General features: G+C 66.1%; 111 protein-coding genes and 4 pseudogenes (2 of these 115 running past the window's edge). 41 read left to right on the top strand and 74 right to left on the bottom strand.

From position 1 onward, the window contains the following. The 4 genes from ACSQ86_RS36800 to ACSQ86_RS36785 all read right to left on the bottom strand — a co-directional run. Positions 1-1,035 carry the 5' portion of an AMP-binding protein gene (locus ACSQ86_RS36800; protein ID WP_436310859.1) on the bottom strand. Its footprint begins 426 nt before the window's first position, so the window shows 1,035 of its 1,461 coding nt (coding positions 1-1,035); the start codon lies at positions 1,033-1,035; its stop codon lies off the left edge, out of view. Next, positions 1,032-1,676 (bottom strand): thermostable hemolysin, encoded by a 645-nt coding sequence (locus ACSQ86_RS36795; protein ID WP_436307671.1) that lies wholly within the window; start codon positions 1,674-1,676, stop codon positions 1,032-1,034. Before ACSQ86_RS36795 ends, ACSQ86_RS36800 begins: the two co-directional genes overlap by 4 nt. Before the next feature lie 113 nt (positions 1,677-1,789). Beyond that, positions 1,790-2,212 carry an Hsp20/alpha crystallin family protein gene (locus tag ACSQ86_RS36790; RefSeq protein ID WP_436307672.1) on the bottom strand — a complete coding sequence of 141 codons (423 nt, stop codon included), beginning with the start codon at positions 2,210-2,212 and terminating at the stop codon, positions 1,790-1,792. 518 nt (positions 2,213-2,730) lie between these two features. Further along, positions 2,731-3,570, bottom strand: a complete 840-nt coding sequence (locus tag ACSQ86_RS36785; RefSeq protein WP_436307673.1) for a universal stress protein — start codon at positions 3,568-3,570, stop codon at positions 2,731-2,733. A gap of 218 nt (positions 3,571-3,788) precedes the next feature. Here ACSQ86_RS36785 and ACSQ86_RS36780 point away from each other — a divergent pair, with 218 nt between their 5' ends. Beyond that, complete coding sequence (locus ACSQ86_RS36780; RefSeq protein ID WP_436307674.1) at positions 3,789-4,109, top strand: HPF/RaiA family ribosome-associated protein; 321 nt, start codon at positions 3,789-3,791, stop codon at positions 4,107-4,109. 116 nt (positions 4,110-4,225) lie between these two features. After that, positions 4,226-4,381 (top strand): hypothetical protein, encoded by a 156-nt coding sequence (locus tag ACSQ86_RS36775; protein WP_436307675.1) that lies wholly within the window; start codon positions 4,226-4,228, stop codon positions 4,379-4,381. On the opposite strand, the gene ACSQ86_RS36770 is transcribed toward ACSQ86_RS36775, so the two are convergent. From ACSQ86_RS36770 to ACSQ86_RS36755, 4 genes are all read right to left on the bottom strand, one after another. Then, positions 4,378-4,755: a TraR/DksA family transcriptional regulator gene (locus tag ACSQ86_RS36770; RefSeq protein ID WP_436310858.1), complete on the bottom strand. Its 378-nt coding sequence runs from the start codon at positions 4,753-4,755 to the stop codon at positions 4,378-4,380. The two genes, ACSQ86_RS36775 and ACSQ86_RS36770, sit on opposite strands and share 4 nt — an antisense overlap. A 234-nt stretch (positions 4,756-4,989) precedes the next feature. Beyond that, a complete protein-coding gene (gene mgtA, locus ACSQ86_RS36765) occupies positions 4,990-7,647 on the bottom strand; it encodes a magnesium-translocating P-type ATPase (RefSeq protein ID WP_436307677.1) in 2,658 nt (885 codons plus the stop codon). 46 nt (positions 7,648-7,693) lie between these two features. Next, entirely contained in the window at positions 7,694-7,909 is a 216-nt protein-coding gene (locus ACSQ86_RS36760) for a hypothetical protein (RefSeq protein WP_436307678.1), read from the bottom strand. Between the two features lie 161 nt (positions 7,910-8,070). After that, complete coding sequence (locus ACSQ86_RS36755; protein ID WP_436307679.1) at positions 8,071-8,895, bottom strand: formate/nitrite transporter family protein; 825 nt, start codon at positions 8,893-8,895, stop codon at positions 8,071-8,073. Between the two features lie 349 nt (positions 8,896-9,244). Between ACSQ86_RS36755 and ACSQ86_RS36750 the strand changes: the two genes are divergently transcribed. After that, the gene (locus tag ACSQ86_RS36750) at positions 9,245-9,778 is read left to right on the top strand and encodes a DUF882 domain-containing protein (RefSeq protein ID WP_436310857.1); all 534 of its coding nucleotides are present in this window, start codon (positions 9,245-9,247) and stop codon (positions 9,776-9,778) included. On the opposite strand, the gene ACSQ86_RS36745 is transcribed toward ACSQ86_RS36750, so the two are convergent. The 10 genes and pseudogenes from ACSQ86_RS36745 to ACSQ86_RS36700 all read right to left on the bottom strand — a co-directional run bounded on the left by ACSQ86_RS36745 (position 9,779) and on the right by ACSQ86_RS36700 (position 17,466). After that, a complete protein-coding gene (locus tag ACSQ86_RS36745; RefSeq protein ID WP_436307779.1) occupies positions 9,779-11,296 on the bottom strand; it encodes a L,D-transpeptidase family protein in 1,518 nt (505 codons plus the stop codon). 172 nt (positions 11,297-11,468) lie between these two features. Next, the gene (polX, locus tag ACSQ86_RS36740) at positions 11,469-13,265 is read right to left on the bottom strand and encodes a DNA polymerase/3'-5' exonuclease PolX (RefSeq protein ID WP_436310902.1); all 1,797 of its coding nucleotides are present in this window, start codon (positions 13,263-13,265) and stop codon (positions 11,469-11,471) included. After that, positions 13,259-13,489 (bottom strand): hypothetical protein, encoded by a 231-nt coding sequence (locus ACSQ86_RS36735; protein WP_436307681.1) that lies wholly within the window; start codon positions 13,487-13,489, stop codon positions 13,259-13,261. The genes polX and ACSQ86_RS36735 overlap by 7 nt, the downstream gene beginning before the upstream one ends. A 215-nt stretch (positions 13,490-13,704) precedes the next feature. After that, on the bottom strand, positions 13,705-14,127 hold the full coding sequence (locus tag ACSQ86_RS36730; RefSeq protein WP_436307682.1) for a hypothetical protein: 423 nt from the start codon (positions 14,125-14,127) through the stop codon (positions 13,705-13,707). Between the two features lie 319 nt (positions 14,128-14,446). Further along, a pseudogene (locus ACSQ86_RS36725) lies at positions 14,447-14,743 on the bottom strand (host attachment protein); the annotation flags it as partial. Between the two features lie 65 nt (positions 14,744-14,808). Continuing rightward, a pseudogene (locus ACSQ86_RS36720) lies at positions 14,809-14,862 on the bottom strand (hypothetical protein); the annotation flags it as partial. Positions 14,863-15,001: 139 nt separating this feature from the next. Then, positions 15,002-15,187, bottom strand: coding sequence for a hypothetical protein (locus ACSQ86_RS36715; protein WP_436307683.1), 186 nt, complete (start codon positions 15,185-15,187; stop codon positions 15,002-15,004). A gap of 43 nt (positions 15,188-15,230) precedes the next feature. Then, the gene (gene groL / locus ACSQ86_RS36710; RefSeq protein ID WP_436310856.1) at positions 15,231-16,859 is read right to left on the bottom strand and encodes a chaperonin GroEL; all 1,629 of its coding nucleotides are present in this window, start codon (positions 16,857-16,859) and stop codon (positions 15,231-15,233) included. Further along, a complete protein-coding gene (locus tag ACSQ86_RS36705; protein WP_436307685.1) occupies positions 16,856-17,215 on the bottom strand; it encodes a hypothetical protein in 360 nt (119 codons plus the stop codon). The genes groL and ACSQ86_RS36705 overlap by 4 nt, the downstream gene beginning before the upstream one ends. Before the next feature lie 20 nt (positions 17,216-17,235). Beyond that, positions 17,236-17,466, bottom strand: coding sequence for a BON domain-containing protein (locus tag ACSQ86_RS36700; protein WP_436307686.1), 231 nt, complete (start codon positions 17,464-17,466; stop codon positions 17,236-17,238). 232 nt (positions 17,467-17,698) lie between these two features. Here ACSQ86_RS36700 and ACSQ86_RS36695 point away from each other — a divergent pair, with 232 nt between their 5' ends. Together ACSQ86_RS36695 and ACSQ86_RS36690 are read left to right on the top strand one after the other, a co-directional pair. Next, positions 17,699-17,848 carry a hypothetical protein gene (locus tag ACSQ86_RS36695; RefSeq protein WP_436307687.1) on the top strand — a complete coding sequence of 50 codons (150 nt, stop codon included), beginning with the start codon at positions 17,699-17,701 and terminating at the stop codon, positions 17,846-17,848. A gap of 212 nt (positions 17,849-18,060) precedes the next feature. After that, a complete protein-coding gene (locus ACSQ86_RS36690; protein WP_436307688.1) occupies positions 18,061-18,387 on the top strand; it encodes a hypothetical protein in 327 nt (108 codons plus the stop codon). Here ACSQ86_RS36690 and ACSQ86_RS36685 read toward each other — a convergent pair. Then, the gene (locus ACSQ86_RS36685; protein ID WP_436307689.1) at positions 18,355-19,008 is read right to left on the bottom strand and encodes a BON domain-containing protein; all 654 of its coding nucleotides are present in this window, start codon (positions 19,006-19,008) and stop codon (positions 18,355-18,357) included. The genes ACSQ86_RS36690 and ACSQ86_RS36685 overlap by 33 nt on opposite strands. Before the next feature lie 368 nt (positions 19,009-19,376). Further along, positions 19,377-20,117, bottom strand: coding sequence for a hypothetical protein (locus ACSQ86_RS36680; RefSeq protein ID WP_436307690.1), 741 nt, complete (start codon positions 20,115-20,117; stop codon positions 19,377-19,379). A 239-nt stretch (positions 20,118-20,356) separates the two neighbouring features. Between ACSQ86_RS36680 and ACSQ86_RS36675 the strand changes: the two genes are divergently transcribed. Further along, positions 20,357-21,925, top strand: coding sequence for a phospholipase D family protein (locus ACSQ86_RS36675; protein ID WP_436310855.1), 1,569 nt, complete (start codon positions 20,357-20,359; stop codon positions 21,923-21,925). Between the two features lie 21 nt (positions 21,926-21,946). Here ACSQ86_RS36675 and ACSQ86_RS36670 read toward each other — a convergent pair whose 3' ends face one another. From ACSQ86_RS36670 to ACSQ86_RS36655, 4 genes are all read right to left on the bottom strand, one after another. Beyond that, the gene (locus ACSQ86_RS36670; RefSeq protein WP_436307692.1) at positions 21,947-22,339 is read right to left on the bottom strand and encodes a CBS domain-containing protein; all 393 of its coding nucleotides are present in this window, start codon (positions 22,337-22,339) and stop codon (positions 21,947-21,949) included. Then, on the bottom strand, positions 22,336-24,780 hold the full coding sequence (ppsA, locus tag ACSQ86_RS36665; protein ID WP_436307693.1) for a phosphoenolpyruvate synthase: 2,445 nt from the start codon (positions 24,778-24,780) through the stop codon (positions 22,336-22,338). Before ppsA ends, ACSQ86_RS36670 begins: the two co-directional genes overlap by 4 nt. A 224-nt stretch (positions 24,781-25,004) precedes the next feature. Further along, complete coding sequence (gene clpB, locus ACSQ86_RS36660; RefSeq protein WP_436310854.1) at positions 25,005-27,626, bottom strand: ATP-dependent chaperone ClpB; 2,622 nt, start codon at positions 27,624-27,626, stop codon at positions 25,005-25,007. A 206-nt stretch (positions 27,627-27,832) separates the two neighbouring features. Continuing rightward, a complete protein-coding gene (locus ACSQ86_RS36655) occupies positions 27,833-28,072 on the bottom strand; it encodes a hypothetical protein (protein WP_436307695.1) in 240 nt (79 codons plus the stop codon). A gap of 212 nt (positions 28,073-28,284) precedes the next feature. On the opposite strand from ACSQ86_RS36655, the gene ACSQ86_RS36650 reads away from it, so the two are divergent. The 5 genes from ACSQ86_RS36650 to ACSQ86_RS36630 all read left to right on the top strand — a co-directional run bounded on the left by ACSQ86_RS36650 (position 28,285) and on the right by ACSQ86_RS36630 (position 34,117). Further along, positions 28,285-28,494 (top strand): hypothetical protein, encoded by a 210-nt coding sequence (locus ACSQ86_RS36650; RefSeq protein ID WP_436295884.1) that lies wholly within the window; start codon positions 28,285-28,287, stop codon positions 28,492-28,494. 452 nt (positions 28,495-28,946) lie between these two features. After that, a complete protein-coding gene (locus tag ACSQ86_RS36645; RefSeq protein ID WP_436307696.1) occupies positions 28,947-29,612 on the top strand; it encodes a DUF6064 family protein in 666 nt (221 codons plus the stop codon). Between the two features lie 165 nt (positions 29,613-29,777). Beyond that, the gene (locus ACSQ86_RS36640; RefSeq protein ID WP_436307697.1) at positions 29,778-30,497 is read left to right on the top strand and encodes an ABC transporter ATP-binding protein; all 720 of its coding nucleotides are present in this window, start codon (positions 29,778-29,780) and stop codon (positions 30,495-30,497) included. A gap of 7 nt (positions 30,498-30,504) precedes the next feature. Next, positions 30,505-32,895, top strand: a complete 2,391-nt coding sequence (locus tag ACSQ86_RS36635) for an ABC transporter permease (RefSeq protein ID WP_436310853.1) — start codon at positions 30,505-30,507, stop codon at positions 32,893-32,895. A gap of 7 nt (positions 32,896-32,902) precedes the next feature. Further along, entirely contained in the window at positions 32,903-34,117 is a 1,215-nt protein-coding gene (locus ACSQ86_RS36630; protein WP_436307699.1) for an efflux RND transporter periplasmic adaptor subunit, read from the top strand. 176 nt (positions 34,118-34,293) lie between these two features. Here ACSQ86_RS36630 and ACSQ86_RS36625 read toward each other — a convergent pair whose 3' ends face one another. From ACSQ86_RS36625 to ACSQ86_RS36600, 6 genes are all read right to left on the bottom strand, one after another. Continuing rightward, positions 34,294-35,127, bottom strand: a complete 834-nt coding sequence (locus ACSQ86_RS36625) for a universal stress protein (protein WP_436307700.1) — start codon at positions 35,125-35,127, stop codon at positions 34,294-34,296. A gap of 211 nt (positions 35,128-35,338) precedes the next feature. After that, positions 35,339-36,328 (bottom strand): zinc-dependent alcohol dehydrogenase family protein, encoded by a 990-nt coding sequence (locus ACSQ86_RS36620; RefSeq protein WP_436307701.1) that lies wholly within the window; start codon positions 36,326-36,328, stop codon positions 35,339-35,341. A 5-nt stretch (positions 36,329-36,333) separates the two neighbouring features. Continuing rightward, positions 36,334-37,365 carry an alcohol dehydrogenase AdhP gene (gene adhP, locus ACSQ86_RS36615; protein WP_436296830.1) on the bottom strand — a complete coding sequence of 344 codons (1,032 nt, stop codon included), beginning with the start codon at positions 37,363-37,365 and terminating at the stop codon, positions 36,334-36,336. A gap of 55 nt (positions 37,366-37,420) precedes the next feature. Then, a complete protein-coding gene (phbB, locus tag ACSQ86_RS36610) occupies positions 37,421-38,140 on the bottom strand; it encodes an acetoacetyl-CoA reductase (RefSeq protein ID WP_436307702.1) in 720 nt (239 codons plus the stop codon). A 2-nt stretch (positions 38,141-38,142) separates the two neighbouring features. Then, positions 38,143-38,796, bottom strand: coding sequence for a BON domain-containing protein (locus ACSQ86_RS36605; RefSeq protein WP_436307703.1), 654 nt, complete (start codon positions 38,794-38,796; stop codon positions 38,143-38,145). Between the two features lie 137 nt (positions 38,797-38,933). Then, entirely contained in the window at positions 38,934-40,655 is a 1,722-nt protein-coding gene (locus tag ACSQ86_RS36600) for a PHA/PHB synthase family protein (protein WP_436310852.1), read from the bottom strand. A gap of 131 nt (positions 40,656-40,786) precedes the next feature. Here ACSQ86_RS36600 and ACSQ86_RS36595 point away from each other — a divergent pair, with 131 nt between their 5' ends. The 3 genes from ACSQ86_RS36595 (at position 40,787) to ACSQ86_RS36585 (ending at position 43,985) form a co-directional block, all read left to right on the top strand. Then, the gene (locus tag ACSQ86_RS36595) at positions 40,787-41,644 is read left to right on the top strand and encodes a universal stress protein (protein ID WP_436307705.1); all 858 of its coding nucleotides are present in this window, start codon (positions 40,787-40,789) and stop codon (positions 41,642-41,644) included. Positions 41,645-41,878: 234 nt separating this feature from the next. After that, complete coding sequence (locus ACSQ86_RS36590; RefSeq protein ID WP_436307706.1) at positions 41,879-43,663, top strand: PQQ-dependent methanol/ethanol family dehydrogenase; 1,785 nt, start codon at positions 41,879-41,881, stop codon at positions 43,661-43,663. 1 nt (position 43,664) lies between these two features. After that, a complete protein-coding gene (locus tag ACSQ86_RS36585; protein WP_093110193.1) occupies positions 43,665-43,985 on the top strand; it encodes a high-potential iron-sulfur protein in 321 nt (106 codons plus the stop codon). 292 nt (positions 43,986-44,277) lie between these two features. Here ACSQ86_RS36585 and ACSQ86_RS36580 read toward each other — a convergent pair whose 3' ends face one another. The 10 genes from ACSQ86_RS36580 to ACSQ86_RS36535 form a co-directional block, all read right to left on the bottom strand. Then, complete coding sequence (locus ACSQ86_RS36580) at positions 44,278-45,264, bottom strand: tripartite tricarboxylate transporter substrate binding protein (protein WP_436307707.1); 987 nt, start codon at positions 45,262-45,264, stop codon at positions 44,278-44,280. Continuing rightward, the gene (locus tag ACSQ86_RS36575; protein WP_436307708.1) at positions 45,261-46,103 is read right to left on the bottom strand and encodes an ABC transporter permease; all 843 of its coding nucleotides are present in this window, start codon (positions 46,101-46,103) and stop codon (positions 45,261-45,263) included. Before ACSQ86_RS36575 ends, ACSQ86_RS36580 begins: the two co-directional genes overlap by 4 nt. Beyond that, positions 46,096-47,076 carry a PQQ-dependent catabolism-associated beta-propeller protein gene (locus tag ACSQ86_RS36570; protein ID WP_436307709.1) on the bottom strand — a complete coding sequence of 327 codons (981 nt, stop codon included), beginning with the start codon at positions 47,074-47,076 and terminating at the stop codon, positions 46,096-46,098. The genes ACSQ86_RS36575 and ACSQ86_RS36570 overlap by 8 nt, the downstream gene beginning before the upstream one ends. Positions 47,077-47,095: 19 nt before the next feature. Beyond that, on the bottom strand, positions 47,096-47,809 hold the full coding sequence (locus ACSQ86_RS36565; RefSeq protein WP_436307710.1) for an ATP-binding cassette domain-containing protein: 714 nt from the start codon (positions 47,807-47,809) through the stop codon (positions 47,096-47,098). Then, positions 47,803-49,005 (bottom strand): pyrroloquinoline quinone biosynthesis protein PqqE, encoded by a 1,203-nt coding sequence (pqqE, locus tag ACSQ86_RS36560; RefSeq protein WP_436307711.1) that lies wholly within the window; start codon positions 49,003-49,005, stop codon positions 47,803-47,805. The genes ACSQ86_RS36565 and pqqE overlap by 7 nt, the downstream gene beginning before the upstream one ends. An 8-nt stretch (positions 49,006-49,013) precedes the next feature. Then, on the bottom strand, positions 49,014-49,268 hold the full coding sequence (gene pqqD / locus ACSQ86_RS36555) for a pyrroloquinoline quinone biosynthesis peptide chaperone PqqD (RefSeq protein WP_436307712.1): 255 nt from the start codon (positions 49,266-49,268) through the stop codon (positions 49,014-49,016). Then, entirely contained in the window at positions 49,265-50,041 is a 777-nt protein-coding gene (gene pqqC, locus ACSQ86_RS36550; protein WP_436307713.1) for a pyrroloquinoline-quinone synthase PqqC, read from the bottom strand. The genes pqqD and pqqC overlap by 4 nt, the downstream gene beginning before the upstream one ends. Further along, the gene (pqqB, locus tag ACSQ86_RS36545) at positions 50,038-50,970 is read right to left on the bottom strand and encodes a pyrroloquinoline quinone biosynthesis protein PqqB (protein ID WP_436307714.1); all 933 of its coding nucleotides are present in this window, start codon (positions 50,968-50,970) and stop codon (positions 50,038-50,040) included. Before pqqB ends, pqqC begins: the two co-directional genes overlap by 4 nt. Before the next feature lie 68 nt (positions 50,971-51,038). Continuing rightward, complete coding sequence (gene pqqA, locus ACSQ86_RS36540) at positions 51,039-51,113, bottom strand: pyrroloquinoline quinone precursor peptide PqqA (RefSeq protein ID WP_139191749.1); 75 nt, start codon at positions 51,111-51,113, stop codon at positions 51,039-51,041. Positions 51,114-51,358: 245 nt separating this feature from the next. Further along, entirely contained in the window at positions 51,359-53,476 is a 2,118-nt protein-coding gene (locus ACSQ86_RS36535) for a sigma-54-dependent Fis family transcriptional regulator (RefSeq protein WP_436307715.1), read from the bottom strand. A gap of 359 nt (positions 53,477-53,835) precedes the next feature. Here ACSQ86_RS36535 and pedF point away from each other — a divergent pair, with 359 nt between their 5' ends. Then, positions 53,836-54,297, top strand: coding sequence for a cytochrome c-550 PedF (gene pedF / locus ACSQ86_RS36530; protein WP_436307780.1), 462 nt, complete (start codon positions 53,836-53,838; stop codon positions 54,295-54,297). 13 nt (positions 54,298-54,310) lie between these two features. Beyond that, positions 54,311-55,162, top strand: a complete 852-nt coding sequence (locus tag ACSQ86_RS36525; RefSeq protein ID WP_436307716.1) for a substrate-binding periplasmic protein — start codon at positions 54,311-54,313, stop codon at positions 55,160-55,162. A 51-nt stretch (positions 55,163-55,213) separates the two neighbouring features. Here the strand turns inward: ACSQ86_RS36525 and ACSQ86_RS36520 are convergent, their stop codons facing one another. Next, a complete protein-coding gene (locus tag ACSQ86_RS36520) occupies positions 55,214-55,594 on the bottom strand; it encodes a DUF779 domain-containing protein (RefSeq protein ID WP_436307717.1) in 381 nt (126 codons plus the stop codon). Positions 55,595-55,596: 2 nt separating this feature from the next. After that, positions 55,597-57,117 (bottom strand): aldehyde dehydrogenase, encoded by a 1,521-nt coding sequence (gene adh, locus ACSQ86_RS36515; protein ID WP_093110180.1) that lies wholly within the window; start codon positions 57,115-57,117, stop codon positions 55,597-55,599. Between the two features lie 420 nt (positions 57,118-57,537). Here adh and ACSQ86_RS36510 point away from each other — a divergent pair, with 420 nt between their 5' ends. Then, positions 57,538-58,701, top strand: coding sequence for an Acg family FMN-binding oxidoreductase (locus ACSQ86_RS36510; RefSeq protein WP_436307718.1), 1,164 nt, complete (start codon positions 57,538-57,540; stop codon positions 58,699-58,701). A gap of 105 nt (positions 58,702-58,806) precedes the next feature. On the opposite strand, the gene ACSQ86_RS36505 is transcribed toward ACSQ86_RS36510, so the two are convergent. Further along, positions 58,807-59,367: a hypothetical protein gene (locus ACSQ86_RS36505; protein ID WP_436307719.1), complete on the bottom strand. Its 561-nt coding sequence runs from the start codon at positions 59,365-59,367 to the stop codon at positions 58,807-58,809. A gap of 167 nt (positions 59,368-59,534) precedes the next feature. On the opposite strand from ACSQ86_RS36505, the gene ACSQ86_RS36500 reads away from it, so the two are divergent. Both ACSQ86_RS36500 and ACSQ86_RS36495 read left to right on the top strand, forming a co-directional pair. Next, complete coding sequence (locus ACSQ86_RS36500) at positions 59,535-59,783, top strand: DUF6429 family protein (RefSeq protein WP_093110177.1); 249 nt, start codon at positions 59,535-59,537, stop codon at positions 59,781-59,783. A 553-nt stretch (positions 59,784-60,336) separates the two neighbouring features. Beyond that, positions 60,337-60,638, top strand: a pseudogene (locus ACSQ86_RS36495) (NIPSNAP family protein). A 54-nt stretch (positions 60,639-60,692) separates the two neighbouring features. Here the strand turns inward: ACSQ86_RS36495 and ACSQ86_RS36490 are convergent. From ACSQ86_RS36490 to ACSQ86_RS36455, 8 genes are all read right to left on the bottom strand, one after another. Continuing rightward, positions 60,693-61,412: a TetR family transcriptional regulator C-terminal domain-containing protein gene (locus ACSQ86_RS36490; protein ID WP_436310851.1), complete on the bottom strand. Its 720-nt coding sequence runs from the start codon at positions 61,410-61,412 to the stop codon at positions 60,693-60,695. A gap of 118 nt (positions 61,413-61,530) precedes the next feature. Beyond that, the gene (locus tag ACSQ86_RS36485; protein ID WP_436310850.1) at positions 61,531-63,711 is read right to left on the bottom strand and encodes an exonuclease domain-containing protein; all 2,181 of its coding nucleotides are present in this window, start codon (positions 63,709-63,711) and stop codon (positions 61,531-61,533) included. Beyond that, positions 63,708-64,082 (bottom strand): response regulator transcription factor, encoded by a 375-nt coding sequence (locus ACSQ86_RS36480; RefSeq protein WP_093110175.1) that lies wholly within the window; start codon positions 64,080-64,082, stop codon positions 63,708-63,710. The genes ACSQ86_RS36485 and ACSQ86_RS36480 overlap by 4 nt, the downstream gene beginning before the upstream one ends. Before the next feature lie 2 nt (positions 64,083-64,084). After that, on the bottom strand, positions 64,085-66,859 hold the full coding sequence (locus tag ACSQ86_RS36475) for an ATP-binding protein (protein WP_436310849.1): 2,775 nt from the start codon (positions 66,857-66,859) through the stop codon (positions 64,085-64,087). 1 nt (position 66,860) lies between these two features. After that, entirely contained in the window at positions 66,861-67,061 is a 201-nt protein-coding gene (locus ACSQ86_RS36470; protein ID WP_093110173.1) for a hypothetical protein, read from the bottom strand. Between the two features lie 15 nt (positions 67,062-67,076). Continuing rightward, on the bottom strand, positions 67,077-68,507 hold the full coding sequence (locus ACSQ86_RS36465) for a putative nucleotidyltransferase substrate binding domain-containing protein (RefSeq protein ID WP_436306389.1): 1,431 nt from the start codon (positions 68,505-68,507) through the stop codon (positions 67,077-67,079). 69 nt (positions 68,508-68,576) lie between these two features. Beyond that, positions 68,577-70,304 (bottom strand): cation acetate symporter, encoded by a 1,728-nt coding sequence (locus ACSQ86_RS36460; RefSeq protein ID WP_436294600.1) that lies wholly within the window; start codon positions 70,302-70,304, stop codon positions 68,577-68,579. After that, positions 70,301-70,609, bottom strand: a complete 309-nt coding sequence (locus tag ACSQ86_RS36455) for a DUF485 domain-containing protein (protein ID WP_093110171.1) — start codon at positions 70,607-70,609, stop codon at positions 70,301-70,303. Before ACSQ86_RS36455 ends, ACSQ86_RS36460 begins: the two co-directional genes overlap by 4 nt. A 137-nt stretch (positions 70,610-70,746) precedes the next feature. Between ACSQ86_RS36455 and acs the strand changes: the two genes are divergently transcribed. Genes acs through ACSQ86_RS36440 form a run of 3 tightly spaced genes read left to right on the top strand, consistent with a single transcriptional unit; the run spans position 70,747 to position 73,707 of the window. Then, positions 70,747-72,723: an acetate--CoA ligase gene (gene acs / locus ACSQ86_RS36450; RefSeq protein ID WP_436310848.1), complete on the top strand. Its 1,977-nt coding sequence runs from the start codon at positions 70,747-70,749 to the stop codon at positions 72,721-72,723. A 19-nt stretch (positions 72,724-72,742) separates the two neighbouring features. After that, positions 72,743-73,099: a c-type cytochrome gene (locus ACSQ86_RS36445; protein WP_436310901.1), complete on the top strand. Its 357-nt coding sequence runs from the start codon at positions 72,743-72,745 to the stop codon at positions 73,097-73,099. 23 nt (positions 73,100-73,122) lie between these two features. After that, on the top strand, positions 73,123-73,707 hold the full coding sequence (locus ACSQ86_RS36440; RefSeq protein WP_436306392.1) for an NAD(P)H-dependent oxidoreductase: 585 nt from the start codon (positions 73,123-73,125) through the stop codon (positions 73,705-73,707). 6 nt (positions 73,708-73,713) lie between these two features. Here ACSQ86_RS36440 and ACSQ86_RS36435 read toward each other — a convergent pair whose 3' ends face one another. The 5 genes from ACSQ86_RS36435 to ACSQ86_RS36415 all read right to left on the bottom strand — a co-directional run bounded on the left by ACSQ86_RS36435 (position 73,714) and on the right by ACSQ86_RS36415 (position 77,236). Next, the gene (locus ACSQ86_RS36435) at positions 73,714-75,168 is read right to left on the bottom strand and encodes a trypsin-like peptidase domain-containing protein (protein ID WP_436310847.1); all 1,455 of its coding nucleotides are present in this window, start codon (positions 75,166-75,168) and stop codon (positions 73,714-73,716) included. A gap of 12 nt (positions 75,169-75,180) precedes the next feature. Further along, a complete protein-coding gene (locus ACSQ86_RS36430; RefSeq protein ID WP_436310846.1) occupies positions 75,181-75,636 on the bottom strand; it encodes a universal stress protein in 456 nt (151 codons plus the stop codon). Positions 75,637-75,744: 108 nt separating this feature from the next. Further along, positions 75,745-76,137: a DUF302 domain-containing protein gene (locus ACSQ86_RS36425; protein ID WP_436306395.1), complete on the bottom strand. Its 393-nt coding sequence runs from the start codon at positions 76,135-76,137 to the stop codon at positions 75,745-75,747. Beyond that, entirely contained in the window at positions 76,113-76,727 is a 615-nt protein-coding gene (locus ACSQ86_RS36420; protein WP_436306396.1) for a flavodoxin family protein, read from the bottom strand. Before ACSQ86_RS36420 ends, ACSQ86_RS36425 begins: the two co-directional genes overlap by 25 nt. 113 nt (positions 76,728-76,840) lie before the next feature. Then, entirely contained in the window at positions 76,841-77,236 is a 396-nt protein-coding gene (locus tag ACSQ86_RS36415) for a hypothetical protein (protein ID WP_436310845.1), read from the bottom strand. Positions 77,237-77,435: 199 nt separating this feature from the next. Here ACSQ86_RS36415 and ACSQ86_RS36410 point away from each other — a divergent pair, with 199 nt between their 5' ends. From ACSQ86_RS36410 to ACSQ86_RS36395, 4 genes are all read left to right on the top strand, one after another. Then, complete coding sequence (locus ACSQ86_RS36410) at positions 77,436-78,278, top strand: universal stress protein (RefSeq protein ID WP_436310844.1); 843 nt, start codon at positions 77,436-77,438, stop codon at positions 78,276-78,278. A gap of 108 nt (positions 78,279-78,386) precedes the next feature. Further along, positions 78,387-78,887 (top strand): universal stress protein, encoded by a 501-nt coding sequence (locus ACSQ86_RS36405; protein ID WP_436310843.1) that lies wholly within the window; start codon positions 78,387-78,389, stop codon positions 78,885-78,887. Between the two features lie 486 nt (positions 78,888-79,373). Beyond that, positions 79,374-79,781: a hypothetical protein gene (locus ACSQ86_RS36400; RefSeq protein WP_436306400.1), complete on the top strand. Its 408-nt coding sequence runs from the start codon at positions 79,374-79,376 to the stop codon at positions 79,779-79,781. 56 nt (positions 79,782-79,837) lie between these two features. Beyond that, a complete protein-coding gene (locus tag ACSQ86_RS36395; protein WP_436310842.1) occupies positions 79,838-81,397 on the top strand; it encodes an AAA family ATPase in 1,560 nt (519 codons plus the stop codon). Between the two features lie 87 nt (positions 81,398-81,484). Here ACSQ86_RS36395 and ACSQ86_RS36390 read toward each other — a convergent pair whose 3' ends face one another. Further along, the gene (locus ACSQ86_RS36390; protein WP_436306402.1) at positions 81,485-81,694 is read right to left on the bottom strand and encodes a hypothetical protein; all 210 of its coding nucleotides are present in this window, start codon (positions 81,692-81,694) and stop codon (positions 81,485-81,487) included. Positions 81,695-82,041: 347 nt separating this feature from the next. After that, a complete protein-coding gene (locus ACSQ86_RS36385; protein WP_436310841.1) occupies positions 82,042-82,935 on the bottom strand; it encodes a LysR substrate-binding domain-containing protein in 894 nt (297 codons plus the stop codon). 143 nt (positions 82,936-83,078) lie between these two features. Here ACSQ86_RS36385 and ACSQ86_RS36380 point away from each other — a divergent pair, with 143 nt between their 5' ends. Beyond that, positions 83,079-84,530: an amidase gene (locus ACSQ86_RS36380; RefSeq protein WP_436310840.1), complete on the top strand. Its 1,452-nt coding sequence runs from the start codon at positions 83,079-83,081 to the stop codon at positions 84,528-84,530. 263 nt (positions 84,531-84,793) lie between these two features. Here ACSQ86_RS36380 and ACSQ86_RS36375 read toward each other — a convergent pair whose 3' ends face one another. Then, complete coding sequence (locus tag ACSQ86_RS36375; RefSeq protein WP_436306405.1) at positions 84,794-85,315, bottom strand: universal stress protein; 522 nt, start codon at positions 85,313-85,315, stop codon at positions 84,794-84,796. Positions 85,316-85,451: 136 nt separating this feature from the next. Here ACSQ86_RS36375 and ACSQ86_RS36370 point away from each other — a divergent pair, with 136 nt between their 5' ends. Together ACSQ86_RS36370 and ACSQ86_RS36365 are read left to right on the top strand one after the other, a co-directional pair. Further along, positions 85,452-85,874 carry a universal stress protein gene (locus ACSQ86_RS36370; protein WP_436310839.1) on the top strand — a complete coding sequence of 141 codons (423 nt, stop codon included), beginning with the start codon at positions 85,452-85,454 and terminating at the stop codon, positions 85,872-85,874. A 1-nt stretch (position 85,875) separates the two neighbouring features. Continuing rightward, a complete protein-coding gene (locus ACSQ86_RS36365; protein ID WP_436310838.1) occupies positions 85,876-87,270 on the top strand; it encodes a trypsin-like peptidase domain-containing protein in 1,395 nt (464 codons plus the stop codon). Here the strand turns inward: ACSQ86_RS36365 and ACSQ86_RS36360 are convergent. Continuing rightward, the gene (locus tag ACSQ86_RS36360) at positions 87,260-87,721 is read right to left on the bottom strand and encodes an NUDIX domain-containing protein (protein ID WP_436310837.1); all 462 of its coding nucleotides are present in this window, start codon (positions 87,719-87,721) and stop codon (positions 87,260-87,262) included. The genes ACSQ86_RS36365 and ACSQ86_RS36360 overlap by 11 nt on opposite strands. A 116-nt stretch (positions 87,722-87,837) precedes the next feature. Between ACSQ86_RS36360 and ACSQ86_RS36355 the strand changes: the two genes are divergently transcribed. After that, positions 87,838-88,422: a hemerythrin domain-containing protein gene (locus ACSQ86_RS36355; protein ID WP_436310836.1), complete on the top strand. Its 585-nt coding sequence runs from the start codon at positions 87,838-87,840 to the stop codon at positions 88,420-88,422. 236 nt (positions 88,423-88,658) lie between these two features. Here the strand turns inward: ACSQ86_RS36355 and ACSQ86_RS36350 are convergent, their stop codons facing one another. Then, positions 88,659-89,444: a YoaK family protein gene (locus tag ACSQ86_RS36350; RefSeq protein WP_436306409.1), complete on the bottom strand. Its 786-nt coding sequence runs from the start codon at positions 89,442-89,444 to the stop codon at positions 88,659-88,661. Positions 89,445-89,625: 181 nt separating this feature from the next. Here ACSQ86_RS36350 and ACSQ86_RS36345 point away from each other — a divergent pair, with 181 nt between their 5' ends. From ACSQ86_RS36345 to ACSQ86_RS36310, 8 genes are all read left to right on the top strand, one after another. Further along, positions 89,626-90,057: a hypothetical protein gene (locus tag ACSQ86_RS36345; protein WP_436306411.1), complete on the top strand. Its 432-nt coding sequence runs from the start codon at positions 89,626-89,628 to the stop codon at positions 90,055-90,057. A 25-nt stretch (positions 90,058-90,082) separates the two neighbouring features. Further along, entirely contained in the window at positions 90,083-90,334 is a 252-nt protein-coding gene (locus tag ACSQ86_RS36340) for a DUF2933 domain-containing protein (protein WP_436306412.1), read from the top strand. Continuing rightward, positions 90,315-90,968, top strand: coding sequence for a methyltransferase family protein (locus ACSQ86_RS36335; RefSeq protein WP_436294623.1), 654 nt, complete (start codon positions 90,315-90,317; stop codon positions 90,966-90,968). The genes ACSQ86_RS36340 and ACSQ86_RS36335 overlap by 20 nt, the downstream gene beginning before the upstream one ends. Continuing rightward, on the top strand, positions 90,961-91,257 hold the full coding sequence (locus ACSQ86_RS36330) for a hypothetical protein (RefSeq protein ID WP_436306413.1): 297 nt from the start codon (positions 90,961-90,963) through the stop codon (positions 91,255-91,257). The genes ACSQ86_RS36335 and ACSQ86_RS36330 overlap by 8 nt, the downstream gene beginning before the upstream one ends. A 74-nt stretch (positions 91,258-91,331) precedes the next feature. Next, positions 91,332-93,584, top strand: coding sequence for a copper-transporting P-type ATPase (locus ACSQ86_RS36325; protein WP_436310835.1), 2,253 nt, complete (start codon positions 91,332-91,334; stop codon positions 93,582-93,584). 180 nt (positions 93,585-93,764) lie between these two features. Further along, on the top strand, positions 93,765-94,307 hold the full coding sequence (locus ACSQ86_RS36320) for a hemerythrin domain-containing protein (protein ID WP_436310834.1): 543 nt from the start codon (positions 93,765-93,767) through the stop codon (positions 94,305-94,307). A 180-nt stretch (positions 94,308-94,487) separates the two neighbouring features. After that, positions 94,488-95,363, top strand: coding sequence for a YitT family protein (locus ACSQ86_RS36315; RefSeq protein ID WP_436306415.1), 876 nt, complete (start codon positions 94,488-94,490; stop codon positions 95,361-95,363). A gap of 30 nt (positions 95,364-95,393) precedes the next feature. Then, positions 95,394-95,870 carry a bacteriohemerythrin gene (locus ACSQ86_RS36310; RefSeq protein WP_436306416.1) on the top strand — a complete coding sequence of 159 codons (477 nt, stop codon included), beginning with the start codon at positions 95,394-95,396 and terminating at the stop codon, positions 95,868-95,870. A 3-nt stretch (positions 95,871-95,873) separates the two neighbouring features. On the opposite strand, the gene ubiM is transcribed toward ACSQ86_RS36310, so the two are convergent. From ubiM to ACSQ86_RS36290, 4 genes and pseudogenes are all read right to left on the bottom strand, one after another. Continuing rightward, a complete protein-coding gene (gene ubiM, locus ACSQ86_RS36305; RefSeq protein WP_436306417.1) occupies positions 95,874-97,094 on the bottom strand; it encodes a 5-demethoxyubiquinol-8 5-hydroxylase UbiM in 1,221 nt (406 codons plus the stop codon). A 168-nt stretch (positions 97,095-97,262) separates the two neighbouring features. After that, complete coding sequence (locus tag ACSQ86_RS36300) at positions 97,263-97,619, bottom strand: TraR/DksA family transcriptional regulator (RefSeq protein WP_139191759.1); 357 nt, start codon at positions 97,617-97,619, stop codon at positions 97,263-97,265. Between the two features lie 180 nt (positions 97,620-97,799). Then, complete coding sequence (locus ACSQ86_RS36295; RefSeq protein ID WP_436310833.1) at positions 97,800-98,549, bottom strand: hypothetical protein; 750 nt, start codon at positions 98,547-98,549, stop codon at positions 97,800-97,802. A 414-nt stretch (positions 98,550-98,963) separates the two neighbouring features. Next, positions 98,964-99,062, bottom strand: a pseudogene (locus tag ACSQ86_RS36290) (IS6 family transposase); the annotation flags it as partial. 262 nt (positions 99,063-99,324) lie between these two features. Here ACSQ86_RS36290 and ACSQ86_RS36285 point away from each other — a divergent pair. The 3 genes from ACSQ86_RS36285 (at position 99,325) to ACSQ86_RS36275 (ending at position 102,162) form a co-directional block, all read left to right on the top strand. After that, a complete protein-coding gene (locus tag ACSQ86_RS36285; protein WP_436310832.1) occupies positions 99,325-99,786 on the top strand; it encodes a hypothetical protein in 462 nt (153 codons plus the stop codon). A gap of 193 nt (positions 99,787-99,979) precedes the next feature. Beyond that, on the top strand, positions 99,980-100,291 hold the full coding sequence (locus ACSQ86_RS36280; RefSeq protein WP_436310831.1) for a hypothetical protein: 312 nt from the start codon (positions 99,980-99,982) through the stop codon (positions 100,289-100,291). Between the two features lie 317 nt (positions 100,292-100,608). Beyond that, positions 100,609-102,162 (top strand): sialidase family protein, encoded by a 1,554-nt coding sequence (locus ACSQ86_RS36275; RefSeq protein WP_436310830.1) that lies wholly within the window; start codon positions 100,609-100,611, stop codon positions 102,160-102,162. Here the strand turns inward: ACSQ86_RS36275 and ACSQ86_RS36270 are convergent. From ACSQ86_RS36270 to trhA, 9 genes are all read right to left on the bottom strand, one after another. After that, on the bottom strand, positions 102,146-102,472 hold the full coding sequence (locus ACSQ86_RS36270; RefSeq protein ID WP_436306421.1) for a hypothetical protein: 327 nt from the start codon (positions 102,470-102,472) through the stop codon (positions 102,146-102,148). The two genes, ACSQ86_RS36275 and ACSQ86_RS36270, sit on opposite strands and share 17 nt — an antisense overlap. A 589-nt stretch (positions 102,473-103,061) precedes the next feature. After that, positions 103,062-104,261 carry an NnrS family protein gene (locus tag ACSQ86_RS36265; protein ID WP_436310829.1) on the bottom strand — a complete coding sequence of 400 codons (1,200 nt, stop codon included), beginning with the start codon at positions 104,259-104,261 and terminating at the stop codon, positions 103,062-103,064. Beyond that, positions 104,261-105,418, bottom strand: coding sequence for a hypothetical protein (locus ACSQ86_RS36260; protein ID WP_436306424.1), 1,158 nt, complete (start codon positions 105,416-105,418; stop codon positions 104,261-104,263). Before ACSQ86_RS36260 ends, ACSQ86_RS36265 begins: the two co-directional genes overlap by 1 nt. Beyond that, positions 105,412-105,789, bottom strand: a complete 378-nt coding sequence (locus ACSQ86_RS36255) for a metal-sulfur cluster assembly factor (protein ID WP_436306425.1) — start codon at positions 105,787-105,789, stop codon at positions 105,412-105,414. Before ACSQ86_RS36255 ends, ACSQ86_RS36260 begins: the two co-directional genes overlap by 7 nt. Further along, entirely contained in the window at positions 105,786-106,253 is a 468-nt protein-coding gene (locus tag ACSQ86_RS36250) for an RrF2 family transcriptional regulator (protein WP_093110357.1), read from the bottom strand. Before ACSQ86_RS36250 ends, ACSQ86_RS36255 begins: the two co-directional genes overlap by 4 nt. Positions 106,254-106,275: 22 nt before the next feature. After that, positions 106,276-108,588 (bottom strand): nitric-oxide reductase large subunit, encoded by a 2,313-nt coding sequence (locus tag ACSQ86_RS36245; protein WP_436306426.1) that lies wholly within the window; start codon positions 108,586-108,588, stop codon positions 106,276-106,278. A 36-nt stretch (positions 108,589-108,624) separates the two neighbouring features. After that, positions 108,625-108,918 (bottom strand): DUF2249 domain-containing protein, encoded by a 294-nt coding sequence (locus tag ACSQ86_RS36240; RefSeq protein ID WP_436306427.1) that lies wholly within the window; start codon positions 108,916-108,918, stop codon positions 108,625-108,627. Positions 108,919-109,009: 91 nt separating this feature from the next. Then, the gene (locus ACSQ86_RS36235) at positions 109,010-109,219 is read right to left on the bottom strand and encodes a putative zinc-binding protein (protein WP_436307723.1); all 210 of its coding nucleotides are present in this window, start codon (positions 109,217-109,219) and stop codon (positions 109,010-109,012) included. Between the two features lie 5 nt (positions 109,220-109,224). After that, positions 109,225-109,553, bottom strand: the 3' portion of a protein-coding gene (gene trhA / locus ACSQ86_RS36230; RefSeq protein ID WP_436306428.1) for a PAQR family membrane homeostasis protein TrhA. Its footprint extends 289 nt past the window's final position; 329 of the gene's 618 nt are visible here — the last part of the coding sequence; its start codon lies beyond the right edge, outside the window; it ends in the stop codon at positions 109,225-109,227.

Here is a 109,553-nt window from a genome sequence, read left to right as displayed (position 1 = left end):
GGTGGGCCACCACGGTGGCGTCGGTTCGGTGCTCCCGAGATAGCCTGCGAACAGGCTGCCCGCAATCTCGATCTCGCCGTCGGCCGCCACGCGCAAGCGGGCATGCGGCAGGGCGCGTCCGGCGGTGCCGATGCGGTCGGCACCGGGAAGGTTGAGTGTCTGGACCGAGGCGCCCTCGGACAGGCCGTAGCCTTCGTAGGCCGGAATCCCCAGCGCGCGTGCGCCGTGGAGCAGCTTGGCGCCGACGGCCGCGCCGCCCACGGCCACCATCCGGAGTGAGGCGGGCGCGCGCTGCCCGCTTGTCATGAGATGAGCGGCCCAGGCGCGCAGCATTTGCGGCAGCAGGATGATGCTGTGCGGCTGGTGCCGTACAACGGCAGCCTGAAAGCGAGCGGCATCGAAGCTGGACGACCCGGTCAATCCCAGCTCCTGCAGCGGCAGGACGATGCAGGTGGCGCCGCGCGACAGCGGCGCCATGACACCGGCGATGTTCTCGAGCAGTACGGCGAACGGCAGCGCGCACAGGTGGCGCCGGATGTCCAGCGGCGCCATCGCTTCCACCAGTGCGTCGGATACCCGCCGCATGCCATCCGCGGCGAGGCACACGCCTTTCGGCGCGCCCGTGGTGCCGGAGGTGAACGTGATCTTCGCCGTATGCGGCGGCATCGGGACGGGCTCGCAGGGCAGGCGCACACAGGCGAGCGCCTGACTTGCCACCTCGCACGGCGCCGAGGGCGCCTGAGGCCATCGGGCGGCCAGCGCCGGGAGCGCGAGCACGGTGTCGACGCCCGCGGCGCGCAGGACATGGGCGATCTGCTCCCCGGTGAAGAAGAGCGGCAGCGGCACGTGCACCACACCCGTCTGCGCGGCGGCGAGATCGGCCACCACCCAGGCGGGCGAGTTGTCCATCAAGGTGGCGAGAACGCGTGTGCGCTGCGCTCTGAGGTGGTCGACCAGCCAGTCCACCTCCTGGCCGAGCTCGGCGCTGCTCCACGTGCGCTGTCCATCGTCCAAGGCACCGTCATTCGCCATCATGCGCGGCCCTTCGTGCCGCCTGAGCGGCGCACCAGGTGCCGCAGCGCCTGCTGAAGATGGCCCGCGAGTACCAAGGGGCGATGATCGTAGTAGCTGCCCCAGTGCCCGGCCTCTTCGCCGAGCGCGGCCGGGTCGGCCGTTCCCAGCACCAACGGCGTGACGCCGATGCGAACGAACAGATGGCGAAGTTCCTCGGTGAGCGTGCCCACCACCCACTGGAAGCGCTGTGCGGCCAGATGCGGGCCCAGCAGGAAGATGAGGCGCCGGCCTTCGCCCGCGCGTGCCGCGGCAAGGTGGCCGACTTCGACGATGCGTTCGCGCTGGGGCTGTGCATCGCCGTGCGCGGCCAGCAGCGACTCCACCGGCGCATCGAGGTAGCGTTCGAGAAAGAGCGGCGCTTGCGCCGCGTGCCGGTAGCCTGCCGCGGCGACGATGCTTCCGCCATGGTCGCGCAGGCTCACCAGAACCGGCGCGAAATCCGAGACGCGCGCACCATAGCGCCGGGCATAGATGCGCCGCACGAATGCCTCGACCTCGCGGCGGCGGGGATCGTCCGGCGGATGAATGGCAAACTCCGAGCGACCCGCCACCAGGCCTGCGCCAGGTGCCGGGTCGGCGTCATATACGGGGGACGGGGCCATGAACATGCACACTCCTAGAGATGCCCGCGAGCCCGCGGGCAGATCCGGATGGATGTTCGGCGCTGTCGATGAACGCCGCCTTAAGCTGCCGGGCAGGACCCGGCGGTTGGGAGTTACTCGATCTTCAGATTGCGGCTGGCGCTACTCTCCCGCTTGGGCAATGTCAGGCGCAGCACGCCGTCCTCGAACTTGGCGACGGCCGTTTTCTCGTCAACATCGCTGCCCAGCGTAAAGCCGCGCGACACGCTGCCGTGATAGGTCTCCTTCACCAGCGTGCGCCCGTGCGTGTCCTCCTGCTCCTTCTTGATCTCGGCGGCGATGGACACGTAGTTGCCTTCGATGGAGACGCGAATATCGGTTTTCTTCGCGCCTGGAATCTCGGCACTGACCAGGTACTCCTTGTCGTTTTCGCTGATATCGACCCGGATGTCCGACGGCAAGGCAACGTCATCCAACAGTTGGAGCGGTCGGGCCCAGCGGCGCAGCATTTCCGGGAACAGGTTGTCGATTCGTTCGAGGCGTGTCAAAGCATTCATGTGAATCTCCAGGTTGGGTAGAACGTTGCATCGATCGGCGGGGCAGATGCCGAGTCGTCGACGCATCCAGTCTAGGAGTCGCTTCATTTCACGATTTGCGCTCGATCAAGAATGACAAAGGAAAGAACGCGCTCGTGAATCTGCCGTCGGCGAAAAGTTCGGTCCAGGGGGTGCAGAAGTCTTTCGCGGACTCGACTTGCCTCGCGCCCACGAACTGGCAGAGGAATGACGCGGCGATTCGATGTGTGCAGCGGCGATGCCCACACCTTGCGCGCAGCGGTGAACGGGCGGCTGCACGAGCCGCCCCCCCGCGGTGCCGCCGATCGGCTTGGAACGCTGGATCACGCTCTTCGAACGCGTGCATGCAGATGTCGGCGACGTCTCCGGCCAATGCCGAGCCGCAGCGAGCGCATGCCGTGCTCAGACAACAGGCCTGATCTGCGCGTTCTGCCAACGCATGCTGGGAAGGGAGCGGAAGGCGCACGAGGGGGATGCGCCTTGTCGCGACGACGGAGCGCTCAATGCGCCATCAGTACCGGTGCGGTCATCGACTCCAGTACCGTGCGGGTCGCTCCGCCCAGCACCAACTCCCGTGCGCGGCTGTGTCCATAGCAGCCCATCACGATCATTTCGGCGCCGGTGTCAGCGGCCAGGGCCAGCAGTTCATTGCCGGCATCGCGTTCGGAGAGCCACCGGTGCTCGCGCACGTGCTCAATGCCGTGCAGGCGGAGGTACTCCGGGACCTCCAATGGTGCCGATTCCATGTAGTCGGCGTTTTCCTCGGCGCAGACCAAGTAAACCTGCTTGGCTCCTCGCAGGAAGGGTAGCGCGGCGGTAAGCGCGCGGGCGGATTCTCGCGTGGGCTTCCAGGCCACCAGCACGACCTGCGGCGCGGCGGTTGCCTCGCCAGCGTAGGGAATGACGAGCGCGGGCTTGCCACTGTCGATGATGACACTCTCGACGAAATCACCAGGCACGTCGAAACCAGTTGCATCGGCCGGATCGCGCTGCCCAAGTACCAACAGGTCCGACGCCAGCGCCCGCCGTGCGAAAGTGCTGATCACCGGCTCGCCGCTCAACTCCAGCCATTCGCTCTCCGGCGCTGCGGCATCCCTCGCTCTTTCGAACATGGCCAAGGCATGGACACGGTGAGCCAGATCGATGTTTGTGGGCGACGGCGTGGGCGACGGCGGGACGCCTCCCGCCAAGGGCAGCAGGGGCAGGTAGCGCGGGGCGACTGCGAACAGCGCGGTCACCTTTGCCTGATGGACGCCCGCCAGCTGATGAGTAAGGCGCAACCGCGCCTCGGCGCGCACCGTGCCGTCCAGGTGAACGAGAAGGGACTTGATGGAGTTCATGGCGATCACCCAGGCGACAGATTCAGCGATCTTGCGTGGCGCGAGGCTCCAAGGGCTTGCGCCAGCGCAAGAATTGGCAGGTTGCGCTGTCTGCGCGGCTGCCGTGCCCTCGGCCGCATTCGAGCGATGTTCGTGACTATTGAGCTACATCAAGGTGTCCGATACGCCTCTGCGCGATCCTGACTACCAGATCCAGCAATCCGATAACACCTCTTCTGATGAAGCTACCTCCAGAGATCCAGTTTCTTGGCTTCAATCCGTCGCCAGCCATCGAGTCCGTGGCGCGCGAGAAGGCGCTGAAGCTGGATGAGTTCTGTGCCGATATCGAATCCTGCAGGGTCTGTATCGACCTGACGCACAAACACCAGCATCAGGGGCGTCCGTTCGCAGTGCGTATCAACCTCACCCTGCCGGGGCACGAGTTGACCATCAGTCGCGTGCACGACGAGGACCCGTACATCGCCGTGCGCGATGCTTTCAACGGCATGAGAAGACAGATTGAGGATGCGGTGCGGCGTTCGCGGCACCGACGTGCATGAGAACTGCGACGGAATGAATCAACCCTGGTCGTGGAGAGCTGCATGCCCAATGAAATTCCCCCCTCTCTTCGCTTCCCGATGGCTATCTTCGATCAGCCCTCGACTGGCAGGCCGCATTGATTGAGATCCTGATGCGGGTGCAGCGCAGTCAGTTGCAGATGATGTCCGCGTGGCAGACGTCGCTGGGCGCCGTCAACCAGGACTTGTGGGATCGATGGGTATGTCGCTTCGGCGGCGACGTGCCGCTCGACGGCTCAAGCCATTCTGTCTAGGGGCGGCGGAGCTTGTTCTCGGCCGCGGTCTGGCATGCGGCGCAACGGATAGCGGCGGGTTGCGCCAGCAGGCGCTCGCGCGGGATGGCGTCGCCGCAGTCCGCGCAGACTCCATAGCGCCCGTCGGCCATGCGCTGCTCTGCCTGCTCGATGTCGAGCAGCCTGGCCCGATCAATCTCGATCTCGGCGAAGCGAACGTCGCCGAGGCGTTCGGCTTCGGCTTCGTCGGCGTGGCTTTGGACCTCATGATCCTGAGGCTGAAGACTGGTCTTGACATCGGCGGAAGTGCCGCGGATTTCATCGAGAGCTCTGCGCTTCATGGCCTGCTGCTGATCGGCCAGCATGTTGCGGTCGGCATCAGTCAAATGTTTCATGGGGACTCACAAGAAGTTGGGAGGAATGGCGTGGATCGTCGCTGCCGGATGGCTGAATGACCTTGACATCCGTCAACTGAACGCCGAGCAGGAGCACTTTTTCTGATGGCTGCGGCCGTGGGGGCGGGATTGTCGAAGCGCGCGGGGGACTGCTGAGGGGGCGTCAAGGGCCTCGGCGCGGCCGCCCCAGCGAATCCTCAAGGACAAGAATCCCTCAGCCAGCGAACCTTCGTGTCAGCGCTGAGATCGTCGTCTTGACGCTCGCGCGCGCTTGCGCCGGCTCGACGGTGCATCGAAGCGGTGCTTGACGAACTCGGTCGCGGCCACGTAACCGAGGACGACGAGAATCATGCCGCCCAGCAGCCCCGGTGGGAGCGGGACCAAGCCAAAGAGGGCGGCCACCGGCGGAATGAAGGGCAGTGCAACAGCGATCACGGCCACGAGCATCGTCGTCGTCCACAACAACGTGCCGGGCCGACTGTTCCAAGCCGGCCGGTGAGTGCGTAGCACGAGCAAGACCGCGAGCTCTGTAAGTAGGGAGACGATGAACCAGGATGTCTGGAACAGCGATTCGGAGGCATGGAATACCTTCAGCAGCAGCCAGAAGGTCAGCAGATCGAACAGGGAACTTGTCAGACCGAACACCAGCATGTAGCGCCGCAATTCGTGGACGTCCCAATGCTGCGCGCTGACGAGCCGGTCCTCGTCGACCCGGTCGGACGAGATCGCGATGGAAGGTAGGTCCGAGAGGAAATTGTTGAGCAGGATTTGCTTGGCGGACAGCGGCAGGAAGGGCAGCAGCGGAGAGGCCAGGGCCATGCTGATCATGTTGCCGAAGTTGGCACTCGTGGTGATGCTGACGTACTTGAGCGTGTTCGCGAAGGTACGGCGACCTTCCTGCACGCCCTGGCACAGCACGTCGAGGTCAGGTCGAAGGAGCACCACGTCGGCGCTTTCGCGGGCCACGTCCGCGGCATCATCGACCGAGATGCCCACGTCGGCGGCATGCAGCGCCGGCGCGTCGTTGATACCGTCGCCCAGATAGCCCACAGCATGGCCGCGATGCTGCAGCGCGCGCACGATGCGTTCCTTCTGCTGAGGATCGACTTCGACGAACAGCACGGTCTTCTCGGCGCGATGCCACAGCGCCTCGTCCTTCATAACGTCGATCTGCTCACCGGTGAGCATGGCCCGGGCGTCGAGGCCGACGCTCTCGGCCACGTGGGCGGCGACGTAGCGGTTGTCGCCGGTGACGATCTTGATACCGATGCCGTACCCGGCGAGCGTCTTCAGCGTACTGCTGGCCGTAGCTTTCGGTGGGTCGAGGAAGAGCAGGAAGCCTGCGAAGGACATGTCGGCTTCATCGTCATGCGTGTAGCTCCTGCGCGGCCCGATCTCGCGCGTGGCCAGTGCCAGCACCCGGAAGCCGCGGGTGCCCTGCTCGCGGAACCATGCATCCAGTCGCCCACGCTCCTCGTCGTCCAGCGGCACCGAAGCACCCCCGCGCGCGATCCGCGTGCACGTCGCGAGCACGTTGGCGAAGGCGCCCTTGGTGACGATCAGATGCGCACCCTCGGTCTCCGGTGCGATCACAATGGTCAGGCGTCTGCGCAGGAAATCGTAGGGGATCTCGTCGACCTTGCGCAGGCCGGCCGCGCTCAGCTCCGCCTTGACACCGGCGGCCACGAGGGCAGCATCCAGCGGGTTGACGATGCCCGTCTCGAACGCGGCGTTGAGATAGGCCAGGCGCAGCACTTCAGGCGAGGCTGTGCCGTCGGGAGCGACAGCGGCCTCGAGCGTCATCACGCCTTCGGTGAGTGTGCCGGTCTTGTCCGTGCACAAGAAATGCATGCTGCCGAGGTTCTCGATGGCCTCGAGGTGGCGCACGATGACGCCTCGAAGTGCCATCCTGCGCGCGCCCGTCGACAGCGTTACGCTCACGATGGCGGGCAGCAGTTCTGGCGACAGCCCGACGGCCAGTGCGACGGCGAAAAGCATCGACTCGATCCATGGACGTCCCAGCCACTGGTTGATGATGAGCACGAACAGCACCATCACCACCATCACCCGGACGAGCAGCACGCCGAACTGCTGGACGCCGCGCGCGAACTCCGTCTCGGGCGGCGTGGCGCGTAGCCGCTGCGCCACGGCCCCGAAGGCAGTGTGCTCGCCGGTGTGGACAACCAGCACCGTGGCGGTGCCGCTGCGTACCGACGTGCCCAGATAGACGCAATTCGTGCGATGAGCGAGGGGCGTTCCCTCTGCCAGCACCCCAGGTTGCTTTTCCACTGGAAATGACTCGCCGGTGAGGCTGGCTTCGGTCACCAGGAAGTCGCGGGCCTCGAGCACGATCCCGTCGGCCGGAACCAGGTTTCCAGCTGAAAGCATGACCATGTCGCCCGGCACCAGCTCGCGTGTCGGTACCGCGTGCTGCACCCCGTCGCGCAGCGCGGTCACTGTCAGGGCGAGTCTGTTGCGCAACCGGGCGACCGCCGTCGAGGCGCGGTATTCCTGCAGGAAACCAAGGCCGCAGCTGCCCAGGACCACGGCGAGGATGATCGTGGCGTCGAGCCAGTCGCGAAGGATCGCCGACACGACGCCGCCGAAAACGAGGATCAGCACCAGCGGACTCTTGAATTGCCCGAGGACGAGCCGCACGACCCCTCTGTCCGCCTCTTCGTCGATGGCGTTGATCCCAGCCGTCTTCAGGCGTTGGGCCGCCTCTGCTGACGACAGGCCTTCGATGCCGCTGCTCAATTCGGCCAGCAAACCGGAGGCTTCGCGGCTCCAAAACGCCGACTGGTCCAGGGAGGCAGGGCTTCGTGCCGGCAGCGTGCCTGCGTCGCGGCGACGCGGGCCCGAACGTCGGCGGTGCGTCCTTGCGGTGGTCAATCGCCGCTCAGGGTCCGCCACGATGGTGGTTTGACCACACGAAGGGTCAGCCGTCGAGCGGTACACCGCCGCCGAAACGGCACACCCATTGATCCCACAGGTCCTGGTTGACGGCGCCAAGCGACTTTTCCCACGTAGCCAGTACCTGGCACTGATTGCGCTGAGCCTGCATCAGGAAGCCGACGAGCGCGCTCTGCCAGGCAAGGACCGACAGGAGGTAGCCATCGCGAAGCGGCGATACGGGCGGGGCATCATCGGCCATTGCAGTTCTCCTGCGAGAGTGGTTGTCGTCCATCAGCGGCTGCCGGGATCAGTGCTCAGACTTGCATCGCTCGATGGCTGGAGGTCATCGTACGTGCGGTCGCCAGAAGAAGATTGACGTACATCAAACGGCGCTGAATCGGTTCGGCGCAACAGGACGGCCTATCTCAGTTCCGCCGTCCGCCGATAGATGACGTGATACACCAGGCCCACGAGCACGCTGCCGCCGACGATGTTTCCAAGCAATACCGGAACGAGGTTGCGCAACATTCCTCCCGGCGTGATGGGAATGGTGCTGGCCGCCACACCATCGAAGGCCTGTAGCAACATGGCCAGAGGAATGATGTACATGTTGGCGATGCTGTGTTCGAAGCCGGCAGCAACGAAGGCGGAGATCGGAAAGACGATCGCCACGACCTTATCGACGACGCTTCGTCCTGCAAGCGCCATCCAAACCGCCATGCAGACCAGCACGTTGCAGAGAATTCCTCTGAAGAAGGCCGTCCAGAACGGCAGGGCCACCTTGGCTGCGGCAACCCGGAGATACTCCTGCGCAACCGCGCCGCCGCCAGATTCATGGTGGCCCGAAAGAAAGACGATCAGCGCCAGCCCCGCGGCGCCGATGAAGTTACCTGCGCAGACAATCGTCCAGTTCCGCAAGAGATCGCGCGTGGAAATCTTCCCGTCGGCCCAGGCCATCGCCAGCAGATTGTTTCCGGTGAACAACTCGGCACCCGCTACGATCACGAGAACCAACCCCAAGGAAAAGGCCACGCCGCCGAGCGCCTGCTTGGCGGCAAACCCCAGAGTTGGGTCGGATCTGATCAACAGGAAATAGAGTGCACCCAAGCCGATGAAGGCTCCGGCGAGAACGCTCAGCATGAGCGTGGAAAGCAACGGCAGGTGGGCCTTGGCCGCGCCGACGGTGTCGACCCGCGCCGCGATTTCCTTCGGTGAGAAGGCGTCGAAACCGAAGACTTCAGACATGGCGTACCTTTCCGGACCGGGGCCCATTGCGTGAGCGCATCCGCCTGGACGCTCGAGAGGCGCGGGCGGCTAACCTCGTTGAGCGTACCGCCCTGTCCCTCTCCGCGATCCTCACATTGAGGAGCGGTTCGGTCGTCCGTCGAAGTCCGGCTAGCCGCGTCCGATGTCGCGATGCTAGGCATCGACGCGTGATTCGCGGTTGATCGGGATCAAGTGGTGTGCCGAGCTCTGCACGGTGGGGCGGCCTCGAGGGCCTGGGTGTTCCGCAGCACCGATCGAACCCATAATGTCAGCTTGGTCACCGGATTTGGCCGGCTTCCTGCATGACTTCTGCTTGTTGATGGAACTTGTGAACAACCTTTCACGACGCCGTTTCGTCTGCGCGCTGGGGGCGTCTACGCTCGCCGTAGGACCGCTCGAGGCGAAGGCCGGCGTTGCGGCGCCGCGCGCTTTGCGCTTCGACAACTTGCACACGGGCGAGAAGCTCGCGGTCGAGTATTTTCATGGTCAACGCTACGACCCCGCCGCGCTCGCCGCGATCAACCATGTGCTGCGCGATTTCCGCACGGGTGATGTCGGCGATATCGCCCCTGAGTTGCTGGATCTGCTGCATGCGCTGGTCACGCTCACCGGGAGCGAACGCGCCTTGCAGGTCATTTCGGGCTACCGTTCGCCGGCCACGAACGCGACGCTGGTCGAACGCAGCAGCGGCGTGGCCGCCGGCAGCCTGCACATGCGCGGTCAGGCCATCGACATTCGCCTTGCCGACGTGGCGCTGCCAGCGTTGCGCAAAGCCGCGCTGGGCATGCGCGCCGGCGGCGTGGGCTACTACCCGGCCTCGAACTTCGTACACGTGGACTGCGGCCGCGTGCGCGCCTGGTAGCTAACGGCGGCCGTCGTATCGGCTTGCGAGCGCCCGCACCAGCCGCACATCGTGGCCGTAGATGTCTTGCGCGAAGCGCAGTGCGTGATCCGAGGGCGTCACCATGGCCGTCATGTAGAACAGGATCACCGGCAGCGGCCGCGTGAGATCCACGCGTTGGGATGAAGGCCCCGCCATGGCCGTATCGATGCGCTCCGGGGTCCACTCGGGCTGATCCCTCAACACCCACCGCGCGAGTGCCACCGGCTTTTCGACGCGCACGCAGCCGTGGCTGAAATCGCGTCGCGCGCGGCCGAACAATTGCTTGGCCGGGGTGTCATGCAGGTATACATTGTCGTCGTTCGGGAAGATGAATTTCATCAGCCCCAGTGAGTTCGTCGGGCCCGGGCGTTGGCGCACGCGCAACACCCCCTGGCGCAGCAGGGCCAGGTTTTGGGGGCTGCTCGTCTCCGCCGGCTGGACGTTGTCGCCGGCGCCACGCACGATCTCCATGTCGTGGCGCTGAAGATACCCCGGGTCGCGCGCGATGGCCGGCAAGATCTCGTTGCGCACGATGGAAGGCGGCACGTTCCAGTACGGCCGGAAGATGATGTAGCGCATCTTCTCCGAAAGCACCGGTGTCCTGGTGTTCAACGCGCGACCGACCACAACATTCATGTCAACCAGGGAGTCTGCGGGCGCAGCGGGATCCCAGGCCCAAAGACGGAACATCGCGATGTTGATACCGATGAGGGGCTGACCATCCAGCTCAGACAGCCAGCGCAAGCGCTCCAGCGCCAGTTCGAGCTGAAGGACTCGTTGGTTGAGCGGCACATTCAGGGCGGCCAAGGTCGCGCTTCCGAGTGCTCCGTCGGCATCCAGGCCATGGCGTTCCTGGAAGCGCCTGACCCCGTCGGCCAGCGCGGCGTCGTAGCGGTCGGCCGGCTGCGCCTCGGCCGACAGGTCGCCCAGGGCGACAAGCCGTCGATGCAGCGCGGCGGTGCCGGCATAGAAGTCTCCTGCCTTCAGCGACTTGGCGGGTGCGATGGCCGGCAGCAAGCCCAGCGAGGGCGCCGCGGCCAGCGTGCGATAGCGCTCCAGCGCCTCGCGCAGCCTCCCGTACTGGCCCAGACGTGGGCGCAGGGCAGCCACCGCCTGCGTCAGACGCCCCTCATCCGCAGCAGCGTGCAGCAAGGCTGCGACATCCGCCGCCTTGCGCTCGTGCTGTTCGATGCGAAAACCGAGCGAACGCGGGTCCACGCGGCCCCGGTGCAAATCGTTGAGAAAGCGCTGCATCGCAGCGTCCAGCCCGCGTTCGAAAGCCAGTGCGGACGCCGCCGCCTCCTCTGACGCGCGCGCGAGTTCCGCGGCCTGAAGGGCGAGTTCACGGGCCTGATAGTCCTGCGCCACCAGGCCATCGGCCGGGGCATCCGCCAGTATCTGCAGGGCATCGCGCGCACTTGCGTTCGGCCGCCCAGTGGAGTCCAGCCAGACCGATTCGGCTGCGCCGGCTGCAGTTGGAAGGAAGAGCAGCAACATCAAGCTCAGCGCCGGCGTCGCCCGGAGCCATGCGGACCGTGACCTCACAGCCGACCCAGTTGTGCGCAGTGGTAGCGAGTTCCAGCCCAGCGCATGAACCGCGGGCCGCAGCACCGCGGATCGGATGCCGAGGGGTTTCGATGGCGTGGTGATTCTCACGGGCGAATGAATGTCAAGCGCCACCCGCGGCGTGCTCGATCTGTGGCGCGGGCAGCCGGGCGGCCACGGTTCGTTCGCAGCTCGTGCGGCCCATGGTCGCAGCCAACAGCGGACACACCGCGTCGAGGCTGAGGGTATTCAGCACGTCGCGCGGCTCCAGCCAGCCACGGCGCGCCTGGCCGATGCCGTAGCGGAGGTTGTCGAGCTCGAGCGTGCTGTGCGCATCGGAGGCGATGCTGACCAACACACCTTCGTCCTTGGTCATCCGGCAGGCGACGTCGTTCAGGTCGAGCCGGGCGGGATGCGCGTTGAGTTCCAGGAAACAGCCACGCTCGCGGGCCTTGCGGATTACGCGTGAAAGATCGATGTCGCAGCCCGGCCTCTCATCAATCAGTCGCCCCGTGGGATGAGCCAGGATGCTGAAGCACGGATGATCCATGGCGCGCAAAAGCCGGTCAGTCTGCCTCTGGCGCGGCAGATCGAAACGATGGTGGATGGCGCCCACCACGAGGTCCAGTCGCCGCAGGATGTCATCGGGGAGGTCGAGCTTGCCGTCCTCGAGAATGTCTACCTCGATGCCCTTGAGGAGCACGAAGCCGTCGAGCCTGGCGTTGAGTTCGTCGATGCGATCGATCTGTTGCGCAAGCCGGCCGGCATCGAGGCCGTGCACGAGTGCGAGGCGCGGCGAGTGGTCGGTGATCGCCAGATAGTGCAAGCCGCTCGCGCGCGCCGCCTCGGCCATGGCCTCGAGGGTGTCGCGGCCGTCACTCGCGCACGTGTGCGCGTGCAGGTCGCCGCGCAGATCGACCCGCTGCACAAGCACAGGCAGACGCTGGGCCAGCGCGGCATCGATCTCTCCGCGGTCCTCGCGTAGTTCGGGTTCGATGAAGGGCAGCCCTAACGCGCGGTATACCGAGGCCTCGGTTTCGCCCGCGATACACCGATCACCTCGGAAGAGGCCATACTCGTTGAGCTTGAGTCCCGCGCCGCGCGCGCACTGCCGCAGCGCGATGTTGTGCGCCTTTGAGCCCGTGAAGTACAGCAGTGCGGCACCGAAGCTCGCCGGAGGCACCGCGCGTAGGTCGACCTGCAACCCGTTGGCGAGCACGATGCTGGCGCGAGTGCCGCCCTTGGCGAGCACGCTGCGCACCTCGGCGGCGGCGGTGAAGCGCTCCATCACAGCGCTGCTGTGCTCGACCGCCACCACCAGGTCGAGGTCGCCTACAGTCTCGCGCAGCCGCCGCAGGCTGCCGGCGGCCTGCGCCTGCAGCACGCCTGGCGCCGCAGCGAGATCCGCGAGCAATGCGTCGCTCACTTGCACGGCCAGCGGCAGCTTGAAGCGGCGTGGCGCCAGCAGGCGGGCCACCGTGGCCTCCAGGACCAGCTGCTGCGTCTTGGGGCCGAAGCCATGCACGGTGCGCAGGCGGCCTTCCTTGGCGGCGCGGTGCAGGTCCTGGAGCGAGCGGATCCCAAGCGCCTGGTGCAGCGCGCGTGCGCGCTTGGGGCCGATCCCCGGAATCCTCAGCAGTTCGGTGATGGCCGGCGGCAGCTGTGCGCGCAGCTGCTCCAGCAAGGCACAACTTCCCGTGCCGACGATCTCGCCAATCTTGGCCGCAAGATCGGGGCCGATGCCCGGCAGCGCATCGAGGTCCTCGCCGCGTTCCACGATGGATTGGACGCTTCGACCGATCTCACCCAGCATCTGCGCCGCATTGCGATAGGCGCGCACGCGAAAGCCGTTGGCGCCCTGCACCTCGAGGAGATCGGCGATCTCGTCGAAGACCGCAGCCACGTCAGCGTTGACTACGATATCTTGCACACGATCTCGGGCCAGAGCGCGCTGGACCCAGGGTTGTAGTGCCAGAGGATCTTGGTGATCTTCGCCTTGCCCTTGGCCTCTTGTTCGACCTTGGCGTCCTCGGGGATCACGATGGTCTGTCCGACTTTGGGAAAGGGCCCCACGTAGGGGTGGTGTGTCGTGCCGACCTGCACCTCGCAGGCTCTCTTTGCCGAGGTATGGATGGTGATCTTCATGAGGACTTCCAGCCTGTCGAGCAGGATCTGGCCATCACGCCATCACGGTGTTCCAGCCCGCGGTCCCGATGGCGGGAACGCGCAACGGCAGCGGCTTCGGCGGCGGCGGCGGCGGCGGCGGGCACTTGGACTCGGCGGCACGTGCAGATTAAGCCGAAGTTCATGTGTGTCTCCTTGGTGAAATGTTGGGAGGTGGCGTGCCGGCGGGTGCCTGTTCACAGCTCGTTCGCGGCGGGCCAATAGAGGGTCGCTTGCGTCACTCCTCTGCCGACGCGGGTGGTTTTCATGCGCGTGAGGCCGGCGTAGCTTGCACTGACGCGGTAGACACCGGGACTCAGCGCCACGAAGAACAGCGGGCCGCAGTCCGCAAAGGGACCGTATGAAGCACTCCGGTCGGCGGCCTCGACCGAGACGGTGACGCCTGCAACGTAGGCGCCGGTCTGGGCCTCGGCAAAAGTCAGCCGCACGTTGTACAAGTCCTGCGTCGCCTGCATCTCCTGCCGGCCCTCGTAGCTGATGCCTCCGCTGGCATGGGCGCCGGGCACCAGTACGGGCGATACGGCGATGGACGGTCCCGAAGCGCCCTGCAGGGCGACGAGCATCGCGGCGACGAGGCAGGCGGATGTGCGCGTGTTCATGGGCGAAGTACCTGTTCCGAGTAGCGTATGTGCTGCCATTCTGGAAAGGGGAGCGCCGCAGGTGCTTGCGTTGGATCAACAACGCGCTATGACAACCGCAAGACGCCTGGGCCAGGTCGCAGGCATCTCCCGACAGCAGCTCCTAGCCGGCATGGCTGTCCCCGAGCCGAGGGGTGCAACCGGCCGTGCTTGATGCCATGCAAGCGCAGGTAGGGAAGAAGCTGTACGGGTGTTGGCTGGGTTTCGTCGGGCATCGGCGCAAAGTGCGCCATCGAGACGAACGAAGATCGACTTGAGCGAACTCATTGTCCTCACCCGCTCACCTGTTGGCCACCCAGGCGGCTTGCAACCGCGCTTCGATCTCGGCCAGGCGCAACGAGGTGAGGTCGTTGCTGAATGGGAGCTTGAGGTGTCTCTCGACCGCTTCACCCAGCTGTGCCCTCAGTTCACCCAGGAAGGGTTCCGAGGCGAAGAGCAGGAGCGAGTCGAATTCGTTGGCCGCGAGGCCCTTGTCCCACCGGCGGGCAATGTCTTTTGCGAAGCGCTGGTGCTTCTTTCGGCGCGCATCGCTGCGCGGCTCGAAGCGGTTCGCGCGTGACTGTTGTCGGCCGCTTCGCGGCCGGCGCGGTCCGCCGCCAGTTCGCTGCCTCGCAGCCGGCTTTCCTGATGGTTCATGGTCTCCACGGGGACCAAGGGGCCGACGGCTGAATCGCGACGGAAGATGCGCAGCTTCGCCGCCGGAGTCGTTGCGCCAGCGCAAGGATTCGCAAGCTTGCGCCAACATCAAGTTCCTAGGCGACGCGGCCTCATGGACGTCCCTTGGGGAGACTTGCGCTGCTAGAGATGGGTATGAGGAGATCGATCAGCAGCGCACTCATCGCCGATCCGCGACCTCATGATGGCGAGCCCACTCCTTGGCCTTGGCGATCCCGATGCGGATGGCCTTGCCGTCGTCGCAACCTTCGTCCAACAAGGCGTTCGCGACCTCGACCGCCTTCTGCCGCACTGACGGGGGAAGCCCGCGCATGGCCGCTGGGCATTTGTCGAAAGCCCAGGGCATGCCCTATTCCTGCATCGACCGGGGAGGGGGTAACGCGGCTTCTTCAGTACATGCCGGGCTCGTCGGCCGCGCGCAATCCGCCTGTTGCCTTCTTCGGCGCGTTGGCGACCATGCAGTCGGTGGTCAGCACCAGGCTGGCGATCGAGGCTGCGTTCTGAAGTGCGAGGCGCGTCACCTTGGAGGGGTCGATGACGCCCATCTCCAGCATGTCACCGTATTCGCGTGTCGCGGCGTTGTAGCCGAAGCTGCGCTGGGCGGATTCGTCGACCTTGGCCAGCACGATGGAGGGCTCGTCGGCCGCGTTGCTCACGATGCGGCGCAGCGGCTCCTCGAGCGCGCGCTGCACGATCTTGATGCCCGAGGCCTGGTCCAGATTGGGCGCTGAAAGATCTGCCAGCGCGCGCCGCGCGCGCAACAGCGCAACACCGCCACCGGGAACGATGCCTTCCTCGATCGCGGCGCGGGTGGCATGCAGCGCGTCCTCCACGCGCAGCTTGCGTTCCTTCAGCTCGGTCTCCGTGGCTGCGCCAACCTTGATGAGTGCCACGCCGCCCGACAACTTGGCGAGGCGCTCGTCCAGCTGCTTTCTCTCGTAGTCGCTGGTTTGCGTCTCGCGTTCCTTGCGAATCGCGGAAACACGGTCGCGTATGACTTGCGCGTCGCCCGCCCCGCCGATGATCGTCGTGCTGTCCTTGTCGATCACCACGCGGCGTGCGCGGCCCAGATTGTCAAGCGTTGCCTTGGCAAGGGTCAGCCCTAGTTCGCTCGAGATGACCTGCCCCCCAGTCAGAATGCCGATGTCCTGCAGCATGGCCTTGCGGCGGTCGCCGAAGCCGGGCGCCTTCACGGCACAGGTCTTCACGACACCGCGCACGCTGTTGATGACCAGCGCGGCCAATGCGTCGGCCTCCACGTCCTCGGCGATCACCAGCAGTGGGGCTCCCGACTTCGCCGCGGCTTCCAGCAGCGGCACCAGATCGTTGATGGCCGAGAGCCTCTGGTCGCACAGCACGATCAGCGCATTCTCCAGAACCGCCGCCTGTTTCTCGGTGTCGTTGATGAAGTAGGGCGAAAGGTAGCCGCGGTCGAACTGCAGGCCTTCGACGATCTCCAACTCGCTGACGAGCCCCGAGCCGTCCTCGATCGACACGGCGCCCTCTCGGCCCACCTTGTCCATCGCATGGGCGATCAGGTCGCCGATCGAGCGGTCATTGTTGGCCGAGATGCTCGCCACGTGGGCGATCTCCTGCGAGGTCGCACACGGCTGGGCGATCGTCTTCAGCTCACGCACGACGGTGTCGACCGCGAGGTCGATACCGCGCTTCAGATCCATTGGATTCATGCCAGCGGCGAGGTACTTCAGGCCTTCCTGGATCATCGCGTGTGCCAGCACGGTGGCGGTGGTGGTGCCGTCACCGGCCATTTCGCTCGTACGTGCCGCGACCTCGCGCAGCAGTTGCGCGCCCATATTCTCGAAGCGATCTTCCAGCTCGATCGCCTTGGCGACCACGACGCCGGAGTTGACGATCTGGGGCACTCCGTACTCGCTGTCGAGGATCACGGTGCGACCCCGGGGGCCGAGGGTCACCTTCACCGCATCTGCGAGGGTGTCCACGCCGCGCCGGATCTTGTCGCGTGCTTCTTCGCGGAAGAGAAGCTGTTTGGCTGTCATGTCTGCCGATCTCCGTTGTCAAAGGCGTATGCCGTTGCGAACAGTAAGGCGCTCGATGCGGCGCCGATTTGATCGGGCGCAAGCATCGCGACGATCGCGTGGCGCGCATCGAGCTCGCGATGTCGGGCCATGAGTTGACCATCAGCCGGGTGCTCGACGAAGACGTCTACATTGCGTTGCGCGGCGCAATTGATGGCACGAGGCGTCGATCGAAGTTGCCGGTGCGGTTGCCGGTGCGATGCGGCCGGCGCCGATGCGAACGTTAGATCGATCGTCGACCGTGCTTGGTGGAAGACCGGCATGCAACCGCGTTCAAGGAAGAAAAGGCGGCGTCGCGAGAGTTCATGGGCCTGCATCACTGTCGGCCTGCATCGCCTCAGGACTTCTCGGGTACGGAGCGCACGGTCAGTTCGTTCACTAGGGACTTAACGCCCTGCACTCGTCGCACTGCGCATTCGACGGCATGTCGCATCGCAGGACTGGGCAGCTGGCCGGTCAGCGTGACCACGCCGCTCTCGACACGCACATCGATATCGGCACCGCTGACTGCCGGATCCCAGTTCAATGCTGCGAAGACTTCGTGTCGCAGTTCCATATCGGGATTCATGGCGGTCCTTTCGAGTCTTGACGGATTTACCACTCTAGGCGCTGCTCGGGGTGGCCTGTTTGCGGTGTATCAAGCCATGTAGCTGCTGCGTCGTTGGAACCTCATGGGGGCCCGGATCTGCGCCGGATCGGGAAAAAATGCGCATGGGATCCGACGGTAGTGGTGGCCGCGCCGGTAGGCGAAGTAAAGCCAGCGGCCGAGGGTGCCAGAGAGGGCTCCTTCTCGGAGGGGAGTGGATGACGTCGTCTCCGACGCCGTGGAAATGAAGGCAACCTCGATTGCCCGAGCGTCCATGCGCCGGGCGGAATGGACCTTCTTTTCCGCCCGGCTGATCAGCGGTGTCTGCGCCGCTTCACGCGCCGACTGGACCAGTTTGCAGTGAATTTGCTCCCATCCGCCTCCGTTCAGGGATTGAGGACAGCCCCATCGAGGCGCCGGACCCATTGATCGTGCGCTTGCAGGAACTCATCGATCTCCTGCAGCACGTCCAGCAGAACGCCGTCCGCGCTTTTCCGGCTGTCCGGCGGGTTGACCGCCTTCCCGGATGTGGACACACACGTGTGTTGAATCCATGCGCTAACTGATGCGGACCTCGTGCCGGCCCAGATCGAACGGTGCCAGGATCTCGCGCGGCGCTGCCAGGCATTGGCCGGTGTGTCGCCTGCGCGCCTGTTCGAGCGCAGCTTCCATGTCGTCGTCGATCCTGGACAAGGCGGCCAAGCATTCACTGCGGCTGAGCATCCGAGTTCCGAGCTGGGCGGAGCCGGCGCCGCCGTGATCGGCTTGTCCGGCGCCGAAACCCACGCCGCCCTGCATGCTGACAGCCCGGGCATTGCCTCGATCCACAGGATTCGAGTGCTGCACGGCACCTTCAGTTCGGGACACGGTTCAGTCCTGCACCACCAGGTCGTTCACGACTGAGGAGACGCCGGGCGCAGACCACGCGGCGATCTGGGCGGCGTTGAGTTCGGCCCATGAATGAACCTTGCCGCGCAGGCTGACCTGCGAGCCGTTCACTGCGATCTGGATCTGATCGGCTTCGCGATTCGCCTGGCGCGCTAGCGCCTCGCGCAGCTTCTTCTCCACATCGGAGGGGCGAAGCTGCGGCGTGATCTTGATCATGTTGGAAACGCCCGTGACGCCCATCAGGTTGCGCACCGCTTTTTCTGCGGCCCGGCTCTGGTATTCCCATTCGAGCTCGCCGGTGAGGGTGACCCAGCCTCCTTCGACCATCGGCTTGACCTCTCCGTCGGGCACGAGCACGTTCCATTCAAGCGCTCGTTCTACCGTCAGAGCGATCTCGGCGTCGGTTCGCTCGTTGCCGGCCGGCAGCTTGACGGTGATCTCGACCGCCAGCGCCTTCACGCCCCTGACGCGCTGGGCAGCGCGCTCGGCGGCGTACTTCTCGGCATGGCTGCTAAGGTGGCCGGTCAAGGTCACCACGCCATCCTGGACGATCACGCCCACAGTGGCGGTCTTGATCGCGGGGTCCCAGTCGAGCTCGGCCTGGACGTCGCTTCTGAGTTGAGCATCGGATTTCATGAGAATCCTTCCATTGAATCATTCGGGGCAGCCATGACACTAGGCGATACTGGAGTGTCACTTTAGGAGTTCGCCGCAAACGTCGCGTTGCGCTGGATCAAGGATCTTGGCGCTGTGATGGTCGTACCGCAGGGATGCTGCAGGCCGGTCGTCGCGTGCTGGTCGTGGGACGGATCGTGCGAATCGGCGGTGGCGACGCGCGGCACAGCTGCTGCTGACCAGGGCGGCTGGCGCGAAGCTCGTGTTCTTCCGACGATGCGACGAGCCGCAAGACGAGGCCTGGCTGCTCGTTCCGAGATGAGGCTTCAGCGGCACGGCATCCAGGGAGCGGCCGAGCAGGACGCGACCGACATCGGGGGCCACAGGGGTCACTTCTTACTCGTGTCCTCCGGCGGGCGATCCTTGCGTCTGGAGGCTTCGGCCGTCCTGGTGGCCGCATCCTTGGCGGCGCGCGCAGCGGTGCGCGTGGCTTCCTCCGCTTTCTTCAGCGCATCGCGGGTGGCCAGCGCGGCTTTCTCGGCTTCCTCCTTGCTTGACCCCAGCGCGCGCTTCGCCGCTTCATCGGCCTTGTCCAAGGCATCCTTGGCAGCGGACGCAGCCTTCTTGCCCTCCTCTTCGGCCAAACGCGCGGCTTCGCGGCTCCCGTCGACCGCCATGGTCGCCGAGCTCCTCGCTTTCTCCTCGAACCGTGTGGCCGCCTGCGCCACCTTCCGGGTTGCGCGCTGAATCGCCTCCGCCGCGGCCTTGGAAATCCTGCCGGCGGTCGCTTCGCTCTTCTCGACCGCGGACTTCGCCTGTTCGACCGCTTTGTTTGCTGCGCTCTCGGCCTCGCGCGCCGCCTTGCTTGCAGCGTCCCTCGTCTTCTGGGCGGTGCTTTGCGGTGGGCTCAGCCGGCCTGGCGGAGTGTCGTCGGCGGCGAAAGACGTTGCGCTGACTGCGATCGCCAGGAAGGCCAGCAGCTTTCTCGATCTCATGAGATCTCTCCGGAGGTTGGTGTGCCAAGCATCCGGCCTGAAGAACGATGGTGTGTTGCGGCAGCGCAAGAAGGTCCGACATCGCACCGGCAATGGCGAGATCGGTATCGCCATGTGATGCGTGATGCGCTTCAAGGCGCGCAGCCAGCCACGCGCCGAAACGCAAGACAAGCTATTCCTGCGCCACCGTTCGCCGCCCGCAGGTTGCTGGGCGAGGCGCTGGCGCCGCGACTGTCGAGTTCGATCCAGCGCGTCAGTTGGGCCCGCTTGAGCTCGTTAGCCTCGACTGGTTGGTGGTCGGGCTTCAATTGCCTTGAGGTCGCGCAAGACGCGACGCGCCCCGCGGTGGAAACATTCGGTCCATGGATGCTGCAATGAAGCGCCTGCACGCAGGCCTGATGATCGCCCTCGTGGCTGCCGCGTTTTTGAGCGGCTGCGCAACGGTGCCGATCGAGGTGCCGCGGCCCGAATCCCATGCAATCGACCATCCGGAACAGACATTTCTGGGCCGCACCTTTGCCGGCCAGCTCTCGGCGACGCCTCGGGATTCGGGCTTTCGATTGCTCGTGTCCGGCGAGGAGGCTTTTGCGGCGCGCGCGGCGCTGGCGGACGCGGCGCAGCAGTCGCTGGATCTGCAGTACTACGTCATTGAGCAGGATGCCACGGCTACGGCGCTGATCTACCGGACGCTGCGCGCAGCCCAACGTGGCGTGCGCGTGCGCCTGCTATTGGATGACTTGTATGCGGCCGGTCGCGATTTCGACCTTGCCACGTTGGCGACCCACCCCAATGTACAGGTGCGCGTGTTCAACCCCTTCCCGCGCCGCGGTCCTCCTGGCGTGCTGCAGTGGCTGGACTTCCTCGGCGACGGCGCGCGCCTGAACCGCCGCATGCATAACAAGCTATGGATCGCCGACAACGCGGCCGTGGTGCTCGGCGGGCGGAACCTGGGCGACGTTTACTTCAACCTGCGCGGGACGAGCGATTTCGCGGACCTCGATGTGCTCGCGGCAGGGCCCATCGTCGCGCAGGTTTCGCACAGCTTCGACGACTACTGGAACAGCGCATCGGCCATACCGATCGCCGCATTCCTGGGCGGTCCGCCTGAGGCCGGGCAGGCGCAGCGGCGCTTCGCCGAGATGGCGGTGCAAGCAGAGCGCTTTCGCGAGACGGACTATGCGCGACGCTTGCGCGCGATGGACTTCTGGCGCGAGTTGCGAGATGGCAAGCTGGCGCTGGTCGCGGCACCTGGGACCGCCCTCTACGATACGCCCACCAAGTCGAAGGTTGGCCCCACGGGCGGTGGCCATATTGCCGCTGGCATGCGCCCGATCATCGAGGCGGCGCGTCGGGAGGTGCTCCTGATTACCCCGTATTTCGTACCGAGCGATCGAGGTGTCGCGGTTCTTTGCGCGCTCACGCGCAAGGCCGTGCGGGTCAGGGTGCTCACCAATTCCCTGGCGTCGACCGATGTTCCGCTGGTGCACGCAGGCTACGCGCGCTACCGGCCTCGATTGCTCGAATGCGGGGTCGAATTGCACGAGTTTCGTCCGGCCCTGGCCTCGCCCGGCAATGCGCGCCCCGGCTTGTCGTCCGGCGCCAGCCTGCATGCCAAAGCCGTCGTTGTCGATCAACGGTGGGTGCTGATCGGGTCCATGAACCTGGATCCCCGTTCGCGGTCTGCCAACACCGAAATCGCAGCCTTGATCGAGAGCGACGCGTTGGGCCGACAACTCGAAACCCTGTTTGCGGAGGCGACCGCACCCGGCCTCGCATACCGGGTCGGGCTTGCAGAGCCCGACCACAACGGCGCCGCGCAGCTTGTCTGGCATGGCATCTCGGACGACAAGCCGGTGCGCTATCGCAGCGAGCCGCTGGCCGGCGGGTGGCGCCGGTTCATCGCCGGCTTGTTGGGACGGTTCGCCCCGGAGGAAATGCTTTGAGCGCTGCTGTTGACCCGGCTTTCAAGCGCTGTCGCCGCAACCAAAGATTCGGACAAAATCCAGCGACGACACCACGCCGGCGATCCCATTGCCGTCGATCACGATGACGTGATGAATTCCGCGCTCCACCATGAGCGCCGCTACTGTGGCGACCGGGGTCTGCGAATCGACGACGATCGGCTTGTAGGAACACATCTGCCAGGCGCGCGTCGCGGCCGCGTCTCGTCCTTGCGCATGGAATCCGACAAGATCCGAGGCGCTGATGACACCGACGACTTCACCTCGTGCCGGCTCCAGGACCGGCACCCACGACAGGTGCTTGCTGGCAAGCACGGCTTCCACCTGTGCCACGCTATCTTCCATGCTGACACTGCACACCGGACGCTGCATCAGGGAAGTGATGGGTCGACTCATGATGTTGCTCCTTCTGGTTGCCGGCGCGGTGAGCGCCCCAGCTGCTGTTCGACGGCGAGGACGTCGCGCGTGATCTTGAGCAGCGTGTCTGGCGTCACGCTCATAGCGTCGATGCCGAGCTCCACCAGGTACGCGGCCACTTCCGGGTAGTCCGAAGGCGCCTGGCCGCAGATACCGACGTGGCGGCCGTTGCGTCGCGCGCCTTCGATGGTCTGGCGGATCATGGCCTTGACGCCTTCGTCGCGTTCGTCGAAGTCGAAGGCCACGATGCGTGAGTCGCGGTCGACGCCCAGCACGAGTTGTGTCAGGTCGTTGGAGCCGATCGAGAAGCCATCGAACAGCTTGGCGAAAGCGTCGATCTGGATCACGTTGTTCGGAATCTCGCACATGACGTAGATCTGGAGGCCGCCCTCACCGCGCTGCAAGCCGTAAGCGGCCATCGCGTCAAGCACGCGCTCAGCTTCCTGAGTGCGCCGGCAAAACGGGATCATCAGCTTCACATTCGCCAGTCCCATTTCTTCTCGCACCCGCTTCATGGCGGCGCATTCGAGCGCGAAGCCTTCCGCATAGGCCGGGTGCGTGTAGCGCGAGGCACCACGAAAGCCGATCATCGGGTTCTCCTCTTTCGGCTCGAACCCGGAGCCGCCGACCAGGCTGGCGTATTCGTTGGTCTTGAAGTCGGACATGCGGACGATCACAGGTTTCGGATAGAAAGCCGCTGCGATCATGCCGACGCCTTCCGACAACTCGCGCACGAAGTAGTCGGCCGGCCGCTCGAAAGACTGCGTCAAGCGCGCGATCTCGGCGCGCACCGCGGGATCGTCCACCTTCTCGGGATGCACCAGCGCCATCGGGTGGACCTTGATGTGTTCGGCGACGATGAACTCCATGCGCACCAGCCCCACGCCGTCGTTGGGCAGCAGCGCCGTCTGGAAGGCGCTGTCGGGATTGCCCAAATTGACCATCAGGTGAGTCTGCGGTCGTGCGAGCGTCGACAGATCGACGCCGATTTTCTCGAATGGCAGCGCGCCTGCGTAGACGCGACCCTCGGCACCCTCGGCGCAAGACACGGTGACTTCGTCGCCGCTACGGATCCTCACCGTGGCATCGTCGCAGCCGACGACCGCGGGAATGCCCAGCTCGCGGGCTACGATGGCCGCATGGCAGGTGCGGCCGCCTCGGTTGGTGACGACCGCAGCCGCGATCTTCATCACTGTGCCCCAGTCGGGCATCGTGGTGTCGGCCACCAACACCTCGCCGGGCCGGAACTGGCCGAGCGCCATGACATCGGCGATCACGCGAGCCTTGCCCACCGCGATCGTAGAGCCTACGGCCCGGCCGGTGAGCAGCGGCCGGGCCGGCGCATGGATGCGATACTCGTCGACGCGGTGCGGCGGCTTGCGGGAGGCGACCGTCTCGGGCCGGGCCTGCACGATGTAGATGCGCCCATCGACGCCATCCTTGGCCCATTCGATGTCCATTGGCGTCGGTCGGCCCGCATGGCGGCTGTAGTGGTCTTCAATTGCCACGGCTGCGTCAGCCAGCGCCAGCACGTCGGCGTCGTCGATGCAGTATCGGGCCCGGTTTTCCGGCGGCGTCGGCACATTGCAGGTCGTCTCCCGACCGGCACCCTTCGAATACACCAGCCGAACTTCCTTGCTACCCAGTTTGCGCCTAAGTACGGCGCGGTGGCCCAGTTTCAGGGTCGGCTTGAAGACGTAGAACTCGTCGGGATCCACGGTGCCCTGGACGACGTTCTCGCCCAGTCCGTAGGCGCCGGTGATGAAGACGACGTCGCGAAATCCGCTGTCGGTGTCGAGCGTGAACATGACGCCGCTGGCGGCGCGGTCGGAACGCACCATCTGCATCACGCACACCGACTGGAGGATCTGGAAATGGTCGAATCCGTTGTCGACACGGTAGGCGATGGCGCGGTCCTTGAAAAGACTGGCAAAGCAAAGGCGTACGGAGTCCAACAGCCGGGCTTCGCCGGAGATGTTCAGAAAGGTCTCATGCTGCCCGGCGAAGCTCGCAGTCGGGAGGTCTTCCGCCGTAGCTGAGCTACGTACCGCTACCGTCATATCGGCGCCGTATTCTGTTCGCAGTCGCGCATACGCTGCGCGGATCTCGGCCGTCAACTCTTCGGGGAGGGCGGCGGCATAGATGATTTCGCGTGCGTCCCGCGCGCGCCGCGCGAGGTCATCGACGTCCTTGACGTCCAGACCGGCCAACGCCGCTCTCAGGCGCGGCAACGCACCGGCGAGTTCCAAGGTAAGGCGATAGGCATCGGCTGTGATCGCGAACCCGTTGGGCACGCGGACACCGAGTTGGGTCAGTGCGCGGTACATCTCGCCGAGTGACGCGTTCTTGCCGCCCACGGTCGCGACGTCATCCGCGCCGAGTTCAGAGAACCAGCGGATATAGGTCGATTGCGGGTTCATGAGTGTCTCCTAGTGCCTCGGCCGTACACACGCGCATCAACAGACGCGATTCAGTCTAGGAATCTCCCGCTGTTTCGATTTGCGCTCGATCAAAGAAATCCTCGATGCCGCGCAGCGGATGGCTATCGTCGATGGGGCGCCTCACGGCTGCGCGAGTGCGTGAGACGTCGAAGCCCATTCATCGTGCAGGCGAAATGAGCGGGGCGCCGAGTGAGCATTCGCGCTCATGCAAGGTCAATAGCTAGCTCTGCTTCGGCATTGGAGAAAATGAACTTGCCCGGCGCCTGGATCGGGTCGGTGGTGACGACGATCGTGTCCTTCGGCCCGAAGCTGCCGTCGAGCAGCAGCTTCGAGAGCGGATTCTCGATGCGCTGCTGGATGGCGCGCTTGAGCGGCCGGGCGCCGAACACCGGGTCGAAGCCAACCTTGGCGATTTCCGCCAGCGCCGCCGGCGACACCTCGAGCCCGAGGTCCATCTTGGCCAGGCGCTGCTGCAGCACCTTGAGCTGGATGGCCGCGATCGCCTCGATGTTCTTGGCATCGAGCGCATGGAACACCACGGTCTCGTCGATGCGGTTCAGGAATTCGGGACGGAAGTAGTTCTTCAGCTCGTCCCAGACCGCGTCCTTGATCTCTTCGTTCGGCCGGCCCACCATGGCCTGGATGATCGGCGAGCCGATGTTGCTGGTCATCACGATCACCGTGTTCTTGAAGTTCACGGTGCGGCCCTGGCCGTCGGTCAGGCGGCCATCGTCGAGCACTTGCAGCAGGATGTTGAAGACGTCAGGATGCGCCTTCTCGACCTCGTCGAGCAGGAGCACGCTGTAAGGCTTGCGGCGCACCGCTTCGGTCAGGTGGCCGCCCTCCTCGTAGCCCACGTAGCCGGGCGGCGCGCCGATCAGGCGCGCGACCGAATGCTTCTCCATGAACTCGCTCATGTCGACGCGGATCAGGTGGTCTTCGCTGTCGAACAGGAAGCCCGCGAGCGCCTTGCACAGCTCGGTCTTGCCCACGCCCGTCGGGCCGAGGAACAGGAAGGAGCCGGTCGGGCGGTTCGGGTCCGCGAGGCCCGAGCGCGAGCGGCGAATCGCGTTGGCGACCGCGCCGATGGCCTCGTCCTGGCCGACCACGCGCTCGTGCAGCTTCTCTTCCATCATGAGCAGCTTGTCGCGCTCGCCTTGCATGAGCTTGGCCACCGGAATGCCGGTGGCGCGCGCCACGACTTCGGCGATCTCCTCGGCGCCGACCTGCGTGCGCAGCAGCGTGGGCGCGCTGGACTTGCCCTTGTTGGCCTCGGTGTCCTGCGCTTCCTTCAGGCGTTTCTCCAGGCCCGGCAGCTTGCCGTACTGCAGCTCGGCGACCTTGTTGAAGTCGCCCTTGCTGGTGAACTCGGCGATCTGGAACTTGATCTTGTCGATCTCTTCGCGGATCTGCGCGCTGCCCTGGGCCTGCGCCTTCTCGGCCTGCCAGATCTCGTCGAGATCCGCGATTTCCTTCTGCAGGCGCTCGATCTCGCCCTCGATCAGCGCCAGGCGCTTCTGCGAGGCCTCGTCCTTCTCGCGGCGCACGGCTTCGCGCTCGATCTGCAGCTGGATCAGGCGGCGATCGAGCCGGTCCATCACCTCGGGCTTGGAGTCCATCTCGATCTTGATCTTGGCCGCGGCCTCGTCGATCAGGTCGATGGCCTTGTCGGGCAGGAAGCGATCGGTGACATAGCGGTCGGACAGCTCCGCCGCGGCGACGATCGCCGGGTCGGTGATGTCGACGCCGTGGTGCACCTCGTACTTTTCCTTCAGGCCGCGCAGGATCGCAACCGTCGCCTCCACGCTGGGCTCGCCCACCAGGATCTTCTGGAAGCGGCGCTCCAGCGCGGCATCCTTCTCGATGTACTTGCGGTATTCGTCGAGCGTGGTGGCGCCCACGCAATGCAGCTCGCCGCGCGCGAGCGCGGGCTTGAGCATGTTGCCGGCGTCCATCGCGCCCTCGGCCTTGCCGGCGCCGACCATGGTGTGCAACTCGTCGATGAAGACGATGGTCTGGCCCTCGTCCTTCGCGAGCTCGTTGAGCACGGTCTTCAGGCGCTCCTCGAATTCGCCGCGGTACTTGGCACCGGCGAGCAGCGCCGCCATGTCGAGCGAGAGCACGCGCTTGCCCTTGAGCGACTCGGGCACCTCGCCGGCGACGATGCGCTGCGCCAAGCCTTCGACGATGGCGGTCTTGCCGACACCGGGCTCGCCGATCAGCACGGGGTTGTTCTTGGTGCGGCGTTGCAGCACCTGGATGGCGCGGCGGATTTCCTCGTCGCGGCCGATCACCGGATCGAGCTTGCCGAGGCGAGCGCGCTCGGTGAGGTCCAGGCAGTATTTCTTGAGCGCTTCGCGCTGGCCCTCGGCATCGGCGCTATTCACGCCCTGCCCGCCCCGAACAGCATCGATAGCGGCTTCGACCGATTTGCGCGTCACGCCGTGGCTGCGCGCCAGGTTGCCGATCTCGGCCTTGCTGTCGGCCAGCGCGAGCAGGAAGAGCTCCCCGGCGATGAACTGGTCGTTGCGCTTGATGGCTTCCTTCTCGGTCGCCTGCAGCAGCTTGCCCAGCTCGGGGCCGACCTGAACCTGGTCATGGCCCTGCACCTGCGGCAGCTTCTTGATCGCCGCTTCGGCGGCCTGCAAGAGGCCCGGCACGTTGGCGCCGGCGCGCTCGAGCAAGGCCCGCGGGCCGTCGTCCTGGCGCAGCATGGCCACCAGCAGGTGGAGCGGTTCGATATAGGGGTTGTCGTTGCCGAGAGCGAGCGATTGCGCGTCGGCGAGGGCTTCCTGGAATTTGGTTGTGAGTTTGTCTTGGCGCATGAATGACTCCGATTCCTTGGATCGACCCAGAACCCCAAGGAGTCTGTGCGGTGGCCCGCTCGCCGAACTTGAGCTAGATCAACCGGCACAGCGACCACCTCGACGGCAGAAGCTGCTGTTGCCGAAATTCCGCCAGCTCGCAAATGTGGCCTTCATCGGCCACGGGTCTTCCTTCTGAACGCGACGGAAGAGGACGGCAGCTCTTGTCAACATGCATCCTTCAGCCGAGCAAGTCCGACAGATAGCGCGCCTGCGGCCTCGCGCGCTTCCTTCCATACGATCAGGTCCGTACGCCAGAGGTGAGCGATCGATCCCGCGTCGGGCTGCACCAGAGCACGTCGGCCGCTTTCAATGAAGGCGCCGTCGGCCGAAATCTCGCCGGCGGGGCCTGCCGCCGTGAAGGCCGCATTCGACATGACGCGGCGTTCCTGGTCGAGTTCCAGCACGATCGCCGTGGCCTCGGTCGGGCCTTCCAGCCTGGGGGCGCGCTCGAGTGACGCGCCTCGACGTATGGCGATTACGGAAAGTTCACACTGCGTTTCAGATCGATGCACCACGTTCACGGTCCAGTGGCGCGGCGCGCCTACATTGGAATCGTGCAGTCACCTCTGCTTCCAAATCCTCCGCGGAGTCCGGGATGCGCATCAAGGAGACAGTGATGAACGCATCCCATGCATTCGCCGGTTACGAACTCCGCTTTCGTCCTCTGACGGCTGGAGGCCGCGACTACAGGTTTCCCTGCGACGCGCTAGGCCAGGTCGACATGGATTCACTCAGCGAACGCGCGCGCCTCAACTATCTCTACGCGCGCGCAGTCCGGGACTTGGAAGTCGAGAGACCCGACGTGCGGCCATGCCGGCTCAACTAGAGCCAACGCGGTGGAGATGAACGCGGGGGCGACATCGAGCGAACGCAGCCGGCTAGCGATCGCACCGGATTTCCCAACGGATGACACGCGGGCCAATCTTCACTCGGACGAATGCGCGCCTGGCTAAGTCGAGAATGCGGCGGGCTACGTCAAGCCAAGACTCTGACCCCGCACCGCAGTTCCCGCGGTCGGAGCCCGCGCATCAGCGGCCGAAGCGGTTCTTTGCCCTCCCTCAAGGAAGCGGAAGATCTCGGGACGAAGCCATAGGCATTACTGAGGAAACCGATGTTGGTCCGGGAAGCTGCTCTCGAAGGCCTCGTCACCGGAGCGTGGTCGTTCAACTGCACCGACGTTTGCCGCCTTGCCCGGTAGTTCGAGATCGCGCTCAGTCTGCTCAGCATTTTTGATGTGGATCAAACGCTGTTTCGAGCGCCTGTTCCATCGTCGGCCTCATGCTTCCGTTCACTCGCGATCAGTTCTTCACCCTCTTTGGTGCGTACAACGAAGCCGTCTGGCCGGTACAGGTTTTGAGCTACGTCCTCGGTGGGGCCATGGTCGTTCTGGTCGTTCGGCCGTCACGCGCGGGCGGCCGCGTCATTGGCTTGGCCTTGGCTCTGATGTGGGTCTGGACCGGCATCGCATATCACGGGCTATTCTTCTCGAGCATCAACAAGGCGGCGCTGCTTTTCGGCGTTCTTTTCGTCGTGCAGGGCGGGTTGCTGTTCTACGCGGCAGTCTGGAAAGGACGCATGGCCTTTGGCGTCGGGCGTGGTTCGGGCGCATGGCTGGGATGGGCCTTTGTCGTCTATGCCGCGGCCATCTACCCGCTGCTTGGAATGTGGATGGGCCATCGCTATCCCGAGATGCCGATGTTCGGCATTAGCCCTTGCCCGGTCACGATCTTCACTTTGGGCCTGCTGTTGCTCACGACAACACCGGTCTCGCGCTGGCTGTTCGTCATTCCCATCCTCTGGTCACTGGTCGGCGGCAGTGCCGCCATTCTGCTGGGCGTAGCGCAAGACTGGCTCTTGCTTTTCAGCGGCGTTGCAGTTCCGCTCGTCGTCCTGCGCAATCGCAACCTCCCTCCGGGCCCGAGGGCCGCGCGACGTTCCATATAAGTTGCTCATGAGATCGGGCGTGGTGCATTGGTCGCCCGGCTCGATGCGCTGGGCGCCATGGACTGGAGAGCGGGCACAGTTCGCCGCGCAGTTCTCCTGCAACGTGACGTTCAAGGGTTGACCGGCGTCAAATCGCGCCGGCCGACTGCAGTGCAGGATCGAGACATGACTGCAGATCCACCGCTGACTGTTTTTCACGCCCGCGGCCTGGGCAAGACGTACCGTGCTGGAGATGTGGCCGTTGTGGCCCTGCGGGATGTCGATCTGGATATCGTCTCCGGCGAGTTCATGGTGCTGCTCGGGCCGTCGGGAAGCGGCAAGTCGACACTGCTCAACATCCTTGGAGGGCTCGAGGTCGCGAGCACCGGCAGCCTGAACTACCTGGACCACGACCTGGTTGAGGCGAACGACGATCAGCTGACCCGCTATCGGCGCGACCATGTCGGATTCGTGTTCCAGTTCTACAACCTCATCCCCAGCCTGACCGCCTACGAGAACGTCGCGCTGGTCACGGACATCGCCGCGAACCCGATGCCGATCGACGACGCGCTGGCGCGTGTGGCACTGTCCGCGCGCCGCGATCACTTTCCCTCGCAGCTCTCGGGCGGCGAGCAGCAGCGCGTGGCAATCGCGCGCGCCATCGTCAAGCGGCCCGAGGTGTTGCTGTGCGACGAACCCACCGGCGCGCTCGACTACGCCACCGGCAAGCTGGTGCTCGACGTGATCGCCCGGATCAACCAGGAACTCGGCACCACGGTGCTGGTGATCACGCACAACGCGGCGATCGCGGGCATGGCTGACCGCGTGGCATATCTGGCCGATGGCCGCATCCAGAAGATCGAGCGCAACGCGCGGCGCATGGCGTCGGCAGAGCTGTCCTGGTAGCCGCCCCATGAAGGCGCTCGACCGCAAGCTGCTTCGCGATCTGCGCGCGATGTGGAGCCAGGCGTTGACCATCGCGCTGGTCGTGGCCAGCGGCGCCGCTGGCTTCCTGACCAGCCTGTCGGCGGTGGATTCGCTGGCCGCGGCGCGTGACACCTTCTACGCCGAGGGGCGCTTCGCCGACATCTTCGCCACCGTCAAGCGCGCACCGGCCGCATTGGCCGACCAGTTGCGCAACCTGCCCGGCGTGGCCGACGTGCAACCGACGATCGAGCAGGTGGTCCGAATCCAGCTCGATGGCAGCAGCGACCCCGTGCTGGGGCAGCTGATCGGCGTCGACCGCCTGCAACCGCCGCGATTGAACCAGGTGAGCGTCGCGGCCGGTGCCGGCCTGTTCGACGCGGCCGACGGCACCGGTGCCAGCCGGGATACGGTCGACGCCCTGGTCTCCAAGGGCTTCGCCGTTGCACGCGGGCTCAAGCCCGGCGACACGGTGGGTGCGCTGATCAACGGTCGTCATCGGCGCTTGCGGGTCGTGGGCATCGCCCTGTCGCCCGAGTTCGTCTTCGCCGGCCTCTGGGGCATGCCGGATCAGCGTGGCTTTGGAATCTTCTGGGTCGATCAGGCGGTGCTCGCCGCTGCCTACGACATGGAGGGCGCCTTCAACACCTTGGCGGTGCGCCTGGCACCTGCCGCGGCGCGGCGGGTTTCCGACGCCGAGGTCATCGACGCGCTCGCGCAGCCGCTGGCGCGCTATGGTGGCGCGACACCCCGTGCAAGGGTGGACCAGACCTCGCACGCGATGCTGGAGAACGAAATCAAGGAGCAGCGCGTCATCGGCACGGTGCTGCCGTCGATCTTTCTCGGTGTGGCGGCCTTCCTGCTGAACGTGGTCGTTTCGCGACTGGTCGCCACGCAGCGCGAGCAGGTCGCTGCGCTGAAGGCGCTGGGCTATGCCAATGGGACCATCGCTGCCCACTACCTAATGCTGGTGCTGGTCATCGTCGCGGTCGGACTGACGCTCGGCGTCGCTCTGGGCGACTGGCTCGGTGCCCAGCTCGTCGGCCTCTATGCCGAGTTGTTCCATTTCGCGCACTTCGAGCACAGGATGGATGCGGGCCTGGTGCTGCTCGCCGGCGGCGTCACGTTGACCACCGCGGTCGCAGGCACGCTGTCAGCCATCCTCGCGATCGTGCGGCTCTCTCCTGCCGAGGCGATGCGGCCCTCGGCGCCGGGGCGCTACCGCCGCACGCTTGCCGAGCGGCTGGGGGTCGCCGGGCTGAGCCCGGCGCTGCGGATGATCCTGCGAAACATGGAGCGGCGTCCGCTGCGCAGCGGCCTGTCGATCGGCGGGGTCGCGGCGGCAGTGGCCATCGTGGTGATGGGCAATTTCTTCCGCGACGCCATCGAGGTTGTCGTCGATACCACGTTCGTGCTGTCCATGCGCAGCGACGTTTCGGTGTGGTTGACCGAACCGGCCGACAACGGCGTTGCGCTGCAACTGGCGCGCTTGCCCGGCGTGCTGGCGCTGGAATCGTTGCGGGACGTGCCGGTCACCCTGGTCAACGGGCACCTGCGCCAGCGCGTCATGGTCCGGGGCGAGCCGGTGAGAAGCGAGCTGTTTCGCATCATCGATGTCGACGGGCGGCAGGCGATGCCGCATGGCGATGGCCTGCTGCTCACTGACCGCCTGGCCGACAAGCTGGCTCTTCGGGTCGGCGATCGCGTTCGGGTGGAGGTGCAGGAGGGCCGCATGCTGAGTTTCACGTTGCCCGTGGACGGCACGGTGCGCGAGATGATGGGACTGAACGCCTACATGAATCGCGCTGCGTTGAACCGCGCTCTGCGCGAGGGCGATGTGGCCACCGGTTTCGTGTTGGCGCTCGAGCGCGGCAGCGAAACGCGATTCCTGCAGGCCACGCAAAGCCTTCCGCGCGCGGCCGGTGCCTTCAGCAAGGCGGCCATGCTGCGCAACATGCAGGAACTGACTGCGCGCAACATTCTGATCATGAGCACAGTGCTCACGCTGTTCGCCTGCGTCATCGCCGTCGGCGTGGTCTACAACAACGCGCGCATCGCGTTGGCCGAGCGAGCCTGGGAACTTGCCAGCTTGCGCGTGCTGGGCTTCACGCGCGCCGAAGTGTCCGGTTTGCTGCTGGGCGAGATGGCAATCGGCATTGCCGTTGCGCTGCCGCTGGGCATGTTGGCAGGCTATGCCCTCGTGCACGGCGTGACCGGACTGCTGAAGTCCGACCAGTTCTTCTTTCCGGTGGTGATCCGTCCGCGTACCTATGCGCTGGCGGCGTTGGCAGTGCTGGCTGCTGCTGCTGCGAGCGCGCTGGTGGTGCGACGTCGCATCGATCGGCTCGACATGGTGTCGGCGCTGAAGACCAGGGAATGAGCAAGACATGAATCGCAAGACGCAACTGATCTCCGCAGCGGCTGGCCTGGCGCTGGTGGCGCTGCTCGCTTGGGCCTTCATTCCACGGCCTTTGGCTGTCGAGGTGGCGCGGGCGACGAGCGGGCCCTACGAACAAGCCATCGCCGAAGACGGCAAGACACGGCTGCGCGATCGCTACGTCGTCACGGCGCCGCTGGCCGGTCGACTGGCGCGCATCACGCTGCGCGAAGGCGACGCGATTGAGGCCGGCGCGATCGTGGCGACACTGACGCCCGTGTTCTCGCCGCTGCTGGACGAGCGCACTCAGCGCGAGCAGGCATCTCGGGCCGAGGCTGCGCAAGCCGCGGTGCGGCGTGCCGGAGCCGCCCTGGAGCGGACCCGAGTGGCGCTCGAGCAGGCGCGTGTCGAACTTCGACGCAACGAACAGTTGGCGCGGCAAAACTTCATCTCGCCTGCCAAGCTCGACGCCGATAGGTTGGCCCTGCAGGCCGCGCAAAAGGATGTCGACACCGCGTTCGAGGCCCGCCATATTGCCGAACACGAGGCGGAGGTCGCCCGCGCTGCCTTGCTGGCCGTTCGTACCCCGGCAGGGGCTGCGACTGGCTTTCTCGTGCGCGCACCCGTGGCCGGGCGTGTGCTGCGCGTGGCGCAAGGCAGCGAAGCCACGGTGGCATTGGGCGCGCCGTTGCTGGAGATCGGCGATACCGCACAGCTCGAGATCGTGGCCGAGTTGCTGACCACGGATGCGCTGCAGGCGATGCCTGGCGCGCTGGTGCGCATCGAGCGCTGGGGTGGTCTCGACACCTTGGAGGGCCGCGTGCGGCTCGTCGAGCCGGCTGCCTTCACCAAGGTATCCGCGCTCGGTGTCGAGGAGCAGCGCGTCAACGTCCTGATCGAACTCACGAGCCCGGCGGCTTCATGGCAAGCGCTGGGTGACGGCTACCGCGTCGGCGTGCGCATCGTCACCCAAGCCCAGGCGTCGGCACTGCGCGTGCCGGTAAGTGCAGTGTTCCCGCATGCCGACGGCGGCGTGGCGGTGTTTGTACTCGAACGCGGGCGTGCACGGCTGACGCCGGTGGAGTTGGGCGGGCGAAACGGCAGCCAGGCCTGGGTACGCAGCGGCATCGCGGAAGGCGCGGAGGTGGTCGTCTATCCTGCGGCGGCGCTGCGCGATGGTGCTCGGGCGAGGGCACGCAACGTGCCGGCGACGGCAGCGTCGTGACTCCAAACACCCTTCGAGTGGCAGGTCGGCGTCGAGAGCACCCAAGGCATCCGTGTGAAGTCGCGGTTCGACAGCGAGCGCGAGCCGCGGACCTCGTGGTCGGCTCCGGGGTTCAGTCCAGGAGCCGCTCCAGTTTCCGGCTTGCGCTCCATCAAGATTTGACGCGGCAGGTTTCGTCAGTGCGCCATCAACACCGGTACGGTCATCGTCTCCAGCACCGTACGGGACACGCCACCAAGCACGAATTCGCGCGCGCGGGTGTGCCCATAGCAGCCCATCACGATCATCTCGGCGCCAACGTCCGCCGCGAGGGACAGCAATCTGTCGCCCGCATCACCGGCGGCCAGCGCGCTGTGTTCGCGCATCGACTCCACACCGTGCACGCGAAGGTAGCGTGCAAGCCGTGGCAGCGCCTGCCGCGTGTCACCGCTGGCATCGGCGGCGCAGACCGCATGCACACGCTTCGCCTGCTGCAGGAAGGGCAAGGCTGCGGTGAGCGCATGGGCGGATTCGCGCGTAGGCTTCCACGCGATCAGCACGGTTTGCGGCGTGGCGCTCGCTTCGCCCGCATAGGGCACGATGAGCGCCGGCCTGCCGCTGTCGATGAGCACCGACTCGATGAAGTCGCCGGGTACATCGTGGCCGGTTGCATCCGTCGGAGCGCGTTGGCCCAGCACCAGCAGGTCGCAGAGCAACGCGCGCTCCACGAAGCTCTCGATCACGGGCTCGCCGTTCAATGCTTGCCAGTTGATGGCGGGCGCACCGGCGTCGCGGGTCCGCTCGAACAGCGCCATGGCATGGGCGAGATGATCCGGATTGATCTCGGCTGGCATCGGCATCGAAGGCACGCCGCCAGCCAGCGGAAGCTGCGGCAGGTGGCGCGGCGCAACTGCGAAGAGCGCGTTCAGCTCGGCCCGATGGGCGCCGGCGAGTTGGTGCGCAACGCGTAGCCGGACCTCGGCGCGCGCCGTGCCGTCAAGATGCACGAGGATTGATCGCAGAGCGTTCATGGCATTTCACCTGTTCAATTTCGATTGCCTGTGACATTGACTTCACCGCTTCCTTGACCGTTGCTGAGCGATCCCTTTGATTTCAGCTTAGGCCTTGTTTGAGAACGTCCTGTGATTCCACCGAACGGATGGGCAACGATGAGTGAACGACCGGTGTCGGCCGTGTAACGCTCATCGCCTGCAGCATGCATCGTCAGAGGTCTGTCCGCGCTCAGGGCAACAACACCGCGGCGCCCTGAAGTCGGCCGGCGCGCAGGTCGGCGAGCGCTTCGTTGGCCTGTGCCAGGCCATAGGTCGTGATGTGGATCTGCGGCGGCTGCGCTTGCACCTGATCCAGGAATTCGCGGGCGTCGAGGCGCGTGAGATTGGCCACGGAGACGAGCTGCCGTTCTTCCCAGAGCAATCGGTAGGCAAAGGCGGGAATGTCGCTCATGTGGATGCCAGCGCAGACGACGCGGCCGCCTTTGCGCACCGCGCTAAGCGCGATCGGCACGAGCTCGCCCGCCGGCGCAAAGATGATCGCGGCGTCCAGCGGGACGGCGGGCATTTCGTCCGAACCCCCGGCCCAGGTGGCTCCTAACGAGCGCGCAAAGGCCTGGCCTGCGGCATCACCCGGCCGGGTGAAGGCATGGACCTGCCGGCCCTGGCCGACGGCGACCTGCGTGATCAGGTGCGCGGCCGCGCCGAACCCGTAGAGGCCCAAGCGCCGTGCGCCTTCACCGGCCGCTTTCAGGCTGCGCCAGCCGATGAGGCCGGCGCACATGAGAGGTGCGATCCGGGCCGGCTCCTGCGTCAACGTGTCGAGCGGCAGGCAGAAATCGGCCTCGGCGATCACATGGCTCGCAAAGCCGCCGTCACGGTGGTAGCCCGTGAAGCGCGGCGCATCGCACAGGTTTTCGCTGCCGCTGGCGCAGAAAGCGCAGTGGCCGCAGCTGTGGCCCAGCCAGGGCACGCCGACGCGGTCGCCGATGCGGTGCGCGTGGACGCCCGCACCGAGCGCTTCCACCTCGCCGACGATTTCATGGCCTGGCACGATCGGCATCACCGGCAGTGGCAGGTCGCCATCGACCACGTGCAGGTCGGTGCGGCAGACCGCGCAGGCCAGCACGCGCAGGCGAAGCTCGCCGGCGGCCGGCTCCGGCAGCGGGCGCTGTTCCATCCGCAGCGGCTGGCCCGCAGCCCAGAGCGCCATCGCCTGCATCGCAGCTAGACCTCGTCCGTCAAACGCATGACGACTCGGCCCTCGATCTGGCCTTGGCGCATGCGATCGAACACGTGGTTGATATTGTCAAGCCGGTCTTCGCTGCACACCGTGCGCACCTTGCCTTCGCCGGCGAATTCCAGCGCCTCCTGCAGGTCCTTGCGGGTGCCGACGATCGAGCCGCGCACGGTCTTGGCATTTAGCACCATGTCGAAGATCGGCAGCGCGAAATCGCCCGGCGGCAGCCCTACCATCGACATGGTGCCGCGCTTGTGCAGCATGCCCAGCGCCTGGGCGAAGGCGCTGCGCGAGACGGCGGTCACCAGCACGCCGTGCGCGCCGCGCAAGGCTTTCTGCATCTCCTGCGCGGGATCCTGTTTCGCAGCATTGATCAGCATGTCGGCCCCGACCTCCTTGGCCAGTTGCAGCTTCTCGTCGTCGATGTCGACGGCGGCGACGTGGAAGCCCATCGCCTTGGCGTACTGCACCGCCAGGTGACCCAGGCCGCCGACACCGGAGATTGCCACCCAGTCGCCCGGTTTGCAATCCAGGACCTTGAGTCCCTTGTAGACCGTGACGCCCGCGCAGAGCACGGGCGCGATCTCGGTGAAGCCGACATTCGCCGGCAGGTGGCCCACGTAGCCCGGGTCGGCGAGCACGTATTCCGCGTAGCCGCCGTTGACGGTGTAGCCTGTCATCTGCTGGTGATCGCACAGCGTCTCCCAGCCGGTGATGCAGTGTTCGCAATGGCCGCAGGCGGTATGCAGCCACGGCACGCCCACGCGGTCGCCTTCCTTGACGTGCTTCACGCCCGCGCCGACGGCCGCGACGTGGCCCACGCCCTCGTGGCCGGGGATGAAGGGCAGGGCGGGTTTGACCGGCCAGTCGCCTTCGGCTGCATGCAGGTCGGTATGGCAGACGCCGGAGGCGGCCACCTTGACCAGCACCTGCCCCGGGGGCACCTCGGGCACGGGCACTTCTTCGATCTTCAGGGGTTGTCCGAACGCGTGGACAACCGCGGCTTTCATCGTTCGCATGGCAAGCTCCAGGAGCAGAAAAAGGGGGATGTTTGTTTGGTCGCTATGCGGCCACTCAGGGCATGTACTTGCCGCCGTTGATCGACAGCGTGATGCCGCTGATGAAACCGGCTTCGTCGGCGGCGAGAAAGACGACGCCGCGCGCGATCTCCGCCGGTGTCGCCAGCCGCCCCATCGGGACGGCCTTCAGGATTTGCGCCAGCGCGTCGGGCGGCACGGCACCGACCATGGCGGTGTCGGTGTAGCCCGGCGCGACGACATTGGCCGTGATGTTGCGGGACGCGCCCTCGAGCGCGAGCGACTTCGTGAAGCCGACGAGGCCCGCCTTGGTCGCGGCATAGTTGGTCTGCCCCGCCTGGCCCGACAGCCCGTTGACCGAGCTCATGTTGACGATACGGCCGAAGCGGCGTTCCCGCATGCCCTCGATCACCGCCCGGCACATGTTGAAGCACCCGCCAAGATTGACATCGAGCACCTCGCGCCACTGCTCGAACGCCATCTTGTGCAGCATCGCGTCGCGCGTGATGCCAGCATTGTTGATCAGCACCTCGATTGGTCCCAGGGCTGCCTCCACGCGGGCCACGCCCGCCTTGCAAGCCGCCGGGTCGGCCACATTCCACGCGAATGCGGGAATGCCGGTTCGTGCGGTGAACGCCTCCGCCGCCTGCGTGTTGGTGCCGTAGTTGGAGGCGACGCGGTAGCCGGCGGCCAAAAGGGCTTCGGCCACGGCGGCTCCGATGCCAGCGGTGCCGCCGGTGACCAGTGCGACGCGCATCCTCAGGCTTCAACGAGCAGGTTGTTGATCACGTTGGCGACGCCCGGCGCCGACCATGCGGCTCCCTGGGCGGCCTTGCGTTCGGCCCAGGAGTGGACCTTGCCGCTGAGCGTGACGTGGGCACCGTTGACCTCGATCTTGATCTGCTCGGCCTCGCGATCGGCCTGGCGCTCCAAAGCTTCGCGGATCTTCTTTTCGACGTCGGCCGGCGTGAACTTCGGCTTCACGACGACCCGGTTCGTGACGCCGGTGACGCCCAGCAGGCTGCGCACGGCACCTTCCGCGGCCCTGCGCTGGTATTCCCACTCGACCTCACCATTGAGCGTGACCCAGCCCTGTTCCACCATCGGGTGGATCTTGTCGTCAGGCACAAGCACGTTCCACTCGATGGCGCGCTCCACCGCCATGGCGATGTCGGCGTCGGTGCGCTCGTAGTCGGAGGCGAGCTTGACCGGCATTTCGATCGCCAACGCCTTCACGCCCTTGACGCGCTGCGCAGCGCGCTCGATGGCGTACTTCTCAGCATGGCTGGAGGGATGGCCTGTCAATGTGACCACGCCGTCCTTGACGATCACGCCGACGTCGGTGGCGGTGATCGCCGGGTCCCAGGTCAGTTCGGCGACGATATCGCTTCTGAGTTGTGCATCGGATCTCATGAGCTTCCTTTCGTTGGTGGATGGAGGGCAGCCGCGTGGCGCCCTGGACTCAGGCTCGCAATGCCTGTGACATCACTTTAGGAACCGCTTGGGGGTTGAGCGTTGCGCTGGATCAAGGGATTGGCACGGCGCGGGACTCAACCGGCCATCACATAGGTGCCCGGTGCATTGCAGATGGGGGCGTAGCCGAGCCGCGCATGGCCCAAGCGCGGCGGCTTGCGCCGCGATCCAGAGCGATCCGCCAGCCATACCTGCAACGCCGGCCACCAGGAGCCTTCGATCTGCTCGGCGCGAGCCGTGTACCCATCCGGCGGCACATAGGGTGCATTCCTGGCGCGGTGGAGGATCCGATAGTGGCGGTGCGCGTGGCCGGGCTCGCTCAGGATGCCGGCGTTGTGGCCGCCGTCCGTGAGGACGAAGCTGATCTCGGTATCGCACAGCAGGTTCAACTTGTAGACGGAGCGCCATGGCGCGACATGGTCAGTTCGTGTGCCAACGGCGAAGACCGGCACCTCGATGTCGCCCAGCGAGACCGGGTGTCCGTTCACCAGATACTGGCCACGCGCAAGCGCGTTCTCGAGGAAGAGGCTGCGCAGGTAGTCGGCGTGCATCCGGTAGGGCATGCGCGTGCCGTCGGCGTTCCAGGCCATGAGATTGGTCATCGGCGCTCGCTCGCCGAGGAGGTAGTTCTGCACCATGGGCGACCAGATGAGGTCGACGGCGCGCAGCAAGTGGAAGGCGCCGGCCATCTGCCTCGAATCCAGATAGCCCTGGCGCGCCATCAGGTCTTCCATGAAGCTGAGCTGGCTCTCGTCGATGAAAAGGCCGAGTTCTCCCGGCTCGGTGAAGTCAGTCTGCGCCGCCAGCAACGTCACGGTGGCCAGGCGATCGTCTTGGTCGCGCGCCATGGCCGCCGCGCCGATGGCCAGCAGCGTGCCGCCCAGGCAGTAGCCCACCGCATGCACGCGCTGGCGGGGCACGATGGCGTTGACGGCATCGAGGCCCGCCATCAGGCCCTGCGCCAGGTAGTCATTGATGCCGAGGTCCTGATCTTTCGCATCCGGGTTCTTCCACGAGATCGCGAACACGGTGTGGCCCTTGTCGACCAGGTAGCGGATCAGCGAGTTGTGCGGCGACAGGTCGAGGATGTAGTACTTCATGATCCACGCGCTCATGACCAGCACCGGCTCGGCATGGACCGTGGCCGTCGTGGGCGCGTACTGGATCAGTTCCATCAGGTGGTTGCGAAAGACGACCTTGCCGGGGGTGATCGCGACGTCGCGCCCCGGCACGAAGTTCTCGGCACCCTTTGGCGGCAGGCGCTGAACGCTCCGCTGCAGGTCTTCTGCCCAGTTGCGGGCACCTTGCATCAGATTCAGTCCGCCAGTCGCCGCGGTTCTTTGCAGCACCAGCGGGTGGGTGGCCGGCGAATTCGCCGGCGAGCACATGTTGTGCAACTGCCGCGCCGCGAAAGAAACGACCTGTTCGTGATGACGTTCGACGCCGGGCACCGCTTCGGTCAGCTCCCGCAGCCACTGCGCGCCTGCGCGGAACGCCTGCCGGTACAGGTTGAAAGGCCATGCATCCCACGAAGGATCTGCGAGGCGGCGGTCGTCCTCGTGCGAATCCGGCGTCGGTGGTCCATGGGCGGGCATGGGTTGGAAGGCCTGGCTCGCGGCCGCAACCGCCTGCGTCAGCGGGCGGATCATGAGCACTTGCGCGCTGCGCGCCGGCTGCGCCGCGAGGTGGATGGCCCAGTCCGACCAGGCCAGCATCAGCGCTGCGGGCGAGAGTCCCTTTGTGAGCTGGGCCAGTCCGGCGTGCAGCGTCCGATCCAGCGCGTCGACTCTGTCGTCCATCTCCATCCTCGAAGTGATTGCCGATGGCGTCGGAGTCTGAGTGCGCGAACGTGCGCCGCGTTTGATCGATGTCAAGGTACCGCAACATCGGACGTTCGAAGATGGTTGCATTGCGTTGGAATGGAAGATCCATGAATATCGGAACCATCCTCGTCCACCTGGACCACACGGAACGGTGTGCCGCGCGTGTCGAGCTCGCCGCGCGCCTGGCCCGCGCGCACGGCAGCCATCTGGTCGGCCTCGTGCCGACGGGCCTTCTCGATGGCACTGCGCCCATGGATGCGGATCTGATGCGCGGCACCGAATTCATTGCGGCTGCCGCTGACGGCCTGCGCCTGCGTGCGGAGGCGACCGCCCACGTCTTCAGGGATCTGGTGCGTGGGTCAGGATCGTTGCCGTACGACGTCCGGCTGGTCAACGGCGAGCCCGTGGATGCGACTGTTCATCATGGCCACGCCAGCGATCTGCTCATCGTGGGGCAGGTCGACCACGCCAAGGTGGACCACAACAAGACCGCAGACATGGTGGCGCGTGATCTGCCGGAGCAGGTCGTCTTGCACTCGGGGCGGCCCGTGCTCATCATTCCTTGCGCCGGTCATTTTCCGGAGGTGGGCAAGAACGTCCTGGTCGCCTGGGACGGCACGCGCGAGGCGGCCATGGCATTGCGCGACGCGCTACCGCTGTTCGCCGAATCGGCGCAGGTCACGCTGGTGTCGTTGCGCAAGGAAGGTGATGCGGAAGCGGCCGCCAAGCGCTGCATTTCAGAGACCATCGCCTGGCTTTGGCGGCACGGCGTTGAGGCGAAGGCCGAGCAGTACATTACCACCATCGGCTTCGCGGACACCTTGCTCTCGTGCGCGGCGAGCATGGGCGTGGATCTGATGGTGATGGGCGCCTATGGGCACACCCGCCTGCGGGAACTCGTGCTCGGTGGTGTCACACGCGAGATCCTTGCACGCATGAACGTGCCGGTCCTGATGGCGCATTGAAGCCAGCGGCGCTGGGGCCGCTGGTGTGCCGTGATGTCACGGTCACTGGCGCCCCGACTGCTCAAGCATGTAGCAATGCAGCGGGAAAACCCGCAGCTCGCCGACCCCATCCGGCACATCGGCAGGCTCATCGAGCGGTTTGCGACATGGCATGGACATTGCCCTCGATCAACGTGGAGGACGCGGCCAACAGGCCGTGTTCGACCCGCGATCAACCCTTGAGGAGACCACCCCATGCAACTGAAACTCTTGACCGTTCTCGTGTCCGCCGCTCTGGCTGCCACGGCGTCCCACGCCGTCGTGACAGACAAGATGATCGATAACGAAGCGACCGCCACCGGCGATGTCCTGACCTGGGGCCTGAACACCCAGGGCCAACGCTACTCGCCGCTCAAGCAGGTGAATGTCGCCACTGTCGGCAAGCTCGCGCCGGTGTGGGCGTTCTCCTTCGGCGGGGAGAAGCAGCGCGGGCAGGAGTCGCAGCCGGTCCTGCACAACGGCAAGATGTTCGTCACCGCGTCGTACTCTCGCCTTTTCGCGCTCGATGCAACCACCGGCCAGAAGCTGTGGAAGTACGAGCACCGGTTGCCCGAAGGCATCATGCCCTGCTGCGATGTCGTCAACCGCGGTGCCGCGCTGTACGGCAACCTGGTGATCTTCGCCACGCTCGATGCGCAACTCGTGGCGCTCGACCAGGACACGGGCAACGTGGTCTGGAAGGAAAAGATCGACGACTACAAGGCCGGCTATTCGGCCACCGCCGCACCGATCATCGCCAACGGCTTGATCCTCACCGGTGTTTCCGGCGGAGAGTTCGGCGTGGTCGGCCGCGTCGAGGCCCGCAATGCAAAGACCGGACAGCTGGTCTGGACGCGCCCCACTGTCGAGGGTCACATGGGCTACGTCTACGACTCCGATGGCAACGCCAAGGAAAACGGCATCTCCGGCACCACCAACCAGAGCTGGCCGGGCGACCTGTGGAAGACCGGTGGCGCAGCCACCTGGCTTGGCGGCACCTACGACAGCAAGACCGGCCTCGCCTATTTCGGCACCGGCAACCCCGCGCCGTGGAACAGCCACCTGCGCCAGGGCGACAACCTGTTCTCCTGCGCCACCGTGGCGATCGACGTGAAGACCGGCCAGATCAAGTGGCACTACCAGGCCACGCCCAACGACAGCTGGGACTTCGACGGCGTGAACGAGTTCGTGACCTTCGACCTGGACGGAAAGCGCGTCGGCGGCAAGGCGGATCGCAACGGCTTCTTCTACGTGAACGACGCGACCACCGGCAAGCTGATCAACGCATTTCCGTTCGTCAGGAAGATCACCTGGGCGAGCAGCATCGACTTGAAGACCGGCCGTCCCAACTTCATCGCCGACAACCGGCCCGGCGACCCGACCGCGAGCGCGGAAGGCAAGAAGGGCAGCCCGGTCTTCGCCGCGCCGGGCTTTCTCGGCGGCAAGAACCAGATGCCGATGGCTTACAGCCCCGACACGAAGATGTTCTACGTGCCCGCCAACGAATGGGGCATGGACATCTGGAACGAACCCGTTGCCTACAAGAAGGGCGCAGCCTATCTTGGCGCCGGCTTCACGATCAAGCCGCTCAACGACGACTACATCGGCGCGCTGCGCGCGGTCGATCCGAAGACCGGCAGGATCGTGTGGGAAGTGAAGAACGGCGCGCCGCTGTGGGGCGGTGTGCTGACCACCGGCGGCAACCTCGTGTTCTGGGGCACGCCCGAAGGCTATCTGAAGGCGGCCGATGCCAAGACCGGCAAGGTGGTGTGGCAGTTCCAGACCGGCTCCGGCGTAGTAGCGCCGCCGGTCACCTGGCAGCAGGGCGGCGAGCAGTACGTGAGCGTGGTCTCCGGCTGGGGCGGCGCCGTGCCCCTGTGGGGCGGCGAGGTGGCCAAGAAGGTGAACCTGCTCGAACAGGGCGGGATGGTATGGGTGTTCAAGATTCCCAAGACCAGCAGTGCTGCGAGCGCGGCGAAGACCAACGTTGTCGGAGACTGAGATGAAAGACACGACGCGGCGCATCTTCATCACTCGAACCCTTGCAAGCGGCTGCGCCATGCTTGCATCCTCCGCCGTCACGCAAGCCGCACCGGCGCGCGTCGACGAGGCCGACGAGACGGCCCAGGCCCTCGGCTACAAGCACGACACCGCCAAGGTGGACAAGAAGCGCTTTCCCAAGCACAGCGCCACGCAGCGTTGCACGAACTGCTCCTTCTTCCAGGGCGGTGCCTCCGACGAATGGGGCGGCTGCGCGATGTTCGGGCGCAAGCAGATCGCAGGTCCCGGCTGGTGCAGCGCGTGGGCGCCCAAGCCCGGCTGAAAAACTTGTCGCGCGTTCCTGTTTTTTGTCCATGTCACGGAAACGCGCCTGCATGTCATGAGACACGCCGTTGGCATCGGCGGCCGCCCGATGGTTCGGTGGCGCGCCCGCCAAGGGGGGATGGGGGCGAGGTCGATCGGCGCGAAGACGCAGGCGACCAGCGCCTTCGCGGTGGCGTCCTGCTGGAGGATCGGCCGCCCCGGGAAGCTGCGCATCCCGTTCGCCGACGATCACCGGCGGCGGAAAGCGCAGCGGCTCGCCACGGTCGTCATCACGCCGGCCTCACCGCACATCACCCCTGGCCGGGCCTCAGCCCCAGCTGTTCGACGATGCGCTGCTGCGCCGCGAAGGATTCGCGCATGCTGCGGCCATAGTCCGCGCTGCCCAGGTAGGCGATCTCCTGGTCGTACCGGGCCAGCTCTGCAATGTGCCGGGGGTCGAACAACGCCGTCTTGAACGCATCGTGCAGCGTGCGCAGCACGGAGGCCGGCAGGCCGCGCGGACCGACCAGGCCGTAGGGCGACATCGCGACGATGCCGTGGCCCAGCTCGTCCAGGGTTGGCACGTTCGGCCAGCGCCGGGTGCGCGCCGCGCCGAAGGTCGCCAGTAAACGCAGCCGGCCCGAGTCAACATAGGGAGCGAAACCGTTGGAGTTGACGCCCGCCATCACCTGGTCCGAGGCCACCGCCACCATCTGCTCGGCGGTTCCCTTGTAGGGAACATGGATGTAGCTCAGACCGTGTCGCGCGAACAAGCCGTCCAGCACGACATGCGGTGTCGTGCCGATGCCGTTGGTGGCGATGCTCAGTTCGCCGGGGTGCGCGGCGGCATGGCCCAGCAGGTCGTCGACGCTGCGCAAGGCGCTCGCCGCAGGCACGACCAGGCCGAAGGTCACGCCGCTGATCTGCAGGATGGGCGTGGTGTCGCGGATAGGATCCCAGGCGACCTTCTGCGTGTGCGGCGCGCGGAACACCGGCTGCGGCATCTGCGCCAGGGTGTAGCCATCGGGCGGCGCCTGCTGCAGCACCGGCATCGCCAGCGTGCCGCCGGCGCCGCCGCGGTTTTCGATCAGGATCCTCTGACCCAGCTGTCGGCCAGCAAGGTCGGCCAGCAGGCGCAGCGTGACGTCGGTGGCCCCGCCCGCCGGCCATGGCACCCACAGCGAGATGGGGCGCTGCGGAAACGGGGTGTCGCTGCCGGGCTGGGCATGAACCCAGGGCGCGGCGCTCGCTGCCGCTGTGGCCGCTGCACAGAACAGGACGCGACGTCGCGAGATCATGCCGCCCCCCGCTGCGCCAGGGTGCCGAAGCCGCGCTGCGGCTCGTAGCCCCGGCACGCCAGCGTGAAGCACAGCAGCAACGTGGCCAGGACGATCAGCGGCGCGATCCCGGGATCCTTGCCATAGAGCGCGAAGCGGATCCACTCGACGGCGTGCGTGAACGGGTTGAGCTGCGCTGCGCGCCACACCCACGTCGCGCCCGACTCTTCCAGCTTCCACAGCGGGTACAGCGCAGTCGACAGGAAGTACATCGGGAAGATGACGAAGTTCATCGCGCCGGCGAAGTTCTCGAGCTGTTGCACGTGCACCGACAGCAGCAGCCCCAGCGACGCAAGCATCAGCGCGGCGGCGAGCGTGGCACCGAACGCGTGCAGCAGCGATAGCGCGTCCATCGGCAGCGTCGTGCCCAGCAAGGCGGCCACAGCCACGAAGGCCAGCACCTGCACCAGGCTCAGCAGCGCGGCCGCGACCAGCTTGCACAGCAGCAGCCACCAGCGGGGCAGGGGCGCCGTGAGCAACAGTCGCATCAGACCCATCTCGCGGTCGTAGACCATCGCCAGCGACGACTGCATGCCATTGAACAGCAGCACCATGCCGACAAGCCCGGGAGCGATATACAGGTCGTAGGGAATGTAGGTGTCGTACGGCTCGACGATGGCGACTCCGAACACGTTGCGAAAGCCGGCTGCAAACACCGCCAGCCACAGCACCGGGCGCACCAGCGCCGAGACCAGCCGCGCCCTCTGCCGCGCGAACTTGATCAGCTCGCGCAGCACGATGGCGCGCATGGCTTGCAGCGCATGCGCGGCGCAAGCGCGTGCGGCGTGCGACTCAGTCATCGACGACCACCGTGTGCGGCACGCGGCCGACGGGCAGCGTCTTCAGCGCCTTGGCGCTGGCGGTGTCGACCACCGTCATGTCGTCCGACAGGCCATTGACCACGAACAGGCGCGAGCCGTCGCGGTTCAGTCCGAGACCCCAGGCACGCTTGCCGACGAGCACCAGCTGGTTCGTCTTGCGCGTGGCCGCGTCGACGAAGGCCACGTGGTTGGCGCGGCCGAGCCCCACGTACATCGTCTTGCCGTCGCGCGACAGCGTGAGCCCGACCGGTGTGATGTCGTCGGCGCGCATGCCTTTCACCTCGAAGGAGATGGTGGCCACCACCGCCAGGTCGCGGACCGAGATGACGCTGACACTGCTGCCGAGCTCGTTGCTGACCCACAGCTCGCTGCCGTCGGCCGAGAACGCGAAGCGCCGTGGGCGCTTGCCCACCGCGATGTTCTTGACGATCTTCAGCGTGGCGGTGTCGAGCACGTGGACCAGGTTCGCGACTTCCGAGCTCACGTAGACGCGCTTGCCGTCGGCGGCGACCTTCACGCCCTCGGGCTCCTTGCCGAGCGGCACGCTCTTGACCTGCTTCTTCGCGACGAGGTTGAAGACGTTGAGCGCGCCGTCCTCCTCGGCCGACACATAGGCGGTGCGGCCATCGGGCGACAGGTCGAAGACCTCGGGGTCATCGCCGAGCGGCACGCTGCCGACCGAGCGGCGGCTCGCCAGGTCGATGATGTCGGCGCGGCCGGAATCGCTGCACGCGACCATCAGCTGCGTGTTGGCGCGAAGCCGCTGCATGCGGCGTGGGCGCTTGCAGGTCGGGATGGTGCCCACCACGGTGAGCGTCTTCAGGTCGACCACCGTAATCGCGTGATCCTTCTCGCTGGAGATGTAGGCAAGCCCGCTGTCCTTGGCATGGACGGTGGGGGCGCTCAGCGTAGCCGCGAGCAGCAGCATCGGGAACAGGAGGAGGGATTTCATGGCTTGATGCGCCGGCGGCTCAGTGGGTGGCATTGAGAAAGGCTGTCTCGAGCGTCGGCCCGCCGAGAGCCGCGGTGACTGCGGCCGGTGTTCCCTCGGCCAGCAACGCGCCACGATGCAGCACCAGCACGCGGTCGGCGCCTTCGGCCTCGGACACCAAGTGGGTGGCCCACAGGACCGTTACGCCTCGCTGGCGCACCTCTTGGTGCAGGCCGTCGATTAGGTCGCGGCGGGACTTCGGATCGAGGCCGACGGTGGCCTCGTCCATCAACAGGAGTTCGGGCCGGTGCAGCAGCGCGCGCACCAGTTCGACCTTGCGCCGGCTGCCGCCCGAGAGTTCTCGCACGCGCCGCCCCAGGTCGGCCACGAGGCCGAAGCGCGCCGCTTCGAAGGCGATGCGCTCGGCAGCCGCTGCGCGCGGCAGGCCCTGCAGGTCGGCGTGGAACTGCAGGTTGCGCGCGACGCTCAGGTCGAGGTCGAGTGACTGCTGCTGGAACACCACGCCGATGTGCGCCAGCGCGCGTCGCGCGTCGCTGCGCATCGACAGGCCTGCCACTTCCACATCGCCCGCATCGGCCGCGAACAGGCCTGTGAGCACCTGGAACAGCGTCGACTTGCCGGCCCCGTTGGGCCCGAGGAGGACGGCGAAGCTGCCGCGTGCGATCGAGACGCTGAGCGCGTTGAGCGCCACCCGCGAGCCGTAGCGCTGGGTGAGCTGGTGGACTTTCAGCATGGCGCGGCCTGCGAAGCCGAGAGCGCGCGCGAATTCTCGTCGCTGCGGTAGATCAGCCCTGCCTGCTTCGCAGCGCCCGGAACGAAGCGCAAGGGCTGCACCGGCATGCCGCATTGCCCGGCGTGCGCGCGCTCGGTGTCCGCATCGGCGAGCATCGCATCGATGCGCCCGCGGTGCTCGCTCTTCGGGCAAACCGGGTCGGTAGCTGCGGCATCGCCCGTCACCAGGAAGGCCTGGCAGCGGCAGCCACCGAAGTCGTGGTCCTTTTCGTCGCAGTCGCCGCAAGTGCTGCTCATCCACGCCTGGCCACGGAAGCGGTTGAACGCGTCGCTCTCGTACCAGGCCTCGCGCACCGAGGCATGGCGCAGGTCGGGGAACGCGATGCCGGGCAGCATGCGCGCGCTGTGGCATGGCAGTGCGCTGCCGTCGGGCGCCACCACCATGAACAGCGAGCCCCAGCCGGCCATGCAGGGCTTGGGCTTGGCGTCGGCATAGTCGGGCGAGACCCACAGCACCTTCATGCGGCCGTCGAGGCGATCGCGGTGCACCATGACGATCGCCTCGGCGTCGCGCAACTCGTCGACGGTTGGCATCAGGGCCGCGCGGTTCTGCCAGGCCCAGCCGTAGTACTGGGTGTTGGCGAGTTCGAGGTAGTCGGCGCCCATGCGCTCGGCCATGTCGATGATTCGGCCCACATGCGGCAGGTTGAAACGGTGCATGACACAGTTCAGCACCATCGGGTATCCCTGCGCCTTGATGATCGCGGCGACCTTCGACTTCAGTTCGAAGGTGCGGGTCGAGCTGATGAAGTCGTTGAGTTCGCGCGTCGAGTCCTGGAACGAGAGCTGGATGTGGTCGAGCCCGGCCGACTTCAGTGCCTTCGCGCGGGCCTCGGTGAGGCCGACGCCCGAGGTGATGAGGTTGGTATAGAAGCCGAGCTGGCGCGCATGTGCGACCAGCGCTTCGAGGTCGTCGCGCAGCAGGGGCTCGCCGCCCGAGAAGCCGAGCTGCACGGCACCGAGCGCACGCGCCTCGCCGAGCACGCGCTTCCAGGTCGCGGTGTCCAGCTCGCTGTCATGCCGGGCGTAGTCGACCGGGTTGGAACAGAACACGCAATGCAGCGGGCAGCGGTAGGTCAGCTCCGCCAGCAGCCACATGGGAGGCCGGATCGTCGTGCTGTTGGCGGCGGCTTGCATCGTCGCCTCTATTGCAGCCAACCACGCTGCCTGGCCTGGCTGAGAAACGCGCAGACGTCGTCGGCGAGCCCGGGCTGTCCGAACGCGAGCTCGAGCTCCGCCACGATCTGGTCCACCGAGCGGCAACCGTCGCAGCGCCGCAGGATCTCGGCGGCCGGCGTGTTGAGCCTGACCATGCCTTCCGGATAGAGCAGCACCCAACTGTCCTGCGCCGGCTCGAACTGCAGCCGGAACATTGTCGCCACGTTGGGCCTGGCGTTCATGGCCGCGACTCCAACGACAGGTCGTCGGGGTAGGCGCGCTCGATGGCGTCGAGCATCGACCACAGGATGTCCAGCTTGAACTGGAGGATGGCTATCGCGCGCTCCTGGCGCGCACGCGTGATGCACCAGCGCCGCGCCACTTCGAGCCCGTGCTCGACATCGCGCGTGGCGAGCGGGATGCGATGGCGAAAGTAGGCGAGGCCATCCGCTTTGATCCATGGGTACAGCGTCGGCCAGCCCGCCAGCCGGTCGGCGTGGATCCTCGGCGCGAACATCTCGGTCAACGACGAGATCGCCGCCTCTTCCCACGGCCTGCTGCGCGCGAAGTTCACATAGGCGTCGACGGCGAAGCGCACGCCTGCCTGGACATGGCGATGCGACCAGAGGTCTTCGCGGCGCAGGCCGACGGCCTCGCCGAGACGGCTCCAGGCCTCGATGCCGCCCGCATTGCTGCCGCCGAAGTCGCCGCGGCCATCGTGGTCGAGGATGCGTTCGATCCAGCGCCGGCGCTGCGCACGGTCGGCGCAGTTGGCCAGCACCGCCGCATCCTTCTGCGGAATGTTGACCTGATAGTAGAAGCGATTCGCCACCCATCCCCGAACCTGGAACGGCTGCAGTTCGCCGCGGTTCAGCCGCTTGTTGAACGGGTGGTGGATGTGATAGTCCTTCTCGCAGTCGCGAAGCCTGGCCTCGAAGGCCGAAGCGCTCCACGGCTCCCGTGCGTCGCCCTGATCGGCGGCCGGTGGGGCGCTCTGAAACAGTTCGGTATTCACAGCGTGATCTCCATTCCGTCGTAGGACACCTCGATGCCGTGCGCCTCCAGCACGCGGCGCTGCGGGCTGCCTTCGTCGAGGATCGGGTTGCTGTTGTTGATGTGGATGAGCACCTTGCGTCGTGCGGTCGTGGCCCGCATCACGTCGACCATGCCGGTGCGCACGGCGCTGGCGCTCTGCGGCAGGTGCCCCATCTCGGTGGCGGTCTTGCCGCTCAGGCCGGCGCGCTGCATTTCGTCTTCTTCCCAGAAAGTGCCGTCGACCAACAGGCAGTCGGCGTCGCTCATCCAGCGCAGCTCCTGGTTGCCCACCTCGGCGAGGCCCGGCGAGTAGAACAGGCGCCTGCCATCGCGCCGGTCTTCGATCAGCAGTGCGATGTTGTCGCCCACCATCTGCTCGCGACGGTGCGGCGAATACGGCGGCGCCTTGCCCGGGATGGCCAGCGCAGTGAAGCGCAGCGAGGCGAAGCCCTCGATCTCGAACTCGGCGCTCACCTGGTCGCCCGCCACCGGCAGCATGTGCCAGCGCGTGCCGCAATAGTGCTGGAGCACGTTCAACAGCGGCAGGCCGGTGGTGAGGTCTTCGAACACGCAGGGCGTGGCATAGAGGTCGATGCAAGGGCCTTCGCGCAGACCCAGCAGACCGGTGACGTGGTCGATCTGGGCGTCCATCAGCACCACCGCCTTGATCGGCGTGTCGCGCAGCCCCTGCCGCGGGTGGAGCTGCGGATGGCTGCGAATCTGCTGGCCGATGTCGGGTGACGCGTTGAGCAGTACCCACGACTCGCCGTCGGCCGACACGGCGATTGAGCTCTGCGTTCGCGCACGCGCGCTCAGCTCGCCTTGCCGCTGGCCGGCGCACAAGCGGCAGTTGCAGTTCCATTGCGGGAAGCCGCCGCCGGCGCCCGAGCCGAGCACGAGAATTTTCATGGGAAGGTGTCTGGTGTGACCGGCGGCGGCGCATCGCATGCGATGCGCCGCCGCCTGAGTCGAGCGGGTCAGCGGTTCGAGATGTACATCGTGATTTCGAAACCGAAGCGCATGTCTTCGAATGCGGGTTGCGACCATTGCATGAGAGTCTCCTTGGGGTTGCCATCCAAAGTCCGGGCAGGATTGCCGTGAGGACACACGCCGTTCCGCAAGACGCATGCCTGTGGAACGCTGGCCCAAAAAACTGGTGCTTGCCCCTAGGCGCAGGCGTGCGCGGCCGGCTCTGCGCGACATCGAAGGGCAAGCAAGGGGAATGCTGTGTTGCGACTGCTCCATCCGGGGACAGTGGCGCGCAGCGATGGCACAGGGATTTCCCGTGCCCGGGTGTTCAGCCGCCCTTGCCCCAGCGCAGCTTGCGGTAGATGGTGTTGCGGCTGATGCCCAGTCGCTTCGACGCAATGGAGATGTTGCCGTTCGCCGCCGCAAGGGCCGCGCGAATCATCTCGATCTCGGCTTCTCCGAGCGTGAGTGACGACGTGCCGTCGTAGGCGGTCTCGGCCGGCGGGGCGACGACGGTCGGCTCGGCGGGTCGGTCCACGGACGCCGGCGCGGGCATGTCAAGCGGCATGCTCGCCGCCGGGGCTGTGATGGCCGGGGCGGCTGCGGGAATGGACGAGCGAACCCGCTGCACGTCCTCGAGGAAGTCGTCCGACAGATGATGCTCGGTGATCTGCGGCGCGCCGGCCGCCATCACGGCGGCCGTGCGCAGCACATTCGCGAGCTGGCGGATGTTGCCGGGCCATGCGTAGCGGCTGAACAGCGCCGACACGTGCGAGCTGATCTCCGGCGTGCCATGCGGGCACTCGGTCAGCAGGATGCGGCGTGCCACGACGCCGAGATCGCTGCGCTCGCGCAGCGCCGGCAGGCGCACGACCAGCCCGTTCAAGCGGTAGTACAGGTCTTCGCGGAACGTGCCGGCCTCGATCATCTCGCGCAAGTTGCGGTGGGTCGCCCCGATCACGGCGATGTCCACCGGAATCGACTTCTGGCTGCCCAGCGGCATCACGCAGCGCTCCTGGAGAACGCGCAGCAGCCGCGCCTGCAGGGCGAGCGGCATGTCGCCGATCTCGTCGAGGAACAGTGTGCCGCCGTTGGCTTGCACGATGCGCCCGCATGCGCCCTTGCGGCGCGCGCCGGTGAACGCGCCGTCTTCATAGCCGAACAGCTCGGCCTCGATCAGGGACTCGGGGATGGAGGCGCAGTTCACGGCCACGAAGGCCTGCCTGGAACGGTTCGAGTCCTGGTGCACCGCGCGCGCGAGCAACTCCTTGCCGGTGCCGGTTTCCCCGAGGATCAGGAGCGGGATGTCGCGGTTCAGGACGCGCTGCACCTTCTGCACCATCGCCTCGATCTGCATATCGCCGGTCTTCAGGTAGTGCAGGCCCGAGAAAGCGCTCGGTGGCGCGGCCGCGGCGTTGGCCGGATGGGGCGGCGGGTTCGCGTCGACCGGCACGGCTTCGCGGGCCGTGACGGCCTGCGATGCCGGTTCGTCGCCGCCCAGGCCGGCCATCATCGAGCGCGGCGTGCCGTTGAAGCGGGCCTTGACATAGAACTGCCGGCCGTTCGAAAGGCTCAGGCACATCGGCGTCGACAGCGGTGCCCGGAGATGGTCGAACATGGCCGGGACGGTGGTGCCGAACAGGCTGGTCAGGCTCTGCATTCGCAGCGCCGCGCTGCTCATGTCGAGCTGGTCCAGCGCGCTGCGATTGGCGCCGAGGATCTTGCCATCGGCGCCGACGACGATGATGCCTTCGAGCAAGGTGCCGATGAATTCGACGCGGCTGTGCAAGTGCAGCCGAAGCCGGTTGCCGAAGTCGTCCGACAACCACTGGTTCTCGATCATGCGCGCCGACATGCGCACCAGCCCCATGGTGTGCTGGTGATACGAACGCTGGTCGCCGGTGACGTCGAGCACGCCGAGCATATTGCCGCGCGGATCGAAGATCGGGGCCGCCGAACAGGTGAGGAAGCTGTTCGCATGGATGAAGTGCTCGCCGCCGTGAACGACCGTGGGCGACTCCTCGAACAGCGCCGTGCCGATGGCGTTGGTGCCTTTCGAATGCTCGGCCCAGCTGACCCCCGGCGACAGTGCTACTTTGCCGGCGCGTTCGAGAAACTTGTCGTCCCCGACCGAGTGCAGGATCGTTCCCTGGGCATCGGCCAGCACGATCATGCTCTCGGTGTTGACGATCTGCTCGAACAGCATCTCCATCACCGGCGCCGCGCGCGTGAACAGGCGCTGGTTGCGCTCCCGCGCCACGCTGAGGTCGCTGCGCATCAGGGGTTCGAAGTCGGGGCGCTCGATGCGGGTCAACCCTAGTGCGGCGCAGCGCTGATGCGACTGCTCGATCAGCTCCGTGCGCGCGGCCTGCCGCACGAAGGGCAATGCCGACGGCGTCGTCCAGGTCTTGGCGTTCGTGACCAAGGCACGATGAGTTGCGGACATCCTTGTGTCTCCTCTGCGCCTGCCGAGGCAGGTTGTCTCCGTCGAATCACCGCGCGCCGGGCCGTTGTCACCAGCTGCGTGGCACTGCTGCGTTTTGGCACAGCTCTCCGGGTCTGTTGCAAAGCAGGCCGGCCAAAGTGGCAAGGATGCCGCAGTGCCGCACGTGCGGCTTGATCTGGAGCAACTGGGCAATCGATCACAGGCAATTTGTGTTCCCGCCTGCAACACCGGCGCGTGGCACGGCGTTTGCAGACCGAGCTCATCTTTCAACACGACCATGACGGAGACCTGACATGAAGCGAAACGGAAATCTGCCGGCCGCACCCACCCCACCCAGCCGCCGGCGCGGGCGCATGGCCATGCGCCACGGCGCCTGGCTGCTGGCCATCGCCGCCTGCGCCGCGAGCCCCGCCGTATGGGCGCACGGCGACGTGACGCCGCAGGCGGTCGACACTTCGGCGCTTCCGAAGCTCGGCCAGGAATGGCGTCCCGAGAACCCGTTCCGGGCCAACGACGCCGCCGTCAAGATCGGCACGTCGGCCTACAACCAGAACTGCGCCCGCTGCCATGGGCTGGAAGCGATCTCCGGCGGCATCGCGCCCGACCTGCGCAAGATCGACAACGAATGCGCAGCGCTCAAGGACAGCGCCAAGAAGGCCGCCTGCGTGAAGGAGATCGACGAGTTCTATCTCACGACCGTTCGCCAGGGGCGCACGCGCAACGGCGCGGTGTACATGCCGCCGTTCGAAGGGGTCATGAACCAGGAAGCCATCTGGGCGATCAAGGCCTACCTCGAAACGCGCCGTGACAAGCCGTTCTAGGCGGGGAGGGTCCATGACACCCAAGACACCGAGCCGTCGCGATTGCCTGCGCTGGCTGGGCGCGTCCGGCGCCGCAGCCCTGGCATGTGCGCCGCTGCACCTGCGGGCGACGCCACTGGAGCGCGTGCGCGAGCGCGGCACGCTGACGGTCGGCCTCTACCACGACATGCCGCCGTTCCACGTCGGCGGCCAGGGCATCGACGTGGAGCTGGCGCGCGCCCTGGCCGAATCGCTGGGCGTCAGGCTCTCGCTGCTGCCGTTCCATGCCGACGAGAACATGAACGACGACTTGCGCAACATGGTGTGGCGCGGCCACTACCTCGGCTACGGCCCGGCCGACGTGTTGCTGCACGTGCCGGTCGACCGGCCGCTGATGGAAGGCAACCCGCAGGTCAGCATCTTCGCGCCGTACTACCGCGATCGGGTCGTGATGGCACGCCAGCTCGAGCGCGTGCCGCGGCTCGAGACGCTGTCCCAGTTGGGCGCCGACAAGGTGGCGGTGCCTGGCCAGTCGCTCGCGGGCTGGTTGCTGATTGGCGCCGATGGCGGCGCCTACCGGAGCCAGTTGATCACGCAATGGAAGGACGGCGCCGAGACGGCGCGCGCGCTGTTGCGCGGCGAGGTGACGGTGGCCGCAGGACTGGCGTCGGAGATGGAGTCGGTGCTGCGCGGCGACCCGCGCTTCGCCATCGCGCCGATGCCTTCGCCGCGGGCGCCGCGCGACGGATGGGCCGTCGGCATGGCCGTCAAGCGTGACGCCACCGAGCTGGCGCAGGCGCTGCAGCGCGCGGTGAACGAAATCGCGGCCAGCGGCCGGCTGCGTCAGATCTTCGAGCACGGCAACCTCGCGTGGCAAGCCGCATGACGCGCGGAACCGGCAGCCTGCTGCCGGGTTCGCGTGAGCTGCGCCGCGGCGCTAGAGCCAACCGCGCGCTTCGAGCACCTTCCACTCCGCGTCGTCGTACAGGCGCGAGCGTGTGAGAAAACGCAGGCCGGTCGGCCGCTCGAGCGAGAACATGCCGCCGTTGCCCGCTACCGCATCGATGATGAGATGCGTATGCTCCCAATACGCGAACTGGGCCCGGCTCATGTAGAACGGCGTGCCCGCGATCTCGCCCAGGCAGACGTCCGAATCGCCGGTGACGAACTCGCCGGCGGCGAAGCACATCGGTGCGCTGCCGTCGCAGCAGCCGCCGGACTGGTGGAACATCAGCGGCCCGTGCACGGCGCGCAGGCGCTCGATGAGCGCCTGCGCGGCCGGCGTGGCGGACACGCGGCTGACGCCGTCTTCGGGCATCTTCAGAAGAATCCCAGCTTGTTCTGGCTGTAGCTCACCAGCAGGTTCTTGGTCTGCTGATAGTGGTCCAGCATCATCTTGTGGTTCTCGCGGCCGATGCCCGACTGCTTGTAGCCGCCGAAGGCCGCATGGGCCGGATAGGCGTGATAGCAATTGGTCCACACGCGTCCCGCCTGGATGCCGCGGCCCATGCGGAAGGCACGTGCGCCATCGCGGGTCCACACGCCGGCGCCCAGTCCGTAGAGCGTGTCGTTGGCGATCTCCAGCGCCTCTTCTTCCGTCTTGAAGGTCGTCACCGACAGCACCGGGCCGAAGATTTCTTCCTGGAAGATGCGCATCTTGTTGTGGCCCTTGAAGACCGTGGGCTTGACGTAGTAGCCAGCGCCGAGTTCACCGACCTGCGTATTGCGTTCGCCACCGATCAGGCATTGCGCGCCTTCCTGCTTGCCCAGATCGATGTACGACAGGATCTTCTCCATCTGCTCCTGCGAGGCCTGCGCGCCGATCATGGTGGACGGGTCCAGCGGATGGCCCTGCTTGATGGCCTCGACCCGCTTGATCGCGCGCTCGATGAAGCGCTCGTAGATCGACTCCTGCACCAGCGCCCGGCTCGGGCAGGTGCAGACCTCGCCCTGGTTCAGCGCGAACATCGCGAAGCCCTCGAGCGCCTTGTCGAAGAAGGCGTCGTCCGCCGCCATGACGTCCTCGAAGAAGATGTTGGGCGACTTGCCCCCCAGCTCCAGGGTCACGGGGATGATGTTCTGGCTCGCGTACTGCATGATCAGCCGGCCGGTGGTGGTTTCGCCCGTGAAGGCGATCTTCGCGATGCGCTTGCTCGACGCCAGCGGCTTGCCCGCCTCCAGCCCGAAGCCGTTGACCACGTTGAGCACGCCGGGCGGCAGCAGGTCGCCGATCAGCTCCATCAGCACCAGGATCGAGGCGGGCGTCTGTTCGGCCGGCTTGAGCACCACGCAGTTGCCTGCGGCCAGCGCGGGGGCCAGCTTCCACACCGCCATGAGGATCGGGAAGTTCCACGGAATGATCTGCCCGACCACGCCCAGCGGCTCATGGAAGTGGTAGGCATAGGTGTCGTGATCGATCTCGCTGATGCCGCCTTCCTGCGCGCGGATGCAGCTGGCGAAATAGCGGAAGTGGTCGATGGCCAGCGGCATGTCGGCCGCCATCGTCTCGCGCAGCGGCTTGCCGTTGTCGATCGTCTCGGCCACGGCAAGCGTCTTGAGGTTCTGCTCCATGCGATCGGCGATCTTGAGCAGGACGTTGGCCCGTTCGGTGGGCGACGTGCAGCCCCAGGCCGCCTTCGCCTTGTGCGCAGCATCGAGCGCGGCTTCGATGTCCTTCGCGTTCGAGCGCGGGATGCTGGTGAAGGCCTGGCCGGTGATCGGTGTCAGGTTGTCGAAGTACTGGCCGTCGATCGGTGCAACCCACTCGCCGCCGATGTAGTTGCCGTATTGCTTCTTGTACGGGTTCGCAATGTCGAGGTGGGTCATTTCTGCCATGTCCATGAGTCGTCTCCTGTCGGGTGGTTGAAAAAACGGATGGCGGGACGCGACGCGGCCCGCGGAGCGACTCAGTGCAAAGCGCGGGCCACGCCGCGGCGGCGTCATCGCGGACGACGCAAGCCGTTGTCAGGCATGGAGTTTTTCCGCCAGCCTCGCGCGGCGCGTCGTCGTTGCTCCAGCGGGCGGCTGTGCCGTAGAGGAGCAACTGCTGCAAAACGGATCACGTTGCACGTGCAGCCGCGCAGTACCGACTTGGCGCACGCCAGCGGCCTTCAGCTCCGAGCTCCTCCACCCGGCGCCGAGGTGCCCTACCTTGAGCTTGCTCAAGCGCGCCGCGCGGTGCGCTTGCCACCTGCGTACTTGGACATCAAGATTCGCAGCATCCCATGCACAGCCACCCGGCAGGTGGCCTCAGGAGTCGCAATGGATCGTCGCAAGTTCATTCGGGTTGCGGGAGGCGGCTTCGTCTTCGCTGCGGCGACGGCGGCACTCGCCGGCTGCAGCCAGCAGATGCCCGCTGCGGCCATCGAGCCGTGGCAGGGGCCGGGGCCGGAGGCCGACCCGCGCCGCTGGATCCTCGGCTACGCGATCCTGGCGCCGCACTCGCACAACCTGCAGTCCTGGCTGGTGGATCTGCGCACACCGGACGAGATCGTGCTGCGCTGCGACCTTGGCCGGCTGCTGCCCGAGACCGACCCGTTCTCGCGCCAGATCATGATGAGCCACGGCACCTTCCTGGAGCTGCTCGACATCGCGGCGCGCGAGCGGGGACTGCGTGCCGACATCACCCTGTTTCCCGAGGGTGCGTTCGGCCCGGAGAAGCTCGATCAGCGACCGGTGGCGCGCGTCCGCCTGATGCCCGATGCGGCCACGCGCAAGGACCCGCTGTTCGCGCAGATCCTCGCGCGCCGCACCAACCGCAGCCTGTACGACCTGCAGCGGCCGGTGCCCGCCGAGGCCTGGAAGGCGATGGCCGAAGCAGTGGGGCCGCACCCCTTGCATTTCGGCTTCGTCGGCGCGGACCGGGCCGACGCGCTGGAACAGCATCGCGCCATCGCGGCCAAGGCCTGGCGCATCGAGCTGAGCACGCCGCGCACGATCCTGGAGTCGTACAAGGTGCTGCGCGTCGGCGCCGCCGAGATCGAGAAGCACCGTGACGGCTTGTCGATGCTGGACCCGACGGTGGTGCTGCTCGAGCGCATCGGCCTGTTCGATCGCAGCAAGGCGCCGGCGTCCGATGCCTTCGCCACCACCAGCCAGATCAAGGACTTCGGCAAGAAGCTCGCGTCCACGCCCGGCTTCCTCTGGATGTTGACCGAGAGCAACGACCGGGTGACCCAGGTCAACGCGGGACGCGCCTACGCGCGGGTGCAGCTCGCCGCGACCGGGCAGGGCCTGGCGATGCAACCGCTGCAGCAGGCCCTGCAGGAGTATCCCGAGCAGGCCGGACCCCACGCCGACATTCGGCGCCTGCTGGCCGTGCCGCTACCCGAGCGGACCGTGCAGATGTGGGCGCGTGTGGGTTATGCGCCGCCGGTCGGCCCTGCGCCGCGCCGTGGCCTGGCAGCGCAGCTGATTCGCGCGTGAGGGCTTGTTATCGACGACAATCATCATGCGGGACATGAGAGGTGAGACCGACGCTCTAAGTCGCCAGCCTCGTCGCCTCGGCAGAATTCGGCCAGACGCCGACCTTCAACGTCGTCGTGAGATGTTGTCGTATTCGGCCAGCAGGTCGCTCATGGCCTCGCCGACTCCGTAGCCGATGTTCTGACTGATGCGACACACAGCATCCAGTCGTTCCATGAACAAGGGCCGCTGCGCATCCGGCAGTCTCGTAATGGTCTGCAACGCCTGCTCGAACATTCGCACCAGCGCACTGAAGTAGCCCTCGTCCTGCAGGCCGACTTCGACGCTGAAGCCTGACGCGCGCTCGCAGTAGAAGACCATCAGCTCTGCCAGACCCGCCGGTTGGCCAATGGCCTTCTTGAAATTCGCGATGGGCTTCTTGGCCTCGGCGACGGACGCGTTCTGGTTCCGGAACATGTCGGGCCAGAGCCAACGGTTGATGGTGGTCTTGTACGGCTCCAGGACATCTTCGCCCAGCCCGAAACGGGCGTGAAGGAACACTTGATTGTCCTTGTTGGCCGTGTACAGGTCATGCACCAAGCCGACCAGGCCGTCGTGGTCGAAGTGGGTCAGTCTGGCCTTGACGTCACTCCAGGACGCGGCTTCCTTACTCTTGCTTGCTTTCATCTCTGTGCGGTTTCCGGAATTGAAGGCAGGCCATATTGGATGGGCTAAGGCCGAATGACCAAAGTACTATCGTAAAGTCGAACTGCAGTCGTGCAGTGGGCGCAGCCAATCAGAGGTTGGGCCCTTTCACAGGGTCACCGTCGTGCTGAACGTTGAGGGGCGAGCACATGAAATACGACATGGTCAAGGTCGAAGAGGCGCTTCTGGCGTTGCTTGGCGTCTTCGAGTTCGAGAACGGACGCGTGTGGAAGCGGTATGACTTTGCAGTCATGGACGGTCTACACGACAAGGGGCTCATCACGGAGCCCCACGGCAGGCAAGAGTCGGTCTACCTGACTGACGAGGGCCTGCGCCGCGCCAAGGAGCTCGCGGCCAAACACTTCGGGACCAGCGGGGCGGCGCTGGAGCAGCCATAGCTGCGGCAGAATCCGGCCCAACCACGGACGTTCGGACCCTCTACCCCAATCAAGCCAAATGAAGTCCGGGCGCGTCGCCAAGTCCTACACGGCGATCCCATCGATGACGGCGCGAGACCATGAAGCACGGCGGCTATGCTCGAATGCCAACGATAGAAGGACCACGCCATGAAGAAGCTAGTCGCTGCACTTCTCGCAACAGCCATGCTCGGGGGCTGCGTTGTCTACCCCGACGGTCCGGGATATCCCGGTGGCGGATACGGGAAACAATGCCCGCCGGGACAGGCAAAAAAGGGCAACTGCTAATCCCGGCTTCGCCCTCGGCCCGGCTCGGCACGAATGGCCAAGGGCAATTGCCCTTCGCGACATCGCCAGAGTCCGGCCGACCGCCCGTATTCCTTGGTAGCCTCTGGCCCTTCTGGCCGGGCGCACGGTAGGACGGCCCTCGGCCAAGAGCAGCCGCTCGCGGGTCGGCTAAAGTTTGCCCGCAAGCAGACAGAACGGACTGGCCTGGCCAGCCCTCATGTCAAACGCTCAGACTCTCGGAACTGCCATGGTCACCTGCTACCTGCGCTATGTCATCGATCCGTTCAAGCTCAAGGAGTTCGAGCACTACGGAAAGATCTGGATTCCACTCGTCGAAAAGTTTGGAGGGCAGCACCATGGCTACTTTTTTCCCTCGGAAGGCGCGAACAACATTGCGCTGGCTATGTTCACGTTCCCAAGTCTTGCGGCATACGAGGAATATCACGCGTTGTCTGCCACAGACCCAGAGTGCCAAGCTGCGTTCAAGTATGCGCAGGACACTGCATCCTCAGCTATGAACGCAGCTTTTTCAGGCCTGTACTCAAATGAACGCGTACGGCTTGCAGGCCGCCCGCACGCGGCGTGCAGCCGAGCGAATGGTGACTAACGCACGCCAGCGGCCTTCAGCAAGAACTGCGTCACCTGCTCGACCAGATAGCGCCGGTCCTCCTCGTCGCTCTGCGGCACGCTCCTGAAGTGCGCCACCTGCGCCGCGTGGTCGGCGTAGAACTGGGTCACGGCGCAAAGGTGGAACAGGAACAGCATCGGGTCGGCCTGGTCCATCAGGCCCCGGTTGATCCAGTCCTGGATCATCAGCGTGGCTCGGTGGATGCACTGCCTGCTTGTGTCCGTCATGGTCTTGAGCACCGGCGCGCCGCGCATCACCTCGGCGGCGAGAATCCGCGAGCGCAGCGGGTGCTCGAAGGAGAACAGCATCTTGCGACGGATGAGTCCGGTCAGCACCTTGCGCGGTCCGAAGTCCTCGCCGCTGAAGATGAAGACGCCGACCATGTCGTTGACGATGTCCTTGAGTACCTGGCGGTAGAGGGCTTCCTTGCTCTCGATGTAGTAGTACAGCTGCGCCTTGGACAGCCCGGCCTTGTCGGCGATCGCCTGGGTCGTCGCGCCGGCCAGGCCCTCGCTCGCGAACTCCTCGATGGCCGCCTGGTAGATGGCGTCCAGCACCTGCGCGTGCTTGCGCGAACGCCCGGGCCGGCTCGGCCCCGGGGCCGTCGCGATCTCTGACGGCGCATCGTGACACTCAGCCGCTGGCCTGGTGTTTCTCACGGCGCTGAGGAATACGACATCCTTGGTTTGGCGCATCGGGGTCTCCGGGTGGTAGCGGCGACAACGGTTTTATCGCCGCGGCGGCGGTCATGAGTTGCGCTGCGTCAAACAGGCTTCGCGCCGTGCGCTGGAACCGGGTCCCGCATGTCCAGCCTCAGTACTTCAAACGCGCGTACCAGGTGCGCTGCGCCGCCTCGCGCGCCTGGCCCAGCGTGTGGATTCCCTTGTCCGCCAGCAAAGGGATCAGGCGAAGGAACACCTCCGCCGTCAGGATCGCATCGCCCAGGGCGGTGTGGCGGCCCAGCACCGCGATGCCGAAGCGCTCGGCAATGGCTTCCAGCTCGTGCGACGCCTGGTGCGGGCTTGCCACCGCGGACAACAGCAGCGTGTCGAGCACCGGCTGATCGAAACGCACGCCGGTAGATGCTTCCTTCAGCTGCAGGAAGCGCATGTCGAACGCGGCGTTGTGTGCAACCAGGACGGTGTCGTTGGCGAAGGCGTGGAAGATCGGCAGGATCTCGGCGATGCCCGGCTGGCCGGCGACCATCGCCGGCGTGATGCCGTGTATGGGAATGCCGGCGGCCGGGATACTTCGACCGGGGTCAATGAGCTGCTCGAAGCTCTCCTGCCGCAGCAGCTTGCCGTTGACGATGCGCGCCGCGCCGATCTGGATGATCTCGTCGCCCTGCGACGGATCGAGCCCGGTGGTCTCGGTGTCGAACACCGTGTAGGCCAGGTCCACCAGGCGACGCTCATCGAGCTCGCGCGCCTGAATGCCGGGCTGGAACAGGTCGAAGTCGTAGTACTCGGGGCGGCTTTCGCTGCGCAGCACCGCGGCCGCCTCCAGTTGTTCCTGGGGTGGAGCGAGCGGGAGCAGGAAGCGAAAGAAAGTCGTTTGCAGCGCGCGCTCGCGCTGAAACCAGAACTCGCCACCATGGCGCTCGACCACGTCACGAACCGACAGCGGGCTGGCCCGGTCGCCCACCGTCATCGGGCTCGACTCCCAGCTCGTCACCGTTTCGGTGCTGATGGCCGTGCCGGCCCAGACCAGGTCGAGATGGGCGCGTTCGCCCGCGCGGCGCAGTCGCAATTGGACGCGCTTGACCGCGAATTCGTCCACCAGCCGGGTCGCCAGCGAGGCCAGTGCCTGGAGCAAGGCGTAGCTGTCGACCCTGAGCCACAGGCCAGCGTCGACTTCCGGCGCGGAGGCGCGCGCGCCCGAGCGCGCCTCGATCAGGCGCAGGGCGGCCTGTACCAGGTCGGCGCCGAGCATGTCCTCGAGCGGCCAGCGCGTCTTCAGGCCCTGGCTGGCGCTCGCTGCGAGCGACTGGAGGCGCGCCGTCATGGCGCGAACTTCGTCGTGCACGACGCGCAGGAAGCGCTCGCGCGTCGGCGCGTCCAGGTCGGGCAGCTCGAGCATGTCCACTGCCGCCTGCAGGCTGCCCAATGACGAGCGGCTGCCTTCGGTCAGTCCGTGCAGCAGGCGGTCCTGCTCGGCATCCTCCTCGAACTCGCGGGTGATGTTCTGCAGCATCAGAACGAAGCCCGACAGCTGCGCGGCATCTCCGGGCACGGCCGAGGGATCGCGCACCGGCGCCAGCTGCACCCGCAGCAGTTGACCGGCGTGCGAACTGGTGACGAACTGCGCCGAGGGCTGGGGTGCTCCGCGCAACAGCCGCCGTTGGACGCTTTCGAGCGCGTGGGCGATGAGCTCGCGGTCGAACAGGGCGTAGATCGAGCGGCCCAGTCCGATCAACTCCGCCCCGTCGGCCAATGCCGGCACAGACGACAGCGCGCGAGACTGCAGCCGCGCCCGATTGTTGTAGAGCAGGATGCGGCCGTCCAGGTTGCACACGACCACGCTCTGCGTGAGCTCCGACATCAGCGCAGCCAGGCGGCTGCGTTCCTGCTCGATGCCGCGCGCGGCCTCCTGCACCCGGGCGTCTATGTCGGCGCGCAGGCCGTCGCGCTGGCGCGCGAGCTCATCGACGACGCCGGCCAGCGCCCGGGCACCCGCTCCGCATGCCGCCTCCGCGGGGGGCGCGCTGCGGTGGGGCACGACGCCGGCCGCCGTGGCCTGCGCGGCTTCAGCCAGCCGGGCCGGCTCGGTCACCCAGATCGCATGGGCGCGACGCGCCAGCGCACCCAGCGCGATCGCCAACACCGCCCAGCCCAGCACCAGCAGGGGCACGCGCGGCGCGATCATCTCGCCCAGCACGGCGCGCTCGTCTGGCGCAAGCGTGGCAGCGAAGATGGCGCCGAGCCCCAAGCCGAGGAGCGCCAGGAGAGCTCCCGGCGCGAGCGCCACGGCGAGTTGGTGGGCATCGATCTTCATGCGGAGCTGCTGAGCAACTGCCGCACGCGCGCGGCAAGCTCCCGGGTGGAGAAGGGCTTGGTCATGTAGGCATCGGCTCCCAGGGCCATGCCCTTCGCGACGTCGGTCTCCCGGCCCTTGGCGGTGAGCAAGAGGATCTTCGTGGCGGCGATCTCCTCGTCGGCACGCACGGCCTGCAGGACCTCGAGGCCGGACTTGAAAGGCATCATGACGTCCAGCAGCACCAGGTCAGGCTGCAGGCTGCGGATCAGTTCGAGCGCCTGCTGGCCGTCGCGCGCGATGCTCACCGCGTGCCCTTCGCGCTTCATGAGGAACTCGAGCGAAATCACGATGTTGGGCTCATCGTCTGCAATCAGCACCTTGTAGGCCATGGTCATGTCTCCAGTTCTTGCGTCTCGGGGTGCAGCGGCAGTTCGAAGCCGAAGCATGCGCCGTGACCCGGCCTGGAGTCGAGCCACATCCGGCCGCCGAAGTGTTCGACGATGCGACGGCTGATGGGCAGGCCCAGGCCGGTACCCTGCGGACGATGCGCGGCATCGCCACCCTGGCGAAACTTTTCGAACACCAGCTCCTTCTGCTCCGGCGGCACACCGGGGCCGTTGTCCTGCACAGTGATGGTGACGCGATCGACATCGCAGTGCAGGCTGACCTCGACCCGGCCCTGCCCCTGCGGCACGAACTTGGCCGCGTTCGACAGCAGATTGATCAGCACCTGCGTGAGGCGGTCGGGGTCGAGCTGCAGCGGCGGCACCGCATCGGGGAGCCTCAGCGCCACGACCGCGCCACGCTCACGGAACAGCTCCTGCGTAGTCTGAACGGCTTGCTGAACCAGCGCGCGCAGGTCGACCTCGGTGCTGCGCCATTCGGCGACGCCCGATTCGATCTTCGCCATGTCCAGCACCTGGTTGACCAGGCGCGTCAGGCGCTCGGTCTCGGTCACCACCAGGCCGAGAAAATGCTGGCGCTGTCCGGTGTCCATCGCCGGGTCGTCAAGCATCAGTTCGGCCAGCGCGCGGATCGAGGTCAGCGGCGTGCGCAGCTCGTGCGTCACCGAGGACATGAAGTCGTCCTTCAGCAGATCGAGACTCTTGAGCTGTTCGTTGGCCTTGCTGAGATCTGCGGTGGCGCGCTCCAGGGAGAGCGATTTCTCCTCCAGCGCCTGCGAATGGGCGCGCAGCGCCGCCGTCTCGCGCGAGGCTTCGTCCAGGATGCGCATGACGTCATCCAGCTCCAGCGCTTCTTCTTCGACGACCGAGGCCACCACCAGCCGGGCCGAGGCGCTGCCGATGGCGCCCGCGAGCTGCGTTTCGATGAACTGCACCAGCCGCGCGTCGGCGGCGAGCTGCTCCGGCCCGGCCAGGCCGTTGCGTCGTGCGTAGTCGTTCAGCAGCCGGTCGGCAGCCGCGGCGCCCAGGAATCGCGTGGCCAGTTGGCGCAGATCGGCCAGCCTGGCGCGGCCGCGCCAGAACACCGGCCCAGCCTCGGCGGCCCCGCGTTCCGTACGCTGGAAGACGTCGACGAACATCAAGGCCTGGCTCGCTTCGCGTGCGGAAGGGCGGCTCAGCAGCGACACGCCGAAGTACAAGGCGGTGTTGACCAGCAGGCTCCAGAACAGCGCATGGGTCAGGTTGTCCAGGCCCGCGAGGCCCAGCAGCTGCTCGGGCCGCAGCCAGGCGACGCCGAACGGCCCCTGGTCGATGTATCCGGCGGGGATCCAACCCGACTTGGCGATCGACGGCAGCATCAGCGTCCAGGCCCACAGCACGAAGCCGGCGCCCAGGCCGGCGAGCGCGCCGTGCCGCGTGCCACCCTTCCAGTACATACCCGCCAGCATCGGCGGCGCGAATTGGGCGACGGCGGCGAAACTGATGAGCCCGATGCTGACCAGCGCATAGTCCTCGCCGGCGACGCGGTAGTAGAGATAGCCCAGCAGCAGGATCGCCACGATCACCGTCCGGCGGATGCCCAGCAGCACGCCGCTCAGGTCGTGCGCTGTGCGCAGGCCGGCGCGCAGCAGCAGCGGCATCACGAGGTCGTTGCAGACCATGGTCGAGACCGCGATGGCCTCGACGATGACCATGCCCGTGGCGGCCGAGAGGCCGCCGATGAATGCCGCCAGCGCCAGCCCCGGCTGGCCGTCGGCCAGCGGCAGCGAAAGCACAAAGGCCTCGGGATTCTGCCGGCCGACACCGAAGTACAGCAGGCCGCCCAGTGCGATCGGCAGCACGAAGAGATTGATCAGCAGCAGGTACAGCGGAAACGCCCAGGTGGCGCGCCGCAGATGGCGCTCATCGACGTTTTCGACCACCATCATCTGGAACTGCCGTGGCAGGAAGATCACCGAGAGCATGGCAAGCAGCGTCAGCGCGAACCACTGGCCGCCCGCAAAGCCAGTGGCCGCTGTGGCGCCGCCGGTGTTCCCAAGGCTCAGCAGGCGGCCCAGTTCGGGCCGCGCCGCGGCGCGGCCGAACAGGTCGGCCGGTCCGTCGAACAGGTGCCAGGTGACGAAAACGCCGACGGCCAGGAAGGCCAGCAGCTTCACCACCGACTCGACGGCGATCGCCGCCACCATGCCCTCGTGCCGCTCGGTGGTATCGAGGTGGCGCGTGCCGAAGGCGATCGTGAAGCCGGCCAGCGCCAGCGCGATGTACAGCGTGCTGTCGCGCCACCAGGCCAAGGGCTGCTGCAGCGCAGCGCCGGGCGCGGCGGTGAGCAGCGCATAGCCGCTGGCGATGGCCTTGAGCTGCAGCGCCACGTAGGGCAGGATGCCCACCACCGCGATCAGTGTGACCAGCATGGCCAGCAGCGTGCTCTTGCCGTGGCGGCTGGCGATGAAATCGGCGATGGAGGTGATGCGGTAGCTGCGCGCGATGCGGATCATCTTGCGCAGCACCATCCAGGCCATCAGCATCGCGAGCGTCGGGCCGAGGTAGATCGGCAGGAACCACAGGCCCGACGACGCGGCCCGGCCCACGCTGCCGAAGTAGGTCCAGGCCGTGCAGTACACGCCCAGCGACAGCGTGTAGACCCACGCGTTGCCGATCAGCGAACGGCCTTCGCGTGCGCGCTTGTCGCCCACGTGCGCCACCAGGAACAGCAACGCCAGGTAGGCGAAGGAGGCGATGATGACCGTGGAAGCGGGCAGCATGTCAGTGCTCCCCCGGTGCCTCGGCCACCCACGCCGCCAGCGCGATGAGGATGCCCCAGCCGCCGAAGAGCGCGAGCGGCATCAGCGGCAGCCCCCAGAGCATGACCGGGCGGTCCCACAGCGTGAGCAGCGGCACGTTCAGCAGCAGCCAACCCAGTGCGAAGAGGCCGAGCAGGCGTTGCGATCTCAAGCCTTGGAACATGGTGGCCCGCCTGGACTACAAGGCGCTGAGGTGGAAGCGTTGCCGCAGCACGCCGCGAAAGCGGCGCACGATGCCCAGCGCATCACGCAGCGCATCACGTTCCAGCGCACCCAGCTCGGACAGCCGAACATCATTGCCTGGCACTTGTCCGGCCTGCTTCTGACGCAGCTGATGCGTCAGCCTGAGCGCCATCAAGTAGTGCAGCGCGTCCAGCACGTCGCGCGCCAGGCCGGATTCGATCTGCTGTTGCTCTACAAGCAAGCGCAGCCGCGCGGCCGTGCCGTTGACGCGCAGGCGCCGCTGCAGCGCCAGCGCCCGCACGCCGTGAACGATCGGGAAGGTGCCGAGCTTTTTCAGATCCATTGTCTCGTCGTCGTGACGTGCGGTGAGCCTGCGCCACCATCCCGTCGGGTGGTCGAACAGGTCGATTGCGCTGGCAAAGCGCGCGAGGAAGACGTCTGCGCTGTCGAGGACGCGCTCCAGATGCCGGCGTGCCTCCTGCAGAAGCCCCGCGTCGCCGGCCACTGACTTGCTGTCCATGAAGATGGCGAGTCGCATTGGGCCCTCGGGGTCGGATCCGTATACCCAGTCGTGCAGCGACTCCTTGAAGCCGGCCAGCGGCTGCCGCCAGAGCGGGTTGGTCAGCATGATCTGCCCGGGGCAGGGGGGATAGCCCAGCTCGGCCAGCGCGGCATTGAACTGCGTGGCGATGGCCTCGAGATCGGGACACGCGAAGCCGTCGCGCAGCAGCAGCGCGTTGTCCTGGTCGGTCTTGATGATCTGCTCGTCGCGGCCCTCGCTGCCCATGACCACCAGGCAGCTGTTGGCCACCAGATCGGGTGGCGCCAGCAACGACCACAAGCGCGCGAAGAGGCGCGCGTTGAGCTCCCCCACGAGCCGCGCGATGCGCTCGATCTTGATGCCGCCCTCGTGCAGCAGCGAGACCATGGTGTCGATGCGCGCGGCTGCGGCCGCCAGTTCGGCCACATTGGCTGCTTCGTCGATCTGCAGCGCAGCGATCTGCGAATGGTTGGCGACGAAGCTCACCAGATCGAGCTGGTCCAGCAGCCCGAGCACGGTGTCGCCGTCGCGCACCAGCAGGCGGTGCACCCGGTGGCGCGCCATCAGCCACAGCGCCTCGAAGAGGTCCGCGTCGGGGTGGATCTCGACCAGGCCGAAGCGGGCCACCTCGCGGACCGCCAGCTCGGCCGGGGCCTCGGGACGCAGCAGCGCATCGCGCAGGTCGGCGGTGGTGAAGATGCCCAGGCGATGGCCGTCCCGCACCAGCGCGTCGCGCAGCCCCTGCTGCGACAGCACCCGGCACACCGACACCAGGTCGAGCCCGCCATCGACGTAGCAGGCCTTGCGCACATGGGCGTCGCGCACGCGCGCAGTGAGGAGCGAGAGCATCTCGCGCTGGGTTTCGACTGCGCGCAGTTCCGTCATGGTGCGGGGCACAAAAAATGAACGGGCCGGTAGACAGTGTGCCTGCCTACCGGCCCGTCCACTACCCGCTCAATGCCCGCTGGCGCCGGACGCCCCTATGCCGGTTTCCGAGCGCACCTGCTGGGCCAGGAAGCCGCGCTTGTCAACGTCGCCGCGCGCGCTGGAATCCAGCAGCGAGAAGATCCAGATGCCGAGGAAGCCGATCGTCATCGAGAACAGGCACGGCGAGGCGTACGGGAAGAACGCGGAGCCCTTCGGATAGCCCAGCGTCGCCTCCCACACGGAGGGCGAGACGATCGTCAGCGCAACCGACGAGACCAGCCCGAGGAAGCCGCCGATCACCGCGCCGCGCGTGGTGCAGCCCTTCCACAGCACCGACATGAACAGCACCGGGAAATTGGCCGACGCGGCGATGGCGAACGCCAGCGACACCATGAAGGCGATGTTCTGCTTCTCGAACACGATGCCGAGCAGCACCGCCAGCACGCCGAGCGCGACGGTGGTGATGCGCGAGACGCGCAATTCCGAGGCGCTGTCGGCCTTGCCGCTCTTGACTACCGTCGCATACAGGTCGTGCGACACCGCCGAGGCGCCCGACAGCGTCAGGCCGGCAACGACCGCGAGGATGGTCGCGAAGGCCACCGCCGAGATGAAGCCGAGGAACACGTTGCCGCCCACCGCATTGGCGAGATGAATCGCCGCCATGTTGCCGCCGCCGATCAGCACGCCCTGGGCGTCGACGAACTGGGGGTTGGTGAGCACGAAGGTGATGGCACCGAAGCCGATGATGAAGGTCAGCAGGTAGAAGTAGCCGATCCAGCCGGTGGCCCACATGACCGACTTGCGCGCTTCCTTGGCGCTGGGCACGGTGAAGAAGCGCATCAGGATGTGCGGCAGACCGGCGGTGCCGAACATCAGCGCCATGCCGAAGGAGATGGCCGAGATCGGGTCCTTGACGAAGTTTCCGGGACCCATGATCGACTGGCCGATGGCCGCGGCCGCCTCCGCAGTCTTGCCGTCCTTGAGCGCCAGGTCGGTCTTGACCTTCACGGCGCCGGCGAACATCGCTTCGGGGCTGAAGCCGAAGTGCCACAGCACCGACAGCGCCATGAAGCTGGCGCCGCCCAGCAGCAGGCAGGCCTTGATGATCTGGACCCAGGTCGTGGCGGTCATGCCGCCGAAGAGCACGTAGACCATCATCAGCGAGCCGACGATGGCAACGGCGATCCAGTATTCGAGGCCGAACAGCAGTTTGATCAGTTGGCCCGCACCGACCATCTGGGCGATCAGGTAGAAGGCCACGACGACCAGCGTGCCCGAGGCGGCGAAGATGCGCACCGGTGCCTGCTTGAAGCGGAACGCCGCCACGTCGGCAAAGGTGAACTTGCCCAGGTTGCGCAGCCGCTCGGCCATCAGGAAGGTGATCACTGGCCAGCCGACGAGAAAGCCGATCGAGTAGATCAGGCCGTCGTAGCCGGCCGCCATCACGGCCGCCGAGATGCCGAGGAACGATGCCGCCGACATGTAGTCGCCGGCGATCGCCAGGCCGTTCTGGAAGCCGGTGATGCCACCGCCGGCGGTGTAGAAGTCCGCCGCCGACTTGGTCTTGGACGCGGCCCACTTGGTGATGAACAGCGTGCCGAGGACGAACAGCCCGAACATGCCGATGGCCGTCCAGTTCGTCGCCTGCTTTTGCGCCTGGCCGAGATCGGCGCCGGCCGCATAGACGGTCGCGGACGCGGCAACCAGGGCGGCGAGCGCCAGTGCCCGGCGTGCGACCAGGGAGAAGGCCTTCATTTGAGCACCGCCTTCGCGACGGCGTCCGACAGGGTGTCGAACTCGGCATTGGCGCGCCTGACGTAATAGGCGGTGATCGCAATGGTGAACACGATGACGCCGAAGCCGATCGGGATGCCCAAGGTCATGACGCCTTCGCCCAGGCGCTGGGCGAGGAAAGGCTTGTTGAAAGCCACGAGCAGCACGAAGCCGTAATACGCGATCAGCATCAGTGCCGTCAGTGTCCAGCCGAAGCGCGTGCGCTTGGCCCTCAACTCCTGATATTGGGGATGGCCGGCGATGCGTGCAACTAGGTCGTCTTCCATGGAGGTCTCCTCGAAGGGTGGATTGGCTTCGGCGATTGGACGCGGTGCGACGGCGCACGCAGTTGCGCTAGCGCAAGGTTTGCAACCGCCATGTCGTCGACGATGCGGAACCCGCCCGAACCCAACAGGAGCTACGCATGAGCACGCAGGACAACGCCCCGCATTCCAAGCATTATCCGCCGCCAGAGGCCCTGGCGCGCTCGGCCCACGTCGCGGGCCGCGCGGCCTATGACGCGCTCGCGGCCGAGGCGCAATCCGACTATGAAGGCTACTGGGCGCGCCTGGCGCGCGAGTTTGTGGAGTGGAAGACGCCCTTCACGACGGTGCTCGACAGCGCGAAGGCGCCGCATTACGAATGGTTCGGTGACGGCACCTTGAACGTCTCGTACAACTGCCTGGACCGGCAGGTCGCCGCCGGCCTCGGCGAGAAGACCGCGATCATCTTTGAAGCCGACGACGGCAAGGTCACGCGCACGAGCTACGCCGAAATGCTGGCGCGGACCTGCCGCATGGCCAATGCGCTGAAGAGCCTGGGCGTGAAGAAGGGTGACCGCGTGGTCATTTACATGCCGATGTCGGTCGAAGCCGTGGTGGCCATGCAGGCCTGCGCGCGCCTGGGGGCGGTGCATTCCGTGGTCTTCGGCGGCTTCTCGGCGCATTCACTGCGCGACCGCATTGCCGATACCGGCGCGGTGGTCCTCGTCACTGCCGATGAGCAGATGCGCGGCGGCAAGGCACTGCCGTTGAAGGCGCTGGCCGATGAAGCCCTGGCGCTCGGCGGCTGCGAAACGGTGCGCGAGGTGATCGTCTACCGCCGCACCGGCGGCGCGATCGCCTGGCAGGCGCGCGACCTGTGGATGCACGAGATCATGGATGCGCAGTCCGACACCTGCGAACCCGAATGGGTGGGTGCCGAGCATCCGCTGTTCCTGCTCTACACCTCGGGCTCCACCGGCAAGCCCAAGGGCGTGCAGCACAGCAGCGGCGGCTACCTGGTGCAGGCCGCGGCGACGATGAAGTGGACCTTCGACATGCACGACGACGATGTGTTCTGGTGCACGGCCGACATCGGCTGGGTCACCGGCCACACCTACATCACTTATGGGCCGCTGGCCATCGGCGCGACCGAGGTGGTGTTCGAAGGCGTGCCGACTTATCCCGATGCCGCCCGCTTCTGGAAGATGATCGAAAGGCACAAGGTGACGGTGTTCTATACCGCGCCGACCGCCATCCGTTCGCTGATCAAGGCGGCGGAGGCAAACGCCGCCGTGCACCCGGACAGGCACGACCTGACGAGCCTGCGCATCCTCGGCTCGGTCGGCGAGCCGATCAACCCGGCGGCCTGGGAGTGGTATCACAAGCACGTGGGGGGCGGCCGCTGTCCGATCGTCGACACCTGGTGGCAGACCGAAACCGGCGGCCAGATGATCACCCCGCTGCCGGGCGCCACGGCGCTGGTGCCGGGCTCCTGCACGCTGCCGTTCCCCGGCATCATGGCCGCGATCGTCGACGAGACCGGCGGCGACCTGCCCAACGGGCAGAGCGGCCTCCTGGTCATCCAGAAGCCCTGGCCCGGCATGATCCGCACGATCTGGGGCGACGATGCCCGCTACCAATCGAGCTACTACCCGCCCGAACTGCGCGGCTACTATCTCGCGGGCGACGGCGCGGCGCGCGATCCGGAAACGGGCTACTTCACGATCGGAGGTCGCATCGACGACGTGCTGAACGTCAGCGGCCATCGCATGGGCACGATGGAAATCGAGTCGGCGCTGGTGTCGTGCACCGATCTCGTTGCCGAGGCGGCGGTGGTTGGCCGGCCGGACGACACGAGCGGCGAGGCCATCTGCGCTTTCATCGTGCTCAAGCGCCCGAGGCCGACGGGCGAAGAGGCGAGGAAGCTGGCGATCGAATTGCGCAACTGGGTCGGCAAGGAGATCGGGCCGATCGCCAAGCCCAAGGACATTCGCTTCGCCGACAACCTGCCGAAGACGCGCAGCGGCAAGATCATGCGCCGCCTGCTGCGTTCGGTGGCGAAGGGCGAGGCCATCACCCAGGACATCTCCACGCTGGAGAACCCGGCCATCCTGGACCAATTGTCGGAGGCGCATTGAGCGGCATGCCGTGACGGGAATGGGAAGCCCCGCATCGGCGCTGCTGGCAGCATGCGTGCTGGCCGGCGCGCTGGCCTGCGCTCCCACGGCAAGCGCTCAATCGCGCGGCGAGCTGCTCTACGCGACCCATTGCATTGCCTGCCACACCACGCAGGTGCACTGGCGCGACAAGAAGCTGGCCACCGACTGGAATAGCCTCAAGCTGCAGGTGCGGCGCTGGCAGGCGGTGGCGGCGCTCGATTGGAGCGAAGAGGATGTGCTTGAGGTCACGCGGCACCTGAACGACAGCTTCTATGGATTCAAGCCGCCATCCAATACGGTGGGCGTGCTGGTGCCGGCGGCACACAGGAGCCGCAACAGGCCGGCCTCGAACTGAGCCGGCCGCGTCAGGCGTTGCACATGGCGAAGCGCATCCTCATCATTCAGGGCCATCCCGATGGCTCCACCCCCCATCTATGCCATGCCCTGAGCGAGGCGTATGCGCAAGGGGCTCGCAGCGCGGGGCATGTGGTCGAGACGATCGATGTCGGCCAGCTCGACTTTCCGCTGTTGCGCAGCAAGAGCGACTGGGACAAGGGCACGCTGCCGCAGAGCCTGATGGCCTCCCAGCTGGCCATCAAGAGTGCCGAGCATCTGGTCTTCTTCTTCCCGCTCTGGCTCGGAGGCATGCCGGCGTTGCTGAAGGGATTCTTGGAGCAGGTCATGCGGCCGGCTGTCGGCTTGTTCGCCGACGGGGGGACCAGGCCCGGCAGGCCGCTGAGCGGCCGCAGCGCGCGAATCGTGATCACGATGGGGATGCCAGCCAGCCTTTATCGCTGGTACTTCCGTGCCCACAGCCTCAAGGCGCTGAAGCGCAGCATCCTCGGCTTCGTCGGGGTCGCGCCGGTGCGCGACACTCTGATCGGTGCAGTCGACGCGATGGACGGGAGCCGCTGCGCGCAATGGATCGAGCGGCTGCACGATCTGGGGCGCCGGGCCGCCTGAGGTCTCTCAACGCAACGGCTGGCTGCGCTGGCGCTGCGCGGGGAGCTGGACCGGCACGTAGGCCAGCCTTCTGTCGCGCATCACCAGCAGCGCGATCGTCTGGCCGGGCGGCATCTGCGCCAGCGTGCGGGCGAAATCGTCGACGCGCTCGAGCCGGGTGTCGTTGATGGCGACGATGAGGTCGCCTGAGCGGATGCCTTCGCTGCGTGCAGCGCCGGTAGCTTCGCGGACCAGCAGGCCGCCGTCAATGCGCAGCTGGAGGCGCAGCGCTGCCGGGACTTCGCTCAGGCTCAGCCCCAGGCCGCCGCTGCGTTCACGCTCAACTTCGTTGCGCGCGAAAGTCCTGATCGGGGGCTGGTGGCCGAGGATGGCCCAGAGCGTGCGCTTTGTCCCATGGCGCCACACATCCAGCCTGGTTTGGGCGCCGGCCGGGCGGTTCGATACTTGCTGCAGCAACTCAGAAAAGTGCAAGATCCGGACACCGTCGAACGCCCTGACGATGTCGCCTCGGAGCAGGCCGGCCGCCTGGGCGGGGCTGTCTGCATCCACCCGCACTACCAGGGCGCCGGCCACGTCGGGCAGCGCGAAAGACTGCGCCAGCGCGGGCGTCATCTCCTGGAACTCGGCGCCGAGTTGCGCGCGCTGAACCACGCCGACCGTGCGCAGCTGGGTGACGATCCTCATCGCCAGGTTGATCGGTACGGCAAAGGACAGGCCCATGTAGCCGCCGCTGCCGCTGTAGATCATCGAGTTGATGGCGACGACCTCACCGCGGCCGTTGAACAAGGGACTGCCTGAACTGCCGGGATTGATGGCGACGTCGGTCTGGATGAAGGGAATCTCGCCGCCGCCGCCGATGAAGCGGTTCGTGGCGCTGACCACGCCCGTCGTCACGCTGCTATGGAATCCGAACGGCGCACCGATGGCGGCCACCCAGTCGCCCGGCGCCAGGTGCGAGGAGTCGCCGATGACGGCGACGGGCAGGCCGGCTGCGTCGATCTTCAGCAGCCCGACGTCGGTGCGTCTGTCGACACCGACCACGCGGGCCGAGAAGCGGCGGCCGTCGTCGAGGCGGACCTGCGCCTCGTCGACGTTGGCGATCACGTGCGCGCTGGTGAGGATCAGCCCGTCGCTCGTGAGAATCACGCCCGAGGCGAGGTCGCGGACCTCGCTGAGCCGCACGCTCGCTGGCAGCGGCCAGGCCAGCCGGTCGGCGAAATCGTTCTCGGGAGCGAATTCCAGCTCGATATCTTCGCGACCTTCGTCGCGCCCGATGCGCAGGGTACTGATGTCCACCACGGTGGCGCTGCGGCTCGCCGCGAGCGACGAGAAGACAGGCACGGCCGGTGCGGCGACTTCGCCCCCGGCGCTTGCCGCAGGCGTTGGCCCAAGGCTCGCGGCACACGCGCCGAGAAGACACGCGAGTCCGATGGCGGGAAGAAGGGCGGTGATCCGAGGCACGGGGCCGCCGGCTCAGGCGTCGACCGGCTCGTTGCGCACCAGCAGGACCGGCACGGGGCTGCCGCGTACCACCAGGTCGGCGTCGCTGCCCAGCGCCAGGCGGCTGAAGCCGCGGCGGCCGTGCGTGCCCATGACGATCAGGTCGCAACCGGATTTCCCGGCCTCGTCCACCACGACATCTGCGACGCGGCCCTGCATGACTTCGCGCAAGACGGTCTCGGTCTCCACGCCTGCCTCGGTGGCAGTCTTCCGGCTCTTGGCCAGCAGCGCCTCGCCATATGCACGAACTTCGCGCATCGTCGTCTCGAAGCTGGAGGCTGCCGCCATGTCCATCAGCATCGGAAGGTTGTCGATGACATGCAGCAGACGCAGTTTCCCCTTCTGCTCGGCGGCGAGCCGCATCGCTTCGCGCAAGCCACGCTCTGCAGTTGCACTGCCGTCCAGGGGGACCAGAATGTGTTGGTACATGGGTGTTCCTTGCCGGCCGCATCAGGAGGGTGCTCGCCACCGGCCATGCGGGCGGGCAAACCATTCTTGGCCTGTGGCTCGCGTGGACCTTTGCGCCAGATCAATTTTCTAGGCGCACAGGCGTGCGCCTGCGCGACGCAGGCGCTGCTCCGCATCGTCGGCGATCGCCTGGATCTCCTTGGCGCTCGTCAGCCCGACCATGGTCTGCGGATTCAGGAAACCGACGATCACGCGTTCAGGCCCCTCTTCGCGCACCACCACATTGCACGGCAGCAGCAGACCGATGTCGGGTTCGGCTTGCAAGGCCCGGTGCGCGAGCCGCGGGTGGCAGGCGCCAAGGATGCGATACGGACGCGTGTTGATGTCGAGCTTGTCCTTCATCGTGCGCTGCATGTCGATGTCGCTGAGAACGCCGAAGCCTTCACCCCTGAGCGCATCAATGACCTTGGCCACGACCTCGTCGAAGGGTGTGTGGCTCAGCGTGATGGTGAAGCCGTACATGGAATATCTCGAGGAGTTGCAGATGCTTGGCTAGGTTGGACCGCGCGCATCGGAGCGCCTGAGGTGACATGTTGATCGTCCGCATGACCGGCTGTGCGTCCTCTGCGTTGCACACTGGCGTGCCATACCGCCGTGCCGAACCTCTGCAGGTGATCCGCGCAGCTGCCGTCGTTGACCTCTTGCATGGTGAGCGCGGTGCTCAGGATGGGAGCGCGACCGATGATGCGGCCGATCTCGGCAACGGCGTTGGGCGCACCGCTGCCGCCCATGACCGACACCACGGCCACATCGGGCAGGTGATCGCGCCGCCTCGTGACGAAGCTGCGCATGGGTCCGGCAAGTTGCTGTCCCCAGATGGGGGACACCAGCACCACCGTGTCGAAATGCCTGGGCGGCGGGCCGCCATACCGAATCTCCGGACAGCGTCGGAACAGGGAATCGAGTAGACAGCGCAAGTTCCCGAAGGCGCCGCTGCGCGGCCGGACCTCCGCGATCTCGGCCACCTCCCAGCCTTGCTGATCGCGCAGAAGTTGCGCCACCCGGCGGGAAGTGCCCGTATAGGAATAGCTGACGACGAGAACTTTGGTCATGCTGTCTCCGCTGCTTGATGCGTAGTTAGTATCGATCTCGAGTGCTGGAAGCGCTTTGCGCTCGATCAAGGGACAAGCGCGATGCAACCGCCGGCCATTGCCTCTTTCTCTGCTCAAGTGCCGGATCGAAGTCTCCTGCCGCCGTGCCACCAAGCTAGATGGGCGCCGCGCGAAGGCTCCCCCTGCGGCAGCATCTGTGCCGGCCGCTGCACCTGCGCGGCCTCTAGGCTCTGCTCGTCGCTCAACGCCTTTCGACCGCGTGGCGTCACCTCTAGGGCGATGGCGGGTTCCTGACGCGCGCAGTTGTCGCAATCGACGTGGACGGCTGGAATGAATGCCTTGACGTATCCCATGGCGTCAAGCACCCGCAACCGGTCAATGAGGGCCTTGTCGGCAATGGTGAGGGGGAGCTTCGCGTCAGCGAGCATTCCCAAGAGATTCGTGCACATCGCCGGGTCTCCTTCAGTCTTGAAGCCAAGGAGCGAACAACGGAAGTGCTCGGTTGCCATGTCGGCTGCGCGACCTGGGCGCCTTTCCTGTTTCGCCCCGAACGCTTGACATATTCCATCGTTGTGGCGTGCAGGTTGTTGCGCTGGATCAAGCTTCCAGTGTTCGAGCCGTCGACTCGGGCGTGCTGCGCTTTGATCGCCGTCAAGGTGGGTGCGCGAGAAGTGATCGAGGATGCGAACATCTTCGAAAGGATGACCCATGGACTTCAAGACCATCCTGGTTCACCTGGACCACACGGACAGGTGTTCCGCCCGCGTCGCGTTCGCGGCCGGGCTCGCCAGGGCGCACGGCAGCCACCTGATCGGCCTCGTGCCGACTGGTTTGTATGACGGCGTCATTCCCGCGGATGCGATCCCAACGGGTGTCACCGACTTCATTGCCGAATCGGCGGACCATCTGCGCCGGCGCGCGGAGGCGATCAGCGAAAGTTTCAAGGTCCGGGTGTCCGGGCCGATTCCCGTGTCGCACGAGATTCGACTGACCGATGGGACGGCGGTCGATGCCATCGTGCAGCATGGTCGCTCGAGCGACCTGATCGTGCTAGGCCAGGAAGATCGCTCGGCGAGGTCGGACGCGCCGGCGCACGGCCTCGTGCCGCGCGTGATGCTGCAGGCCGGCCGTCCTGTGTTGGTCGTGCCCTATGCGGGAATCGCCGAGCCGAAAGTGAAGAACGTGTTCGTCGCGTGGGATGGATCCCGTGCGTCGGCGGTGGCGATGCGCGCTGCGTTGCCGCTGCTGGCCAAGGCGCGCCAGGTGAAGCTCGTTTTCTGTCGCAGGCTCGGCGAGCCTCATGAGCCGGCGCGACTGCTTGTTGCCGAAACGCTCCAGTGGCTCCAGAGGCACGGCATCAAGGCGACGGCTGAGGAGGACGTGATCGAGATCGACATCGCCGCCGCGCTGCTTTCGCGGGCCTGCGATCTCGGCGCCGACCTGATGGTGATGGGCGGCTATGGCCACTCGCGCCTGCGCGAGATGGTGCTCGGCGGCGTCACGCAGCAGATCCTCGCGCATATGACCTTTCCAATCCTGATTGCGCATTGAGCGGGCGCGTGCGACAGCGCGGCCTTGAGTTGACGTGCATCAAGGTCGAGGGGCCGCCTGGCGCTGAAACTGATAGCGAACTCTTACCGCCCCACTCGAGGGATAGTCATGTACCAACGCATTCTGGTTCCCATCGATGGCAGCCCGACCTCCCTGCGTGGCCTGGATGAGGCCCTTCGTCTGGCCAAGCTCACGGGCGCGACGCTGAGGCTCGTCCACGTCGTGGACGAGCTGAAGTATGTGACCGGCTTCGAGACCTTCGCCGCCTACAGTTCGGACGTGGTCCCGCTGATGGAAGCAGCGGGCGAGCAGATTCTCCGGCAGGGGAAGGAGCGTGCGCAGCGCGCCGGAATCAAGGCGGAAACAGTGCTCTTTACCTCGCTTGCGGGTCGCGTATCGGAACTCGTCGCCGAGCAGGCGAGGGCCTGGAACGCCGAACTCATCGTGATCGGCACGCACGGCCGCCACGGCGTCGGGCGTGTGCTGCTGGGCAGCGATGCGGAACAGGTACTGCGCATCTCACCGATCCCGGTGCTGCTGGTCAATGCCCACCAGGCAGACGGCGAAGCAAGCCGCGCAGCGGCGCCGCACGAAACGGCCGAGGTGTGAGACGGGATGCGCCAGCCAGTGGCATTGGGGGCGAGCCCCAGGTCTCGCGATTGTCAACGCGCGCCTGCATTCTGCGGAAACCCCGCCTTGCACCCGGAGGTGGATCCGCAGATTGGCCTGCCGGCTGGACGGGCGGCGCGGCGGCAGGGCCATTCCGGCAAGAATCGGCTGTCCGAGGTGACCCGCACAGCCCGATGCGGCGTGTCCGCGATCGGTTTCGCGATTTTGGGGTACTGGTGTTGATCTCGGCTGCGCTGGCGGCTGCGTCGGCGATCGGCACACGGTCGCGGCTTGCGGGAACGTGGCAGCCGCACCGGGACGCGGCTGCTTCGTGATCGATGTCGCCCTTGATGCGCGTCAAGGCTGCCATCCGGTCCTGCGAAGAAACTGGGCGATGAGACTTTCGCGCGTCGACGTTGAGCCAACAGCTTGCCATCGGGGCGACCGCCTCCTTCTTGTTCCTTCAAGCTGTCCAGGAGCCTGAGCATGCCCACAAAGATCGTCGATTTCTCTGCCCGGTCCAAAATCATTCGGGCTGAACCTTTCAATGCCCATTTCTGGGAGTGCACGCCCCTGGAATTCAAGGCCTATCTCGGGAAGCCGCGGGAGTTTCTCAGGAGGATGGGCATCGGGTTGCCGGCAGATTGCCGCATCGAAACCACCATAGAGAACCACGACTGGCTCGGCCAAGAGGCCCCCGATTTCGACGGCGAGAATGACACGGTCATCTGCAACGTGGGAAGCGGCAACGTCGCCCGCCATGCCTACCGTGTCATCAGCTACGCGCATGACAGGTCGGCGATCGGGGAGTTCGAGAAACAGTTGTTGCACAAGGCCGATCAGCAACAGGTCAAGGAGAAGGTCAGACGCGGCAAGAAGCGCAAGGCGAAGTAGTCTCGGCCGATCCCACGTCGGAACGAGTGGAGCCAGGCCATGGAGACACTGTTGGCATGAAGTCGCCGGATTCCCCAGCCGTCGCAGCAGACCGTACGCTGGTGACGGCGCTGCGCGAGCGCCTGCAGTCGGACACCGGCCAAGCGGTCTCGCTGGTGGAAACCCATATCTCCTGGGTGCTGCTGACCGCGCAGATGGCCTACAAGCTGAAGAAGCCCGTCTCCCTGGGTTTCGTCGACTTCAGCACGCTCGTGGCACGCAAGCACTTCTGCGAGGAGGAAGTGCGCCTCAACCGGCGGCTTGCGCCTTCGCTGTACCTCGGCGTGGTGCCGGTGACCGGCACCACGCAGGCTCCGCGCCTGGGTGCCGGCGATCCCATCGACTTCGTCGTCTGCATGCGGCGTTTTCCCGAGGATGCATTGCTGCAACGCCTGCTGCCGGCCGGACGGCTGGAGGATGGCTGTCTTGAACAGCTCGCGCAGCGGCTGGCTGCTTTCCACGCGCAGGCACAGGTTGCCGCGCCGGCGTCCGAGTTCGGTGCTCCGGCCCAGGTGGGTCGCCCGGCAGTCGATGCATTGGCACGTCTGCGCGCTGATGCTGGCGCGAAGCGCACAAGAGATCTGCAGGCTTGGGTTTTCGAGCAAAGGAGGGCACTGCGCACGGCCTGGTTTGCGCGGCAGCGCAGCGGTGCGGTGCGTGAATGCCATGGCGACCTTCATCTGGCCAACGTGGTGCTGATCGATGGCCATCTGACCGCCTTCGACTGCATCGAATTCGATCCTGCTCTGCGCTGGATCGACGTGATGAGCGACGTCGCCTTTCTCACGATGGACCTGAAGGTGCATGGTCGCAAGGATCTCGCATTCCGCTTTCTCGACGCGTACCTGCAGTACAGCGGCGACTACGCCGGCGTGCCGGTGTTGCGCTTCTACGAGATCTACCGGGCCCTGGTGCGCGCACTGGTCTGCCGACTGCGCGCGCGCGCAGGCGCTGATGTTGCGCCGCCCCCCGAGCCGGACTACCTGGCCTGTGCGGGACAGCTTGCGCAGACCCCGGGCGACGCGCCGCGCCTGATGATCACGCACGGGTTGTCCGGCTCGGGGAAGTCGACCATGGCCGCGGCGCTGCTCGCGGCTGCGGGCGCGATCCGCATCCGGTCAGACGTCGAGCGCAAACGCCTCTTCGGACTGGGGGCGCAGCAACGTTCAGCCGATCAGCATGCCGGGATATACACGCAGGACGCGACGCAGCGCACTTTGGCCCGGTTGGCCGAGTGCGCGCGCACGGCGCTGCAGGCCGGCTACCCGGTGATCGTCGACGCGGCCTTCCTGCGCCGCGACGAGCGGCTGGCATTCCGGGCCCTGGCGGCCGAGCTGCGTGTGCCGTTCTCGATTCTTCGTTGCCGCGCGGCCGAAACGCAGTTGCGTCGGCGAGTGGTGGCGCGCGACGCCGAGGGACGCGATGCGTCCGAGGCGACCTTGGCCGTGCTGGAGCGGCAGCTTGCCACCCACGAGCCCCTGGATCCGGACGAGTGCGCCCTCGCGCTTGAAGTCGTCACGGACGAGCCGGTGGATACGGCTGCGCTGAGCGCGCGTTGGCTTGCGCTGTCCCCGTGACTCGAGCTGGCGGCGCACCGGAGTCGGGCGCACCGGATCCTCATTCAACGTGGAGGATGGGTCGCCAGCGGCCGCCGGCGGCGACGCTCAATGTGGAAGGCTCGGAGTCACGTCCGGCCACGAAAGCTCGCGTCCCATCATGGCGCGCGCATAGAGATAGTTGTTGAGCGCACGTTCACCGAGCGAATCCATGTCGACATGGCCTGCCGCGTCGCACGGGAAGGCGTAGGCGCGTCGGTCGGCGAAGAGCGGGCGGAAGCGCAGTTCGTAGCCGCTGGATGCATGCGAGGCGTTCATCACAGTCTCCTTGGCGCGCCTCGCTTCTGGAAGAGGGTAGGAAAGCGGTGAGGCACGGCCTCAATCTAGATCGACCGCTTAGCCGTACCGTCAATGCGGCGCATCCGTAGGAAACATTGCGTGAACCGTCTGTCTCATCATTCGAACGCCAAGGCGGGCGCGAGGCTCGCGGATCTCCGAGACGGGACCCGCCGCGCCTCCGATTCGATCTCCTGAGCACGGACCCAGCAGTGCGGGCGCCGGCGAGTACGCAGAATGCGCTCCGCTCCTGATCCCAATAAGGTTCGTCGACAAGAATATAGACCACCGCGCGAATCAATGAAGATCGCCTCTCTGCATGCGCGCACTCAGACCCCGTCGAACCTGAGCCTTTCCTTGAGAAAGGAGATGAATGCCTGCACCTTCGGAGAGGGCATCCGCTCCCGTGAGGAAAGCGCATTGAGTTCCTGCGGCGAGCCGATCCACTGTGGCAGAACGCGCACCAAGCGGCGCGCCTTGACATCCATCGCCATGCTCTGTTCCATAGCCAGTGAGATGCCTTCCCCTTGGCACAAAGCGTCATAGAGCAGAGCCGGATCGCTCGCCACAACGACCGGGTCGATCAGGTAGCCGCGGGGTTTGCCGCTGCCCTTTCGCAGCGGCCACACATAGCCGACGTCGCGACGCGCCTGATGCAGCGCCAGTGTCGGATGATCGCGCAGGGCTTCGGGCGTCTGGGGTGCTCCCGCGCGCCGAAGGTATGCAGGGCTTGCGAAGGTGCCGGAAGGAAAGCTCGCGAGTCGCCGTGCCACGAGGCTGGAGTCCGGCAACTCGCCGAGGCGCAATGCAATGTCGATCTCATCGTCGACCAGGTCGAGTGTTGCGTGCGAGGCCAGGATCTCCAGCCTCACGTCGGGGTAGCTCGCGCGGAAACCGGGGAGCAGCGGGGCGAACCAGCTCACGCCGAACGAGTAGGGCATGGTCACGCGCAGCCACCCGCGCGGGCCGTCGCGCAGTTGGTGTACGGCACCCTCGGCGGCCTCGAGTGTGCTGGCGATGGATCGACATTGCTCGAAATAGATCGCCCCCGCTTCGGTCAGGCTCAGCTTGCGCGTTGTGCGCCGTAGCAACTGCGCGCCCATGTACTTCTCCAGTTCGTAGACGCGTCGACTGACCGTGGTCTTGGGGATCTGCAGTGCGCGCGCCGCGGCAGTGAAGCTGCCTTCCTGTACGACGCGGACGAACACGAGCGTGTCGTTCATATCTCTTGCCATGATCAACGTCCCCTCGACGGTTCGCACGTCCGGCATTGTCCCATCTATGGTCCAGCTCTTGCCGTCCGAGTGGGCTAATCAAAACGGCTCGCTTTCCCTATCTTCGGTGCTCCACCTTCTGGAGAAACACCATGAACCTGAGCGAATACACGACCTATGACGCCGTCAGCCTGGGACAGCTCGTCGCTGCCGGCGAAATCCAGCCGGCAGAACTTGCTGCGCTCGCAAGGGCCGCGGCGGATGCCGTGAACCCCCGAATCAATGCCGTGGTCGAGCACTGGGCGCCTGAAGAATCGGATCTGGCTACGCCGGCGACCGGCAGCCCGCTCGCGGGCGTGCCGTTTCTGATCAAGGATCTCGCCATCCAGATGGCAGGCAGGAAGAACGAACTCGGCAGCCGGCTGGCCAAGGGTGTGGTCGCATCTGGCGACTCGAGTCTCATGCGCCATTTCAGGAAGGCCGGCCTGGTCACCATCGGGCGCACGACAACACCCGAAATGGCCTTCAGCACGGAAACAGAGTCCGCATTGCAAGGGGCGACCGGCAACCCTTGGGACACCCGCCTCAGCGCGGGCGGCTCCAGTGGTGGCTCCGGCGCAGCCGTCGCGGCGGGCGTGGTACCGATGGCGCATGCAACGGATGCAGCAGGCTCGATCCGCGTGCCCGCTGCCTACAACGGCTTGTTCGGCCTCAAGCCCACGAGGGGCCGCACGTCCAACGGCCCGGCCCTCGATGAAGTGTTCGCGGGCCTCGGCGTGCAACTTGGCGTCAGTCGCACGGTTCACGACAGCGCCGCCCTGATGGACGCGGTGCAGGGATACTCGGCCGGCGACCCCTACTACACCGCACCGCCCGCGGGCAGCTTCCTGTCAGAGGTGGGGCGCGACCCTGGCAGGCTGCGCATCGGGCTGATGGTCCACTCGTGGAACGGCGTGCCCACGTCGGAGCCTATTGCGCAGGCCACGCGCGACGCGGCGCGCCACCTCCAGTCGCTCGGCCATCATGTCGAAGAGGCCACGCCGGAACTTGGCGTGTCGTGGGAGGCCTTCGTCCATGCCAACGCGCAGATCTGGTGCGCCACGCTGGTGCGCTGGATCGACGGACTTGCCGCCGCAACCGGCCGCCCCATCGATGCGACGACTCTCGAGCCTTCCACGCTCGCGAACTATCGCTATGGCCGCAGCGCGAGCGCCGTCGACTTCGCCGCTGCGCTCGAAGTGCGCAATACCGTCGCGCGCGCCGTCGGTGAATGGTTCGCGAAGATGGACGTGTTGATGACGCCCACGCTCCCGCAGCTGCCGGGGCTGCTTGCGACCTACAGCGAGGGCGCCGATCGCATGAGCGGCCTGGAGTGGACGGCACGCGTCTTCCGGCATGCCTCCTTCACGCCGCCGGCCAACGTGGCGGGAACACCGGCGATGTCCGTGCCGCTGGCGGTGGCGCCGGGCGACGGCTTGCCCATCGGCATCCAGTTCGCCGCCGGCTTTGCGCGTGAAGACCTGCTGCTACGACTGGCCGGGCAGCTCGAGCAGTCGATGCCCTGGGCCGCCCGACGTCCGGCGCTTTGGGCGGGCCGGCCGTAGGCCGAAGGGTCTCTGGAGGTCAAGGCCAAGTCTTCGCGGAAATGAACCGAGGGGGCGCCTCAGTCCGTCGTGCGGACAACGATGCCGCGGCTGCAGGAGGCCCGGCGCATCATGGTGGCCGAAGTCCGTCCACGGGTCAGCTTGGCGACGCGGTTGGCCTCTTCGAGTCCGCGATTCGATGTCGGGCTGCCATCGACGGGAACAGAATGCGCTGATACGCGACCCATCCTTCGTGTGTTGGTGAGGCGACGACGCGCATCCAATCACTCGAAGGCCAGCGCGCCGGTCGGCAAGCTGACACTCGTCGGCGCCTGGACCGGTTCGCCCTTCGATTCGCCCTCCGGCGCACGAACCAGCAGAACCGGCACCGAGGCATAGCGCAGGATGTGCTCCGCGCTGCTGCCCATGACGACGCGGCCGACCCCGCGGCGGCCGTGGGTGCCGAGGACGATCAAGTCTGCGGGCCACTTGGCGGCTTCGGCATTGACCACCTGATGGACCGAGCCCGCAAAACTGTCGCACAACACCTTGTCGGCTTCGATGCCGGCGGCCCGGGCGGTGGCCGCGGCCTCATCGAGAAGGCGCCTGCCGTTCTCGCGCAGCACGTTCAGCCAGTCACCGGCGTATCCCGCGTAGGCGTCCATGGCGAGGGCGAAGGACAGTTCGTCGATCACATGGAGCAGCCGCAGCCTTCCTTGCGTGAGTTTGGCGACGCGGATGGCCTCGTCCAGGCCGTGCCGCGATGTCGGACTGCCGTCGATGGGAACAAGGATCTGCTGGTACATGACGCGCTCCTTCGGTGCAGGTTGAGACGGTCAGTATCGGAATGATGGCGCGCTGCATATTGATTTGGCGCAAAGGAAATCGATGAGCGCGCGACGAACATCAGGCCATCCGGGACTTTCGATTCGAAGGAACATCATGAAAATTCTTCTCGCAGTGGATGGCAGCGACTACACGAAGCGCATGCTCTCCTACCTGACAGCGCACAAGGACGGGCTGGGCGCGGGTCACACCTATACGGTTTTCTATGCGGTTCTCCCGGTACCACACCGGGCTGCTGCCTTCGCGGGGCCCGAACTCGTTCATGGCTACTACGAAGATGACGCGCGACTGGTGTTTGAGCCGATTCGAGCGTTCCTTTCGGAGCACGGTATCGAGGCGGCCTTGGTTCACAAAGTGGGCCATCCGGCCGACGAGATCGCTGCGTACGCAGAAGCGGGAAAGTTCGATCTGCTGGTCATGGGATCGCACGGTGCCGGCGCGTTGAAGAATCTCGTGCTCGGCTCCGTCGCCACGAAGGTGTTGGCGCAATGCACGGTGCCGGTCTTGCTGGTGCGCTGAGATGCTGAGCAAGCCGTTCGCGCGCGGCGTCCTGGCGGCGACGCTCGGCGCACTGGCGTTACTGGGCACCACGCATGCATGGCCTCGCGACGGGCCCTGTCTTGACCCGTCCGACGCGCCGAGGCAGGGCGTCGACTTCGTGGCAGCGGTGGCACGCCAGGCACCGGCTGTGGTGAGCGTGCTGGCGATCGGGCAAGGCACAGAGTGGGGCGACAACGATGACAACGGGATGCTGGCCCGATCCCGACCGGGATCGGAGCGCGCATCTGCGTCGGGCATTGTCGTCAGCGCCGACGGGTACGTGCTGACCAGCGCGCACGTGGTGCTCGGGGCCCAGGAGACAGCGGTCCTCGTAGGCGGGCAGCGTCGTTGGCCGGCCGATGTCGTCGGGCTCGACCGACGCACCGATGTAGCGCTCCTGAAGATCGCCGCGACAAACCTGCCGGTCGCTGCCATCGGCAGCAGCGCGCGCCTCTGCGCCGGAGAATGGGTGGCAGCGCTGGGCGCGCCATTCGGATTCGAGCAAAGCGTGACCGCCGGCTTGGTGAGCGCCAATCCGCGCTTCCTGCCCGGCGGCACCGGCGAGCCCCTGATCCAGACCGACGTCGCGCTCAATCCCGGCAATTCGGGGGGGCCTCTTTTTAACAAGCGCGGCGAAGTCGTCGCGATGAACTCGATGATCTATTCCGCGAGCGGCGGGTATCTAGGGGTGTCGTTCAGCCTGCCGATTGACACGGCCATGCGGATCGCCGCCGAGCTCCGGTCGACGGGGCGCGTGACGCGCGGGCAGATTGGTGCCCGGACTCAGGCGCTCACCTCGGATCTTGCGCTCGCGTTCGGGCTCGACGCTGCGTTGGGGGCGCTGATCGTGCGTGTCGATGCCGGCGGACCGGCGGCGAATGCGGGCCTTCGCAGCGGTGACGTCGTGCTGGGCGTCGACACCAACACGGCGACGGCCTACCCGGAAATCCAGCAGCGCGTTGCGGCTGCCCGCCCCGGCGCTTCGATCACGCTGAGCATCTGGCGTCGCAAGGCGCCGCTAACGGTAAAGCTCACCGTTGCGCAAAGCGCACCCGATCTTCCGCAGCGCGTCGCCTCCCGGGACGGACGCGAGCCGCGCCTGGGACTCGACCTGGTCGAGCGCACAGCCAAGCAGACGGGCGGGCTGCTCGAGCCAGGACTCTATGTGAGATCCACTTCGGGATCCGCCCAGCGGGCAGGTCTTCGCTTCGGCGACGTGATCCTGGCTGTCAACGATGTCGGCGTCTCCGGGATCAGCGATCTGGACAGAGCGCTCGAATCGGTCCCGCAGGGCGAGACCGTGGCTCTGCTGATCCGGCGCGGTTCGATCACCACCTTCGTGCCGATGACGCCGCCCATCGGGCTCACGCGCTGAGCGCTTCGAGCCGGTCGATGAAAACGACCAGCCCCGAAAGGATGCTTTTGCGTGCTGCAGCCATCGTGAACCAAGCAGCCCGGTCTGCTTCCGCGAAGTTCTTGAAGTTGCCTGATCGCGGCGGCCATTCGAGCTCGAAGGTGTTGGATTCGAGCGCCTGCGGATCGCAATCGCCTTCGAAGGCCCAGGCCGATACCAGCTTGCCGCTGCGCTGGCCAGCCTCTCCCAGGCTCGCGTGGCGCGTGCCGGGCGTAAAGCCGGTCTCCTCGGTGAATTCCCGTTTGGCGGCGTCAAGGGCAGTCTCGACGCCACTGTCGTATTCGCCCTTCGGAAAGGACCAGGCACCCTCGTTGCGCCGCGGCCAGAATGGCCCACCGGGATGCACCAGCAGGACCTCGAGCACACCGTCATTGCGACGGTACATGAGCAATCCAGCACTTCGCTTCGCCATCTGCGCGCATTGGACCATGCGCTGGGACCTTGCGCAGGTCGAGGCGACCTTCATTTGATCTGCAGCAAGGCCGCGTCCCGAACTCTATGGGAGTCTAGAGCCTTCCAAGGATTTGTATGACTCACACCACCACCAGAATCATCCGCGACGAGCACTCGGCCCTGTCGGCCATGCTGCGTTCCGTCCTGTTGCTCTTGGCGCAGCATCGACGGCAAGGCACGCTGCCTGACTTCGGCGCGCTGCGGGCGATGCTGTTCTACGTCGACGAGTTTCCCGAGAAGCGGCACCACCGCAAGGAGTCGGAGTTGCTGTTTCCGAAGCTGCGTGCGCGGACACCGCTTTCGCGCGAACTGCTCGATCGCCTGGACGATGACCATGCGCGTGGCGAGCGAAGAATCCGCGAGGTCGAACACGCCTTGCTCGGCTTCGAGATGATCGGCGAGCCGCGCCGGCAGGCTTTCGAGGAGGCGGCAGAGCGCTATGTTGATTTCTATCTTGCTCACATGGCGATGGAAGAAAGGGAGATCCTGCCGTTGGCCGAACGGGTGCTCACTGACGACGATTGGGCAGACCTCGACGAGGCGTTCAGCACCAACCGCGATCCATTGACCGGATGCGAACCTGAAGCGGACTACCGCGCGCTCTTCACGCGCATTGTCAATGCAGTGCCTGCGCCGATCGGGTTGGGCGCAGCCAGCTGACGTCGTGCCTCGGTCAATGCGCCCGGAAGACGTCCGTCGCCGGGTGCGATGCGGGCTGGACCGCTTCGGGCGGAGAGCGCATTTCGATCGCGGACGTTGTGTCGGCGGTAGGCGATCGTGCCCCTGATTGCCCTGGCCCTCAGGTGGCCTTGCCGAACGTGGTGCTGGTGCAGTAGGGAGGTCGATGCGACCCAGGACGTCTTGCACGAGTCACCGGCTCTCGCGAGAGGAGGGCGTCAATTGCTCTTTCGCGAGTGCCTGGCCGCGCGGCCCCAGCGACGCGCAAGAGTCGTCAGATCGTCGGCCGCCGGAACTATCGCAAGCCCCAGCAGTACCAGGGCGAGAGGCACGGTCGAGACGTAGCCGACGTGCTTGAAGCCGACAGCGCCAAGCACACCGCCAACAAAGAAGAAAACAACGAGAAGCGTGAGAACGCGCAGGCGGTCTCGGTTGGCCAATACGCGCAGATGCGAAGGCGGGCCGGCGGCATTTCGATAGAACAACTTCCCAAGCTCGATGCCGATGTCGGTCACGATGCCGGTGAGGTGGGTGGTTCGAATTTCGGCGTGCGACAGCTTGGTGATCACCGCGTTCTGCAGTCCCATGATGAAACAGAGAAGCATCACCGTCACTGGAACAAAAAGGCCTCGCATATCGGACAGTCGGGCACCAAGGACGCCGAAGCAGATCAACAAAGAGGCCTCCGTCAACAGCGGCAGCGCGTACTCGCTGTGCATTCGGCGGCGCCGTGCGTAGTTGACCAGGACCGCTGAGCTCGCAGCGCCTGCGAGGAACGACAACAGCCCGCCCGCCCCGCTGAGCACCACGTCGTATACGCCCAGGACAAGGTTGTCGGCCATCGAAGAGACGATGCCCGTCATGTGAGAGGTGTACTGCTGGACGGCCAGGAACCCACCGGCATTGATGGCCCCGGCCACGAATGCCAATGCGAATCCCAGGTGGCGATTCGCATTCGCGGTTCGTTTTCGGCCTGTAAGGCGCCTTGCGTAGTTGATGGGCATTTCGATGGCGAAATCCAGATGTTACGCGTCCGGCAATAGATCCCGGTGGTAGCGAACGGAAGGTCCGCACAGATGTTGCATCAGGCCGCGCGATTGATATTCGTCAAGGAAGCCAGCAACTGCAGCGAGCATGCTCTTGGCGATTGCCACCGATTTTGCATTCGCATCGAAAGGAACTGAAATGAAGAAGATGATCCTCATCACCGCAGCGCTGATGTCGCTTGCCGGTTGTTCATCGTTCCCAGGGGCGGGAGCCAAAAAGGCGGATGAACACGCCGCACATCACCCCGCGAGCACCGCAGCGAAGGCCGACACCGCCAAGGTTGACGAGCAAATGAAGCTGATGCAGGACATGCATCAGAAGATGAAGGCCGCCAAGACGCCGGCAGAGCGTGCGGCGCTGATGAAGGACCACATGAGCGCGATGCAGGGCGGCATGACCATGATGAGCCAGATGAGGAGCGGCATGCCGAGGCAAGACGGTGGCAAGTCCTCGATGCCGGCGGAGCCGCCCATGCAGAAAGACATGATGGAGCGCCGCATGGACATGATGGAAATGATGATGCAGATGATGATGGACCGGGAAGCGGCGAAGCCGCCGGCAGCCAGGTAGCGTCCTCGGTCATGGAGGCGTGGAGATGGATACGCGAAACAACGAATCGCCGACATTCTGGCGCTCGCCCGGCGGAATCGCCCTGCTTGTCGTCGCGCTCGTCGGCGGCTTCTTCCTGTACGCCGAGCACCGGGCACATTTGCTCGGAGTGCTCCCATTGATTCTCGTGCTTGCCTGTCCGTTGATGCACGTCTTCATGCATCACGGGCACCGTCATGGCGGGCATTCTCGAGGCCGCAGCCCACGGGAGCCGGACAATGAACAGCGCCAACAATGACTACGGCCTCTGGGGCCTGGTATTGCTGAACTCCTTCATCTTCGTGGGGTTCGCCTACAGCTTCTTCAAGCCGACCACGCTTCGGGACTGGAGGAGCTTCGGTGCGTACTCGGCCTTCATCGTGGCGCTCTTTGCGGAGATGTACGGCTTCCCGCTGACGATTTTCCTGTTGTCCGGCTGGCTCGGCGCCAAGTTCCCCAATGTCAACCTGTTCGGGCACGAGGCAGGACACCTCTGGTGGCTGTTCACTGGCCAGCACGGCAATCCGCACAGCGGCGTGTTGCATATCCTGAGCTTCGTTGCCATCTTCGCCGGCTTCGCGCTGTTGTCCAAGGCGTGGCAGGTGTTGTATTACGCGCAGCGGCGACACGAACTCGCGACAGCCGGCCCATATTGCTTCATCCGGCATCCGCAGTACGTTGCGTTCGTTCTCATCATGTTCGGCTTTCTGCTTCAGTGGCCGACGGTGCTGACGCTCGCTATGTTCCCGGTCCTGGTCGTGATGTACGTTCGGCTGGCGATGTCCGAAGAGCGCGATTCGGAGCGCGAGTTCGGAGACCCATGGCGGGCATACGCGGCGGTGACACCGCGCTTTCTTCCCTCATGGGGGCGTGCTCGCCATCGGCATGCCTAGCGTTTCGCCTCGCATCAAGAGCGCCGAGCTGCTGTCTGGCATCGGCGCCACCGTCCTCGGACTGGGTCTGGGGTTGCTCGCGCCGATGCCGATGCAGCGATTCGCGCTGCCCTTGCTCGGCGCCGGCGTGCTGCTGCATGGCGCGGGTATGACGCTCAAGCATCGGCTGGAGATCGGCGAGCGCGAACCGCAGTGGTGGGAGCTCGCCGTGTTCTGGGCATGCTGGGCCGGCTTGCTGGCAACTCTCGGATCGGTGGCTTACCTGCTCGTTGCCCCGTCTTCGGGCTGAAGCAAGCACCGAGGGGCGGCTTGACCTTCCCCCCGTGGGAAGGCACAGACTGCATCAATTTCGCGGGAAAGAACATGCCATCGACCTCCGACACCTCAGCCGACCTTCACGCGCACCACCACGCGACGCATCAGGGCCATCGCGACCACGGGGTGCAGCCAGGCCGAGCGTCTTCTCCGTCGACGATGACGCCAAAGGCGAACGCCAAGGACGTCGAGTACACGTGTCCCATGCATCCGCAGGTGCGCCAGATGGGGCCGGGGAACTGTCCCATCTGCGGCATGGCGCTCGAGCCGGTGATGGCCACGTCCCAGACGGGCGATAGCCCCGAGTTGAGGGACATGACGCGTCGCTTCTGGGGTGGCCTGGTGCTCACCCTTCCGGTGTTTGTGCTGGAGATGGGCGCGCACTTGGTCGATATCCATCACCTGATCGGACAGCAGGCCTCGAACTGGGCGCAGCTTGTGTTCGGAACGCCCGTGGTGCTATGGGCCGGTTGGCCGTTCTTCGTGCGAGCGTGGCTCTCCGTCAAGAACCGGAGTCTGAACATGTTCACCCTGATCGCGCTCGGGACCGGCGTGGCCTGGGTCTACAGCATCGCAGGCACGCTCGCGCCCCAGCTGTATCCTTCGCAGTTCCGCCTGCCAGATGGTGCGGTGGCCATCTACTTCGAGGCCGCGGCGGTGATTACAGTGCTGGTGTTGCTGGGGCAGGTCCTGGAGCTGCGCGCTCGCGAGAAGACCTCGGGCGCCATTCGCGCCCTGCTCGAACTCGCACCCAAGACGGCCATTCGGGTGAAGCCGGATGGGTCCGACGAGACGGTTCAGCTCGACATCGTCCAGGTCGGTGAGCTGCTGCGCGTTCACCCGGGCGAGAAGGTGCCGGTCGACGGCGAGTTGACGCAGGGCCGGGGCACGGTCGACGAGTCGATGATCACCGGAGAGCCGATGCCGGTCGCAAAAGCGCCTGGCTCCAAGGTCACCGCGGGAACGCTCAACCAGACCGGCGGCTTCGTCATGCGCGCGCAGAAGGTGGGCGTCGATACGTTGCTCTCGCAGATCGTCCAAATGGTGGCTGCCGCGCAAAGAAGCCGCGCGCCGATCCAGCGCATGGCCGACCAGGTGGCAGGGGCGTTCGTGCCGGCGGTGATGGCGGTCGCTGTGCTGACGTTTGTCGCCTGGCTCGTCTGGGGTCCTAGCCCAGCCTTCTCCTACGCGCTCATCGCGGCGGTTGCGGTGCTCATCATTGCCTGTCCGTGTGCGCTGGGGCTGGCGACGCCAATGTCCATCATGGTGGGCGTGGGCCGCGGCGCGCAACAGGGCGTGCTCATCCGCGATGCCGAGGCGCTGGAGCGCATGGAGAAGGTCGACACGCTGGTGGTCGACAAGACCGGTACCTTGACCGAAGGTAGTCCGAAGGTAGTCCAGGTCGCGCCGGCCGCCGGGTTCGATGCGGCTGCGGTGATGCAGAAGCTCGCCAGCGTCGAGCGTGCGAGCGAACATCCGCTGGCCGCCGCCATCGTGGCCGAGGCGCGGGACCGCAAGCTGACGCTGTCGTCCGTCAGCGACTTCGACTCGCCCGTCGGCAAGGGCGTGGTCGGTGTCGTTGACGGTTCACGCGTGGTTTGCGGGAGCGCCAAGTTCCTCGCGGAGCAGGGCATCGATGTGGCCGCGCTGGCCGCGCAGGCAGAGTCCCAGCGTTCGAGGTCGGCGACGGTCATCTTCGTGGGACTCGATGGTCGTCTTGCCGGTTTCGTCGCCATCGCCGACCCCATCAAGGCCACAACCCCGCAGGCTCTCAAGGCCCTGCGCGATGCCGGCGTCCGTATCGTCATGCTGACCGGCGATGGCAAGACGACGGCGGAGGCTGTGGGGCGGGAGTTGGGTATCGACGAGGTCATCTCGGAGGTGTTCCCCGAGGACAAGGCGTCCGTTGTCCAGCGGCTGAAGGCGCAGGGCAGGGTGGTCGCGATGGCGGGGGACGGGGTCAACGACGCGCCCGCCCTGGCCGCAGCGGACGTAGGCATCGCGATGGGGACCGGCACCGACGTGGCAATGGAAAGTGCCGGCGTCACGCTGCTGAAAGGCGACTTGATGGGCATCGTTCGGGCTCGCCTGCTTTCGAAGGCGACGATGAGAAACATCCGCCAGAACCTCTTCTTGTCATTCGCCTACAACGTCGCCGGCATCCCGATCGCCGCCGGTGTTCTGTATCCGTTCTTCGGCCTGCTGTTGTCGCCGGTCGTGGCGGCGGCGGCGATGGCACTGTCATCGGTCAGCGTCATCGCCAACTCGCTGAGACTGCGAGCCGGAAAGGGCGACCGATGACGAAGTGAGCGAACTGGGCCAACCTTGCTCATGAACCGTGCCGCCTCATGGCACGCCGCAAGGGGACGGCGAGAGGCCGAATCTCCCAAGTGTCAAGCAGTTTGCCTGACGCAGATCATGGAGTTCGGCGCCGGGCTGGCTAGACTGCCCCTGGGTTCCACCGGATTTCGGAGGTTCAGTATGGCCAACCCGCTCGCGCTATGGCATGCCGAGCATGTCAACTTCTCCCGGCTCCTCGATGTGTTTGAAGAGCAGGTCACCAGGTTTCACGAAGGCGAAGATCCGGATGTCGACCTCATGCTCGAGATCGTCTCGTATCTGCGGGAGTTTGGGGACCGCTTTCACCATCCGCGCGAGGACGCCGCATTCGCGAGCCTGGTCATGCGCGATCCGTCGTTGCGCCTCCCAATCAATCGCCTGCTGCAGGAGCATCGCGCAATCGCCGCTGCCGGCGAAGAGCTTGTGACGCGACTGCAGGAGGTCGTCGCCGATGCTCTGATCCTGCGCGAGACCGTAGAAGCGGCGGCAGCACTCTACTTGGTTTACTACCGGCACCACCTTGCCACCGAGGAAAGGGACATCTTGCCGCGCGCGGCGCTTTTGCTCACAGCGCAGGACTGGGAGATCGTCGCGGGGGCGGTTCCATCCGGTTCGGATCCATTGTTCGGAGAAGCGCCGAGTCCGACCTATGGGAGGCTGCGCGAGTTGCTGGCGGCAAGATAACCGGCGCCTCGATCCGGCGGCAAAGCTCCCTCGGGCACCCGAACAGCGTCGCTCGCAAAGCCCGAAGCCTCTGTCTTCGAGCACAGGGGGCGATCGGCGGCGACGCCCGGAACGGCCGCAGCAGCGCAAGACCTTGTCCTGGCGCAAGGTCAGTATTCACCGCACGGGGGACACTGCTTCATGGATCAAAGCACGCGAGTCCACGTCGCAAGGCCACACCCGCTGCTGAACGACGCGCAGGGTTTCGCGACCGCGATACTGTTGGTCGCCCTGGGGCTGGCCATGCTTCGCAGCGCCCAACTGTTGACCGGCGGCATTCCTGGTCTGGCCTTCCTGATGAGCTATGCGACAAGCTGGCCTCTCGGCTGGACCTTGCTCATCGTGAACCTGCCGTTCATCGCATTCGCCTGGCGCGTATTCGGAGCGCGATTCACCTGGAAAACCATCATCGTCGTCGCCGGTTTGTCGCTCGGCGTCGAAGGAATGGGCAGGGCTCTCAGCGTGCACTCGGCGCACCCGCTGTTCGCAGCGATCGTCGGTGGTTTGCTGATCGGTGTCGGTTTGCTGGTGCTGTTCCGTCATGGTGCCAGCCTGGGTGGATTTGGCGTGCTGGCACTGTTTCTGCAGCGGCGGCGTGGATGGCGCGCGGGCACGGTGCAAATGGTGTGTGATGCCGCGATCGTTGCGGCGGCATTCGCTCTCGTTGAACCGAGCCGTGTCGTCTATTCCATCGTGTCGGCAGTGATGGTGAATCTGGTTTTGGTGTGGAATCATCGACCGGGCGAACAAGGTCTGCCGCCACGGAGCTCACCCGCGCCACGCGAAGCGCCGTTCGGCCAGGCTCATGCGGACAAGGCTCACGCCGTCGGTGATGCGTCCGGGACCGGCATACGCCATCACTTGGCGCAGGACTCGCGGCCCGGCTCGGGCAACCGGCCCTACCAAGGCGCCAGCCCACGAGTACGGAGGTCGCTGAGAGGTGCTGCAGGTGATGTGGGCGAATCGATTGATCAGTCGTTGAGCCACATCAAGGGGCCACTCGCCAGGCGCCGGTAGCCTTGTGTCTTCAGTATCAAAGGAGATCACATGGCTGCCCTGGATCGATCCGACGCACTCTCGCTCGACTTGCCCTTCATGGACCAGGCGTGTAAGGAGTTCTTCGGGCTCTTGGCGCTGGTTGACAAGGCTGACAACGCGCAGCTGCCATCGGCCTGGCGCGACCTGGTGGAGTGCGCCGCCGAGAATTTTGCGCGCGAAGACATCTGGATGCGAACGACCGGTTACGCATCGCGCAAGGAGCACGCGATCCAGCACCGCGTGGTGCTGGGGGTCATGCGCGAAGGTGCGTTGCAGGCCGAGGAAGGAAGGCTGCTGCAGGTGCGGGAGATGGCGCATCAGTTGAGAGACTGGTATGTCAAGCATGTGCAGACAATGGACGCCGCGCTGGCCCTCCACTTGCGCAGCGCACGATTCGAACCCGCGCCCGCCGACGTGCCGGCGCAGGCCTCGCTTCCCGTGTGGTCCGCGCTGCGTGCCGCCGTGGAGCACGGTGCGACGCATTGAGCGCTAGGGAGCCGCTCCGGGCAACTGCAGGCCGCCCTGGCCTGTGAGGCGCGCAGTGATCGCCGCCTTCAGCGGTGGCAGATGCTGGGCCGCGCGAAGGATCAGCTGACGTGCGAAGCGCTGCGGTGCGCCGGTGCTGGCATAGAGCTTCGCCACGGCATTCGTGCCGTGGTAGATCAGGGCCGAATCGCGACGATGCCTGCGTTCGTAGCCCGCCAGAACCGCGGCGGCGCCGATGTCCTGGTTGGCGGCGCGGGCTGCGCAGAGTGCGTGTGTGAGAGAGGTGATGCTTTGCAATCCTAGGTTGTAGCCGTGGGCCGTGACCGGATGCATGCCGACGGCCGCGTCGCCGACCAGCGCGCTGCGCAGGGCCGCAAAGCGGCGGGCATACGCGGCAACGAGCGGGTAGGCGAAGCGCCGCCCGAGCAGTTGCATGCGGCCCAGCCGGCCGCGGAACTGGCGCTCCACCAGGGTCGCGAACGCACGTTCGGGCAATGCCAACAGCTGCGCCGCCGCGGCGGCGTCGGTGGTCACCACGACCGACGAGACATGGCCCGCAGCGGGCAGCACCGCGAGCGTGCGTTCGTAGCCGAAGCACTCATACGCGACGTCGTCATGTGGCAGGTCGTGCTGCATCCGGCACACGATCATGGTGCGGCCGAAGTCATGCATGTCGGCCGCGATGCCGAGCTGCCGGCGGGACCAGGAGAATCGGCTGTCCGCCGCGACGAGCAGGCGGCCGCGCAGATGGTGCGGCGCGCACGGTGAGGTGCCGAACTCAAGTTCCGCGTGCGTGGACAAGGTGCCGATGCGCAGCGCCTGCGCGCTATCCATCAGACGCAGTCCCGGGCGCTGTGCCGCAGCTGCAAAACTGACGCGGCGCAGTGCATGGTTCGGCACGATCCAGCCCAGAGCGTCGGCGCCGTGGCCGTGCGCGTTGAAGGACAGCGCCGAGCGCTGCCGATCGCCATCCATGACGCGCGCTTCCCGGATGCGCCCGATTTCTTCGGGCAAGAGGCGCTGCCAAAGTCCCAGTGCGCGCAACGTGGCCACGCTGGCGTGGGTCAGCGCGATGTCGCGTCCGTCCTCGGCCGGGGCGGCCAGGGCCTCGCGCGGCTGGGCGTCCAGCACGGTAGCGGTGAAGCCGGCGTCGGCCAGGGCAATGGCCAAAGCCAGCCCGGTCGGACCGGCGCCGACGATGAGGACGTCACGATCCTGCTGCATTCAGTTTCCTCCGTGGATGAGGAGCCGGATTGTGGGCGGCGCAGCAGCGCTCACCTTGACGGAGGTCAAGGGTTGGCGAAACGGGCCTTGGCGCCCGAAAGTTCAACACGCGGCGCTTCAGGTCGAGCGCCGTGGGCGAGGGCGAGTTTGGCTGCAATGCTCCAGCGTTCAGCGGGCCAGCCTGAACTGACAGGCGTGGCACCGGATGGCCGCCGGTTCGATCAGCATGCGTTCGCGCGCGATGACACGCTCGCAATCGAGGCAAAGCGCGTAGAGGCCCAGGGAGATGCGTTGGAGTGCCTGTTCGATATCCTGCAGCGTCGGCCGACGAACCTTGACGGCAGCGAAGGCCGTGACATTGCCGACTTCCCCAGCCGACGAAGGGCAGGGCTCGGAAGCCTGCGCGTCGGGCGCATGCTCGGCGCGGCCGTCGTGCAGCTGGGCGCGTTCGCTGAGCGCCCACCGCTTCAGGATGTCCAGACGCTCGATGAAGGACTGCAGATCTTCCGGCTTCATGTGGTTCATGCTGGCGGCTCGGGATGAGGTTGACTGGCCGCCAGTATCCGGATGTCCATTCGCCCGGGATTTGATCCGCGTCAAATTCCGCGTCGCCCAAAACTCCGCGCAGCTGCCAGCGGGCGACCTTGTCCGTATCTGGCCTGACGGCGTGTGACAGCCGTTGGCCCAGGAGCAGCCCTCGGATTCTCACCTCCCAAGCTTTCCGAAAATCCGGCGGATAACCGCGTCTGCATCCGCGTCGAAGCAGCGCCCATGACTGAGCAAGATGCGGCGAGGCCGCCATGCGTGAAGTTTCGCGATGGCCGCAGCTGCCTTTTTTCGCTGCAACAACAGCGGCAGGCGCATCCCGAAGAACACCTGCCCGCGTGGGTAGTACATCCCGCTCATCCTCGTCAACGTTCGCCAAGGCTCGTCCATCTTGTCCAACTCGATGTTGATGATGGCGTCCGTCACGATGAGAGATTCTGATTCCCGGTGGAAGAAGATGAATTCCTTGAAGTAGCCACCCGGAAACAGCGTTTGGTCCAGTTCGTTCCGCCATTCGCCCGGCGGGTCCAGATCGAGGTCTCTCCCGAAACGGATCTCCACGCGCCGCGCTCTGCTCCTTCTGCGTACGCCCGGCGACGCCCATGCGACGGCATCCGGAAAGGCGTTCAACCACTCCCCAATGTGGGCATAGTGGAACTGGTTGGGGGAGATCAGATACCGGACAGTCCCGAGGTGCTCAAGCTCGTCTGCAAGCTTGCGATCGAACTTCGTCGGCGAGTGAAGGAAAAGATCGCCGTTCGAGAGGCGCACCACCGTCATGCGGGTGGTGAACGGTAGCGGCAGCCTGACGCCAGCCACGGTCAGGTATTCAAAGGGCCCGTCGACAACTCCGATGTTTGCCGCCACAGGCTTGTACACATTGATCGGCTCGTAAAGTGCTGCGCTCATGTTGCCGTCTCGGATACATCCTGCACGATTCTGGCAGCGCTTGACCCTGCCGACCTTCTTTGGGGCCCTAAGCCGCCGTACATGGCCGTTGGACGGCCCGCATACACGAAGGTCCGCAGGCGCGACACGGGAATGTTCGAATGTTCGGTGGCGCGCCGCGTGAAGATCCCGTGGCGCGCGGGCCCAAGCACCACACCGGATCAAGCACTTTCAGGACCGCTGAGCGAGTGCAAAGGGCCATGAGCGGACCCTCGGCTCGGGCTCCAACCTCCGCCCCTCGACGATGCTCTGCTGTCGAAGAATTACCCTTCGGAGCCGAATGAGCTACGCACTGCGAATATGGGAAGACCCGCAGCCGGCGCATCGTCGCCCGACATAAAGAGCACGCGACGTCCGCCGCTCGTGCGGGTCGGCGGCCATCATCTCCACCAAGTCGCGAAAGCTCAGCTTGAACCGCAGGTACCAGGGCTGGCCTTTGAACAGTTCGTCCATGCTCTGCAACCGCTGCGCCATCGACTCGCCACCGCAGGGGCGATTTGCACCGGGTGGTCGCGGGCCTGGCCTCGGCCGGCAGTGGGGTGATGCAGACCAGCAGCGCGGCGGCCTGCTCCTTGCGGGGTCGAGCTGCCTGACTACAATTTATAAGCCTACAGCCAAAACGCACGCACCGTTCCCGGCACAGCGCCCGGCCGAGAGCACGTGGCGGCGGGAGAACCGCGCAGGAAGGCCGTAGGGGTGTTTTTCAGGGGGCGGCCGGCCTGACTGGGAGAGCATCATGACGACAACGATTTCGAAACAGGTCTGCTTCCAGCTCGACAGCCGATTGACCGCGGCTGAAGCCGCGCTGGCGGCTGACGGCATAGCATGCCCAGTTCTCGTGGCGGTCGTTGCGGAGTTTCGGCGGAAGTTCGCGAAAACGCGGCCCGCGGTGGAAGGCGCCCCTGCCCCCGGCCAACGCGAGGCCGTATTCGAGCTTGAGCAGGCGGCCGATAGCGCCAAGTGGGCGGCTTTGGCCGACCCGGGTGCGTCCGAGCAGATTAAGCTGGCGGTCGTCGCCGCGCACGACTCGATCTGCTGGTTCAAGGCGACCGGCTGCCTGCTCGACCGGGAGTACGCCGAACAAGACCCGCTCGCCTGCGAACCTGAAGCGTCGTGGGTCGCTGTCGATCGGCGCCGAGGACGCAACCCCGAGGCGTGCGCATCAAGGACTTGGAGCAGATCTACCAGGTCACTTTGAACCCGCTGCGCAACACAGTTTGAATCTTCGGGCGGTTTCTTCACCCACTTTGAATTTCCCCGGTCGCAGAAACGGGTCACAAGGCTCCGACGGTCAGGCCGCAAACAGCCGGTTAGGCCCGCCGGCGCCGTCGAGGATGCGGCAGGATGCGGCCCAGCGGACCTCCGCCGGCAACCTTCACCATGAGCTTGCAATGAAGAATATCCAGGTCATCGACGGCGCCGTGAATTGCGTCTACGACATCCTTGCCGCGACTGACGAGGAGTTCTCGCTCATTTTCCCGGCTGGACAGGACGTCGCGTTCATCGATGAGGTCTACGAACGCAGGCTTGATGAAGCAACGCTCAACAGCGCGTTCAAAGCGCTATGGACACGGCGTGTAGTCAAAGCACAAGCCATGGAAATTCATGGCTTGCTGTTCTACCAATTGGACGAGAAGAAGCCGTATTACCCAAGTAGGCGAGATGAGGAAGCAGTAAACTCGGGCGGCTCCAGACTTCGATAGATGCACATGCCGGCAGCGCGCATGGCTGGCTGGCTGGCAGAAAGCTCTTCGGCAGAATGCGGCCATCACCTGGCCATCACCAGCCATTCAATGTTGATGCCAAAAAGCAGTCGCTCAACGCCGCTCTCGACCCATTGCTGCTGTTAGCAAATTTCGAGTCGAACGCCCGCTTGACATTTTCGAGACCGGCCATTGCCACCCGGTTTCCGCAGGGGGCACGCCGTTGGCTCCACGCGCGCCCACGCAGCACGATGCCTTGACATGGCTTTCGAGGCGAGCGCACGATGTGGCCTCCTTCGATACAGCAGGAGGAAGGCATGTCACAGCTTCCACGGCTTACGCGCGGATCGGCGTTCCTCGGCGCGGCGGTGCTGGGCCTAGTGCTCGCTGGCGCGCCCGATGCGGCGCGCGCGCAGGTGCTGATCAGCGGTTTGAGCCTCAACCCCGACGGCGGAAACCCGAACGACCCGCTCGCCGTCACCGCGTGCAACGGCGCGCCGCAGCTCGGCGTCGTCTATCGCAACAGCGAGACTGAACCCCACCTCGCGGTCAACCCGACCAATCCGAGCAACATGATCGCCGGCTGGCACCAGGACCGCTGGAGCACGGGCGGCGCACAAAGCCTCGGCGCCGCGTATACGTTCAATGGCGGGGCGACCTGGCAGCAGGTGGTCATTCCGTTCACGCGCTGCTCCGGCGCGATGCCCGGCTCGGCCGGCGATTATGAACGCGGCAGCGATCCGTGGATCAGCTTCAGCCCGAACGGCACCGCGCACTACATGGCGCTGGTCGAGAAGACGTCGGTCAACGAGAACGCGATGGTCGTCGCCCGTTCGACCGACGGCGGCGCGACGTGGTCGCCGCCCGTCGTCATCGCGCGCAACCCGGCGCAGGATCGCGGGCGCTCATTGTTCAACGACAAGAACACGCTCACCGCCGATCCGTTCGATTCGCGACTCGTATACGCGACGTGGACGCTGTTCCGCACCGGGGTCGTGTCGCTCGTGTTCGCGCGCTCGACCGACGGCGGGCAAACGTGGTCGCCGGCGATCCCGATCGCCACGATGGGCAACGCGGCGCCTGCTGAGCAGGCCGTGTTTCGCCAAGGCGCGCAGATCGTCGTGCTGCCGAACCGCACGCTGGTCAACGCGTTCTTCCGCATCCTCTTCGACCGGGCTGCGGGTCGCGTCACGTTCGAGCAGTCGATCCTTCGCTCGGTCGACCAGGGGAAGCATTGGACGCGCGTCGACGCGCGCGTCGCCTCGTTTGCGAGCGTCACCGCGGTCGACCCGGAACTCGGCATCCCGATTCGCGATGCGCAGGAGTTGCCGATCATCGCGGTCAACCGCGCGACCGGTCAGATCTACATGACGTGGCAGGATGGCAACGCCAACACCCAAGGCGGCGCCGGCATCGTAGTCGCGCGCTCGAGCGACGGCGGCGCCACGTGGTCGACGCCGGTGCGCGTCAACCAGGGGACGGCCGCCGGCGTGCAGGCGTTCCTGCCGATCGTTGCGGTCAATGCGCAAGGCCGGGTCGGCGTGCTCTTCTACGACTGGCGCAACGACGTGCTCGGCGACCCGGGGTTGAGCACAGACGTGTGGTTGTCGCTGTTCGACGCCGACCTGAACTACCTCGGCGAGCGGCGGCTCACGCCGCAATCGTTCGACATGCGGCAGATGGTGATCACCGGTCAGCGCGGCTTCTTCCCCGGCGACTACGTCGGGCTTTCGACCGTCAGCACCGATTTCGTCGCCGCCTTCACCGTTGCCAACAACCTAGGTCTGCCGGTCGTCTTCCCGCAGAACAACAATGGCGTGTTCGTCGACAGCCACGACCGCCAGAGCATCGTTTTCATCCGGCAGCCCTGACGATGGCCGTGTGCGAGCGGTTCCGGCGGTGCTTGCGATTGGGCGTCGCGGCGGCGGACCCGAGTCGTGGATCGGGCGCAAGCATCGCGGCGCGCTCGAGATGGACGATCTGCGCGCACAGACCCTTCGCGGCGCTGAACAGGCCGAGCTGGGTGTCGATGAGGGCCTCTGCGTTGAGCGCGCGGATGGCATCCGTTGCAGGGCTGCAGAGCTGACGATCGACCAGCTTTCGTGTTGTCGCCCACGGCCCACGATGCAGGTCCGCCCTGGAGAAATTCCCACGCCCTACGTCGACGTATGTCTGCTGCACTCGGGCAGCGGTCGTTGCCTGCGGCGCCTTCGGAGCACACGGATGTCTCTTGATGGCCGGGATGGTGAGTTCGAGGCGCGGCGGCGAACGGCAGCCGTCGCTGCGAAGCGGTAGTTCAAGGCGGCAGCTCGTAAGACGGCAGAGGGCCCCAACCGGCTGTTCGCGCCCGGCCGCCGTCAGTTCGTGACCGGCTCGCGCGACACGGAAAATTCAAAGATGGGTGAAAAACCCGCCCGAAGATTCAAGCTGTGTTGCGCAGCGGGTTCAAAGTAGCTTGGCAGATCTGCGCCTAAGTCCTTGATGCGCAACGCCTCGGGGTTTGCGTCCTCGGCGCCGATCGACAGGTGCGGAACGACACTGGCGAGGCCAGATCGACGATCGCCAGGTCCCAGCCGTGCGGGTGCTCGACCAGCCAGGTCAGAGCGCCGGGCTCGGTGTCGGCGCATCCCACGATGGCGAGGTCAGCGCAGTGGCTGAGGTCTTCCGTGAGGCGGACACGGGCCGCTGCGCTGTCCTCGGCCATGAATATGCGAAGCTTTGACATGATGCAGGCGTTGGGTGGCGCGAATGCGTATGGAGGTCGGCGAGCTCAGCCAGGCTTGCCGTCCAGGCGGGGGCGGGTCAGCACGGCCCAGTAGCGCACGGCATACAAGCCGAAGCCCAATGTCCAGAAGGCGCCGGAAACAAGCACGGCGGCGAGGGTTTGGGACGGTGCGACGAGCGGCACGAAAATCCGCACGAGCGCGGCGAGCAGCACCAGCACGAAGCAGGCGGTATCGACCTGGTCGGCGCGCAGGATTCGAGCGGTGTGACCTCGCGCCGTGCGGACCATCATCCCGATGATGAGCCCCCCGGCCGCGCCGACGGTCAGCGCGTGGGTAGCCAGCGACGGCGACACCCAGCCATGCAATGCCAACACCCGCAACGCGAGGTGCACGGGAATCCACGCGTAGGCCAGGTGCAGCACGAGAACGAGTGTGTTGTTCAGCGTTTTCCAGGGCCGCCAGAGCAGCCAACGCACGAGATGCACGAGCGCCGCCGGCACGGCGATGGCTGCCACGACAAGCGACGGCAGGCCCATTGCGTCGCTGATCGGCAGCGCGATCAGAGAGCCCAGCGCCACCTTCTCGATCAGGGGGTGTCGCGTCGCATTGGCGCCGGAAATGCCGTTGTTGGTGAACATCGGGATCACCCGGCCGCCCATGACCGCCATGATGAACAGCAGGACATCCAGGGCCAACTGGATGCCGATCCATGTCGGCGTCTGGATCACGCCGAGGGCCGAGAGATGGAAGGCGAATGCAGCGCCCGACAGCACCAGCAGCAATCCAATGAAGAAGTAGTTGCGGCGGTTGCGTGCAGTCACGAGAGGGATGGCCAGCGCCACCGCGCACGCCAGCGGAAACGCCGCGTTGACGACGGCGGCCGTCCAGACGAAGGGCGTGAGAACGAGGACGCGCCCTGCCACCCACAGCGCCGCCAGGGCGGCCAGCGGCGGTCCCACGGGCGTCGGCTGGCCCGACCAGTTGCGCCCCGCGGTGAAGAGGAAGCCGACGATCACGGCGAGGGCGAAGCCGAACAGCATTTCGTGTGCATGCCACAGCGGGCCCTGGAGGTAGGCCCCCGGCAGCCAGCCGGCGAACTGCATCGCCCACAGGCCGACGGACAGCGCGGCGAAGGCGCTCGCGAGCAGATAGAACGGTCGGAAGCCGAGTTGCCACAGGGCAAAGCCGGGCCCTTCTTGGGCCGCGGGTGGTTGCGCGCGTTTGACGGCGGTGAAGGGCGCCATTACTGGGTCTTTCTGGCGCCGGCGGCGCCGTGTTGGAGTCGCCACGCCACGGCCGCGCCGGCCACGGTGGCGGCAAAGAAGCCGATCGTCGCTGCGTTGAATGAGGCGCCGGCAGCGCGCAGCGGTTCGCTGAAGGTCCCCAGGACGAGCCGCATCAGGAGCGACAGGTGCAGGGCAGCCAGCGGCAGATAGAAGAAGGCGCCGAACTGCAGCTTGACCCGTGCGATCGCCGGCAGCACGACCGGCGCGTGCCCCATCATCATGCTGACGACGAAGCCGAGTCCCAACGCGTGCAGCGCTGCGTCGCGGGTGGCCCATCCGAGCGCCGTCGTGGCCCACGCCACGCCGGCGACCCCGAGCCAGGCGTAGCCGCCCAGGAGACAGACCGCCATGTAGCGGCTAATGCCGTGCGCGAACACCGTGCGTCGCGCGACATCGAAGGTCACCAGCCACGCGGCGAGCAGCACGAGCGCCGTGCCGTAGACCAGCCCACCGGCGCGCGGCGCCACGCCCGACCATGCGGCGCCCGCCAGCAGCAGCGACAGCACGACATGCAGCGTGACGCTGGCGCTCGGGCGTCGGCGCATGAGCCGCGTCATCTCCAGGCGTTCGGCGGCGATCGTCATGACGAGAAAGGCAAACCACCAGGGAAAAACTGTATTGCCGCCATGTCCCAGCGCGAACAGAACGTTGCCTGTCACCCATGCGGCCGCGCCGACCAGCAACAGAAGGGTGTGGGCCGCGTGTTGGCGCCGCACGACGACCGCGTTGACCGCAAGGAAGGACACCGCCGCCGCCACGCCGAGCCACGCGCCGGCGGCCTGCTGCCCAAGGACCAGGCACAGCGCGCCGGAGCCCGACGCGAGCGGCGCGAGGAAAGCCGCACGATGCTTGACGGCCACTGCGCGTTCGATGCCGATGACCGTGCCCAGAAAGCCGCAGATCATGAGGGCCGCATGCACCAGCAGCACCTGGCCGGTCCAGGCGAAGGAAAGCGGATCCGGCACCGCGACGCCGAGCCGCCAAAGTCCGCCCGCGACACCTGCCACCAAGGAGACGGTCACCAGCGCACCGAACACCACGCGCGCGAAGATCCATGTGCGGGATGCCGGTGCCCAGCGGCGGGCTCGGACGGCAGGACGTTCGGCGTTCACCATCCCATGAACCGTCTGGCGTTGGCGCTCATGCGGTCTGGGGTCCAAGGCGGCTCCCACACCAGTTCGATGCAGATCCTGAGATCGGCCGGGAGGACCTTGTCCAGCTCGAGCTCTGCATCCTCGATGATGAGGTCGATCACCGGGCAGGCGGCTGAAGTCATCGTGATCAGCACGTGCGCGGTTGTGCTGTCTACGGTGACGCCGTAGATGAGGCCGACATCGACGATGTTCATCGAGACTTCCGGATCGACGACGCGTGACAGCGCGTCGGCGATCGGCTGGCGCAAGGCCTCCGGCCCGTCGTAGGGAATGGAAGCCGCCTCGAGAGTTGCCTGCTCTGGTGTACGAGCGCGACGAGAGGAGGAGGTCATGCCGCCCCCTTGGCAGCGCGACGCACTGGGGCTTGATCGACAAAGAATATTGCGGAAAGCGCCTCCCGGTTGTGAACCAGGTCCGCCAGCGTGTATCGATGCAGCACCGCATGAAACGCCGCCACGGCCTCATCCAGCACGCCGCGCAGACGGCACAGGCCGGTGATCCGACATTCGCCACCGCCTTCCCCGAAACATTCCACGATCGCGTTGCCTTCGGTGTGACGCACAACGTCGCCGATATTGATCGAGTCGGGCGCCTTCGCGAGCGACAGACCGCCTCCCTTGCCGCGGACGTTGGCGAGCCACCCGTGCTTGCCCAGGAAATGGACCACCTTGGTCAAGTGATGCTCCGACACCGCGAAAGAGGAGGCGATCTCGGCGATGGTGGCGCGTCGCTCCGGCTGCGCGGCCAGGTAGATCAGCACCCGCAGGCTGTAGTCGGTGAAGGCGGTGAGCTTCATGATCTCTCACGGGCAAGCCGCCTCACCGTTCGGCCACGTGGCCCGCCTGGACGGCCAGACCTTTGCGGCCCTTCAAGCGCGGCGATGTTTGCGGCGCAGATTGCGACGCTGGGCGGCGCAGCAGACGCAGCGCGTACCCGGCGAGCAGCACCGCGCCCAGGGCGAAGACGATGTCGCCCGGAACACGCATCCAGACCAGGATCTCCATCACGCGGGAATGCACGATCTCGGCAGAGCGGGCGTACCACAAGCCTTGCGTGACGCTGGCCCAGGCCTGGTAGATGCCGGCGGGCAGCAGCGACAGGAACACCATCATGGCAAGACCGATGTTGAGGCCCCAGAACGCGGGCTTGAGCAAGCCGTCGGCGTGCAGCTCGCGCTCGTACAGACCGCGCAGGCAGAACAGCATCAGCCCGATGCCCAGCATCCCGTAGACGCCGAAGAGCGCGGCGTGGCCGTGGGCGGCGGTCATGTTGAGCCCTTGCACGTAGTAGAGCGAGGCGGGCGGGTTGATCGCGAAGCCGAGCACGCCGGCACCGATGGTGTTCCAGAAGCCGACGGCCACGAAGCACATGATGGTCCACTTGTAGGCGGCGAGCCAGGGCATGGCCTGCGACCGCCGGTAGGTCTGCAGCGCCTCGAGGCCGATCAGGGTCAGCGGCACGACCTCGAGCGCGGAGAACACGGCGCCCACGGCGATCACCGACGTCGGCGTGCCGGTGAAGTAGAGGTGGTGCAGCGTTCCGAGGATGCCGCCGAACAGGAACACGATGGTCTCGGCGATGATCGCTCGGTTGGCGCTTTCGGTGCGCACCAGGCCCAGACGCGTGAAGATGAGCGCGACGACGGCGGTGGCGAACACCTCGAAGAAGCCTTCCACCCACAGGTGCACCAGCCACCAGCGCCAGTACTCGATCATCGAGTAGTGGGTGTGCTGTCCCCAAACCAGCGAGGTGGAATAGAAGCCGCCGATGCAGGTTGCCGACAGGAACACCATCGCGATCAGGCCTCGCGATGCCGAGGGCTTGGTCAATGCCGGCCACAGCGCGCGACCCAGCAGGAAGACCCAGAAGAGCAGGCCGACGAACAGCAGCACTTGCCAGACGCGGCCCATACTCGTGTATTCCAGGCCCTGGTTGCCCAGCCAGAAGCTGAAGTCAACGCCACGGTGCTGCAAGGTGCCGAGCCAGCCGGTCAGCGTGGAGCCGACGACGATGGCGATCAGGGCCCAGAAGAGCACATCCACGCCGAGCTTCTGCAGCTTGGGCTCGCGGCCGGACAGCAGCGGGGCGATGTACAGGCCGGTGGCCAGCCACGCGGTCGCGATCCAGAAGATGCCGATCTGCGTGTGCACCGTACGGCTGACCACGTAGGGAAGCAGCTCGGCCAACGGAAGCCCGAAGAACGACTGCCCCTCGACCGCATAGTGGGCCGTGATGACCCCCATCGCGATCTGCAGCAGCATCAGCCCGATCACCGCGAAGAAGTACTTGCGCGTGGCCTTCATGGAGGGCGTCGCGGTGGCACCGAGCAGCGGGTCCGTCTTGGGCGGCTGCGCCTCGGCTTCGTGCCTCTGGCTGCCGTGCAGCCACAGCATGGCGGCGATGGCTGCCAGCAGCAGGACGATGCTGACCATCGACCAGACAGCCGCGGAACTGGTCATGGTGTTACCGACCAGCGGCTCGTGCGGCCAGTTGCTGGTGTAGCTCAGTCCCGTCTCCCCAGGTCGGTCGGTGGCCGCAGCCCACGCTGTCCAGAAGAAGAAGGCGGTCAGTGCCTGGCGGTCGGCGCGATCGGGCAGCGTGTCCAGCGTCATGGCATATTGCTCGCGCAGCGTGGCGACCGAGCCGTCGTGGCCAAACAGGGCCTCATAGTGCGCGGCCGTTTCTCGGATCGCCTGCGCGCGTTCCAACGAAACGCTGACCACACCGCTCGTGCTGTCGTAGGTGTTGCGCCGCATCTCGTCGATCACCGTGGCGTCGAGCGCACCGCGTTCCGATGCGCTCAGCGCGGAGGGCTCCTTGCGGTAGGGCTGCGCGTGGCGATTCTTGAGCGCAACGGCCTCACGGTGCAGCCAGTCCGCGGACCAGTCGGGCGCGACGTAGCCGCCATGGCCCCACACGGAGCCCAGCTGCTGTCCGCCGGCCGACAGCCAGACCTGTTGGCCCCGCTGGACCTGCTCGCCGGTGAAGATCACCTCGCCGTTGGAGGCGGTGACGGATGCGGGAATCGGTGGGGCCGTCAGGTAGATCTGCACGCCCAGGTAGCCGAGTGCACCGAACGACAGTACGAAGATGAAGGCGAGCCAGCGCCACAGCCTGTTGTTGTTTCTCATGACATTTCCTTGGGTCATCGAAGAGGGGCCCGGCGTTCAGGCGCCGCCGCATCCACCGCAGCAACCCCCGCTCGCATTGGCGGTGAAGGCCGGGATCTTGGTGATGGCAACGCGCCACACCGAGGGACCTTCCTCGAGGTAGTTCCATGCGAAGCGGTTGGGCCACTGCGCCTGCAACTGCGCGCAAAGCGGCCTGGGATCGTGGTCGTTCACGAGTTCGATGGCGTGGCCGTCATCGAGGGCGGCGAAGGTCGAGAAGATGTGCGAATGACGAAAGCGTGGTTCCAGAACTCGGACATCGACGGTGGAGGAGAAGACTGCAGATTTCACGGGGATTCCTTGTGGATAGCGAAGGGGCTAGAAGGTGTATTCAAGATGCATCTATGCTAGGAAAGGGCCCGGCGCGAGGTGTTGATCTGCATCAAGGTCCGCATCGAAATCGAGGTCGCCTGCGAGCGCCATCGGAGCGCTGCGCCGCGTCACCGGCTTGAGCGCAGATGCAGGACATCGCGGCGATGTCTCGACGGTCCAGTTGCAGTGCAGCGTGGTTCGCCAGCTGCGCGGCGCTGGAGCAGCCGGAGCACGACCAGACCAAGGGGCTTGCGGCGGGATCGTCAAGCGGCCTATCCATCATGGTCAGGCCACGTAACGCAGCACCGTGTAGAAGTGGCAGCCGCTTCCGGCCAGCACGAACAGATGCCACAGCCCGTGGCCGTGACGGACCTTATGGTCGGTGGCGTAGAAGAGCAGGCCGACCGTGTAGCAGGCGCCGCCGCCCAGCAGCCAGCCGAAGCCCGCCGGCGTGAGTGCCCGCCAGAGTGGCCACGCCGCTACCAACGCGAGCCACCCCATGAGCATGTAGATTGCCAGCGACACGGCGCGCGCGCCTCGGGCGAGCCAGATTTCCTGGACGATGCCGGCCAGCGCCAGCCCCCACACGACACCCAGCAGCGACCAGCCCCATG

Origin of the sequence: Variovorax sp. LjRoot130, assembly GCF_964253755.1 — a bacterium.
In the GTDB taxonomy this organism is placed as follows: Bacteria; Pseudomonadota; Gammaproteobacteria; order Burkholderiales; family Burkholderiaceae_C; genus Variovorax.
The sequence above is the reverse complement of the archived record's forward strand: the minus strand, read 5'-3'. Positions and strand labels throughout refer to the sequence as shown.

Bases quoted from the DNA above. Each gene is read 5' to 3' on its own strand.
- ACSQ86_RS36795 (WP_436307671.1), bottom strand. From the start codon at position 1,676: ATGGCCCCGTCCCCCGTATATGACGCCGACCCGGCACCTGGCGCAGGC.
- ACSQ86_RS36790 (WP_436307672.1), bottom strand. From the start codon at position 2,212: ATGAATGCTTTGACACGCCTCGAACGAATCGACAACCTGTTCCCGGAA.
- ACSQ86_RS36785 (WP_436307673.1), bottom strand. From the start codon at position 3,570: ATGAACTCCATCAAGTCCCTTCTCGTTCACCTGGACGGCACGGTGCGC.
- ACSQ86_RS36780 (WP_436307674.1), top strand. From the start codon at position 3,789: ATGAAGCTACCTCCAGAGATCCAGTTTCTTGGCTTCAATCCGTCGCCA.
- ACSQ86_RS36770 (WP_436310858.1), bottom strand. From the start codon at position 4,755: ATGAAACATTTGACTGATGCCGACCGCAACATGCTGGCCGATCAGCAG.
- ACSQ86_RS36760 (WP_436307678.1), bottom strand. From the start codon at position 7,909: ATGGCCGATGATGCCCCGCCCGTATCGCCGCTTCGCGATGGCTACCTC.
- ACSQ86_RS36755 (WP_436307679.1), bottom strand. From the start codon at position 8,895: ATGTCTGAAGTCTTCGGTTTCGACGCCTTCTCACCGAAGGAAATCGCG.
- ACSQ86_RS36745 (WP_436307779.1), bottom strand. From the start codon at position 11,296: ATGTTGCTGCTCTTCCTTCCAACTGCAGCCGGCGCAGCCGAATCGGTC.
- ACSQ86_RS36735 (WP_436307681.1), bottom strand. From the start codon at position 13,489: ATGAAGATCACCATCCATACCTCGGCAAAGAGAGCCTGCGAGGTGCAG.
- ACSQ86_RS36730 (WP_436307682.1), bottom strand. From the start codon at position 14,127: ATGAACACGCGCACATCCGCCTGCCTCGTCGCCGCGATGCTCGTCGCC.
- ACSQ86_RS36715 (WP_436307683.1), bottom strand. From the start codon at position 15,187: ATGCCCTGGGCTTTCGACAAATGCCCAGCGGCCATGCGCGGGCTTCCC.
- groL (WP_436310856.1), bottom strand. From the start codon at position 16,859: ATGACAGCCAAACAGCTTCTCTTCCGCGAAGAAGCACGCGACAAGATC.
- ACSQ86_RS36705 (WP_436307685.1), bottom strand. From the start codon at position 17,215: ATGCAGGCCCATGAACTCTCGCGACGCCGCCTTTTCTTCCTTGAACGC.
- ACSQ86_RS36700 (WP_436307686.1), bottom strand. From the start codon at position 17,466: ATGAATCCCGATATGGAACTGCGACACGAAGTCTTCGCAGCATTGAAC.
- ACSQ86_RS36685 (WP_436307689.1), bottom strand. From the start codon at position 19,008: ATGAAATCCGATGCTCAACTCAGAAGCGACGTCCAGGCCGAGCTCGAC.
- ACSQ86_RS36675 (WP_436310855.1), top strand. From the start codon at position 20,357: ATGAAGCGCCTGCACGCAGGCCTGATGATCGCCCTCGTGGCTGCCGCG.
- ACSQ86_RS36670 (WP_436307692.1), bottom strand. From the start codon at position 22,339: ATGAGTCGACCCATCACTTCCCTGATGCAGCGTCCGGTGTGCAGTGTC.
- ppsA (WP_436307693.1), bottom strand. From the start codon at position 24,780: ATGAACCCGCAATCGACCTATATCCGCTGGTTCTCTGAACTCGGCGCG.
- clpB (WP_436310854.1), bottom strand. From the start codon at position 27,626: ATGCGCCAAGACAAACTCACAACCAAATTCCAGGAAGCCCTCGCCGAC.
- ACSQ86_RS36650 (WP_436295884.1), top strand. From the start codon at position 28,285: ATGAACGCATCCCATGCATTCGCCGGTTACGAACTCCGCTTTCGTCCT.
- ACSQ86_RS36645 (WP_436307696.1), top strand. From the start codon at position 28,947: ATGCTTCCGTTCACTCGCGATCAGTTCTTCACCCTCTTTGGTGCGTAC.
- ACSQ86_RS36640 (WP_436307697.1), top strand. From the start codon at position 29,778: ATGACTGCAGATCCACCGCTGACTGTTTTTCACGCCCGCGGCCTGGGC.
- ACSQ86_RS36635 (WP_436310853.1), top strand. From the start codon at position 30,505: ATGAAGGCGCTCGACCGCAAGCTGCTTCGCGATCTGCGCGCGATGTGG.
- ACSQ86_RS36630 (WP_436307699.1), top strand. From the start codon at position 32,903: ATGAATCGCAAGACGCAACTGATCTCCGCAGCGGCTGGCCTGGCGCTG.
- ACSQ86_RS36625 (WP_436307700.1), bottom strand. From the start codon at position 35,127: ATGAACGCTCTGCGATCAATCCTCGTGCATCTTGACGGCACGGCGCGC.
- ACSQ86_RS36620 (WP_436307701.1), bottom strand. From the start codon at position 36,328: ATGCAGGCGATGGCGCTCTGGGCTGCGGGCCAGCCGCTGCGGATGGAA.
- adhP (WP_436296830.1), bottom strand. From the start codon at position 37,365: ATGCGAACGATGAAAGCCGCGGTTGTCCACGCGTTCGGACAACCCCTG.
- phbB (WP_436307702.1), bottom strand. From the start codon at position 38,140: ATGCGCGTCGCACTGGTCACCGGCGGCACCGCTGGCATCGGAGCCGCC.
- ACSQ86_RS36605 (WP_436307703.1), bottom strand. From the start codon at position 38,796: ATGAGATCCGATGCACAACTCAGAAGCGATATCGTCGCCGAACTGACC.
- ACSQ86_RS36600 (WP_436310852.1), bottom strand. From the start codon at position 40,655: ATGGACGACAGAGTCGACGCGCTGGATCGGACGCTGCACGCCGGACTG.
- ACSQ86_RS36595 (WP_436307705.1), top strand. From the start codon at position 40,787: ATGAATATCGGAACCATCCTCGTCCACCTGGACCACACGGAACGGTGT.
- ACSQ86_RS36590 (WP_436307706.1), top strand. From the start codon at position 41,879: ATGCAACTGAAACTCTTGACCGTTCTCGTGTCCGCCGCTCTGGCTGCC.
- ACSQ86_RS36585 (WP_093110193.1), top strand. From the start codon at position 43,665: ATGAAAGACACGACGCGGCGCATCTTCATCACTCGAACCCTTGCAAGC.
- ACSQ86_RS36580 (WP_436307707.1), bottom strand. From the start codon at position 45,264: ATGATCTCGCGACGTCGCGTCCTGTTCTGTGCAGCGGCCACAGCGGCA.
- ACSQ86_RS36575 (WP_436307708.1), bottom strand. From the start codon at position 46,103: ATGACTGAGTCGCACGCCGCACGCGCTTGCGCCGCGCATGCGCTGCAA.
- ACSQ86_RS36570 (WP_436307709.1), bottom strand. From the start codon at position 47,076: ATGAAATCCCTCCTCCTGTTCCCGATGCTGCTGCTCGCGGCTACGCTG.
- ACSQ86_RS36565 (WP_436307710.1), bottom strand. From the start codon at position 47,809: ATGCTGAAAGTCCACCAGCTCACCCAGCGCTACGGCTCGCGGGTGGCG.
- pqqE (WP_436307711.1), bottom strand. From the start codon at position 49,005: ATGCAAGCCGCCGCCAACAGCACGACGATCCGGCCTCCCATGTGGCTG.
- pqqD (WP_436307712.1), bottom strand. From the start codon at position 49,268: ATGAACGCCAGGCCCAACGTGGCGACAATGTTCCGGCTGCAGTTCGAG.
- pqqB (WP_436307714.1), bottom strand. From the start codon at position 50,970: ATGAAAATTCTCGTGCTCGGCTCGGGCGCCGGCGGCGGCTTCCCGCAA.
- ACSQ86_RS36535 (WP_436307715.1), bottom strand. From the start codon at position 53,476: ATGTCCGCAACTCATCGTGCCTTGGTCACGAACGCCAAGACCTGGACG.
- pedF (WP_436307780.1), top strand. From the start codon at position 53,836: ATGCGCCACGGCGCCTGGCTGCTGGCCATCGCCGCCTGCGCCGCGAGC.
- ACSQ86_RS36525 (WP_436307716.1), top strand. From the start codon at position 54,311: ATGACACCCAAGACACCGAGCCGTCGCGATTGCCTGCGCTGGCTGGGC.
- ACSQ86_RS36520 (WP_436307717.1), bottom strand. From the start codon at position 55,594: ATGCCCGAAGACGGCGTCAGCCGCGTGTCCGCCACGCCGGCCGCGCAG.
- adh (WP_093110180.1), bottom strand. From the start codon at position 57,117: ATGGACATGGCAGAAATGACCCACCTCGACATTGCGAACCCGTACAAG.
- ACSQ86_RS36510 (WP_436307718.1), top strand. From the start codon at position 57,538: ATGGATCGTCGCAAGTTCATTCGGGTTGCGGGAGGCGGCTTCGTCTTC.
- ACSQ86_RS36505 (WP_436307719.1), bottom strand. From the start codon at position 59,367: ATGAAAGCAAGCAAGAGTAAGGAAGCCGCGTCCTGGAGTGACGTCAAG.
- ACSQ86_RS36500 (WP_093110177.1), top strand. From the start codon at position 59,535: ATGAAATACGACATGGTCAAGGTCGAAGAGGCGCTTCTGGCGTTGCTT.
- ACSQ86_RS36490 (WP_436310851.1), bottom strand. From the start codon at position 61,412: ATGCGCCAAACCAAGGATGTCGTATTCCTCAGCGCCGTGAGAAACACC.
- ACSQ86_RS36485 (WP_436310850.1), bottom strand. From the start codon at position 63,711: ATGAAGATCGATGCCCACCAACTCGCCGTGGCGCTCGCGCCGGGAGCT.
- ACSQ86_RS36480 (WP_093110175.1), bottom strand. From the start codon at position 64,082: ATGGCCTACAAGGTGCTGATTGCAGACGATGAGCCCAACATCGTGATT.
- ACSQ86_RS36475 (WP_436310849.1), bottom strand. From the start codon at position 66,859: ATGCTGCCCGCTTCCACGGTCATCATCGCCTCCTTCGCCTACCTGGCG.
- ACSQ86_RS36470 (WP_093110173.1), bottom strand. From the start codon at position 67,061: ATGTTCCAAGGCTTGAGATCGCAACGCCTGCTCGGCCTCTTCGCACTG.
- ACSQ86_RS36465 (WP_436306389.1), bottom strand. From the start codon at position 68,507: ATGACGGAACTGCGCGCAGTCGAAACCCAGCGCGAGATGCTCTCGCTC.
- ACSQ86_RS36460 (WP_436294600.1), bottom strand. From the start codon at position 70,304: ATGAAGGCCTTCTCCCTGGTCGCACGCCGGGCACTGGCGCTCGCCGCC.
- ACSQ86_RS36455 (WP_093110171.1), bottom strand. From the start codon at position 70,609: ATGGAAGACGACCTAGTTGCACGCATCGCCGGCCATCCCCAATATCAG.
- acs (WP_436310848.1), top strand. From the start codon at position 70,747: ATGAGCACGCAGGACAACGCCCCGCATTCCAAGCATTATCCGCCGCCA.
- ACSQ86_RS36445 (WP_436310901.1), top strand. From the start codon at position 72,743: ATGGGAAGCCCCGCATCGGCGCTGCTGGCAGCATGCGTGCTGGCCGGC.
- ACSQ86_RS36440 (WP_436306392.1), top strand. From the start codon at position 73,123: ATGGCGAAGCGCATCCTCATCATTCAGGGCCATCCCGATGGCTCCACC.
- ACSQ86_RS36430 (WP_436310846.1), bottom strand. From the start codon at position 75,636: ATGTACCAACACATTCTGGTCCCCCTGGACGGCAGTGCAACTGCAGAG.
- ACSQ86_RS36425 (WP_436306395.1), bottom strand. From the start codon at position 76,137: ATGTACGGCTTCACCATCACGCTGAGCCACACACCCTTCGACGAGGTC.
- ACSQ86_RS36420 (WP_436306396.1), bottom strand. From the start codon at position 76,727: ATGACCAAAGTTCTCGTCGTCAGCTATTCCTATACGGGCACTTCCCGC.
- ACSQ86_RS36415 (WP_436310845.1), bottom strand. From the start codon at position 77,236: ATGGCAACCGAGCACTTCCGTTGTTCGCTCCTTGGCTTCAAGACTGAA.
- ACSQ86_RS36410 (WP_436310844.1), top strand. From the start codon at position 77,436: ATGGACTTCAAGACCATCCTGGTTCACCTGGACCACACGGACAGGTGT.
- ACSQ86_RS36405 (WP_436310843.1), top strand. From the start codon at position 78,387: ATGTACCAACGCATTCTGGTTCCCATCGATGGCAGCCCGACCTCCCTG.
- ACSQ86_RS36400 (WP_436306400.1), top strand. From the start codon at position 79,374: ATGCCCACAAAGATCGTCGATTTCTCTGCCCGGTCCAAAATCATTCGG.
- ACSQ86_RS36395 (WP_436310842.1), top strand. From the start codon at position 79,838: ATGAAGTCGCCGGATTCCCCAGCCGTCGCAGCAGACCGTACGCTGGTG.
- ACSQ86_RS36390 (WP_436306402.1), bottom strand. From the start codon at position 81,694: ATGAACGCCTCGCATGCATCCAGCGGCTACGAACTGCGCTTCCGCCCG.
- ACSQ86_RS36385 (WP_436310841.1), bottom strand. From the start codon at position 82,935: ATGAACGACACGCTCGTGTTCGTCCGCGTCGTACAGGAAGGCAGCTTC.
- ACSQ86_RS36380 (WP_436310840.1), top strand. From the start codon at position 83,079: ATGAACCTGAGCGAATACACGACCTATGACGCCGTCAGCCTGGGACAG.
- ACSQ86_RS36375 (WP_436306405.1), bottom strand. From the start codon at position 85,315: ATGTACCAGCAGATCCTTGTTCCCATCGACGGCAGTCCGACATCGCGG.
- ACSQ86_RS36370 (WP_436310839.1), top strand. From the start codon at position 85,452: ATGAAAATTCTTCTCGCAGTGGATGGCAGCGACTACACGAAGCGCATG.
- ACSQ86_RS36365 (WP_436310838.1), top strand. From the start codon at position 85,876: ATGCTGAGCAAGCCGTTCGCGCGCGGCGTCCTGGCGGCGACGCTCGGC.
- ACSQ86_RS36360 (WP_436310837.1), bottom strand. From the start codon at position 87,721: ATGGCGAAGCGAAGTGCTGGATTGCTCATGTACCGTCGCAATGACGGT.
- ACSQ86_RS36355 (WP_436310836.1), top strand. From the start codon at position 87,838: ATGACTCACACCACCACCAGAATCATCCGCGACGAGCACTCGGCCCTG.
- ACSQ86_RS36350 (WP_436306409.1), bottom strand. From the start codon at position 89,444: ATGCCCATCAACTACGCAAGGCGCCTTACAGGCCGAAAACGAACCGCG.
- ACSQ86_RS36345 (WP_436306411.1), top strand. From the start codon at position 89,626: ATGAAGAAGATGATCCTCATCACCGCAGCGCTGATGTCGCTTGCCGGT.
- ACSQ86_RS36340 (WP_436306412.1), top strand. From the start codon at position 90,083: ATGGATACGCGAAACAACGAATCGCCGACATTCTGGCGCTCGCCCGGC.
- ACSQ86_RS36335 (WP_436294623.1), top strand. From the start codon at position 90,315: ATGAACAGCGCCAACAATGACTACGGCCTCTGGGGCCTGGTATTGCTG.
- ACSQ86_RS36330 (WP_436306413.1), top strand. From the start codon at position 90,961: ATGCCTAGCGTTTCGCCTCGCATCAAGAGCGCCGAGCTGCTGTCTGGC.
- ACSQ86_RS36325 (WP_436310835.1), top strand. From the start codon at position 91,332: ATGCCATCGACCTCCGACACCTCAGCCGACCTTCACGCGCACCACCAC.
- ACSQ86_RS36320 (WP_436310834.1), top strand. From the start codon at position 93,765: ATGGCCAACCCGCTCGCGCTATGGCATGCCGAGCATGTCAACTTCTCC.
- ACSQ86_RS36315 (WP_436306415.1), top strand. From the start codon at position 94,488: ATGGATCAAAGCACGCGAGTCCACGTCGCAAGGCCACACCCGCTGCTG.
- ACSQ86_RS36310 (WP_436306416.1), top strand. From the start codon at position 95,394: ATGGCTGCCCTGGATCGATCCGACGCACTCTCGCTCGACTTGCCCTTC.
- ubiM (WP_436306417.1), bottom strand. From the start codon at position 97,094: ATGCAGCAGGATCGTGACGTCCTCATCGTCGGCGCCGGTCCGACCGGG.
- ACSQ86_RS36300 (WP_139191759.1), bottom strand. From the start codon at position 97,619: ATGAACCACATGAAGCCGGAAGATCTGCAGTCCTTCATCGAGCGTCTG.
- ACSQ86_RS36295 (WP_436310833.1), bottom strand. From the start codon at position 98,549: ATGAGCGCAGCACTTTACGAGCCGATCAATGTGTACAAGCCTGTGGCG.
- ACSQ86_RS36285 (WP_436310832.1), top strand. From the start codon at position 99,325: ATGACGACAACGATTTCGAAACAGGTCTGCTTCCAGCTCGACAGCCGA.
- ACSQ86_RS36280 (WP_436310831.1), top strand. From the start codon at position 99,980: ATGAAGAATATCCAGGTCATCGACGGCGCCGTGAATTGCGTCTACGAC.
- ACSQ86_RS36275 (WP_436310830.1), top strand. From the start codon at position 100,609: ATGTCACAGCTTCCACGGCTTACGCGCGGATCGGCGTTCCTCGGCGCG.
- ACSQ86_RS36265 (WP_436310829.1), bottom strand. From the start codon at position 104,261: ATGGCGCCCTTCACCGCCGTCAAACGCGCGCAACCACCCGCGGCCCAA.
- ACSQ86_RS36260 (WP_436306424.1), bottom strand. From the start codon at position 105,418: ATGGTGAACGCCGAACGTCCTGCCGTCCGAGCCCGCCGCTGGGCACCG.
- ACSQ86_RS36255 (WP_436306425.1), bottom strand. From the start codon at position 105,789: ATGACCTCCTCCTCTCGTCGCGCTCGTACACCAGAGCAGGCAACTCTC.
- ACSQ86_RS36250 (WP_093110357.1), bottom strand. From the start codon at position 106,253: ATGAAGCTCACCGCCTTCACCGACTACAGCCTGCGGGTGCTGATCTAC.
- ACSQ86_RS36245 (WP_436306426.1), bottom strand. From the start codon at position 108,588: ATGAGAAACAACAACAGGCTGTGGCGCTGGCTCGCCTTCATCTTCGTA.
- ACSQ86_RS36235 (WP_436307723.1), bottom strand. From the start codon at position 109,219: ATGGATAGGCCGCTTGACGATCCCGCCGCAAGCCCCTTGGTCTGGTCG.